Source organism: Myxacorys sp. (assembly GCF_059501405.1).
This window is the reverse complement of the sequence record NZ_JCACCM010000121.1, coordinates 1-115,343: the sequence shown is the minus strand read 5'-3', so window position 1 is coordinate 115,343 and position 115,343 is coordinate 1. Positions and strand designations below refer to the sequence as shown.

General features: G+C 48.5%; 100 protein-coding genes and 3 pseudogenes (1 of these 103 running past the window's edge). 55 read left to right on the top strand and 48 right to left on the bottom strand.

Annotation, left to right across the window (positions count from 1 at the left end):
- Positions 1–624 carry the 5' portion of a methionyl-tRNA formyltransferase gene (gene fmt / locus AC5I6P_RS16555; RefSeq protein WP_495694877.1) on the bottom strand. The gene continues 393 nt to the left of window position 1, outside the view, so only the first 624 of its 1,017 coding nucleotides appear in the window; it begins with the start codon at positions 622–624; its stop codon lies beyond the left edge, outside the window.
- Positions 625–698: 74 nt separating this feature from the next.
- Between fmt and AC5I6P_RS16550 the strand changes: the two genes are divergently transcribed.
- On the top strand, positions 699–1,193 hold the full coding sequence (locus AC5I6P_RS16550; RefSeq protein ID WP_495694876.1) for a hypothetical protein: 495 nt from the start codon (positions 699–701) through the stop codon (positions 1,191–1,193).
- 15 nt (positions 1,194–1,208) lie between these two features.
- Here AC5I6P_RS16550 and AC5I6P_RS16545 read toward each other — a convergent pair whose 3' ends face one another.
- Positions 1,209–1,757, bottom strand: coding sequence for a Uma2 family endonuclease (locus tag AC5I6P_RS16545; protein ID WP_495694875.1), 549 nt, complete (start codon positions 1,755–1,757; stop codon positions 1,209–1,211).
- Between the two features lie 118 nt (positions 1,758–1,875).
- Here AC5I6P_RS16545 and ygfZ point away from each other — a divergent pair, with 118 nt between their 5' ends.
- Positions 1,876–2,883, top strand: coding sequence for a CAF17-like 4Fe-4S cluster assembly/insertion protein YgfZ (gene ygfZ, locus AC5I6P_RS16540; protein WP_495694874.1), 1,008 nt, complete (start codon positions 1,876–1,878; stop codon positions 2,881–2,883).
- Positions 2,884–2,897: 14 nt separating this feature from the next.
- Here the strand turns inward: ygfZ and AC5I6P_RS16535 are convergent, their stop codons facing one another.
- The 10 genes and pseudogenes from AC5I6P_RS16535 to AC5I6P_RS16490 all read right to left on the bottom strand — a co-directional run bounded on the left by AC5I6P_RS16535 (position 2,898) and on the right by AC5I6P_RS16490 (position 11,033).
- Positions 2,898–4,106, bottom strand: coding sequence for a low temperature requirement protein A (locus tag AC5I6P_RS16535; protein ID WP_495694873.1), 1,209 nt, complete (start codon positions 4,104–4,106; stop codon positions 2,898–2,900).
- 101 nt (positions 4,107–4,207) lie between these two features.
- On the bottom strand, positions 4,208–4,348 hold the full coding sequence (locus AC5I6P_RS16530; protein ID WP_495694872.1) for a hypothetical protein: 141 nt from the start codon (positions 4,346–4,348) through the stop codon (positions 4,208–4,210).
- Positions 4,349–4,416: 68 nt separating this feature from the next.
- On the bottom strand, positions 4,417–4,707 hold the full coding sequence (locus AC5I6P_RS16525; protein WP_495694871.1) for a (2Fe-2S) ferredoxin domain-containing protein: 291 nt from the start codon (positions 4,705–4,707) through the stop codon (positions 4,417–4,419).
- Positions 4,708–4,716: 9 nt separating this feature from the next.
- Entirely contained in the window at positions 4,717–5,691 is a 975-nt protein-coding gene (locus AC5I6P_RS16520) for a cysteine synthase A (RefSeq protein ID WP_495694870.1), read from the bottom strand.
- Positions 5,692–5,819: 128 nt separating this feature from the next.
- On the bottom strand, positions 5,820–6,407 hold the full coding sequence (locus AC5I6P_RS16515; RefSeq protein ID WP_495694869.1) for a Uma2 family endonuclease: 588 nt from the start codon (positions 6,405–6,407) through the stop codon (positions 5,820–5,822).
- Positions 6,408–6,461: 54 nt separating this feature from the next.
- Complete coding sequence (locus tag AC5I6P_RS16510) at positions 6,462–7,370, bottom strand: AAA family ATPase (RefSeq protein ID WP_495694868.1); 909 nt, start codon at positions 7,368–7,370, stop codon at positions 6,462–6,464.
- A gap of 95 nt (positions 7,371–7,465) precedes the next feature.
- Positions 7,466–8,416, bottom strand: a complete 951-nt coding sequence (locus tag AC5I6P_RS16505; RefSeq protein ID WP_495694867.1) for a bifunctional riboflavin kinase/FAD synthetase — start codon at positions 8,414–8,416, stop codon at positions 7,466–7,468.
- A gap of 468 nt (positions 8,417–8,884) precedes the next feature.
- On the bottom strand, positions 8,885–9,577 hold the full coding sequence (locus tag AC5I6P_RS16500) for a YsnF/AvaK domain-containing protein (protein ID WP_495694924.1): 693 nt from the start codon (positions 9,575–9,577) through the stop codon (positions 8,885–8,887).
- A gap of 39 nt (positions 9,578–9,616) precedes the next feature.
- Positions 9,617–9,865, bottom strand: a pseudogene (locus AC5I6P_RS16495) (PRC-barrel domain-containing protein); the annotation flags it as partial.
- A gap of 127 nt (positions 9,866–9,992) precedes the next feature.
- Positions 9,993–11,033, bottom strand: coding sequence for a DUF2382 domain-containing protein (locus tag AC5I6P_RS16490; protein ID WP_495694866.1), 1,041 nt, complete (start codon positions 11,031–11,033; stop codon positions 9,993–9,995).
- Between the two features lie 202 nt (positions 11,034–11,235).
- Between AC5I6P_RS16490 and AC5I6P_RS16485 the strand changes: the two genes are divergently transcribed.
- Positions 11,236–11,931: a bifunctional 4-hydroxy-2-oxoglutarate aldolase/2-dehydro-3-deoxy-phosphogluconate aldolase gene (locus AC5I6P_RS16485; RefSeq protein WP_495694865.1), complete on the top strand. Its 696-nt coding sequence runs from the start codon at positions 11,236–11,238 to the stop codon at positions 11,929–11,931.
- On the opposite strand, the gene AC5I6P_RS16480 is transcribed toward AC5I6P_RS16485, so the two are convergent.
- The 4 genes from AC5I6P_RS16480 to AC5I6P_RS16465 form a co-directional block, all read right to left on the bottom strand.
- Positions 11,923–12,858, bottom strand: a complete 936-nt coding sequence (locus AC5I6P_RS16480; RefSeq protein ID WP_495694864.1) for a MarR family winged helix-turn-helix transcriptional regulator — start codon at positions 12,856–12,858, stop codon at positions 11,923–11,925. The genes AC5I6P_RS16485 and AC5I6P_RS16480 overlap by 9 nt on opposite strands.
- 196 nt (positions 12,859–13,054) lie before the next feature.
- The gene (gene sixA / locus AC5I6P_RS16475; RefSeq protein WP_495694863.1) at positions 13,055–13,555 is read right to left on the bottom strand and encodes a phosphohistidine phosphatase SixA; all 501 of its coding nucleotides are present in this window, start codon (positions 13,553–13,555) and stop codon (positions 13,055–13,057) included.
- A 143-nt stretch (positions 13,556–13,698) separates the two neighbouring features.
- Positions 13,699–14,943, bottom strand: a complete 1,245-nt coding sequence (locus tag AC5I6P_RS16470; RefSeq protein WP_495694862.1) for a DHH family phosphoesterase — start codon at positions 14,941–14,943, stop codon at positions 13,699–13,701.
- 268 nt (positions 14,944–15,211) lie between these two features.
- Positions 15,212–15,724 (bottom strand): HNH endonuclease, encoded by a 513-nt coding sequence (locus AC5I6P_RS16465; RefSeq protein WP_495694861.1) that lies wholly within the window; start codon positions 15,722–15,724, stop codon positions 15,212–15,214.
- A gap of 340 nt (positions 15,725–16,064) precedes the next feature.
- Here AC5I6P_RS16465 and alr point away from each other — a divergent pair, with 340 nt between their 5' ends.
- Both alr and AC5I6P_RS16455 read left to right on the top strand, forming a co-directional pair.
- Complete coding sequence (gene alr / locus AC5I6P_RS16460; protein ID WP_495694860.1) at positions 16,065–17,291, top strand: alanine racemase; 1,227 nt, start codon at positions 16,065–16,067, stop codon at positions 17,289–17,291.
- A gap of 93 nt (positions 17,292–17,384) precedes the next feature.
- Entirely contained in the window at positions 17,385–18,200 is an 816-nt protein-coding gene (locus AC5I6P_RS16455) for a mechanosensitive ion channel family protein (protein ID WP_495694859.1), read from the top strand.
- Positions 18,201–18,317: 117 nt separating this feature from the next.
- Here the strand turns inward: AC5I6P_RS16455 and AC5I6P_RS16450 are convergent, their stop codons facing one another.
- The 4 genes from AC5I6P_RS16450 to dacB form a co-directional block, all read right to left on the bottom strand.
- Positions 18,318–18,836 (bottom strand): cyclic nucleotide-binding domain-containing protein, encoded by a 519-nt coding sequence (locus AC5I6P_RS16450; protein ID WP_495694858.1) that lies wholly within the window; start codon positions 18,834–18,836, stop codon positions 18,318–18,320.
- Between the two features lie 69 nt (positions 18,837–18,905).
- Positions 18,906–21,947: a HEAT repeat domain-containing protein gene (locus AC5I6P_RS16445; RefSeq protein ID WP_495694857.1), complete on the bottom strand. Its 3,042-nt coding sequence runs from the start codon at positions 21,945–21,947 to the stop codon at positions 18,906–18,908.
- 382 nt (positions 21,948–22,329) lie between these two features.
- Positions 22,330–22,863 (bottom strand): translation initiation factor IF-3, encoded by a 534-nt coding sequence (gene infC / locus AC5I6P_RS16440; RefSeq protein WP_495694856.1) that lies wholly within the window; start codon positions 22,861–22,863, stop codon positions 22,330–22,332.
- Positions 22,864–23,107: 244 nt separating this feature from the next.
- Positions 23,108–24,604 carry a D-alanyl-D-alanine carboxypeptidase/D-alanyl-D-alanine endopeptidase gene (gene dacB / locus AC5I6P_RS16435; RefSeq protein WP_495694855.1) on the bottom strand — a complete coding sequence of 499 codons (1,497 nt, stop codon included), beginning with the start codon at positions 24,602–24,604 and terminating at the stop codon, positions 23,108–23,110.
- A 216-nt stretch (positions 24,605–24,820) separates the two neighbouring features.
- Here dacB and AC5I6P_RS16430 point away from each other — a divergent pair, with 216 nt between their 5' ends.
- Positions 24,821–25,618 (top strand): hypothetical protein, encoded by a 798-nt coding sequence (locus tag AC5I6P_RS16430; RefSeq protein WP_495694854.1) that lies wholly within the window; start codon positions 24,821–24,823, stop codon positions 25,616–25,618.
- 151 nt (positions 25,619–25,769) lie between these two features.
- On the opposite strand, the gene AC5I6P_RS16425 is transcribed toward AC5I6P_RS16430, so the two are convergent.
- Positions 25,770–27,626, bottom strand: coding sequence for an APC family permease (locus AC5I6P_RS16425; protein WP_495694853.1), 1,857 nt, complete (start codon positions 27,624–27,626; stop codon positions 25,770–25,772).
- A 244-nt stretch (positions 27,627–27,870) separates the two neighbouring features.
- On the opposite strand from AC5I6P_RS16425, the gene AC5I6P_RS16420 reads away from it, so the two are divergent.
- The 6 genes from AC5I6P_RS16420 to AC5I6P_RS16395 all read left to right on the top strand — a co-directional run bounded on the left by AC5I6P_RS16420 (position 27,871) and on the right by AC5I6P_RS16395 (position 33,294).
- On the top strand, positions 27,871–28,473 hold the full coding sequence (locus AC5I6P_RS16420; protein WP_495694852.1) for a DUF1517 domain-containing protein: 603 nt from the start codon (positions 27,871–27,873) through the stop codon (positions 28,471–28,473).
- Positions 28,474–28,647: 174 nt separating this feature from the next.
- Complete coding sequence (locus AC5I6P_RS16415) at positions 28,648–29,421, top strand: hypothetical protein (RefSeq protein WP_495694851.1); 774 nt, start codon at positions 28,648–28,650, stop codon at positions 29,419–29,421.
- Between the two features lie 137 nt (positions 29,422–29,558).
- Positions 29,559–31,106 (top strand): ATP-dependent DNA helicase, encoded by a 1,548-nt coding sequence (locus AC5I6P_RS16410; protein ID WP_495694850.1) that lies wholly within the window; start codon positions 29,559–29,561, stop codon positions 31,104–31,106.
- Positions 31,107–31,181: 75 nt separating this feature from the next.
- Positions 31,182–31,394: a DUF2839 domain-containing protein gene (locus tag AC5I6P_RS16405; RefSeq protein ID WP_495694849.1), complete on the top strand. Its 213-nt coding sequence runs from the start codon at positions 31,182–31,184 to the stop codon at positions 31,392–31,394.
- Between the two features lie 432 nt (positions 31,395–31,826).
- The gene (locus AC5I6P_RS16400; RefSeq protein WP_495694848.1) at positions 31,827–32,177 is read left to right on the top strand and encodes a DUF1815 family protein; all 351 of its coding nucleotides are present in this window, start codon (positions 31,827–31,829) and stop codon (positions 32,175–32,177) included.
- 205 nt (positions 32,178–32,382) lie between these two features.
- A complete protein-coding gene (locus AC5I6P_RS16395; RefSeq protein WP_495694847.1) occupies positions 32,383–33,294 on the top strand; it encodes an alpha/beta fold hydrolase in 912 nt (303 codons plus the stop codon).
- Positions 33,295–33,340: 46 nt separating this feature from the next.
- Here the strand turns inward: AC5I6P_RS16395 and pheS are convergent, their stop codons facing one another.
- The gene (pheS, locus tag AC5I6P_RS16390; protein ID WP_495694846.1) at positions 33,341–34,342 is read right to left on the bottom strand and encodes a phenylalanine--tRNA ligase subunit alpha; all 1,002 of its coding nucleotides are present in this window, start codon (positions 34,340–34,342) and stop codon (positions 33,341–33,343) included.
- A 41-nt stretch (positions 34,343–34,383) separates the two neighbouring features.
- On the opposite strand from pheS, the gene surE reads away from it, so the two are divergent.
- The gene (surE, locus tag AC5I6P_RS16385) at positions 34,384–35,178 is read left to right on the top strand and encodes a 5'/3'-nucleotidase SurE (protein ID WP_495694845.1); all 795 of its coding nucleotides are present in this window, start codon (positions 34,384–34,386) and stop codon (positions 35,176–35,178) included.
- 26 nt (positions 35,179–35,204) lie between these two features.
- Here surE and AC5I6P_RS16380 read toward each other — a convergent pair whose 3' ends face one another.
- Positions 35,205–38,282 carry a hypothetical protein gene (locus AC5I6P_RS16380; protein ID WP_495694844.1) on the bottom strand — a complete coding sequence of 1,026 codons (3,078 nt, stop codon included), beginning with the start codon at positions 38,280–38,282 and terminating at the stop codon, positions 35,205–35,207.
- Positions 38,283–38,746: 464 nt separating this feature from the next.
- On the opposite strand from AC5I6P_RS16380, the gene AC5I6P_RS16375 reads away from it, so the two are divergent.
- Together AC5I6P_RS16375 and ppc are read left to right on the top strand one after the other, a co-directional pair.
- Complete coding sequence (locus AC5I6P_RS16375) at positions 38,747–38,986, top strand: hypothetical protein (protein WP_495694843.1); 240 nt, start codon at positions 38,747–38,749, stop codon at positions 38,984–38,986.
- A gap of 132 nt (positions 38,987–39,118) precedes the next feature.
- The gene (gene ppc, locus AC5I6P_RS16370) at positions 39,119–42,235 is read left to right on the top strand and encodes a phosphoenolpyruvate carboxylase (protein ID WP_495694842.1); all 3,117 of its coding nucleotides are present in this window, start codon (positions 39,119–39,121) and stop codon (positions 42,233–42,235) included.
- 37 nt (positions 42,236–42,272) lie between these two features.
- Here ppc and AC5I6P_RS16365 read toward each other — a convergent pair whose 3' ends face one another.
- From AC5I6P_RS16365 to psbP, 3 genes are all read right to left on the bottom strand, one after another.
- Positions 42,273–43,268 (bottom strand): protein kinase domain-containing protein, encoded by a 996-nt coding sequence (locus AC5I6P_RS16365; RefSeq protein WP_495694841.1) that lies wholly within the window; start codon positions 43,266–43,268, stop codon positions 42,273–42,275.
- Between the two features lie 202 nt (positions 43,269–43,470).
- Entirely contained in the window at positions 43,471–44,124 is a 654-nt protein-coding gene (locus tag AC5I6P_RS16360; RefSeq protein ID WP_495694840.1) for a Maf family protein, read from the bottom strand.
- A 102-nt stretch (positions 44,125–44,226) separates the two neighbouring features.
- Complete coding sequence (psbP, locus tag AC5I6P_RS16355; protein ID WP_495694839.1) at positions 44,227–44,775, bottom strand: photosystem II reaction center PsbP; 549 nt, start codon at positions 44,773–44,775, stop codon at positions 44,227–44,229.
- A gap of 440 nt (positions 44,776–45,215) precedes the next feature.
- Between psbP and AC5I6P_RS16350 the strand changes: the two genes are divergently transcribed.
- Both AC5I6P_RS16350 and AC5I6P_RS16345 read left to right on the top strand, forming a co-directional pair.
- The gene (locus AC5I6P_RS16350; protein ID WP_495694838.1) at positions 45,216–45,851 is read left to right on the top strand and encodes a DUF3038 domain-containing protein; all 636 of its coding nucleotides are present in this window, start codon (positions 45,216–45,218) and stop codon (positions 45,849–45,851) included.
- On the top strand, positions 45,848–47,329 hold the full coding sequence (locus AC5I6P_RS16345; protein WP_495694837.1) for a DUF4335 domain-containing protein: 1,482 nt from the start codon (positions 45,848–45,850) through the stop codon (positions 47,327–47,329). The genes AC5I6P_RS16350 and AC5I6P_RS16345 overlap by 4 nt, the downstream gene beginning before the upstream one ends.
- Positions 47,330–47,405: 76 nt before the next feature.
- Here the strand turns inward: AC5I6P_RS16345 and AC5I6P_RS16340 are convergent, their stop codons facing one another.
- Both AC5I6P_RS16340 and AC5I6P_RS16335 read right to left on the bottom strand, forming a co-directional pair.
- Positions 47,406–47,684, bottom strand: a complete 279-nt coding sequence (locus AC5I6P_RS16340) for a DUF7219 family protein (protein WP_495694836.1) — start codon at positions 47,682–47,684, stop codon at positions 47,406–47,408.
- Positions 47,685–47,775: 91 nt separating this feature from the next.
- Positions 47,776–48,267, bottom strand: a complete 492-nt coding sequence (locus AC5I6P_RS16335) for a TIGR00725 family protein (RefSeq protein ID WP_495694835.1) — start codon at positions 48,265–48,267, stop codon at positions 47,776–47,778.
- 84 nt (positions 48,268–48,351) lie between these two features.
- Between AC5I6P_RS16335 and AC5I6P_RS16330 the strand changes: the two genes are divergently transcribed.
- Both AC5I6P_RS16330 and AC5I6P_RS16325 read left to right on the top strand, forming a co-directional pair.
- Entirely contained in the window at positions 48,352–49,293 is a 942-nt protein-coding gene (locus AC5I6P_RS16330) for a glycosyltransferase family 2 protein (protein WP_495694834.1), read from the top strand.
- Positions 49,294–49,360: 67 nt separating this feature from the next.
- Positions 49,361–50,053 carry a response regulator transcription factor gene (locus AC5I6P_RS16325; RefSeq protein ID WP_495694833.1) on the top strand — a complete coding sequence of 231 codons (693 nt, stop codon included), beginning with the start codon at positions 49,361–49,363 and terminating at the stop codon, positions 50,051–50,053.
- Between the two features lie 29 nt (positions 50,054–50,082).
- Here AC5I6P_RS16325 and AC5I6P_RS16320 read toward each other — a convergent pair whose 3' ends face one another.
- On the bottom strand, positions 50,083–50,937 hold the full coding sequence (locus tag AC5I6P_RS16320; RefSeq protein WP_495694832.1) for a sensor histidine kinase: 855 nt from the start codon (positions 50,935–50,937) through the stop codon (positions 50,083–50,085).
- 356 nt (positions 50,938–51,293) lie between these two features.
- Here AC5I6P_RS16320 and AC5I6P_RS16315 point away from each other — a divergent pair, with 356 nt between their 5' ends.
- Positions 51,294–51,998, top strand: a complete 705-nt coding sequence (locus tag AC5I6P_RS16315; protein WP_495694831.1) for a PHP domain-containing protein — start codon at positions 51,294–51,296, stop codon at positions 51,996–51,998.
- 438 nt (positions 51,999–52,436) lie between these two features.
- Here the strand turns inward: AC5I6P_RS16315 and uvrC are convergent, their stop codons facing one another.
- Complete coding sequence (gene uvrC / locus AC5I6P_RS16310) at positions 52,437–54,389, bottom strand: excinuclease ABC subunit UvrC (protein ID WP_495694830.1); 1,953 nt, start codon at positions 54,387–54,389, stop codon at positions 52,437–52,439.
- 141 nt (positions 54,390–54,530) lie between these two features.
- Between uvrC and AC5I6P_RS16305 the strand changes: the two genes are divergently transcribed.
- Positions 54,531–54,737 carry a hypothetical protein gene (locus AC5I6P_RS16305; protein ID WP_495694829.1) on the top strand — a complete coding sequence of 69 codons (207 nt, stop codon included), beginning with the start codon at positions 54,531–54,533 and terminating at the stop codon, positions 54,735–54,737.
- 105 nt (positions 54,738–54,842) lie between these two features.
- On the opposite strand, the gene AC5I6P_RS16300 is transcribed toward AC5I6P_RS16305, so the two are convergent.
- The 7 genes from AC5I6P_RS16300 to AC5I6P_RS16270 all read right to left on the bottom strand — a co-directional run bounded on the left by AC5I6P_RS16300 (position 54,843) and on the right by AC5I6P_RS16270 (position 61,843).
- Entirely contained in the window at positions 54,843–55,262 is a 420-nt protein-coding gene (locus AC5I6P_RS16300; RefSeq protein ID WP_495694828.1) for a response regulator, read from the bottom strand.
- 337 nt (positions 55,263–55,599) lie between these two features.
- Positions 55,600–57,732, bottom strand: coding sequence for a cation:proton antiporter domain-containing protein (locus AC5I6P_RS16295; RefSeq protein ID WP_495694827.1), 2,133 nt, complete (start codon positions 57,730–57,732; stop codon positions 55,600–55,602).
- A gap of 80 nt (positions 57,733–57,812) precedes the next feature.
- Complete coding sequence (locus tag AC5I6P_RS16290; RefSeq protein ID WP_495694826.1) at positions 57,813–58,475, bottom strand: HAS-barrel domain-containing protein; 663 nt, start codon at positions 58,473–58,475, stop codon at positions 57,813–57,815.
- Between the two features lie 6 nt (positions 58,476–58,481).
- Complete coding sequence (locus AC5I6P_RS16285; RefSeq protein ID WP_495694825.1) at positions 58,482–58,673, bottom strand: NAD(P)H dehydrogenase subunit NdhS; 192 nt, start codon at positions 58,671–58,673, stop codon at positions 58,482–58,484.
- A gap of 94 nt (positions 58,674–58,767) precedes the next feature.
- Positions 58,768–60,051: a rod shape-determining protein RodA gene (gene rodA, locus AC5I6P_RS16280; RefSeq protein WP_495694824.1), complete on the bottom strand. Its 1,284-nt coding sequence runs from the start codon at positions 60,049–60,051 to the stop codon at positions 58,768–58,770.
- Positions 60,052–60,133: 82 nt separating this feature from the next.
- Positions 60,134–61,204, bottom strand: coding sequence for an iron-sulfur cluster carrier protein ApbC (gene apbC, locus AC5I6P_RS16275; protein WP_495694823.1), 1,071 nt, complete (start codon positions 61,202–61,204; stop codon positions 60,134–60,136).
- Between the two features lie 123 nt (positions 61,205–61,327).
- Complete coding sequence (locus tag AC5I6P_RS16270; RefSeq protein WP_495694822.1) at positions 61,328–61,843, bottom strand: SRPBCC family protein; 516 nt, start codon at positions 61,841–61,843, stop codon at positions 61,328–61,330.
- A 458-nt stretch (positions 61,844–62,301) separates the two neighbouring features.
- On the opposite strand from AC5I6P_RS16270, the gene hemF reads away from it, so the two are divergent.
- On the top strand, positions 62,302–63,345 hold the full coding sequence (gene hemF, locus AC5I6P_RS16265; protein ID WP_495694821.1) for an oxygen-dependent coproporphyrinogen oxidase: 1,044 nt from the start codon (positions 62,302–62,304) through the stop codon (positions 63,343–63,345).
- Between the two features lie 573 nt (positions 63,346–63,918).
- On the opposite strand, the gene AC5I6P_RS16260 is transcribed toward hemF, so the two are convergent.
- Entirely contained in the window at positions 63,919–65,295 is a 1,377-nt protein-coding gene (locus AC5I6P_RS16260) for a superantigen-like protein SSL4 (protein ID WP_495694820.1), read from the bottom strand.
- Positions 65,296–66,479: 1,184 nt separating this feature from the next.
- Between AC5I6P_RS16260 and AC5I6P_RS16255 the strand changes: the two genes are divergently transcribed.
- The 26 genes and pseudogenes from AC5I6P_RS16255 to tnpA all read left to right on the top strand — a co-directional run bounded on the left by AC5I6P_RS16255 (position 66,480) and on the right by tnpA (position 99,142).
- Positions 66,480–67,589: a glycosyltransferase gene (locus tag AC5I6P_RS16255; RefSeq protein WP_495694819.1), complete on the top strand. Its 1,110-nt coding sequence runs from the start codon at positions 66,480–66,482 to the stop codon at positions 67,587–67,589.
- 36 nt (positions 67,590–67,625) lie between these two features.
- Positions 67,626–69,839, top strand: a complete 2,214-nt coding sequence (locus AC5I6P_RS16250) for a GumC family protein (protein ID WP_495694818.1) — start codon at positions 67,626–67,628, stop codon at positions 69,837–69,839.
- A 131-nt stretch (positions 69,840–69,970) separates the two neighbouring features.
- Positions 69,971–70,888, top strand: a complete 918-nt coding sequence (gene hepC / locus AC5I6P_RS16245; protein ID WP_495694817.1) for a heterocyst development glycosyltransferase HepC — start codon at positions 69,971–69,973, stop codon at positions 70,886–70,888.
- A gap of 86 nt (positions 70,889–70,974) precedes the next feature.
- On the top strand, positions 70,975–71,937 hold the full coding sequence (locus tag AC5I6P_RS16240) for a glycosyltransferase family 8 protein (protein WP_495694816.1): 963 nt from the start codon (positions 70,975–70,977) through the stop codon (positions 71,935–71,937).
- Positions 71,938–71,992: 55 nt separating this feature from the next.
- A complete protein-coding gene (gene hepA / locus AC5I6P_RS16235) occupies positions 71,993–73,825 on the top strand; it encodes a heterocyst formation ABC transporter subunit HepA (protein WP_495694815.1) in 1,833 nt (610 codons plus the stop codon).
- A gap of 133 nt (positions 73,826–73,958) precedes the next feature.
- Positions 73,959–74,915, top strand: a complete 957-nt coding sequence (locus AC5I6P_RS16230) for a glycosyltransferase (protein ID WP_495694814.1) — start codon at positions 73,959–73,961, stop codon at positions 74,913–74,915.
- A gap of 606 nt (positions 74,916–75,521) precedes the next feature.
- Positions 75,522–76,658 (top strand): glycosyltransferase family 4 protein, encoded by a 1,137-nt coding sequence (locus AC5I6P_RS16225; RefSeq protein ID WP_495694813.1) that lies wholly within the window; start codon positions 75,522–75,524, stop codon positions 76,656–76,658.
- A 5-nt stretch (positions 76,659–76,663) separates the two neighbouring features.
- Positions 76,664–77,602 (top strand): glycosyltransferase, encoded by a 939-nt coding sequence (locus tag AC5I6P_RS16220; RefSeq protein WP_495694812.1) that lies wholly within the window; start codon positions 76,664–76,666, stop codon positions 77,600–77,602.
- Between the two features lie 18 nt (positions 77,603–77,620).
- Positions 77,621–78,502 carry a glycosyltransferase family 2 protein gene (locus tag AC5I6P_RS16215; RefSeq protein WP_495694811.1) on the top strand — a complete coding sequence of 294 codons (882 nt, stop codon included), beginning with the start codon at positions 77,621–77,623 and terminating at the stop codon, positions 78,500–78,502.
- A 49-nt stretch (positions 78,503–78,551) separates the two neighbouring features.
- Positions 78,552–79,355, top strand: a complete 804-nt coding sequence (locus AC5I6P_RS16210) for a class I SAM-dependent methyltransferase (protein ID WP_495694810.1) — start codon at positions 78,552–78,554, stop codon at positions 79,353–79,355.
- A gap of 10 nt (positions 79,356–79,365) precedes the next feature.
- On the top strand, positions 79,366–80,376 hold the full coding sequence (locus AC5I6P_RS16205; protein ID WP_495694809.1) for a glycosyltransferase family 2 protein: 1,011 nt from the start codon (positions 79,366–79,368) through the stop codon (positions 80,374–80,376).
- Positions 80,377–80,430: 54 nt separating this feature from the next.
- Positions 80,431–81,636 (top strand): glycosyltransferase family 4 protein, encoded by a 1,206-nt coding sequence (locus AC5I6P_RS16200; RefSeq protein WP_495694808.1) that lies wholly within the window; start codon positions 80,431–80,433, stop codon positions 81,634–81,636.
- Between the two features lie 45 nt (positions 81,637–81,681).
- Positions 81,682–83,082, top strand: a complete 1,401-nt coding sequence (locus AC5I6P_RS16195) for an O-antigen ligase domain-containing protein (RefSeq protein ID WP_495694807.1) — start codon at positions 81,682–81,684, stop codon at positions 83,080–83,082.
- Between the two features lie 342 nt (positions 83,083–83,424).
- The gene (locus tag AC5I6P_RS16190) at positions 83,425–84,642 is read left to right on the top strand and encodes a glycosyltransferase family 4 protein (RefSeq protein WP_495694806.1); all 1,218 of its coding nucleotides are present in this window, start codon (positions 83,425–83,427) and stop codon (positions 84,640–84,642) included.
- 13 nt (positions 84,643–84,655) lie between these two features.
- Positions 84,656–85,963, top strand: a complete 1,308-nt coding sequence (locus tag AC5I6P_RS16185; RefSeq protein ID WP_495694805.1) for a glycosyltransferase family 4 protein — start codon at positions 84,656–84,658, stop codon at positions 85,961–85,963.
- Between the two features lie 145 nt (positions 85,964–86,108).
- Positions 86,109–86,846 carry a class I SAM-dependent methyltransferase gene (locus AC5I6P_RS16180; RefSeq protein WP_495694804.1) on the top strand — a complete coding sequence of 246 codons (738 nt, stop codon included), beginning with the start codon at positions 86,109–86,111 and terminating at the stop codon, positions 86,844–86,846.
- A gap of 158 nt (positions 86,847–87,004) precedes the next feature.
- Positions 87,005–88,156, top strand: coding sequence for a glycosyltransferase family 4 protein (locus AC5I6P_RS16175; protein ID WP_495694803.1), 1,152 nt, complete (start codon positions 87,005–87,007; stop codon positions 88,154–88,156).
- Between the two features lie 808 nt (positions 88,157–88,964).
- Entirely contained in the window at positions 88,965–90,689 is a 1,725-nt protein-coding gene (locus tag AC5I6P_RS16170; protein WP_495694802.1) for a nucleotidyltransferase domain-containing protein, read from the top strand.
- Positions 90,690–90,935: 246 nt separating this feature from the next.
- Positions 90,936–91,454 carry a lasso peptide biosynthesis B2 protein gene (locus AC5I6P_RS16165; RefSeq protein ID WP_495694801.1) on the top strand — a complete coding sequence of 173 codons (519 nt, stop codon included), beginning with the start codon at positions 90,936–90,938 and terminating at the stop codon, positions 91,452–91,454.
- A 33-nt stretch (positions 91,455–91,487) separates the two neighbouring features.
- Positions 91,488–91,811: a PqqD family protein gene (locus tag AC5I6P_RS16160; protein WP_495694800.1), complete on the top strand. Its 324-nt coding sequence runs from the start codon at positions 91,488–91,490 to the stop codon at positions 91,809–91,811.
- Positions 91,812–91,849: 38 nt separating this feature from the next.
- The gene (locus AC5I6P_RS16155; protein WP_495694799.1) at positions 91,850–93,727 is read left to right on the top strand and encodes an asparagine synthase-related protein; all 1,878 of its coding nucleotides are present in this window, start codon (positions 91,850–91,852) and stop codon (positions 93,725–93,727) included.
- A 129-nt stretch (positions 93,728–93,856) separates the two neighbouring features.
- Positions 93,857–94,021: a hypothetical protein gene (locus AC5I6P_RS16150; protein WP_495694798.1), complete on the top strand. Its 165-nt coding sequence runs from the start codon at positions 93,857–93,859 to the stop codon at positions 94,019–94,021.
- A gap of 559 nt (positions 94,022–94,580) precedes the next feature.
- Positions 94,581–95,423 (top strand): hypothetical protein, encoded by an 843-nt coding sequence (locus AC5I6P_RS16145; RefSeq protein ID WP_495694797.1) that lies wholly within the window; start codon positions 94,581–94,583, stop codon positions 95,421–95,423.
- A complete protein-coding gene (locus AC5I6P_RS16140; RefSeq protein WP_495694796.1) occupies positions 95,420–96,541 on the top strand; it encodes a methyltransferase domain-containing protein in 1,122 nt (373 codons plus the stop codon). The genes AC5I6P_RS16145 and AC5I6P_RS16140 overlap by 4 nt, the downstream gene beginning before the upstream one ends.
- Before the next feature lie 10 nt (positions 96,542–96,551).
- Entirely contained in the window at positions 96,552–98,366 is a 1,815-nt protein-coding gene (locus AC5I6P_RS16135) for an ABC transporter ATP-binding protein (protein WP_495694795.1), read from the top strand.
- A gap of 339 nt (positions 98,367–98,705) precedes the next feature.
- Positions 98,706–99,142: pseudogene (tnpA, locus tag AC5I6P_RS16130) on the top strand (IS200/IS605 family transposase).
- 107 nt (positions 99,143–99,249) lie between these two features.
- On the opposite strand, the gene guaA reads toward tnpA, so the two are convergent.
- Complete coding sequence (gene guaA / locus AC5I6P_RS16125) at positions 99,250–100,878, bottom strand: glutamine-hydrolyzing GMP synthase (RefSeq protein ID WP_495694794.1); 1,629 nt, start codon at positions 100,876–100,878, stop codon at positions 99,250–99,252.
- 122 nt (positions 100,879–101,000) lie between these two features.
- The gene (gene cbiD / locus AC5I6P_RS16120) at positions 101,001–102,092 is read right to left on the bottom strand and encodes a cobalt-precorrin-5B (C(1))-methyltransferase CbiD (protein WP_495694793.1); all 1,092 of its coding nucleotides are present in this window, start codon (positions 102,090–102,092) and stop codon (positions 101,001–101,003) included.
- Between the two features lie 113 nt (positions 102,093–102,205).
- Here cbiD and AC5I6P_RS16115 point away from each other — a divergent pair, with 113 nt between their 5' ends.
- Positions 102,206–102,607: an STAS domain-containing protein gene (locus tag AC5I6P_RS16115; protein WP_495694792.1), complete on the top strand. Its 402-nt coding sequence runs from the start codon at positions 102,206–102,208 to the stop codon at positions 102,605–102,607.
- Here AC5I6P_RS16115 and AC5I6P_RS16110 read toward each other — a convergent pair.
- A complete protein-coding gene (locus tag AC5I6P_RS16110) occupies positions 102,604–103,269 on the bottom strand; it encodes a class I SAM-dependent methyltransferase (RefSeq protein ID WP_495694791.1) in 666 nt (221 codons plus the stop codon). The genes AC5I6P_RS16115 and AC5I6P_RS16110 overlap by 4 nt on opposite strands.
- 83 nt (positions 103,270–103,352) lie before the next feature.
- On the opposite strand from AC5I6P_RS16110, the gene AC5I6P_RS16105 reads away from it, so the two are divergent.
- Positions 103,353–103,769 carry a hypothetical protein gene (locus AC5I6P_RS16105; RefSeq protein WP_495694790.1) on the top strand — a complete coding sequence of 139 codons (417 nt, stop codon included), beginning with the start codon at positions 103,353–103,355 and terminating at the stop codon, positions 103,767–103,769.
- Positions 103,770–103,891: 122 nt separating this feature from the next.
- Here the strand turns inward: AC5I6P_RS16105 and map are convergent, their stop codons facing one another.
- Positions 103,892–104,698: a type I methionyl aminopeptidase gene (gene map, locus AC5I6P_RS16100; RefSeq protein ID WP_495694789.1), complete on the bottom strand. Its 807-nt coding sequence runs from the start codon at positions 104,696–104,698 to the stop codon at positions 103,892–103,894.
- A 520-nt stretch (positions 104,699–105,218) separates the two neighbouring features.
- On the opposite strand from map, the gene AC5I6P_RS16095 reads away from it, so the two are divergent.
- From AC5I6P_RS16095 to AC5I6P_RS16085, 3 genes and pseudogenes are all read left to right on the top strand, one after another.
- Positions 105,219–105,650 carry a hypothetical protein gene (locus tag AC5I6P_RS16095; protein ID WP_495694788.1) on the top strand — a complete coding sequence of 144 codons (432 nt, stop codon included), beginning with the start codon at positions 105,219–105,221 and terminating at the stop codon, positions 105,648–105,650.
- A 96-nt stretch (positions 105,651–105,746) separates the two neighbouring features.
- Positions 105,747–106,199 (top strand): annotated as a pseudogene (locus tag AC5I6P_RS16090) (NB-ARC domain-containing protein); the annotation flags it as partial.
- Positions 106,200–106,397: 198 nt separating this feature from the next.
- Complete coding sequence (locus AC5I6P_RS16085) at positions 106,398–107,747, top strand: tetratricopeptide repeat protein (RefSeq protein WP_495694923.1); 1,350 nt, start codon at positions 106,398–106,400, stop codon at positions 107,745–107,747.
- 121 nt (positions 107,748–107,868) lie between these two features.
- Here AC5I6P_RS16085 and AC5I6P_RS16080 read toward each other — a convergent pair whose 3' ends face one another.
- The 4 genes from AC5I6P_RS16080 to AC5I6P_RS16065 all read right to left on the bottom strand — a co-directional run bounded on the left by AC5I6P_RS16080 (position 107,869) and on the right by AC5I6P_RS16065 (position 111,030).
- On the bottom strand, positions 107,869–108,126 hold the full coding sequence (locus AC5I6P_RS16080) for a type II toxin-antitoxin system RelE family toxin (RefSeq protein WP_495694787.1): 258 nt from the start codon (positions 108,124–108,126) through the stop codon (positions 107,869–107,871).
- Positions 108,119–108,370, bottom strand: a complete 252-nt coding sequence (locus tag AC5I6P_RS16075; protein WP_495694786.1) for a hypothetical protein — start codon at positions 108,368–108,370, stop codon at positions 108,119–108,121. The genes AC5I6P_RS16080 and AC5I6P_RS16075 overlap by 8 nt, the downstream gene beginning before the upstream one ends.
- 290 nt (positions 108,371–108,660) lie before the next feature.
- On the bottom strand, positions 108,661–109,827 hold the full coding sequence (locus AC5I6P_RS16070; protein WP_495694785.1) for a pyridoxal phosphate-dependent aminotransferase: 1,167 nt from the start codon (positions 109,825–109,827) through the stop codon (positions 108,661–108,663).
- A gap of 120 nt (positions 109,828–109,947) precedes the next feature.
- Positions 109,948–111,030, bottom strand: a complete 1,083-nt coding sequence (locus AC5I6P_RS16065; protein ID WP_495694784.1) for a class I fructose-bisphosphate aldolase — start codon at positions 111,028–111,030, stop codon at positions 109,948–109,950.
- A 71-nt stretch (positions 111,031–111,101) separates the two neighbouring features.
- Here AC5I6P_RS16065 and AC5I6P_RS16060 point away from each other — a divergent pair, with 71 nt between their 5' ends.
- The gene (locus AC5I6P_RS16060; RefSeq protein WP_495694783.1) at positions 111,102–111,467 is read left to right on the top strand and encodes a VOC family protein; all 366 of its coding nucleotides are present in this window, start codon (positions 111,102–111,104) and stop codon (positions 111,465–111,467) included.
- Here the strand turns inward: AC5I6P_RS16060 and miaA are convergent.
- On the bottom strand, positions 111,436–112,551 hold the full coding sequence (gene miaA / locus AC5I6P_RS16055; protein ID WP_495694782.1) for a tRNA (adenosine(37)-N6)-dimethylallyltransferase MiaA: 1,116 nt from the start codon (positions 112,549–112,551) through the stop codon (positions 111,436–111,438). The genes AC5I6P_RS16060 and miaA overlap by 32 nt on opposite strands.
- 121 nt (positions 112,552–112,672) lie before the next feature.
- Between miaA and gyrB the strand changes: the two genes are divergently transcribed.
- On the top strand, positions 112,673–114,610 hold the full coding sequence (gyrB, locus tag AC5I6P_RS16050) for a DNA topoisomerase (ATP-hydrolyzing) subunit B (protein ID WP_495694781.1): 1,938 nt from the start codon (positions 112,673–112,675) through the stop codon (positions 114,608–114,610).
- Positions 114,611–114,616: 6 nt separating this feature from the next.
- On the opposite strand, the gene AC5I6P_RS16045 is transcribed toward gyrB, so the two are convergent.
- Positions 114,617–114,766, bottom strand: a complete 150-nt coding sequence (locus AC5I6P_RS16045) for a hypothetical protein (RefSeq protein ID WP_495694922.1) — start codon at positions 114,764–114,766, stop codon at positions 114,617–114,619.
- Positions 114,767–115,343: the final 577 nt, after the last annotated feature.

Below are 115,343 nucleotides of genomic sequence, written 5' to 3'. Positions count from 1 at the left end.
TTTTTTGATCAACGGCGCGTAGGTTGCCTCTGCATTATTTTGGGGAATTGATTGAATCGTTTGGTTTTCCAGCTTCAGTAGGGTTTCAATCAGCAACTCTGCTCCAACCGTAGATAGTTTGGCGGCGAGATCAGGGGCGGTGTCGAGGGGCGCGATCGCAACCGTTGCCTTTAATAACATTGCACCCGTATCCATTCCCGCATCCATCAACATCGTAGTAATGCCCGTCTCCGCTTCACCGTGGTAAAGGCACCACTGAATCGGCGCGGCTCCTCGATATTTTGGCAAAATCGAGCCGTGAACGTTGAGACAGCCCAAACGCGGCATGTCGAGAATTTGCTGCGAGAGAATCTGTCCATACGCGACCACGACAAACGCATCCGCCTCGGTCGCTCGAAGTTTTTCTAGAGTGTCTTCGTCTTTTTTGATGCGATGGGGCTGCCACACTGGAAGCTGATGCGATGTTGCAATTGCTTTAACTGGAGACGGCGACAATTCGCTCCCGCGTCCTCGTCGCTTGTCGGGCTGAGTGACGATCGCAACGACATCAAACCTAGAATCTGACAGCAAGGCTTGGAGTGTGGGAACGGCAAACTGCGGCGTTCCAAAGAAAACAATCTTCATGCAGAGGGACTTTGGCGTAAGGCAATACCCTTTAGTATGAAGCCAATACCTCATTACGTTTTCACCTTTTTGAGATGAAGCCTAGATTTGCAGATATAGAAACGTGGCAACAGGCAGAAGTGTTGATGCAGCCTGCGTTTATCCGCCTGATTGATAATCTTCGCAAGCAGTTAGACGAAACGACGTGGAAAGGGACGTATCGCGATGCCTTGGTGTGGGCAGATGGAATTCCTGAGGATGTAAAGGCAACGGTGGCGGAGCTGCAAGAGCAGCTTAAAACGGCTTCACCGGATCAAGCGATGCAAATTGAGCAGTCTTTGTCGCATCTTCCGAATCCTTATCCAGGCTACGAATTGCAGTTAGAGCACAACGATCGGCAGGTGACGGTTGATCTGTGGGAGCTGTGCTACAGAATTTGCTTTCAAACCGATAATCAACCTTTAACCGACGATCGCCCGGTTGAGGTCGATACGAGTTTAATTGATGAAACGGGCGAAGTTGACTGGAATGAATTAGATGACAAGACAAAGCGGCTCGTGTCAGAGATTTTTGATAATTTGCCGACCTGATGAACAAATCGCGCCTTACTCCTCATCAAACTCCGGCGACCACAACTCTTCAATCTTCACCTCCCATCCAGGCAGAAGTTCTGGAATTGTCAGCACCTCACCATCCTTTAGCACAATCGGCTCCTGCTGAGAGCGGCGAACTTCAACCCAACGCTGCTCCGGGTTAATCAAAATTCCAACCCTTGTTCCCATCTCCAAAAACTTCTCAATCTTCTCTCTCAGCTTCGTTAGGCTATCCGTGGGCGACTTGACCTCTACCATCAGATCAGGAGCAAGCTCGGCAAAACTGCGTGGACTCCGCCGTAACCGCCTTGCCTCGACGAACGACACATCTGGGGCACGAGTATCTGCATTCGGCAGCACAAATCCTGCACTAGAACCTGTCACACGCCCCAACTTGCGAGGTTTCGTCCAATTTGCTAACTGACGACCAAACTCAAACGCAACCTCATCCGATTCATACCCCGATGGGCTCATAATCACGATTTCTCCGTTCACCAACTCCAATCGATAGTCGGGGTATTGCGCCTGCACCATCTCTAAGTCTTTAGCGGTTAAAAGCATACAGCCTCCGTTAGCCTCTCTATTATTTTACTGAAGCGCACTCGTCGCACGACAAGGGCAGTCGCATGGCTATGCTGAGGATATGTAGGACAATCGATAAAACGCTAAACTCACAGTCATGACTCAAGATCAAACCCTTAACGCAGAACTTGAAGCCGTAACCTCTGGCGTTGCCGTCTACGATCGCAGCACTTGGGGACGCATTGAAGTATCCGATGCGGATCGGCTGAGCTTCCTTCACAACCAAAGCACTAACGACCTCAAACTCCGTAAACCGGGAGAAGGCTGCGATACGGTGTTTCTCACGTCCACAGCACGAACAATCGATCTAGCAACGGCTTATATTCTTGATGAATCCGTCTTGCTGATGGTGTCACCTGGAATGGCTGAGAAGATTATGTCGTTTCTCGATCGCTACATTTTCTTCGCCGATAAAGTGAAGCTAACGGATAGAACAGACCAAACATTTGCCTTCAGCTTGCTCGGCCCACAAAGTCACGCCCTGCTCCAGAAACTGGGAGCTGCAGAGATTGTCGGGCAACCTTACGGAACGCATCGCATGTTCACGATTGCCGGGCAGGAAGTGAGAGTGGCGGTTGGAAGCGGCTTAGCCACAGAAGGCTACACCTTGATTGCGCCCTCCAATATCCAATCCGTTTTAGTCGAAGCGGGTGCGATCGCACTCAGCGATCGCGCTTGGAACTATCTCCGCGTCGAACAAGGTCGCCCTATGCCGGGACACGAGTTGACCGATGATTACAATCCTTTAGAAGCGGGACTGTGGCACACCATTTCATTCAACAAAGGCTGCTACATCGGGCAAGAAACGATCGCCAGACTCGATACGTACAACGGGGTCAAGCAACAACTGTGGGGAGTCCGACTCGATCAACTTGCTGAAGTCGGCACAACTGTAACCGTTGAGGACACGAAAGTCGGAACGCTAACCAGCGTGGCTGAAACCCAATCTGGAGCGATCGCTCTCGCTTACATCCGCACGAAAGCAGGCGGCGCAGGCTTGGAGGTGAAAGCGGGCGAGAGTCAAGGTGAAGTGGTCGATTTGCCCTACCTTTCGCGATCGGCTCTGCCAAGCTCCAAAGAATCGGTGCAAGGCTCAACTTCATAGGAACCTCAGCAAGCTTAGGATTGCAATTCTTTCAACGCCGTTGAACTGTGCGATTGAAACTGGATTAGTCCAATCAGAATCAGCACTAAAAGTCCCATCAACGCAACCGGAGCGAGAAATCCGCCTAGTCCAATCAAGGCGACACAGGCGATCGCGGCCAACATCCGTCCGCCCAGAATTCGATTCGGTAACGATCGCGGTGCTGCCCACTGAACCGCAGTGAGTCCAATCAGATACAAGCTGATTCCTCCACACAGAACGGTGCAGGTTGCAAGGCTTAACTGTCCTACGTCTACGCCTTCGATCGCGGCCTGAATTCCAACTCCAGACGCAACAATCCCGGCAAACACCAACACATGACTGTAGCCATAAACAAATGATTTCAACAACGCTCGTTTCTGATTGCTTCGCAGTGCCTGGTTAATCACCGAATCTTCTGCACATTCAAAATACAGCCACCATAAGCTCACGGCGGCAATGAACCCACTGATTGCGGTCAAGGTTTCTTGCCATTGCCATTTAATGTCAGAAACTCCGGTTGCCACAGCCAGAATCGCTTCTCCTAAAACAATGATCACAAATAGCCCAAACCGTTCGTCCATGTGCGACACCTGAACCGGCACTGATCGAATCGTGACGTAGGTAATCGGACCATTGCTAATCTCAATCAGCAGGGCAATGCCCCAAAGAACGAATCGAACCGGAGGCGGCAGCACGATCGAGACAAGCCATAAAACAAGCGCGATCGCAAAACTGAGCGTGTAGCGCTTCGTGAGTTCTCGCGATTCGGGAACCAGTCGCCACGCCTGAAAATATAACCCGACGATCACAAAGCGCAACGCTGCATAGACGGACGCGAACTGGGCTGATCCGTTTTGTAGCGCTTCTGGAATGGTTAATCCCAGCACAATCATCCCAAACATGACACCCAGCATAATCAGGCGATAAAATCCTCGCTCAACGTCAAACTGATCCGCGTAATAACTAAAGTCAATCCACAGCCACCAGATTGGAACAAACAGGACAGCGAAACTAACGATGCCCGTCCAATCGAGATGGTCGTGGAGAAAATGCGCCAGTTCTGCGATCGCCACGACAAACACAAGATCAAAGAAGAGTTCTAGCCAAGTCGCATGACGGCTAGTTCGCAATTCCCCTTCAGGGTAGCTGGTCTCACTTTCTCCGACGTAGAGCCGCAGGGATCGTCGCTGGGGTCGATTCATTCTACTTGCCTCAACGCTGAGTTCGTTGTCAGAAAAAGACAGGAGACACCTCTTTACCTAGCTTTGGAAAAGCTGTGTAACTCTCTTCTAAAAAACTAGCCCTATGCTAAAACGGGTTCCACCGAAGCGCAACTCTTTGTATGGGAAGAAGCGGTATCGATCGCTAAGGCTTCACCAGGCTGAGTTTCTGATCGGGCAATCCAACGGACTTCTCGAACCCCTGCGGAGCTTGGTAAAGCCATTTTCTTCAAAGTTGCGCTTTGCGCTGATTCTTTGAAGCTTGGCAGCGCCAATCGCGTAAGGGCTTGCACTAACCGTGAAATTTGCGATACAGCATCGATTGAATCGGGCGTCCATTAATTAAGTGACGAGTTTTAATCGCGTCTACCTCTTCAGGCGACACCCGACAATACCAAACCTGCTCGGGCAAGACGAGTACCATCGGGCCGTTCCCGCATTGCCCAAGACAGCGACTACTCTCAATTTCGACCCCTATTATGGGATGGGCTTGAAACGCAGCGAGTACCTTAGCGGCTCCCAGTTTGCGACACGACTTATTCTGGCAAACTCGCACGCATTGTGGCTCTAGTCCGATCCTCATGAGTCAGCTTCAATTCGGTAACAATCCCTTCGATGCTAACCAATCTCGGTTAAATAGTTTGGACTGATAGCGACTGCCGCCATCACAGAGAGCGGTGACGATCGTATGTCCGGCTCCCATTTGTTTTGCCAAGACAACGGCTGCCGCGACGTTAATTCCTACCGAGCCGCCCATAAATAAGCCGTCTTTCTCCATCAGTTGGTAGATCACCCGAATCGCTTCGCGATCGTCAATCTGAATCGCATCATCGACCGGTGCACCTTCCATATTTCCGGTGATGCGGCTATTGCCAATGCCTTCGGTGATCGAACTGCCTTCAAGCTTAATCTCGCCGGTTTTCACGTAGCTATACAGCCCACTTCCCATTGGGTCAGCAAGCACGCATCGGATGTTCGGATTCTTTTCTTTGAGAAACATCGACACGCCTGCATAGGTTCCGCCTGTCCCGGTTGCAGTCACCCAGGCGTCGATGTTGCCGTCAGTCTGCGCCCACATTTCTGGAGCGGTCGTTTTGTAGTGTGCCTCACGGTTGGCAAGATTCTCGAACTGATTTGCCCAAACTGCGTTGTCCATTTCTGCCGCAATTCGGCCCGACAGTTTGACGTAGTTGTTCGGGTCTTTGTAAGGAACTGCTGGAACCGTGCGAACTTCTGCACCTAAAGTTCGCAACAGGTCAATTTTCTCTTGAGATTGAGTATCAGGAATGATGATCAGGCACTTGTAGCCCTTGGCGTTACAGATGTGGGCAAGTCCAATTCCTGTGTTGCCTGCGGTTCCTTCGACTACCGTTCCTCCCGGTTTGAGTAAGCCTTTTGCTTCGGCATCTTCAATGATGTAGAGGGCAGCTCGATCTTTAACCGATCCGCCTGGGTTGAGAAATTCTGCTTTGCCCAAAATTTCACACCCAGTTTCATCACTAAAACTATTGAGGCGGATGAGTGGCGTATTGCCGACTGCACTGACAAATCCACGTTTGATATCCATTCGATCGCGTCCTGCGTGTTTCCCTAGTTAAATTCTGGCGCATTACGAGCCATCTTTCAGAGCTTGTCCCGCTGATCGCTGGGTGAAATCCGTCCGTAATCTAAAAAATCTTCAGGAATGCAGAACTTCTACCAAACCTTACTCAACTTTAGAACGAAGTTTGGCAACACGGGATCAGCGCTTACGGTTTCAGGATTCTCTAAACATTCGGTTGCTTGTCCCGCTCGGTAAATGTAGACTCTTCGATGCTTGCGGTCAATCAACAAACCCAACCGAAATCCCGGTTCTTGCGCGTACTCCTCCATCTTCTCTTGCAAGGGTTTGAGGTTGTCAGAGAGCGATCGCAGCTCAACGACAAAATCAGGACAAATCGGAGCGAACTTTTGCTGCTGCTCAGGCGTGAGTGTGTTCCAGCGCTCGATTGTAATCCAAGACGCATCAGGAGAACGATCTGCCCCGGTCGAGAGCTTGAAGCCCGCGCTAGAGCTAAATGCCAGTCCAGTACCGTCTTCGTCTGACCAGTTCACTAACTGATGAATAATTCTGGCTTCTCGATTTCCAGTTTCTGAACCTGCGGGGGACATAATTGAAATTTCTCCATAGCGATCGCGCTCAATTTGCAGGTCACGGTTAAACCGACAGAACTCAAAAAACTGGTCATCTGTCATCGCGAGAATGGAGGACGGAATTCGTACAACTAGTGAGGACGAAAGCATAGCAGTTTTCCATCGATAAAGGCGGACGATAGTTGAACCTCTCACCTTACTATCTTATGGAATTGCGATCGAGCGCAGCAGTCGATCAACGATCGCGCTAGAGCGCCGTCCGCCTGCCGAAATGATGCGGTGAGACAACACGTGCGGCGCAAGTTCTTTTACATCGTCTGGAATTGCGTAATCTCTGCCTTCTAAAAATGCCAACGCTTGAACGGCTTTCTGTAGCGCCAGCGTTCCTCGCGGACTTGCACCCAGCGTGACTTCTTCATCCTGTCGGGTGGCTCGAACCAGGTTCAAAATATACTGCTGCAACGAGAGTTCGACCGTGACTTGAGTACACAACTTCTGAAGCTGTTGCACCTCCTCCAAACTGATGCAAGGCTGCAGAGCTTCGGGGGCAAACCCGGTGGAGAGTCGCTGTAACATTTGCAGTTCCTCAGCTTCCGTGGGATAGCCGAGCGATAATGACAAAGCAAAGCGATCCATTTGAGCTTCGGGGAGCGGGAAGGTTCCCTGGTATTCCACAGGGTTCTGAGTGGCAATGACAAAGAAGGGTTCCGGTACTTTACGGGAATGACCATCGATCGTTACTTGGTGTTCTTCCATGACTTCGAGCAAGGCAGCTTGCGTTCGGGGAGTAGCCCGATTAATTTCGTCGGTTAGCAAGATGTTGGCGAACACCGGGCCAGCCAGAAACTCAAAGCTTCCAGTGCTGGGATTCCAAATGTTGGTTCCGGTCACGTCGCTCGGCAGCAAGTCTGGTGTGCATTGCAACCGTTGAAACTTGCCGTCAATGGATTTGGCTAACGATTTTGCCAATAGGGTCTTGCCAACGCCGGGAACGTCTTCTAGCAAGGCGTGTCCCCCAGAGAGCAGGGCAACCAGAACCAAGCGGATCGCCTCGTGTTTTCCAACGATAGCACGGTTCAAATTCTGAACGAGTTGCTCAATCCGGTCTCTCATAGCGAAAATCCTAGGGGTTGAAGAATCCTGTTGATCATACTCAGGGTTCCCGCCCTTGGCGCGCTCAAGCGTGTTGATCGAACGCGAAGGTTTCGCTAAATCTGATTGGCGCGGTACGAGGAAACGGCTAACGTCGTTCTTGCAATCTCGCAATCTGCGCTAATTTGAGCTTGTAACTCTTCGAGGGAAGCAAACTTCTGCTCAGGGCGAATGAATTCTTCTAGCTCAACGGTGAGCGTGTGCCCGTATAAGTCTCCTGTCCAATCGAGTAGATGAACTTCAATGGTCTGTGCCAAACCGTTTACGGTCGGACGGTTGCCAATATTCATCACGCCCAATAGCTCTTTTCCTGGCAATGGCTCTTTTCCTGGCTCAGAAACTCTGACGCCGTACACGCCTTGTCGAGGAACTAGCTTGTTGGCTGGCAGTTGTAGGTTTGCGGTTGGAAAGCCGATGGTGCGTCCAAGCTGTTGTCCCTTGACCACTTCCCCGACTAAACGGTAGGAGCGACCTAACATTCGATTCGCGGTTTTCACGTCTCCACTGAGAAGCGCTCCCCGAATGGAGGAGCTACTGATGCGCTTGCCGTGAAAGGTGAGGAGAGGAACGATCGTGGTGCTGACGCCGAAGGTGGCCGCGATCGCGCTCAGATCTTCTGCTGTGCCGAGTCGCTTGCAGCCAAACCGAAAGTCTACGCCGACGCTGACGTGCTGCGCCTGCATGTGTTGCACTAAGATCTCTTCGACAAACTGCTGCGGGGTCAGGGCTGCCAGTTCTTGGGTAAAGGGCAACATCACGAGTTGCTCAGCTCCCATTGCTTCGAGGCAAGCGGCTTTTTCGTCGAGGGGTGTCAGCAGTGATCGCGGTTTCCCGGTAAAGAATTCAGTGGGATGGGGAGAAAAGGTGACGACGGTGGGGCGGTTGCCAGTGCCAGTGCCAAGAACAGGCGAAATGACCTGACGATGCCCTAGATGAATGCCATCGAAGTTTCCTAGGGCAACAGCAGTTGGTGTTAGGGCTGTAGAGGGGGAAGAAGTGATCCACACACTTCACATTTTGACACATCTCGATTCGGAAAATCTAGAAAGATACGGAAAGAAACGAGACAAAGACTTTAAAGGTATATTTTGCGAGGAAGATTTTGCAGGTCGCTTGAGCAGGTTGATAAGGTTTGCAGGTTTGGTCACGATTGCGATAGGTTTGGTCACGATTATCGTAGCGTTCGTTACAAAAATTACGACCTTGGTCACGAATGTTACGACTTTGGTCACGAACATTACGACCTTGGTCACGAATGTTACGACCTTCGTAACGAACGTTACGACTTTCGTTGCGAACATTACGACTTTGGTTACGAACGTTGTAACATTCGCGGATCATTTCTTTTGGACTCGATCGCTATCCGTTTGCGTTTTCTCTACGATCGCGCCATCATCTTCCACCGAAATCTGAATCTCAGTCATCACTGTTGACACAAACTCATCACGGTCATATCGCTGCGATCGCTAGAGAAGTTAGCGACAACGATCTAACCAGCTTTGATAAGTTTCCTGATGACTCGGATTGTCTAGCTCAATTTCAATACGAATCCGCTTGCAACCGTGATTAGATTGACGCGCGATCGCATCCAACAACCAAGCCGCAGTTCGAGGAGACGAAACTTCGCCTTTCACGATAGAACCCTGCGCCGTAGAACCAGAAGCAATGGTACGTTCTGAAGTCGCTTCTGAGCCAAGGAGTTCTAAGCCCTCAATCTCGCCCTGTCCTAAGTCAATCTCCGCGAGCCTCCGAGGGGAATCGCCAACCTGCTCAACAATCAATTTCTCGCGACGCACCGGAACTTGAATCATGCGAGTCTCGATTTCCTTACGGACAATGACTTCGCCAACCTTCTGTTTCTGGTAATTAACCTTAAGCCGTTCTTCTAACAGGCGAATGGTTTCTTCCTGAACAACGTTCTGTCTAAGGACATCTTGCTGTTCAACCACACCTTGTTCAACCACATCTTGTTCAATCACCTTAGGAGGAAGCAGTTCCTGCGGAATTGCGCCCGTTGCGCTCTGCGTCATGGGAGAAGCGGTTCCTGCGGAGTTGCGCTCTGCGCTAATCGCTTGCGGGTCTGCTGGCGAATGACGAGAACTAAGGCGATTGTCTGACTGGATTAGATCCCTTTTTGAGGCGTCGGATTGCATAGGATATACAGGCAAATTTGCAAGACCAGCAGGACTTAAACTAACTAATAGTGCGCGAGATTTTGGATTTACACGATCGACCAATCTACTTTCTAATAAAAAGCTTTTTTGTAGAGGATCAGACAGAGAACGGGTCAAAACAAAATTTAGATGTTGCGTTGCATCAATAATCAGATTCTCAACAATTCCAACAAGTTCATTTTGTTGATTAACTACTTCAAATCCAATTAACTTTTGTCTAAGATTATCCAGCCGATCTTCAAGCGGATTGCTATCGGAATATTGTGACGATTCCGTATACATTTTGCCAGCCATTTTCCTGTAGTAAATCACTTCTTCTCTTTCAAAAGAGGCAGAGCTACTTGAAATAGCTCTGCCCACTTTTACCTAATTACTAATTAAGTGCAGCCTAAAAGCAAAGCTTTCAGTTCTACCGACTAGCGCGATCGACGTTGGTACGATCGTTGTCGATGATCGGACGACCTTGAGTATCGATGTCCAGTTCTTCGCGACGGACTTCGTCTTCGGCAGTCACAGTGTCTTGATCCACAACCTTCTTCACGCGCACTTCTTCCCGAACGAACGCTTCCTTATGGATATCAGGCGTCTCTTCGTAGACTTCTACGCGAGCGACTTCGCCTCCGGTGAACGTAGCTTCACCTGGAGTAACAGCAGTTGTATCGGTCGCGTTAACCCGCTCAATCACAACACGCTCTTTCTCAACGGGCACATCAACGCGAGCCGTCTCAGTTTCAACATGCTTGCCTACAGTAACTTCGCCGGTCTTCTGACGAGTCTTGCTAGCAATCAAGCGCTCTTGATACAACCGAATGCGGTCGTCCTGACGACCTAAGTCGAATAAGTCTCTATCGTGTTCGTCGTAGTTATAGGTATCGCGATCATAGTCACGACCAAGGTTAGTATCTGCGGCGAAAGCACCTGAGTTAGTATCTGCGGCGAAAGCACCTGTCGTAGCACCCATCGAGGAACCGGTATAGGGCATTCCTTCAACCGGAGTCGGGGAATTTAGAGGAGCGGAAGCATCCAAAGAAGCTTCGGTCGTGCCAGCTGCTCCAGTCATACCAGTCATTCCGGTCATGCCAGTCGTGCCGGTCGTACCAGAAGAGCGATACACGCCGCGAACCTGCTCTTCGTGATCGTAATCGATCTTCAAATCATCCGTGAATTCTGGTAGAGCCTCTACTTGCTGCCTAGTCAAGCCATCGGCATAAACGCGACGAGCGCTATAATCAATTCTCGCACGGCCGATCGGCAGCATTACTTTTTTACCAAATATCCATGCACCAGTATTGATAATTAAATAGCGGAATTGGCCGTTTTCATCTACTAAGACATCGTTTACGGAACCAATTTTTTCATCACCAGCATATAAATCTAGATCTTTTACATCGTCACCATCAAAATGATTACGATAATCAGGATCAAAGTCTTTAATCTTATGTAAAGCCATATGTGTTATCTCCTAAAGTTTCGTCACTACAGCCTAAGTGTATAAATTCAATTAGAAGGCTCCCTCTTTCTAACGACCTAACCTGTCTCTACTTCTTATGAATGAGTTGTAATTGTGTTTTGTTCTTTTAGCAAAAAAGCAAAGGTTTTGAGTAAAGAGATATTAAGTTCAACTCAGTTTCTCTTAATTGAACGTTAACCAAATGGACTCCCAAACTTGGTTGAAATTAGCTCAACAACATCGTGCGATCGCAGTGATTCGCGCTCCCCAATTTTGTTTGGGGCAACAGATGGCAACAGCAGTTGCAGCAGGGGGAATGAAACTAATTGAAATTACTTGGGATAGCGATCGCGCGGCAGATCTAATTTCTCAACTGCGAATTGAGCTACCCACTTGTACGATCGGAACAGGCACAATTCTAACCACGGCTCAGCTAAAAGACGCGATCGCGGCGGGTGCAGAATTTGCCTTTTCTCCCCATACCAATCTCGACTTGATTGGGCTTGCTGTTGCTAAAGAAATTCCAATGATTCCAGGTGCGCTGACGCCGACTGAAATCATTACGGCTTGGCAAGCAGGAGCAAGTAGCGTTAAGGTTTTTCCCGTACAAGCCGTGGGCGGTGCAGACTATATTCGGGTCCTGCAACAACCGCTTGGAGATGTTCCGCTCATTCCAACCGGAGGAGTGACGCCGACCAATGCCAAAGCTTTGATCGAAGCAGGCGCGATCGCGGTTGGACTGTCAAGCGGATTATTTCCGAAAGGAGCCATGAGCAATCAGCGCAACTCTAGAGGAACTGCAATTTGCGATTGGTCACTCATTCAACATCAAGCCCGCACTCTGATTCAAACGCTAGAAGAAACTTCGACAACTGCCTCTGCTGTCGCCTCAACTTAGGTTTGCGATCGCCTGATTTACCCAACCCGATAACTTCGCTTGGTCTTCTGCCGAAATTTCTTGCACCATACAGTTTTGAATGCTCAGTGCGAGCAGCGGCAAGTCATCTATCAGCGCTCTGCCTTCATCGGTGAGCCAAATTCGCCAGATTCGACGATCTTCGGCATCGCGTTCCCGCCGAATTAGATCGCGTTCTGCCATGCGATCGAGCACTCCGGTCAAGGTTCCGCCCACCTGCTGTAGTTTTTCTCCAATGCTTGAGGTTGCCAGCCCGTCTTCTTGCCACAAACAGCACAACACTACCCAATGAAACGGCGTCAGCCCGAAGGGATCGAGCAGTTCTTGAAACTTTCTCATCCCCAACTGAGCCAGCAGTTTAATGCGGTAGCCCATGTTATAAGGCGCAAGAATCGACTGCCAGCCAAGCGGCGAGGATGTAGTAGGCGGATCAGATGGATTGGGTTGAAGGTTGACAATAATGCGATCGATGATGTTGGAGAACTGTTCTCGCTCAGCGTAAGAGAGTCCTTTTAACGCCGTCTCTCGAATCTCAACACCAAGGGGTGGCAACAAGTCTTCTAATCGCCGTCCCGCACTGGTGAGCCAAATTCGCCACACTCGACGGTCTTGAGCATCGCGCTCTCGCCGAATCAGATCGCGTTCTGCCATGCGATCGAGCACTCCAGTCAAGGTTCCACCCACCTGCTGCAACCGATCGCCAATGCTTGACGTTGCTAGCCCATCTTCTTGCCACAAGCAGCACAATACCACCCAATGAAACGGCGTCAGCCCAAAGGGATCAAGCTTCTCTTGAAATCGCCGACCCAGCAGTTGGGAAAGCAATTTCAGCCGATAGCCAATCCCATGCGGTGCAAGCACACGAAGCGAATCTTTAGAAACCTGAAGTTCAGTGTGGGAAGGAACCATTACGACATTATCGAGGGCACTTACTTTATAGAATATCTTGGATCAACGCAGGCTCAATGTGACAGGGCGGATAGTGGTGAGACAAACAGGAGCCTGACTTGCTTACAGCAATAGGATATTAGGGTTTAGCAGAATTTAGCACGGAATTCTATTAAACTGAGCCACTAAATTCTGCATATTAATGTTTTATTAATGCTTACAGCTTATGACTGCCTAAGAAGCGAGGCGGTGTTAACCAAAAAAGCCGGCTCGTCGCGATCGGGGTTCCCGAATCTGGAATCGTAACCGCGATCGCGCCTGCTTTTTTAAGCACTAAGCTTCCATGAGCATTGCCCCACACCAAAATTTCTGCCCAATTACTCAAATTTGGCTCGTGCCCCACTAACGCTAGAACTTTGTTAGGCGCTCTCCACGTTGCCAACCAGTCTAACCACTGCTGAAGCTCGCCTCCAGGCGCTAAACAATCTGCGATCTCTAGGTGCTTGCTCAGTCCCTCGGCTTGAAGAATCTCAGCCGTCTGTTTAGCTCGCATCAGAGGGCTAGTCAAAATCAAGTCAAACTTCAACCCCAACTGGTGCAACTGCTTCGCCACCTGCCGAGTCTTGCGCTTGCCTTCATCCGTGAGGGGACGCTCTGCATCGTTAGCATAGTCGCCGTGTTGCCCAGCTAAGCCGTGGCGAATGAGATAGAGATCCATGATCAAGAGAGCATTGGGTGATTGACTCCGACTATAGCGCCTATCTTACGAACTTCAACCACCCTCAATGCTCAAATCTTCAACACGAGAACCTCCTCTCAGTTCCCCAGTTGAACCTTGTCTTTTGATCCCTACTCAACGCGCTATTGCTGCGGATAATTTTGTTCTGGATTCACCAAACGCAAAAGTTTTTGCTTAATTTGGGTATCAAAGACAGACCACTTCATTTTGGCGTACTCGCTACTTTCGGAGAAGCCAGAGAGAAATCCCATCGGAATTTCAAATCCGCCTGCCTGCGATCGCCCGCCGCCAAAGAAGCGTCCCTGAGAGTCTTGCCCAAATGCCTCTTTGATAAACTCATCGGGGTCGAGCGTAATTTTATTCGTTCGCAACGAGCCAACCACGAGTTCTAATTCATCGTCGTCATCGTGAACAATGCCATATACAACAGCAGTGTGCACGTTGTCTTCAGTCACTAGAAAATCTGCGGCTTGCGGAATCGCGTCTCGGTCGTCGTAGCGCAAATAGCCAACGCCCGCGATCGAGAAGTTGTTTTGCACAATGCGATTTTTCAGCGATCGCTCAATGACATCCATCACCTGCCGCGATCGGGACGATTGCAGCACCGTGTTGAGCAACTGCCCATCATAGAAGCGGCTGAGATAGGCGGCGGCTAGAAAATCTTCTTCTTGAGCCTGCATCAGCCGATTCGTATCCGATCGCAGCCCGTGCATCAGCGCTGTCGCGCATTTCACATGCTCGCTAATATTGCTATCTAGCCTCAGCATCCCAGATTGCAGATACTGCGTCAGGATCGTTGCTGTAGCACGAGTGTTTGTCCGAATATCGATAAACTCAGCATTCAGATCATCCTGCATACTGTGATGATCAATCACCACCGTAATCGGCACATGCGCCTGCTGAACGACCGAGAAAAGCTGGCTCGTCGTGCCCTGATTGTCGATGAAGACGCAGCCTTTGTAGTTTGAAAGATCTTTCGTTTTAGCAATCTGAGGCGTCCAGCGCTGTAACGGAATGCCAGTCAACTTCACCAGCGCAATATTTTCTTGGTGGCTCAGCATTCCAGCATAGACAATTTCGCAATTGACATCGTATTTCTGAGCAATCAGCTTATAGGCCCAAGCTGAAGACAAGGCATCCGGATCAGGAAAATCCTGTAGAATGACTAGCTGACGCTCACCGCGATGCTTTTCTAACAGTTTCCGAAACACTTCGACTTTTTGTTCTTGCTCTGACGATCGCGCTGAATCATACGGGAACCGTCCTCGCTGTTCGTAGCCAGAACCATTTAGCTTACCGACAGCATCAGAGGGTACGTACTCAGTGGAGCGAGAGTTTGAACCAGTCAGGATAAGTTCTGGTTCCATTGAGGTAGTTGAGCTAGGGGAGTGTGGACTCGGATCAAATTGCATATAGAGACAGACGAGAGAACCAAGACAGTACCTATAATTAGCGGCATTGCTGCGGGGTTCCTCTAAATCTGGAAACCTTGCTTCAGTTGGTACTTCCTGATCTTCGCAAAAAAGCTTCAAAAGCGTTAGCTTTATGAAGGCTTTATGTCTTGAGATGGAGAGAAAATGTCTTGAGATGGAGAAATTAAAATCTAATCGATAGAAGCTGCTCTAGGCCGAGAGACTATCCTTCGATCTCCAAATCTCCGATTACATATTTACGCCATTCTTGATTTACTCCATTTTTGACATGTTTCGTCACCTCAAAATAGAGGCTGCTGTGAGGACGATGAGGCGTCGTCAGCAATGGCATATTGGCTTCTTTGGGCGTCCGGTTGCCTTTTTTAACATTGCAACGAACGCAAGCCGTTACCATGTTTTCCCAAGAATCTTCTCCGCCCCGCGATCGCGGGATCACATGATCGAGGGTTAGATCGTCTCCTCGATAGCTACAGTATTGGCACATCTGCTCGTCGCGATGCAGGATGTTTTTGCGCGTTAGAGAGATTTCTTTGTACGGCACACGAACGTAGTGACGCAATCGGATAACCGTGGGTAAGGGAAATCCCGAATAAATGTACTTGCCGTTGTGTTCGACTTGCTCTGCCTTTCCTTTGATTAGCAACACCACGGCTCGCCGCCAGCTTGTGATGTTAAGCGGTTCAAAGGAAGCGTTAAGCACCAGAACCTTGCCCATTCCAGGAATTTGTTTAAGACAATCTGACTAGTACTGATGCTAACACATTCCTCGAAATGCAGAGTTGGGGCGCAACGACAGCACTGAGCAAATGCTGAACCAGAATTTTTCTGACACACGACTTCTCGATCGAGACAGCGCCTTTATTGAGCAACCATATTGTTTTTGAGTAAAACAATATAAAGTAAAGAGCAATTCAGGTTCACCAGACTTCAAGTTCAAACACTATTCTTACAAAAGTTTAAGAAGTCCGAATGAAGAGTTTTAGGTGCTAGGGTGCGATCCTTTGGAGTTTGGCTTTGCCAATCGCAGATATTGGGTGTGAGAAGGAGTAGGTGTGATGTTGAGTTGGGAGCAAAGTCCGAGTGTTGCTCTGATGCAGCGAGAACGGGCGTGGGTAGAGGTTGATTTAGCGGCCCTCTCCTATAATGTGCAGCAGATTCTAAGCTTGTTGTCGCCGCAAACTGCCTTAATGGCGGTTGTGAAAGCTGATGCATATGGACACGGAGCCATTACCGTTGCCCAGACGGTTCTGCAAGCAGGCGCAACGTGGCTAGGTGTCGCCACTATTCCAGAGGGAATCGAGCTACGAGAGGCAGGAATCGAAGCGCCGATTTTGGTGCTGGGAGCGACTCATACGGCGGAGCAAATTCGCGCGATCGCGCAGTGGCAACTCCAGCCAACGCTCTGCACGCCTAAACAAGCGCTTGTCTTTTCGGAAGCCGTGGGCAGTCGCGCTTCCTTACCTGTTCATATCAAATTGGACACGGGCATGTCCCGTTTGGGCACATCCTGGCAGCAGGCAACAGAGTTTGTGCAGTTGGTGCAGCGATTACCAAACTTAGCGATCGCTAGCGTTTATTCTCACTTAGCCACTGCCGACGATCCTGATCCAACGGTTTTGCGTCAGCAGCAACAGCACTATGAGTCTGCTCTCCATGCCTGTGGGTTTAATCCCAATAGCACGGCCCCTGCCCATCCACTGCCGCATTTTCATTTAGCCAATTCGGCAGCGACACTGACTGACTCTAGCCTTCACTACGATCTTGTACGGACAGGACTGATTATTTATGGACTCTATCCAGCCGACCACCTGAACGATCGCGTCAATCTCAAACCTGTGCTGCAAGTCAAAGCGCGGGTGACTCAGGTAAAAACGCTGCAACCAGGAACTGGAGTGAGTTATGGGTACAAATTTATTTGCGATCGCGAGACTCAAATTGCCGTCGTTGGAATTGGCTATGCAGACGGCGTTCCTCGCAATCTATCGAATAAAATGACGGTTCTCGTTCGGGGACAGCGGGTTCCTCAAATTGGAGCCATCACGATGGATCAGATCATGCTAGATGTGAGCAAGATTCCAGCACTGCAAGAAGGGGAAGTCGTCACGCTGATCGGACAAGACGGCAATGAGCAAATCTTGGCGGACGATTGGGCCAAGTTGCTGGGCACCATTTCTTGGGAAATTTTGTGTAGTTTTAAGCATCGATTGCCCCGTGTTTCGGTTGGCAAGCCTTACCGAGCTAAACCTCCCATTTCTGAAGTTCATCGTCAATCTAGAGCCTAAACCGTTTAAACTGATCCTCCTTAGAAGGGTTTATGGAAGTTGGCAGACTGCCAATGTAGAACCCCAATGAGCAGAGTTAAGGAGGATACGCCTATGGCTGAGACTGAAGGAATTTTAGGGTTTTCGCTGAATTTTCCTCAACCCGTGTTTGAGAATCAGTTGTCAAACTTGGCATTTCAGTGCTTTAAAGCGATCGCAATCCTGCTCCTGACGCGGTGGGGAGCAATAACAGCGAGACACCTTACCTTTCGTCTGCTCAAATACGCAGAACCCACCTTACAGAAATTCTTGGCACAGATGTCAGGAATTTTGGTGTGGATGATTGGCGTTGTCGCTGCCCTCAATACCGTTGGAATTCAAACGACAACTGTGGTCGCCGTGGTGGGTGCAGCGGGTCTCGCGATCGGGCTGGCTCTGCAAAATAGTCTGTCTCACTTTGCGGCGGGAATCTTGCTGGTTAGTTTTCGCCCCTTTGAAGTGGGAGATGCGATCGAAGGAGCAGGCGTGGCAGGATTGGTCGATAACATCGGCTTATTTTCGACCACTATTCTCACCGCCGATCACGTGCGAATTACGGTTCCCAACAGCAATCTCTTTAGCGGCACGCTGAAAAACAATACAGTGATGGGCACTCGGCGCGTCGATTTGACGGTTGATATTGGCGATCGCGTCATCGACTCTACCATTACCCAACTGCTTTCCTTGCTGCAAGATCATCCCCTAATTTTGCAAGAGCCAAAAACGACATGTCATGTCGATACGATTTCGGCAACGACAACAACGTTGTACCTTCGTCCTTGGTGCGCGGCGAGTCACTACGAGCAGGTGAAATCAGAAGTTTTGCAGATTGCGAAGGAATCGCTCAGCAGTAGTTCTAAGGCAGAGGGCGTAGATAACCCCCGATCGTAGGATTTGCAGAGGTCTCTCGTTAGCAGTGGATGGAGTAACGGCTGTAGTGGATAAACAAATCTGTTGACCCTTCATCTATATAAATCTACTTCCACATCCACTGCCAATGCCTACCTATTAATTAGGCCGAACATTGGGCACAACCCGAAGCGATCGCGATGGTTCTATTTCCAGTTCTGGCGGCCCTTTAAAGGACATCAGCTCAGCGTCTTGGTCTTTGATTCTCACATTTAGTTCTCGAATGCGCCGCGAGAGAATCCGAATAATGTTGAGCGCGATTCCCGGCGTTTCGTCGATCGCTTCGTAGAGTTGCTGCTGCGTTAAAACCAAACAGTCACAAACCGAAAGAGTGGTAACCGATGCTGATCGCTTTTCGGCATCAAACAGAGACATTTCGCCAAAAAATCCGCCTTTGTCCATTTGGGCAAGTTCCTGTTTGCCAATATGCACGCGGACGCGGCCTGACACAATCACATACAGCGATCGCCCCTCATCTCCCTGAGTAAAAATTGGCTTCCGTGCCCCAAATGACTGTTCTTCCATAATCGATGCCAACCGCACCAGAAAATCATCCCGAAGCTCTTGGAAAATCGGGACTTGTCGGATTAGGAGCAGGCGGTCAAAACTGTTTAGCATGGTCGGGCGGGGTAGGCACTATTATTCAAATCTCACGTATCCAAATTTTACGAAGTCTTGTGTCAAATGCTACAGGGGTTGTGGCTCGGCAGGGTTCGACAAATTTTCATGGGCATGAGAGTGGAGAGCGCCCCTTTGGGCCTCGCTTCCTAACTCCTTCATCAATCTCTTCACTTCACTGGCAACAATTGGGTTCGGATCGCTCTGTAAATTCGGCAAAATACGAGCGAGCGCTTGTGGAGACGCAAGACGTAAGTAGCTCAGCACGGCTTCGCGCACAAATCCAGTCGGATGATCGAGACTTGACAAAATTTGATCACTCGTCAAAGTCCAACGTTCCCGTTGAGCCAGATGAAAACAACATGCCAACGTCCAATCTGAAACAAAGTGGCGCAGATTCAGCAAATGTTTCACGCGATCGTGGGGACGCATCGGCACGTAGGACACTAACTGAGATAAACTTTGCAGCTTGTCAATTAGTAGGTTGCGATCGAGCAGCACCAGAACAGCAGGTTTATTGACAATATCCAACGTGTTATCTAGAATTTCTAGCCCTTGTGCCATGTGAATTCGCGACCCAGACTGCAAATTGAAAGAAGCGACCTGAATGGCACTGATAGGATAGAGAAATTTCATCAGCAAAAACAACCGCTCAATTCCATCAGTGGGTGAATCTTGAAGCGCATTCCTAAGCATGTCGGCTTCTTGCCCGCGCAACCGTTCAGGAATTAAATCGGCCAACGCGCCGTACACTTGCCCAATAAACATCATTTCTTGATCGATCAGCGCTTCAATTCCTCTTCGTCCAAGCTGATCTAACACCCGTTCAATACCCCGCTCTTGAGGAATTTTGAGCAGAATTTTGAGTAAGCTGCGACGGCTATTTCCCCAAGATGTAGTGAGGTGAGCAATCAGAATGTTAATTGCTTCGGTTGTGCCAATTTCTCCGATCGCACCCCAAGCCTCACTCCGCACAAGGTCAGACTGATGAACATTCTCTGCCAATCGCACCAGCATGGGTAAGGCGTCGTTTTCTAGCTTGACTAAGGCTTTAATTGCCGCTTCACGAGTCGATTTAAGATGAATTCCTTTCAGTAAGTAGGGATAATACTCTTCTGAGCGCGTTGCTCCGATCGCTTCAAGCACTGCCCGTCGCACTTGGATGGATCGATCTTCTAACAAATTTGGCACATAGACCCGCAAGGCTTGCAGATAGACTGCTTCTCCCAATGCCCGACAGCCCATGATTCGTTCTTGCTTATTCTGACTAGTCAACATCAGCCGTAAGGTGTTGGTTGCTTGCGCTTTTTGCTTAGGATTGCCGCAACGCAGAATGAGCGATGCGGCAGTTCCGCGCACGACAGGATGAATATCTGGATGCAACGAAGGTTCAAGCTGTTTGATGTTGGGAGATTCATCGGTCAGCATGAGATAGCGCAACGCGATCGCAGTCACTTCGGGAGCCGGATTTTCTGCCAATAGATTCCGAACGGTAGGCAAGTGAACGGCGTTTGGATAGCTGAGCATCACCTCTAAGCTTTTGTGTTGTAGGAGAGGCGATAGCTTGCTCAAAAGCGGGGCGAGAACATCGCCGATGGTTTTGGGATCAATTTGGTTGAGCAACTCGACACACGATCGCTTGTCTGCCTCTGCCCCCGGTTTTTCTAGCGTTTCGATCACCGCTTGTTTTAGTGCCCGCAAATCGACTTCGGAGCCGCTTAACTGCCCTCGCCCAGCGCTGAGAACCAGCAACCCAACGTATTTTGACCGCAGGATTGCGATCGCGACAAGCCATCCCCCCGCAAGCAAAATCATCATGCCAAACACCAGATTTTGCCCAGTGGCACCTGCCTGCTGCAATCCAAAACTGCCAATTCCTAACAACACGAACCCGGTGATAGCAGTTGCAACGGGTTCTGCAATCCCCCGGACTTGAGATTGAATGCGATCGCGATACTGGTCTGGAATGGCATGAAACAGAAATGGACCTGTGCCAGCAAAAATGGTGTAGTGCAGTAGCTCATAGAGAAATCGCAGACCGACCACGATGAAAAAGATGGGCACTAACCCCGTGAAAGAGGCACTGCTAAACAAAATCGTCAGTCCAGGCAGTAGCATCACCGCGGCAAAGACCCCGATCCGACCGATCAGGCGGCTGGCAAAGAGCCACTGCATCGCCAGCTCACAAATGCCAAGTGATCCATTAAATAACCCCAAAAAGCCAGCCACTTCTCCATGAAGAAAACGATTGCCTGTCGCCCCTGATTGTTCTCCAAGTTGACTCAAAAATTGGAACTCAACCAGCAAGAGCAGCACCTGCGCCAAGGCAAAGAAAACGAGTAGCAGCATAGCATAGTGCCGCATCTCTCCCCGCATCCGACGAGTTGACGATTCACTAACAGCGTCATCGTGTCGCCGCCGCGCGTCTGGAAACGACTGTCGGTAAGATTGGCTCAGGTAAACCAAAACGATTGCACCGACCATCATCATGGCGAATGAGACCATAATGACGGTTGGTAAGCCGCGATCGCGGGGTAAAACAGCTAACAGAAGCGGCAGCGAGAACCCGCCAACCACATCTGCAAATAGAATTCCGCTACTGATGAGGGGGTAGGTGCGTTTAACTTCTCGGACGTTAAATAGTTGATTGGCGGTAATTGATGCATTGAGATCATTTAAAGCATGGCTGGCTTCTAGCCAAAGTTGCATCAACAAAATTGTAGTTTTGAGAACGACAAATCCTGCAACTTCAACTCCTGCGGGATATCCCAACCCAATCCAAAAGGCAGGAAGCGGCAGAGCAATAACGATCGCAATGAGGATGATCACCCAACGTAGAGGCAGAAATCGCTGCATCCACGAGTAAAGTAGCCCTAATCCGATTCGGATGCCAGAACTCAGAATATAAATGAGCGGCAGTGTCGCTGCGCCATATTGAGACAGAAAAAGATCGAGGGCACACGCCTCAAGCCAAATTAAACCCCACGAGGTTGTGGTGTAAAACGCAAACATTGACGCCGTTCGCTTGCCTTCCCCTTCACGGAGGTTAATCCAGCGTAGGAGCTTGTCTCCGAACCCCTCTTTCTTGCGGAATTGATTTGTCAATACCATGAAGCGTGCTGTCCCGGGTTGAATGCGTAAATCAGACTGGGCCAATCCACCAGAGGGCTAATCACTGAAGATAAAAGATGTGTGCAGCGTGATCTGGTGAATCGTACTCAGACTGTGGATAAAGATGAGTTCCCTTTAGCATTCCCAAATCGAATTACATTTTTTGATCCAGATTCTTTTGATGAGGATTGAGTTTGCACTGTGGAAACTTACCCGTGTTTCGCTGATCCCTGTTCTAAAAAGCATTGTTCCTGTAGGTACTGCCGTGCCCCTATACAGGGTCGCGTTAGAAATCGGTATGCCATGAAAAAACAGAGGATGGCATTATTTGGCCATCCTCTGTTAAGTATCAGTTCACCAATAAGGTGAATCAGTAAACCGCTTACTTCTTAGGCGCAAGCAACATCATCATGTTCCGACCCTCTTTCTTCGGGGCTTGCTGCACCTCTGCAATTTCCTGCAAATCTTGAGCCATGCGCTTCAGCAATGTTTCTGCTAGGTCGCTGTGCTGGATTTCTCGTCCACGGAACATAATCGTAGCTTTTACTTTATCGCCTGACTTCAGGAAGCGTTGCGCCTGAGTGATTCGCACATGGTAATCGTGTTCTTCGATCTTGTAGCGCATCTTGACTTCTTTGACATCAACGGTGTGTTGCTTCTTGCGGGCTTCTTTCGCCTTTTTCTCTTGCTCGAATTTGTGCTTCCCGTAGTCGATAATTTTGCAGACGGGTGGATCCGCTTTGTCGCTCACTAGCACGAGATCTAGTTCTTTTTCGTCAGCTAGCTGCTGCGCTTCTCTCGAAGTCATGATCCCTAGCTGGGCACCGTCAGCATCAATTACCCGAAGTTTGGGAAACCGAATGCGATCGTTAATGATGGGAATATCTCGATTGGGTCTTCTTTCTCTTTCGTTCACAGGCACCTGTAGGTAAGGTTGGATAAGGGGTAGACAGCGAGAATGCTGCCTAGAGAATCAATCGCTAAAGCCTAACCTCCAACGTTAATTAGATGGATGGAGTCGCAATCAATTACAAACAGTTTTAGATAAAAACAGTTGTCAACAAGTCGCAAAGACTGTATAACGTCATTCTACTCAGTCAAGGCAAATTTAGGTTCAGTTCTTAACGTAAATTCTATGTAGTGGGATATTAAGTGCGTTTCTAAGGACACGATCGCAGTTGGGCTAAGAGCAGGGCAATCTCATCTAGAGCGTCTCGTTGTAATGAGGTTGAGTCTTTCGACTGATTAAGAATGAAGCTGAACACAAGCGGCGGGTGCTGAATGGGGCTAACATAGCCTGACATGGCACTCACTCCGGTGAGCGTTCCCGTTTTCGCTTGCAGGATTCCTTGAGCCGGGGTGTTCTGAAATCGATTTCGGAGCGAACCATTCAGACCTGCGATCGGCAGTGAAGCTCGATAGAGCGAGCCTTCGGGCTGTTGACTCATCGTTTGCAGCGTTTCGACAAGGGCAGAAGGAGTGACCAAATCCTGACGAGCTAAGCCTGCTCCATCGACTATAGAAAACCGTTCGCTATTAATTCCTAAGCGACTTAAGACATCCGTTAGGGTCAGTAGTCCTTGAGCCAAAATAGACGGGCTGAGTTTAGCAGGCGTCCCCTGACTCAAGAGTTTGAGTAACGCCTCGGCGTAAAGATTATCGCTATTTTGATTGGTAAATTTGATCAGCTCAGCGATCGTAGGCGAATCAACACTCGCAATCTCTGTGCCGAACCTATTAGGCAGTCGGCTGACTTGAGCGCGATCCACCACAATACCTTCCTTAGAAAGAGCCTGCTGGAAGTGTTTCAAGAAATGGGCGGCGGGATCATCAATTGCGACGACATCAGAGTATGGAGCCGCCCCGACTCGGAGTTGCCCAGACACTCTCAGAATCGGTTGCGTGAGATCTCGCTCTACAACCACATACTCTGACGCTTGAGCATTCCCTGTCACGGACGTATTTTCAATTGTCCATTGGTCGGCTTGCGCTGAGTCTTCCCACTGGAGGCGTAGCGGTTGTCCAAGGGCTTGAGGAGAAAGCGTCAGCGCGAGTAAGTTGCGATTTAAAATCAATCGGCTGACTGGTGCACCATAACTTTCCCGCACATCTCCCACTGCCCAATCGTCATTGAGCGGCTCGGTATCGATATCTTCGACCTGAAGTTGCGCGATGCGTCGGATGCCTTTCTGCGTTAGCTGCTGAGCGAGGCTAACCAACTGAGCATCCGTCAAACTGGGATCGCCTTGTCCGACTAATCGAATTTGCCACCCGTTGGCCGTTTGAGCGCCATAAACGGAAGTGCGAATCCGATATTGAGACCCAAATTTACTCAGAACAGCAGCGGTCGTCAGCAGTTTTGCGTTAGAAGCGGGAACAAAATACTGCTCTGCATCGCGGGCATAGAGGGTTTCTCGCTTTCCTAACGTCTGTACCAAAACGCCTAAGCGCGATCGCCGAAACATGGGTCGGTTCGCAATTGCCTCGATCGCGGCAGGAAGCTGACTGGAACACAGCGCGGGTGCAGCAGACCAAGCGCGGTTAGGAAGCAATACAAATAGGCAACTACTGATCCAACTGCTGAGCAAGAGAAACTTGAGCCATGTAGCTTTCTGGAATGAAGCAGAGTCAATTGGATCAGAGAAGTGGGTGGTCATGGAAGGAATCTTGAAGAGGTTGGCGATCGCTAGAATGACGAGGCAAGATTGAAACGATTGTATTGGCTTTTATTCTGAATGAGTGAAAATATATATTCTTATGGATATACGGCGCAGAATCGTAGTTCACATCTTAAATCCCTCTTAAGAGAGGACTAGAATCCGGAACTCATTGAATACGATCGAAGGCATAGTAGTCTCTCCAAGGTGATCCCCATGGCAGAAGAACGACACGATGCAACGGACTTCGCAAAGCGAACCTCTCCGGAGCTTCGGATAGCCAATCCCACCACCCTTGAGGAGCCTAATTCTGATCCATTAAGTGCTAACCGAGTCAAACAGGTACCACCTGCCCCTCGATCTTCGGGTGGCACGCTGAATGATATTGCATCAGGTTTAGCCTTGGTCTTATCGGTCTTTGCCTTCTTCTTGAGCGGCTTTGCTCTGCTTCAGATGGCGAATATGCGGCGTCAAGTTGAGGGCGTTCGTTCCCCCACAAGCAGCGCCGTTTCCAATTCGTTTGCTGGAACTGGGGGAGGATCAGCTCCGAGCAACTCTACTCAGAGCGGTTCTTTTGTAGAACGAGTGCGTCAAAGCGTGCCATCTCAAGCTCAAACCATTGAACCTGGTAAGTTTGTTCAGGCTACCTTGGAAGGAAATGGGCAAGTCGAGATTCTTTCTGCTGAGCGGACGGCGGCACCCGCGAATCTTGTAAATTTACGAGTCCGATTTGAGCGAGCGAGTCGTTCTACAGGATCACCATCTTCGGCTGAGGGAGGAGACAACATTCTTCTAGGCGATGCGATCGCACTCAACACCCGAACCAACCGATCCTTTCCAGTCGTAAACTTTCAAACGGCGGGGGATGAGCCAATTTCGCTAGAGCGCTTGCGCCCTGGCGAATCGACCGAGGCGACGCTGGCGTTTCGCGTTCCCGAAGATTTAGAACGAGTTGATGTTCGCATCCCCGGCACAAACATTTTTCGGAATGTTCCAATTTCATCTATGCCGTAAAGTTAAGTACGCAACCTAAAACTGCGTAATTTTTAAATCTTCGAGTTCTTCAAGAACTCGAAGATTTTTGCACTTGGGGGACGTTGTGGATTCCGCCTCTCTACTTATAGGTTTGTAGGTAGTTATAGGTTTGTAGGTAGTACTTCACGATTTATAGGTAGTACCTCACGGTGGTCACGACCCGACTTTTTTTAGTTCTCAATGCATTTTTGAGAAACAGCGTTGTTTGGTTGTGCAGTAAACTTTCCCACCAGCGGCGAGGCACAAATGCCGGAATAATGATAGTCGATAGCACATCCGGGTGCTGTGCCTCGTACTGGCTTACAAAGTCTAGAATTGGTGCAATCACAGACCGATAGGATGAATCTAGAATCACTAGGTCAATGTCAGATTCTAAGTCCTGCCAACGCTGTTGCAGTTTTTCTCGATTTGTGGTGCCAACATCGACATGAACGGCAACAATTTCGTCAGCAATACTGCGCGCGTAGTCTAATGCTTCAATAGTGCCTCGGTGGAGTTGTCCAACAATGACGATCGCAGGATGCGTCACCGTTACACCCTTCGCACGCGGCATGTGGCTCCGGGGTGCAATTCCTTGAATGCTTAAGCGATCGGCAACGTACTGATAGTGCCGGCGAATGCTTATAAATAACCAAACGGCTAGGGGAATCGCAATCACGACAACCCAAGCGCCTAGCGCAAACTTCGTCGCGATGACTACGCCCAGAACAACTGTTGTGGCAACTGCACCCAGCCCATTCAGCAGAGCGCTCGCTTGCCAGCCTTGGCCTCGCTCTCTAAACCAGCGGCGGACCATTCCCGCTTGGGACAGCGTAAACGAGGTAAACACGCCCACTGCGTATAGAGGAATAATGGCGGTAGTGCTGCCCTTGAAAATCACCATCAAGACTGCCGCGCAAATGCTCAAGAGCAAGATACCGTTCGAGTAGACTAAGCGATCGCCCAGTAGAGCCAGTTGCCTCGGTAGAAATCCGTCCCGTGCCAAAAAGTAACACAGTCGCGGAAAGTCAGCGTAGGCTGTATTGGCCGCTAGTAGCAAAATCATCGGCGTCGCGAACAGCACCAGGAAGTAGTACAGCAGACTCGATCCCCCAAAAATTTGGCGACTGAGCAGCGATAAAACCGTTTCCGTTTCTCTAGGAACCAACTCGTAGGCATGGGCGAGATAGCTAATGCCTAGAAACATGCAGCCCAGGATAACGCCCATTGCTATCAAGGTTTGGCTGGCGTTCTTCCACTCTGGCGCTTTAAAGGCTAATACTCCATCTGAAATGGCTTCAACTCCAGTCAGAGCAGTACATCCCGCGGCAAACGCTCTAAGAATGAGAAATAAGCTCAGTTGTTCGCTGACGTGACCTAGCTCTTCTACGGGAGGTGGAACGGGGTCAATCGTTCCAGTCACCTGATGAAACAGCCCCATACCAATTAAGAGAAAGATACTGGCAACGAAGGCATAGGTTGGGATCATAAATAAGCGTCCTGACTCCTTGACCCCGCGCAAATTGGCAATCATCAGCAAAAAGACACAGACGAGACAGAGTTCAACCGTGAGTGGACGCAGCACGGGAATCGCAGACACCAAGTTATCAATCCCAGCAGATACGCTCACCGCAACCGTGAGAATATAGTCAATCATCAGCGATGCGCCAGCAATCAGACCCGGCAACAGACCGAGATTGCTGCGGGCAACGATATAGGAACCGCCGCCTTGAGGATAAGCGCGAATGGTCTGGCGGTACGAGAGAATGACGATCGCGAGGAGGACAATGATGGCGATCGCAATCGGCAATGACTGTCCCAAAATGGATGCACTGGTCCCAGCGGCAACCAACACCAGCAATGTTTCTTGAGTGGCATACGCGACAGAGGACAGCGCATCGGATGAGAGGACTGCTAGTGCTTCCGCTTTCGTCAACCGTTCTTCTGCATGAGCGCTAGTAGGTAATGTTTTACCTAGAAAAAACCGTTTAGCCTGAGCAAAATTCATGGAGTCAAGTTACCTAGATTTTGATCGAACGTGGCGAATTTTAGACAGCGTGGTATTTGCTGCACGATCGAGACGAGGAGTGTTGAGATCATAGATCAGACTCACGGCATCAAATAAAGAGATGGCAAATTAGTAGACGGCAAATTAATAAAATTCAAGTAGGGAAATCTGACCTTACGACAGACCACTTTTAAGTTCAATCTCGATAGAGTGAGAAAGTATTTAGCAACACGGGTTTAAATTCATGGCTTCGTGGCGCGATCGCTTCAATCAATTTAGTGGCAAAACTCGCTTTGCGGTCTGTCGGATCTTTATACATTTAGCTGGAAAAGAGGTTGCTCCCTTTCTTGGCATTCTGAACGAGGCGGCAAGTCAAGCGGTCGAGTCAGACGGCGACTTGTCTGTTTTAGGAGAAGGGCTAGTCGAAATTTGTCAGGGACTGTTGCAGTACCAAACCTACTGGCGCTCGGCTGCCAATGAAGGAGACGTTATTTGGAATGAAGGGGAAGCTGGAGATTATGTGAACGAATTGTTCACCGATTCTGCTCAGCGCTATATGAGTGGCGTCGAGCTAGACGATGGAGACGATGTCGATGCCTCGTTATCTCTACCCATCACTCAGAACTTAATCGTCATGATTACGATCGCGGCAGAGGGCGAAGTGCCAGCGTTAGAAACCGATTTAGCCAGCCTCAGAGCACTCGAAGCAGGACTGAAGGAAATCATCAATCTTCACTACAGCGATCGCTTGCGGGCCATTCAAGTCCACTTCTCTCCCTCTCGATTGGGTGATGAGCTTGATTCTGACCAACTGTTAGAGTTCTTTCCAGAATTGATTCCGCTTTAGCTTCAGATTCAGTAGAAAGAGTTTTATCTTGCTCGCTAGGATACTGAATGTACGCCTGAGTTCTTAGCCCATACCGTTCTTATGAAGATCGTTCGATCCATGTTACGAAAATTTTTAGCTCTCTCGATGTCCGCAGCGCTATGTCTAACAACCGTTGGATGTGGAGGGCCTTCTTTGGGGGATTCCCGCCCATCTAATACAGCAAACCCGGCAGCGACCAGCCGCGCTCAAACCCAGTTGCCCAATGGACAGTACCCTGTTCAGCAAGCTAGATTTGACGATGGGACGGGGCAATATGACATCACTCTACTGAATACGCCTGCTGGCGCTCCTTCAACCTTAAGAACTGAGAACCTGCAAATGGCACGTCTCACGGATGAGGAAGTCAAAGCGGGGCAGAAAGCCTACTTGAAAGTCGAGAACAATCAGCCGTCGCTGCACATTCCTGAAGACTTCAAGATTGAGTATGTCCATAATGTGACTCAGCAGCAGACCAATCCTCAGACGGGGCAAAGTGAAACAGTGGTTGTGCGCCAAGAACCGAGTTTTTGGTCTCCGTTTGCTGGTGCGCTAGCAGGACAAGCGATCGGTAGTCTGCTTTTCCGTCCGCAATACTATATGCCACCTGTCTATCAGCCTGGAGTTCCCCTCAGTGGGTTTGGTGGATATGGCAGCAGCTACGGTCAAGCGGTGAATCGTTACCAACAGCGCTACAACGCTCCACCTGCGGTTGAACGAAATCGTCAAGTGTTCCGCTCGACGGGTCGCATTAGTTCGCCTGGTTATCGCAATCCAAGTGTGCGTCGCCCATCGACAACCTATGGACGTCCATCTGGATCAGGATATGGCTCTAGTACACTGCGCCGTTCTAACGGCTCTACGCCGTCTCGGATCAACCGTCCCAGCTCCTTTGGTAGTGGACGCGCGCGCGTAGGTAGAAGACGCTAGTATCGCGATCGCTCTAAATTTGGCTCACTCTAATGGGAATGAAAGGTAAAAGACGCAAGTTTTCTTGCTTGCTTTTACCTTTTTCCTTTTTTTAGGTGTGTCAGAATGGTTTCTTAGTACGCAGTGAGTGCAGCCCTGTGATTGAGGTAGAAGTCCATCAGCAACTCCGTGCTTTTTTGAGGGAGCAAGGCGAACCCTATTGGGCGCACCATTTAACGATGGCTCGTCTAGTGGCACGTGCGCTGCGTTTGGGTCGGAGTGCATTAATTCAAACAGGCGCGCCATCTGGCTATCACGGGCGCTACCGGCTGAGCTACCTAGTTCCGATCTTGATGTGGCAAGAACCTGTGATTGTGGTTGCCTCGGAACAGGTGCAGCAGCGAATTTTACTAGTAGAAATTCCTCGTCTACGGCAATGGATTAGCCACCCAAAGCCGATTCAGACGAGCGATCGCTGGATTGCTCCTGACTATCGAGGCATTGTTCTGACGACGCCAGAAGCATGGCTCAGCGATCGTATCCACCATCAAGGCAGATTTCCGGCTGGCATCCCGACGATTATCGATGGCGTTGATGATTTCGAAGCTTGGACGCGGGAGCGCCTCACAACTCATCTTCATGCCGCCGATTGGGAAGCGCTGATGCTAGCTTGTCCTAGCCATCAAGAAACTATCCGAGACGTTAGAATTCAACTCACGCGAACCATTTTTCAACATCCCGCCAATCCTTACGAGTGCTATCTCATTGAGCAGTCAGAACGGGAAGTTCTTCAAACCCTCCAACGCACTCTACACCCTACTCCCAGTGACCCAAACCCTCTCCCTCAAAGCTGGAAAACCTTTTTTGAGCGGCTAGAGCTTAAAGACGAACTGGTTTGGACGACGATTGCACGTCAATCAGGGCAGTTTGTGCTGCATTGCGCCCCGGTTGAAATTGCGTCAGCCCTAAAACCAATTTGGTCTCAGCAGTCGACTGTTTTAATTGGCGGAGCTTTAGATTTAGAGCCTGAAGCGACCATTTATCGCGATCGCATTGGCTTAACCGACGACCTCACCTGTCTAAAATTTGCCCTCGACCGACAGGACGATGTGATTCAGCTCTATCAGCCTGAAGGCATTCCGATGCCAAACACACCCCAGTTTCAAGAGGCGATCTTACGGGAACTGCGATCGCTGCTCACAGCAAGCACGTCCGTTCAAGGGCTATCGGTGATTTTGATCGGTGATACCCCGCTCAAGGCTCAAGTTGGCTCAATCTTGGCGTCAGAATTTGGTTCTAGAGTCCAAGTCGAGCGCACTTGTTTAGATGACAACGGCATTTTAATTGCGGGCTGGGAGTTTTGGCGGGCGCATCAGAGTGTTTTACCTGCGCCTCATGTTCTCGCGATCGCAACTCTGCCGATTCCATCGCTAGAACATCCCCTTGTCGCGGGACGAGTTGCCCACTACAAACAACTGCGCCAAGATTGGTTCCGCCTCTACCTTCTGCCTGACGCTCTGAGCGAGTTACAACGCGCTGTTGCCCCGGTTCGCGACTGCCAAGGCATCGTTGCCTTACTGGATACTCGCGTCATTCACCGCACTTATGGAACCCAAGTTCTGGCGGCTCTTAGCCCCCTTGCTCGAACGAGTTACTTAGACCCCAGCCTTTTCACACCTGCTTCCACTCATCCCTGGGAAGATTAACAGTCACTCTACTGAAGGCGCTATGATCAATTAAAGAACCCTACGATCGCAGATAGCACAACGGAGAATTACACCGTGGGAGAAGCAAAACGTCGCAAAGAAACGCTGGGCGAAAAATATGGCAAAGAGCCAAATATCGCACCTTGGCTACCGTTTACGAAAACTCAAGCCGACCGATTCACTAAAATCACTACAACCGGAGCTTGGACGGGCATTATTCTTCTGGTTGCGGCTTGGCTAACGATTCGATTTATTGGTCCAACTGTAGGTTGGTGGACGGTTAACTAGAGTTCAATTAGCTCTACTTATTATCTATATATGTAAGAGCGCCTATATAGCGCTCTTTTTTTCGCGATCCCGTAGTTTTCCTGTCAAATCCGCCAATATGATGAGAGACTTCTCCAGAATCAGTGGCTATCGTGCTATGTATAGGGTTAGTTAGATATCACTCATTTCAACGTTCCAGCCGTTTCTCCCCGAGAAGATACATCACAAAACGGTAAGAACCGTCAAGTTTTAAGAGGTTTCGTTGACTTGTTGCGATCGCTACTTTGATTCCTTCCTTTGTTCGTTAGCATGGTGGGGAAGTTAAGGTATTTTTTCTAACCTATCTGTCGAAATCTGCCTTCTCGAAGGTGTATCTGCTGATATCAAAAAACTGCCGTTAAAATCTTAAGATAAGGTTTAGAATTTAGTGTGGTGATTGGAGGATGAATCCCCGTGTTCTTAAGACTTGCTGAACAACACCGACAATTCGTTCAAGACTTGGTAATGAATCTCCAAGCATTGGCGACTGTACTGGAAAACCGAGGGTATCTTGCATCGTGCTATACCTGCGGTGGTCAAATGAATAGCGCATCTTTTATGGTGAGCTTGGACAACAACCATCTAATCCGCTTTCTGGTTTCTGATTATGGAATCACGTGGACAGAAATGCGAGATGACCGTGAGTTAATGAAATTGGAAGGGGCGGAAGCCATTAGCCAACTTCAAGAACTCGCGAATTTGGTCAAATTTCAAATTAAACCTTCAGACTACCGTCCAGCCCTTCCGGCTGAAAGTCTGCGCTAGTTCGACCCTTCACAGGCTGCTAGCTCTCTGACTGTACATGATGCGTTAGGTAAACAGTGCTCCTCAGCTTTGGCATCCCAGTAAGGGTCGGTTAGAACGTAGTAGTTCGGTGATAAGCTGAAAAGCGGAGTTTTGATTTATGCAGCCTAATCCTTTGCAAGGGTGTACGACAGTTAAGTACATTAGGGGCTGTTAGCCTTTTGCTATGACCGTTTCTGAATTTCATTCTGAATCTCAGTGGCAGCATCATTTCATTGAAGCAAACCGAATTCGTCTACACTATGTCACTCAGGGTGATGGCGAACTTGTTCTTTTGCTGCATGGGTTTCCTGAGTTTTGGTATTCTTGGCGCTATCAGATTCCAGCGTTAGCTCGCCACTACAAGGTTGTTGTTCCTGACTTACGCGGCTACAACGACTCTGAAAAGCCAACGCATGGCTACGATCTCGATACGCTAACCGCAGATATTCGAAGCCTAATAGAGAATTTGGGCTACAGCCGCGCTCATGTTGTAGGGCACGATTGGGGCGGCGCGATCGCGTGGAATCTGGCTCAAAAGTTTCCTCAGCATCTTAATCGGTTGGCGCTCCTGAGCGCCCCGCATCCGCAACGGTTTGCCCAAGAAATGCTGAGCAACTTAGACCAACTGCGCCGGAATTGGCACATTTTAGCCTTTCAGGTACCTGGAGTCCCAGAGTGGCTGATTCAACTCAACTTGCGGACGTTTATTCGCAATATGTTTCAAGAACACGCCGTTCGTAAAGGCGCGTTTTCGGAAGAGAATGCTCAGATTTACCAGAGGGCATTGAGCAAGCCGGGTGCGATCGCTGCCGCGCTGAGCTACTACCGTCAGCTATTTCTGCCGCTCAACTGGATTCGCAATCTATGGCGATCGCCCGACCCAATCGCTGTACCAACTCTCGTCTTGTGGGGAGATGAAGATTCTCTCCTGAGTCACAAGCTGACAGAAGGGCTAGATCAACTGATTGCGGCTCCGTTTAGAGTAAAGCTGATTCCTCATTGTGGACACTGGATTCAGCAAGAAGCTCCGCAAACCGTAAACCGAGAACTGCTAACGTTTTTACGGAGTCCTGCTTGGGAATCAGCCATTGAGTAGACTTCCATCTACAACATCGAAATTTACGACAGAGATGTTTTTACATCTAGAATTGCTTCAGAAACCTCAAATCGCTGTTGTAGAGCCTACGAATGTCGTCAATTTGATGCAGTACCATTGCTAGCCGTTCAACTCCAAACCCAGCGGCAAATCCGGTGTAGATTTCAGGATCATAACCGACGGCTTTCAATACATTGGGATCAACCATTCCGCATCCCAAAATCTCCAGCCATCGCCCCTTCCATCGCACATCCACTTCAGCCGAAGGTTCTGTAAACGGGAAAAAGCTAGGACGGAAGCGAATTTCGACATCGCCAAATAGTTCTTGCAAGAACACTTTGATTGTGCCTTTTAGATCGGTGAAAGTGATGCCTTCATCGATCGCTAAAATTTCAATCTGGTTAAATACGGCAGAGTGAGTGGCATCGACGGTATCGCGACGATAGACACGACCCGGAACCGCAACTCGAATTGGAGGATCGTTCGTCTCCATGTAGCGAATCTGCACGGTCGAAGTATGAGTTCTCAGCAGGTTTCCATCCGGCAAATAGAGCGTGTCTTGCATATCCCGTGCGGGATGGTCGGGCAAGAAATTCAGCGCTTCGAAGTTATAGTAATCGGTCTCCATTTCGGGACCTTCGGCTACGGTATAGCCCAAGCCCACGAAAATATCAAGCACTTGATCGATCGTGCCGTTGAGCGGATGGATTCTGCCCTGCGATCGATACACTCCTGGCATCGTCACATCAAGGGTTTCTGCCTCAAGCTGCGCCTGAATCGCTGCCGTTTGCAGGTCGGTTTTCTTGCGATCGAGGTCGGCTTGAATCGCTTCTTTCACCTCGTTGGCTCGTGCCCCAATCCGGGGACGCTCAGCCGGATCGAGCTTTCCCATACCGCCTAGCACTTGCGGAATGGGACCCTTCTTGCCCATATACTTCACGCGCAGTTGTTCGAGTTGGTCAAGAGAGGTCGCGGTCGCGATCGCGGCTTGAGCTTCTTGCCGGATTGCGTCTAATTGCGCTTCGAGTTCGATCGTCTGAGCAGTCATACTAAGAAAGTGCGTTTGTCTATATCAGTGTAATGGATTCAATGAGACTCCTGATCAGCAACGATGACGGTGTTTATGCGCTAGGGATTCGGACTTTAGCAAATACCCTAGCAGAAGCGGGACATCAGGTAACGGTAGTCTGCCCCGATCGCGAACGGTCTGCTACCGGGCATGGACTGACGTTGCATCAGCCGATTCGAGCCGAAAAAATCGAATCACTCTTTCATCCCTCGGTTCAGGTTTGGGCATGTTCGGGCACGCCGTCAGACTGCGTGAAGTTGGCAATTTGGGCCCTGTTGGATGAACCGCCCGAACTCGTATTATCTGGAATCAACCACGGAGCCAATTTAGGAACAGACGTGCTGTACTCAGGAACCGTATCCGCCGCGATGGAAGGGCTAATCGAGGGATTTCCTAGCGTGGCGCTCAGTCTAACGAGCTTTTCCTCTCGTGACTTCCAGCCTGCCGCCGATTTTGCTTGCGCGTTAGTGCAACAGCTTGCAAAACATCCGTTGACGTTAACGTTGCTCAATGTCAATGTGCCTCCAGTCGAGCGGGATCAAATTCGAGGGACGATCGTTACCCGGCAAGGCGTCCGCCGCTATGTTGATGTATTTGAGAAACGGGTTGATCCAAGAGGCAAAATCTATTACTGGTTGGCGGGCGAGTTGCTTGAAGATGTTGAAGATCCTGATGTAACCGATACTGCACCGACTGATGTTGAAGCAATTCGGGAAAACTACATCACCATCACGCCCTTGCACTACAATCTCACATCACCTTCGGGTGTGAAGATGGCTCAGGAGTGGACGCTGGGGCTTTCTCAGCTTTGGTAGGTCGGTAAGGCGAGAATAATTCTCTTCTATCGCTTGACCCACGGGATCAGCGGGTCTTTAGCAAGATGTTGAGATACAACATAAGCCCCGTAGCGATTGAGATGGCTGGGATCGGAGAAGAGATCATTCTCAGTTTTCCAGTTGTCCAACAGGTCGCGGTAGGTGAAGCCTAATTCCCCTGACACTTGCAGCATTTTTTGCTGAAAATGCTGTTCGCGCTCTCGACGGAACGGATCGAGATGCGCTTCGGTGAGGGGCAAATTGACAAAGACGAGGGGGATTTTTCGCGATCGCGTAAAGGCAACCAACGACTTTAGTGCCTCAAACTGCTGCCCTTCTAACGAGAAATTAGCGTAATCTGCGTCGCTGTTACCTGGAACCCGCGAATACTTTTGATAGTAAGTCGCTGGGTTAAACCGAACCGAGAGTGGTAGGAATCCGTTGATGTCAATTAGCCCTTGTCCGTCTGAGACGATCGTCTCTTCACTGTCTGCCGAGGACTGGCTCAAGCGACCTTTCAACCCATTCTGTAAGAATGTAACCAGTTTCTCTCGGTGCACATAAAGGGTTGAAAGGTTGCTCAACACCCCGTTGAGCTGATTGTTCACCGCTTGATAGCTATCAGCCACAACGGAATTAGTCTGAGAAATTGTTTCTAGAGGTTTGGTAAAGGCTTCAGTGGGCGTCGTTGCCACCGTAACCGAAGCCGTTGAAGCATCGGGAAGCTTTTTGAAACCTGGCGAAGACGCGATCGCATTGAACGTCGCATCGGCTTTGCCGCCGTTAAAGGCCCGTGAACCATCACCCACTAAGATGAGTTTCGGCATTTTCTCAGAGGGCAAGATCCGCCGCACAATTAAATCAATCACCTGCGCGGTTGCCCCGTTCACGCCAAAGTTAAAGATCTTTAAATTCGGATACCCTTGCGTTGCCAACGTCTGCTGAAGAATGACGGGATCAATGCCTCTCATCGCTCTAGAACTGCCCACAATCAAAATATCGGGCGCACCGAACTGGGACACATACTGACGATACAAAACGAGTTTTTCGTTGAGTTGATTGGCGTTGAACGTAGGATAGGGCGATCGCGCGGGATCAACAGCCGCTTTGGGCCTTAGAGGGGACGCTAGCAGCGCTCTGGGAGTGCTCTCTGTTGGGGTGGGTGACTCGGTCGGAGTGGCTAATTCTGTTTGTCCATCCTGGGTAAAGCCAGAGGAACTTGCGCCCTGCTCGCCGCTAAACCCAGAGGACTTTTGCAAAGAGACTTGTGGTAGATTTAACGGCTGCGACGTACTCGTCGGTGAGGCAGCCGGGAGCGTTGGAGAGGGTTCCGGGGGCGCTTGAGCTTGGGATTTTACGAGTTGCCCTAGCACCCAATCGGATTGCAAGGTCAGCAGTAGTCCCAAGGTTCCCCAGACGATCGCAACTTTGCGTTCATGACTAAGAATGGATTTTGGCTTTTCATATGCCGCTAACGCGGTCGGCGTCTCTAGCATGAAGAGTTGCGATCGCACCAGCAATCGTTGCAAGGCATCAACGACTCGATGACGAAAGACCGGATTATCTCCACTCAGATCGGGTCGGACAGTCAACGTTTCCGGATCTTTGCTGAGCAAATCGCCGACATAGGCATCCGATGCGGCAAATTCGGGCGTCGCTTCAGGAACAAGACGATTGGCGCGGAGTGCGATAGAAGAGTCGTTCCAGACAAAATCAACCCCGTAACTCCACAAGGGGCGTGATTGCCCTGCACGGCGTCCATGAATTCGCGCCCCTTGCAGTTCTGGCAATTCTAAAGATTTCAGCAAGTCAACAACCGTAGTCGTGACCGTGTTCTGAGGTGGGCAGGTCGGCGCATCGGTCATGATGTGCATCAACTCATCCCGTTGACGAAGCTGAAGCCGAATGCCGCCAGTTGCTAACTGTACATCTAGATCTGGATTGAGCAGACGTGTCAGTTGGAAGGCGATCGCGCTGAGATCGCCCTGTTTCGCCAACGCCGAAGTCGAATCGGCGAGCGCTGGATGCTCAGCAGCAGGTAAATTGATCCACTCAACCCAAGCTGGCGCAAGCGAGGTAGGATCTTCATCAGCGTGGTCTCCAGTTTCGTTGCCGATGCCGTAGACTGTGGCGCAGTGAATGCCTTGAGGCGCGATCGTCTCTAAAAGTGGCAGCAGGGTCGCCAAAACGCGCGGCTTGTCGGGTACAGATTTCCCCTGGCAAGAAATATGCAGAGTAATGTCCATCAAGTCCACAGAAACCTGAATGCTCTGCTCAAAGAAAACTCGATTAAACAAACGAGCCAGCGCTTCAACATCGCCCCATCGCGCCCATTCTTTCAGCATCTCGTTGGGCGGTGTCAGATCGACTCTCAGCGTCCAATCGGGTTCTGCTTCTCCCCGGACTTGGCTAAAGACGATGGCATCGCGGAATCCATGCAGTTCGAGATCTCGCAGCTTTTGGGCGATTGGCTCTGCCATCAGCGATGGATCAGGGCTATAGGCGGACTCGCACAGCACCCACAAGCGGTTCAGCAATGCTTTGGGAGTGAGCGATTGAGAACTGGTGAAAACCGAAGACAGATTCACGATTTCGGGCAGCTTGGCGTCTTCGGGCAGAACGACAGACTTGACATTGGCGCGAACGGCGACGCCTAAGTTACTAAAGGCTTCGCTGAGATACCGCGCGATCGCAGCAGAGTGACCCTGTTTCGCTAAACTAAAATTCGACACGATCATCGACGAGTCGAGCGCGATCGGGCGGCGTTGGGCTTGAGCCTCTTGGAGTTTTTCTAGATACCGCTCAATCTGGTCGAGATAAATCACCTCTGCCCACTGAGGGCGCGATTCACCCTGAGCGCGTCCGTAGAGAACAACTTGATACACCGTTGGCTGATCGGCTGGAAGTAAGAGCTGTAGCTTAGTCTCTGCTAAGGCTTGCACCATCTGAGCCAAGACCGTGGACTGGCTAGGACATTCTTTCGCTTCGTAAAGGATGTACAAGTTGTTGCCGCGTATGCGAACTTGAATTAGAACGTTAGGCACTCCAGCGACTCGGTGGAGCCACTGCATCAACGACGGCTGACGGCGAATCGGGTCGGACACAGATAGCTTAGACTCAGGGGGATTTAACATCAAGTTGCTCTATTCGACTGACGGCTGCGGTTTCTTCGGGATTGCGCTCTGCGCGATATCGGTGCCTATCGATACACCTTAGGTTTTACGTCGATGCTTTTACGCTGACTTTATGTTTTTCGCAATCTTTTCTTTGCTATGGTAAGCACAAGCCGTCGCATTGGTGAAGTAGTTTTTCACTCCTGCGGCCTTTTCAGTGGTATGCATTTTTAAGTGTTATGCAGAATTATAATTTCATATTGAAAAGGTGATTCCGAAATTTGGGGTGTTTTTTGCTACCAGACATCGCCGTCAGACAGAAGTGTACAAGAACAACGCTAAAATTAGCCACTTTAAGACCTTGAAACTTACGATTTGGCTCCCAATTTTCTTTAATAAGGTTGGCTAACCGCTACTTTAATCACTAATTAGCAGCCCATTCAGGATTACTATCGATGCAGTCTACTGATTCGTCCTCCGCTCAATCTCGTGACTCGCTTTTATTTGGATTTATTCCTTCAGAAATTGCTCTAAGTGTGGCAACCGTTCCCGTATTAGTTGGACTCGTGAGCGCACAAGCCCTAGCGCGAGCGATCGCAGAGGTCGGCGCGATGAGCGAGGAGGTTTTTCGCGGCGATCGCCTACCCACGCTAGATTTCTCTGAGGATTCGGATACGCCGACCGATCAAAGTTAGCTTTTTCTGAACTTTGAGTTTTGAGTGCAGTTATCCGATAATTCAGAAATTCTAACTGCATCTTCGCGCGTTAGCTCATTTTCTCTTCCCTTCTCGCTTTACCCATCTAAGACTCCTGCTGGACTATCTTTTATGAGTTCACTCCTCCCCTCACAAGATGATTCTGGTCTCGTCACAGATATCAGCTTTACCTCACCTCAACCCGAAGACGTTGCATCGGTGGCCTCTGATAATTTAATAACGTCTGATAATTTAATGACGTCTGATTTATTTTTGCGGCTTCGGGTTAAAACAGTTGAGGATCTCTGGGAAGCTGTTTTGCAACAGGAGTGCGGTCAAGAACTCGTTGATTTGCTCAATCAACTAAGACATATGTGTTCCCCCGAAGGACAAGCGAACACATTCACCGGATCAGAAGTGTTGCAGGTCGTCGAAAAGCTCGATCTCAATGAGGCGATTCGGGCTGCCCGCGCCTTTGCGCTTTATTTTCAATTAATCAACATTGTTGAGCAACACTACGAGCAGCGAGACCAGCAAATTCAGTATCGAGTTGCTAGTGAGGGCGTTCCGTCGCAGAAACCCAAGAGCAGCGGCCGCCAGGATGAAGAACTAACCAATCGACCCGAAGCCGATTTTCTAGAGCGCAGTCTGCATGAAGATGCCTCTCGCCGTGAAATCGGAACCTTTCGCTGGTTATTTCCGCGATTGCGGCAACTCAACGTTCCGCCTCAGCAGATCCAACGGCTGATCAATCAGTTGGATGTGTGGCTCGTCTTTACCGCCCATCCGACCGAGATTGTGCGCCCCACAATTCGCGATAAGCAGCGCCGGATTGTCAAAATCTTACGAGAACTTGACCGGGTAGAAGATAGCCTCAAAGCAATGGGCCTAGCGGCATCGTGGGACGCGGATGCCCTGCGAGAGCAGTTAACGGAAGAGATTCGCCTGTGGTGGCGCACTGATGAACTGCATCAATTTAAGCCGACGGTTTTAGATGAAGTCGATAACGCCTTGCACTACTTCCGCGAAGTTCTGTTTGATGCGATCCCGCATCTTTCCAAACGGCTAGAGCAGACGGTTCATGCCTCCTTTCCAGCCATGCAGATGCCCCGACGAAACTTCTGTCAATTTGGCTCTTGGGTAGGCAGCGATCGCGATGGCAATCCATCGGTCACGTCTCAGGTCACCTGGCAAACGGCCTGCTATCAGCGTCAGACGATTCTAGAGAAATATCTCGAATCGGTGAAGCGCCTGAGTGATTTGCTCAGCTTATCGCTGCACTGGAGCGACGTTCTGCCTGATCTATTGGAGTCGCTAGAGCAAGACCAGCAGCGAATGCCCGCTGTGTACGATCAATTGGCAATTCGCTACCGCCAGGAACCCTATCGCTTAAAGCTGGCCTATATTAGCCAGCGGTTGCAGAACACTCACGATCGCAACCAGATTCTCTCTGGCGGGGACTGCCTCCAGCAGGATGTCCCGGAATACGACGAATCGACGTATTATCGGTCTGGAACCGACTTTCTGGCCGAACTTCACCTGATTCAGCGCAATTTAGCTGAAACGGGCTTAAGCTGCCGCGATTTGGAGCATCTGATCGCTCAAGTCGAAATTTTTGGGTTCAATCTGTCTCATCTCGACATCCGCCAAGAAAGCCCGCGCCACGCGGAGACGATGAACGAGATTGTGGAGTACCTGCAAGTGCTGCCGAAGTCATACAACGAGATGACCGAAGCAGAACGGTGCGACTGGCTGATCACCGAACTGCAAACTCGCAGACCGTTGATCCCGGCCGGGATGCCGTTTTCAGAGCGGACTCAGGAAGCGATCGCAACCTTCCGTATGGTGCGCAAGTTGCAGCAGGAGTTTGGTCTTGACATCTGCCACACTTACATCATCAGCATGAGCCATGACTTGAGTGACTTGCTGGAAGTATTGCTGTTCGCCAAAGAAGCCGGGCTGTACGATCCTGTGACTGGAATTGGCACGCTGCGAGTGGTGCCGCTCTTTGAAACCGTAGAGGACTTGCAGAAAGCGCCGGGAGTCATGACAGGCGTGTTTGAGCTACCGTTTTATCGAGCCATGTTGTCGGGTGGATTTGAGCAGTACGAACAGCGGAAAAACCACCCAGAGGATCTCCCCCAGTTTTCGCTGCAAGAGGTGATGCTGGGCTACTCTGACAGCAACAAAGATTCTGGCTTTCTCAGCAGCAATTGGGAAATTCACAAGGCCCAGCAAGCCCTACAAACGATCGCCGATCGCTATGGGGTGGCGCTGAGAATCTTCCACGGGCGCGGCGGCTCGGTGGGACGGGGCGGTGGTCCGGCTTACGAAGCGATTTTGGCGCAACCTGGACGGAGTGTAAACGGTCGCATCAAAATTACCGAACAGGGAGAGGTGTTGGCGTCGAAGTATTCATTGCAGGAGTTGGCACTCTATAACTTGGAAACCGTCACCACAGCGGTGATTCAGGGAAGTTTGCTGCGAACCGGATTTGACGATATCCAGCCGTGGCATGAAGTGATGGAAGAATTGGCAGAGCGATCGCGCGCTCACTACCGTGCTCTGATTTACGAACAGCCCGATTTTATTGATTTCTTCCATCAAGTCACCCCGATTGAAGAAATTAGCCAACTGCAAATTAGCTCTCGCCCTGCTCGGCGCGGCGGCAAAAAAGATCTTGGCAGCCTGCGAGCCATTCCTTGGGTATTTAGCTGGACGCAGAGCCGATTTTTGTTGCCCTCCTGGTATGGAGTCGGGACGGCACTAAAGATGTTTCTCGACGAAAACCCTGATAAACATCTTGCTCTGATGCGCTATTTCTATTACAAGTGGGCGTTCTTTAGAATGGCGATCTCACGAGTTGAGATGACGCTCTCTAAAGTCGATCTTCAAATTGCGAGTTATTACGTTCAAGAACTGACGCTTCCAGAGGATCGAGAGCGGTTTGCGCCTGTGTTCGAGCAGATTTGTAACGAGTTTTATCTCACTCGCGAACTGGTGCTGACCATTACCGGGCACAAGCGGTTGCTAGACGGCGATCCCGAGTTGCAGCGATCGGTGCAGTTACGCAACGGAACGATCGTTCCGCTTGGGTTTTTGCAGGTGTCGCTATTAAAGCGGCTGCGGCAGCACAAGACATTAGCCGCATCTGGTGTGGTGCGATCGCGCTACAGCAAAGGCGAACTGCTCCGGGGCGCACTCCTGACGATCAATGGTATTGCTGCTGGAATGAGAAACACGGGCTGATCTAGGGTTCTGTCATTGGGCGTTGCCCGTCTCCGTCTTAAGGGCGTTTGGTGTTGAGGCGGGCTTGCCATTCGCGAATCGCGTTTGCTGTCCGAACGATCGGGGAAATAAATTCTTCGGGTTGGGGCGGCTCTGGAAGGGGAGCGAGGGGCTGATTGTTCATACAAGGCAGCAGCGTCTCTAAGTGTGACTCCAATTCCAACGCCCTCAATACTTCTTCGGCAGATTGATATCGTTCTTTTAGCGACACCTTCAACATTCGGTCTAAGACTTGTCCAAAATAATCGCTCACCAGCACATTTTGATGCCACAAAATTTCTCCAGTGCGCGGTTCGTATTCAAACTCTAGAGGTGGCTTACTCGTCAGCAGAAAGAGGCAGGTCATGCCTAACGCATAGAGGTCGGTCGCAAACACAGAGCGCAGAGAAAGCTGTTCTGGAGGTGCAAATCCCACGGTTCCAATAAACTGAGTCGAAAACGTTCGACAGGTCGCCGGATCGACCGTCATCACCTTTTCTTTCACCGCTCCAAAATCAATCAACACCAAGCGCCCATCCTCTGGGCAATACAAAATATTTGAGGGCTTGATGTCCCGGTGAATCACTTGATTTTTGTGAACGTACTGCAAAACGGGTAGGAAGCTGGTTAAGAAGCATTTGACCTTCTCTTCTGACCAGGCTCCAGTACGACGCACGCTTTTACTGAGCGTCAAACCGTGGACATACTCTTGAACCAAGTAAAATTTGCCTTCAATCTCAAAATAATTCAGCAAATGCGGAATTTGAGAATGAGTACCTAACCGCCCTAAGACGGTGGCTTCTTGTTCAAATCGTTGACGCGCCTTTTCTAATAGCCCTTGATCGCGCACTTTAGGACACAGTTGCTTAATCACGCAAAGTGGCGTTCCGGGAAGCTGAGTATCTCGCGCTAGAAAGGTAACGCCAAATCCGCCCCGACCGAGTCGTTTACGAATTTCGTAGCGATCGCACAACAGGTTCGATCGCTCCACTCGTCCAACATGTGTTTCGTCCAAAATAAGTTTGTTCCAATTCGGCACGTCGGTTAGAAAAGTTGGAGACTGGGGGAGTCGTCGCAGCAAGAACACCAGAGTTACCTCTAGTTTAAGAAGCGATTTGGGAGTGCGGGCAAATCTTCACGGTTTTAGTCATCGATACTCTGACTGCTCTGACTGGATCTAAATGTTCTGAATCTAAATGTCCTGAATCTAAATGTCCTTAGCGCCAATAGTCGATGACATCAACGCCTGCTTCGCTCAGCATTTGGCGTAAAAGCGGCAAGCTCAAACCAATCACATTGGTATGACAGCCTTCCAGCTTTTCGACAAATAAGCCACCCCGACCCTCTAAAGCAAAGCACCCAGCACAGTTAAGTGGTTCTCCGGTCGCCACATACGCTTCAATTTGACGATCGCTCACTTCTGCAAAGTAAACCCGGGTGACTTGGGTTCGCACCAGCGGCGCATAGGGCAGCAAGGAGCCTTGTTCGGTCGTGAAGGGTCGTAGGAGCGCATGACCTGTATAGAGTTCGCCCATCTGTCCGCGCATGAGTTTCCAGCGCGCGATCGCCTCTTGAGCATCTCTAGGCTTGCCATGAATTTCACCCTGAATCGCCAAGATCGAATCGCAACCGAGAATTAAACCTGGATTGCGGGAAAAGAACCCTGATGGAAGTTCCGCCTGGCGAGAAAAAAGCGCTCTCATCGTTGCCTCTGCCTTTCCCTGCGCTAAAATTTCGACTAAACCTAATGGATTTGTGACCTTAACCAGCGATTCATCAAAATCGCTGGGATAGACCAATGGTTCAATTCCCGCCGTATGCAGCAATCGTTTACGGGCAGGTGATGCAGATGCTAGGACAAAAGGAATCATGATAAAAACCAACAAATACACCGCCCCGTAGGGACGCGATGTATCGCGTCCCTACCCAAAACCCCCAAACCAACCGATTAACCCAAAGTCATCCCAATTCCATCAAGAATCAACCGAGAACGATCGCACCGCCAATTCCAGCGCATCCTTCATCTTGCCCCACCGCTCCTCGGGTGTCGAAGCATTAAAGGTATACAGCTTATTCCGAAACACAATCGCGCTGGCCAAATTGTGCCGCTGACTATGATCCGGCAACGTCACCAAATATTCCAGCGTATAGTACTGCCGATCCGCGACGTCCCGGGCCTCAGCCGACACCAATTCAGCGGTTCGCCCAGAATTTTCAGGGGCGATCGCGCTCTTGCCCAACTGATAGCCTACTTCACTCGGCGTTCCCAAATCGGCCAGCGTCTTCTTGCTCTGCACCGGATTGATCACCACACTGACATTATCGGTTTGCTCAATAATGTCATGAAACACCACATCTGGGCCGTTACTGACTTTAATCGGCAGCCAACCATTAGGATACAAAAACCGATAACCATCAATGCTGTCAGAAAAGCTTTTCATTCCGGTCACGCCCCCCGCAACACAACCCTGCAAACTCAAGGCAACAACAACCAGCAGGATAGCAACCATTCGTTTGAGCATGTCTCTGTTTCCTAGCAATGTGATCAACGCGAAAAAGAATTCCTTACGCCCATTTTCTGAAGCCATGATTTCGCAGCCCGAGCTTGAAATCAGGAGGTTTAGAGATTGATGTAAGTTCTTCCCATTCTCCCATTTCTCTTGTCAGGCGCGCTCAATTTATCCACCGATCTTGGGCTGATTTGGCAGAATGAATGAGCAAACTTATCACAGAAGCAGTAGTTAGCCGATTAGAATAAAAAGTTGATTGATTGCGAAACATCTAGCTTGACATTTGATGAGAATCTATCGATCGCGATCCCGATTTGGGTAGAATTCTCGTGGATGTCGAGTGAATCGGCTCAACATTAGAATCAAGTTGCCCGCCTTAGAACCAGGAACTTTTAAGGTTCTTGTTGTATTCAGGTGTATCCTGTCTCGTTGATTAGTAAGCCGCAATTGGAATGAGTGTCTCCGTGAGCGTAATGCAGTTGAATAGTCCATCTGCCCCGTCAACCCCTCCCACGCCTATTATTCTGGATAATTTGCCTGATCCTCCCGTCGCGGAGGGTGTATGTCCTCCTCGAACGCGGTTGCAGATTGATCTATTGTTGCTAGCGATTGAAGCCCTCGACTTAGGCGGTTCAGAAGCAGTTTTAGCGATCGCCAACGATTTAGATCTGCGCGGCATTCTCAAAAATCGCGTCACGCTCTGGCGAATGCGGAGTACAAATCCCTTCCGGCGCTATGCTCAACGCCGTCCTCTCACCTTGCTTGAAGCCAAAGCCCTGGTTGTTGTCACCTGTTACCTGGCGCGGCGGTTAACGGTGTTGATTCGTCAACTATTGCTGGCATATCAGCAACTGAGCGAAAAGAATTTATCGCCCGATCATCACTTCCGGTTGTCCGAGTACTTAGAGCGATTCCGCGCCCATTTCCGCAGCCGCATGAATCCGCGCCGTGCGGGAGTGATGGCCTACAGTTCTGATGAGAAACTAAACGAGTTGGCATTAGACCTGCTGAGCCAGTTGCTTTTCTGCACCGGAACTTCTGGAATGCAGCGCTTGTGGATTAGCTTGTTCGATGGGGAAGTGTCATGACCATTCAACGCCAGTACAGTTTGCCAAATTGCACGCTCGTTTTAGAAGGATTGTCTGATCAAAACGGGGCGGCTGATGCTGAAATGCGGCCGGTGATGTCGCTGCTGATCAATGCAGAATGCCACTTGGGACAAGAAAAGCCGCTCTTAGGCGGTCGAGAATTTTTTGAAAGCCTCGTGACGGCGGTGAGCTTGTATGCCCAAGAGTTTTTGAGCGGCATTCATCTACCGCGCCATACCTACAGCGATCGCCCCTCTTTCGTCAAGCTAGAACGGCTCGATCGCAACCATCATCGTCTTAGCGTTGATCCAGATGAGAATAATGCAATAACTGCTCATCAGGTGGTGGATCTAACCACGGTACAGCTTTTTGATTTGGTTGAAGCGATCGATCAATTTGTGGCAGATACTCAAACGTTGCCCTTCTGGTCACTCAATTTAGCGCCCGTACCGAAGCGCTATGCGAAGAGTAGAGAGCCGATCGCAAAGCAAGTTGTCCCGGCAACGGTGGGATTGTCTGGATTGGCGCTAACCGCGTTAGCACTCATGAGCTTGCCAACCTTCAAGGTAAAAACTCCAGAATGTCTAACGCCTGGAGCCTCCGACTGTCCGGGCGCAGTTTCAAACACGCCCAGCCCATCGATTAGTCCTGTAGTCAGTCCATCTGCCAGTCCGGCTGCTTCCCAATCTGCCGGTGCTTCTCCTGAGGCGTTAGCATCCACTAGTCCATCTCCCGATTTGACGCAGCTAGAGCAGACGTTGAATTCTTCGGCAGCTATTACCGCTCCGCAAGAGTTAGATGCTCTCGGTAAACGGCTCTATGACCAAATCAACGGTCAGTGGAAGACAACGCCTAAATTCACCGAAAACTTAGAATATCGCCTTGGTGTAGCAAGGAATGGCGATATTGTAGGTTACAAAGCTGAAAATCAGGCCGCGCTAAACAATGTTGGGCAAACGCCCTTGCTGAATTTGCTTTATATTCCAGCAAATGGTAATGCTCCGGTGCAAGAAGCGATCGCGCAGTACAAGGTTGTTTTCACGCCCCAAGGCAAATTAGAAATTACGCCTACGGGTAGTTCAGCCGCCGCGTCAAGTCCTGCGTCATCTAGCCCTTCTCCCAACCTCCTAAATCCCACTGTTTCAACCACGCCCGGAGAAATTACAGATAAGACACAGCTAGAGAATTTGCAACCGAAGCTGTACGACACGATCGACCAAAACTGGAAAGGGACGCCCCCCTTCGACCAAGATTTGGTGTATCGAGTGCGTGTGAAAGCAGATGGTTCTATTGTTGATTATGAGCCGGATGGTCAAATTGCCAGTGAGTACATCAAAGACACACCGCTAGTCCAGCTTGGCAAACCATCTGAGCCAAATGCTCAGTTGCAAGAGCCAGTTGCCTCATTTAAGGTGGTTTTTAAGCCAAGCGGTGTCTTGCAAATTAATCCCTGGTACGGTAATCAAAAGGAGAACTAAGGATGTCCGTCACGCGATGAATCTGGGGCAAATCAAAGCTTTTATCGCGTGAACAGCGCCCAAGGGTGATCGCCTACTATTCTGCGCCGTCTGTTTGTCGGAGCAGGTTTTCCTTTGATTCCTTGAGTTGCTTCCAAAGGCGTTTAATATCATCGTAAGCCTGCTCTGGTGGAATTTTCCCAGATGTTTCTAGCCCGCACAGCAACGAGACCCTCTGAGCAAATTCTTGCAGGTTGGCATTAAAGGCAAGATGCTCTGGGGTGAACTCTCCTCGATAGCGCGCAGTCGGATATAGAAATTCTTCTTTGCTGCGATCGGCTTTGCCCATCTCTGACGGATCGCGATTCTCTACCACAGTTCTTTGCACCTCAAAATGCGTCAAGCTACTTCTTAGTTTTAAAGCATTGTGCTAAAAAGCGAGAAAAATTAGCAGTCCAATCAACATCTCAATCGTTTTTCAGGAGATGCGTGACAGTGCTGATGGCCTCCTTGACCGTCGGCACAACAAACACCTTTTCTCCTCCCAATTGCTGAAAAAAAGCTTGGCTTACCGGATCGTCTGTAAGCAAAACGACGGGCTTATCTGCCTTGAGCGCCAAGGCAATTTCTGATGCGGTTCCGGCTCCCATACCACAGGCGATCGCAACGCGACTTGAGAGAACATTGATATTATTTCGAGCGTTGCCCATGTCAGTGATGATCGGAATATCAATCGCTTCCGACATGGCAGTCGTTTGATTTGGAAGAATTCCGATCGTCAGTCCTCCACCTTGCTTTGCCCCTCGGCTCACCGCATCCATGACCCCTACATCTCGTCCTCCGCTTAGCACAACCCATCCGGCTTTAGCGAGTTCTTGACCCAGAGCATAAGCATTCTGAACATCGGTTGGCGTTGCTTGTTCGCCGGCTCCCATAACGCCAATGATAATGTTGGGCATCGATTCTAAATTTAGATGGGGGTACTTTACAGAAGAACGATATTCTGGATCGTTTTTGTAATCAAGCCCTACTAATACGAACCGATGGATTCTCTGTTTCTGCCAAATGTCTCTGTGATTGTGCCAATTTATAACGGTGAAGCAGATTTGCCTGATCTACTCGCCTGTCTCCGATCGCAAGCTTATCCGCGCGATCGTGTGGAATACCTGCTGGTCGATAACGGCAGCCGCGATCGCACCTCTGATCTGCTCCGATCCGCTGCGCAAGCTGAAGCCATCACAATTCGTCTACTCAGCGAACCTCATATTCAAAGCTCTTACGCGGCTAGAAATCAGGGTATCCGAACGGCAACGAGTAGAATTCTTGCCTTCACAGACGCCGATTGTCGCCCAGAATCAAACTGGCTCACCCATTTAGTTCAGCCGTTTATTGATCCGGCGGTGGGGTTAGTCGCAGGAGAAATTCAAGCACTGCTAGGGCAGACCTTGTTGGAGCAACATGCCGAGCGTCAGGAAACGCTGTCCCAAAAGCATACGATCGCGCATCCCTTTTGCGCCTACGGCCAAACCGCAAATCTTGCCGTCCGGTTAGATGCTTTCAAACAAGTCGGGTTGTTTCGTCCCTACTTAACCACAGGCGGCGACGCCGATTTGTGTTGGCGAATTCTGAAACAAACGTCTTGGCAGTTTCGATTTGCAGAATCAGCGATTGTCCGTCATCGCCACCGTGCTACTCTAGCGGAACTCAGGAGCCAATGGCGGCGCTACGGTCGTTCTAATCGATATCTCCACGAGTTGCACGGCGTCGATCTGATGCGTGAACCGAATCTACAGGAGTACACTTACCGCCTTGCCCGTTGGATCGTGAAGGAACTACCGCTCTCAGCCAGTAAGCGAATCTTGGGTACAGCAGCAACAGTAGATTTAGTGGGAACTCCACTCGGCTTGATTTGCGCTCACGCCCGCGCGATCGGGCAACGCCAAGCCACTTTACCCGAACAAGCCCGAGAGATTGAATGGCTGTAAAGCTGCCTAAATGCATCCTCGCGCCCAAAGTTCGCTAAATTAAGAGAAACAAAACAGAGGATCAGCAATGCTGGGGCAACTCGTATTGGTAGATGATGAACCAGGACTTCGCGAGGCAGTGCAAGCCTACTTAGAAGACAGTGGCTTTGAAGTGCAGACTGCCAGCAACGCCCGCGATGGTTGGGAACTGGTGCAGCAAGTCTTGCCTGATCTTGTGATCACAGATGTGATGATGCCCCAGGTCAATGGTTACGAGTTTCTAAAGCAGTTGCGGGAAGATCCCAGATTTCAAACCTTGCCGGTTGTGTTTCTGACGGCACGCGGCATGACCAACGATCGCATTCAGGGCTATGGTGCAGGCTGTGATGCCTACTTGCCAAAACCATTTGACCCAGATGAATTGGTCGCGATCGTCACTCGTCTACTTCAGCAACGGGCAGCCATTAAAGCGGCAAGTAGTGACGGTGAGAATCCAGACGTAGCCGATTTGTCGCGTCAAATTGCTGAGATTCGGGCGATCTTGACTCAAAGAGGCGCGATCGCAACGACTCCCCCACCGATGAAGTTGGACTTTACGCCCAGAGAGCAAAGCGTTTTAGAACTCGTGGTGGACGGATTAATGAACAAAGAAATTGCCCGTCGCCTCGAGACTAGCGTCCGAAATGTAGAAAAATATGTCAGTCGTTTGTTTAGTAAAACTGGCACGAATAGCCGAACAGAGCTAGTTCGCTTTGCGCTAGAGCATGGTCTCACGAAATAGTCAGTTCTTTGAGATAGCGAGTTCTATCGTTAGCGATCGCTGAATATGTTAAACCTGACTCGAACCGTCGTTTGAGTTCCTCGCTCAATCTGTAGTGTGCCGCTAAGTTGCTGCACTAACGAATTAATTAGCTGAAATCCTAATGAATCCGTAGCGTTGGGGTCAAAGTCTGCGGACAACCGATTGGCACTGTCACTCACTCCCAGCGTCGCTTGCCCTGCGAAATTTTGGTTTAGCTCAACGAAAATCTCGCCCCCCCTGCCTTGCAAGCCGTGCTTGAGAGCATTTGAGATCAGTTCGTGAAGAATTAACCCAATTGGAATTGCCCGATCGGCTAGCACCTGAATGTTAGGGTCAGCTTGGATACGTAACGCAATTTGATTTGGATCGATCGCATTGACGCGGACTAGCGTAACAACTAAGCCCTGTACATAGTCGCCTAGGCTAATCTCAGTTAAATCACTCGCTTGGGATAAGCGCTCATGCACAAGCCCGATCGAATTAACCCGGCTCTGATTGCTCCGTAACAACTCCTGAACACTCGGATCGTCTGTCCGCATCACTTGCAAATCCAATAGACTCGAAAAAATTTGCAAATTGTTCTTCACGCGATGATGAATTTCTCGCAGCAAGACTTCTTTTTGTTGCAGCGAGGTCTGTAACCGTTCTACCTCAAACAGTTCAGTCAAAGAAGAGCGTTGCTGAATTGTCATTTGTACAGCTTGCAGTTCTTCAAGAATTCGCTGTAATTCCGCACCCAAAATAGATTGCGCCTCTGTACGATCCTCTAAAGCTTCACGGAGCGAAGTGCGAAACAAAATTAGCCGTTGGCAGATTGCTTCTAGCTGTTGGGAAATCCCATCATCATTAACATCCGAACTCATTCAATGTTCTCAGGAACTCAACCGAAATCAGTACTTCACAATGCCGCCGATGATTTAGGGCTAAAATGTCTCGTCATCGCGGATATTACTGAACTTGTCATCACATTTTCAAGGATGCACGCCTAGATCTACAGAGAAAACACGGAATACAGAAGAATTAGCTATACAAAGTATCACTAATTTATAGGTAGAAACGTTATTGATGTGCCACTTTCATTAAGTTGGCTCTATTGAAGCGCTATTCGAAGCGGTTGATGAAGAAAGTTGAAACGGAGATCGCTGTTAAGATGATGTCTTAATAAATAGACTAAATTAAGAATAGTAAACGACTAAGCCAGTTCATGGTTGAGGCACTTATGGCTGCTAATCTTGCTCCAGTTTCAACGTTTGAGAAGCCAGCAGCGCAGGATGCGGCATCTCTTCGGCAGGTGTTCGCATCGTTGACTGCCGAAAGTTGCCCGCGCTCCTACAACTTTCACATGCATACTCACTGTTCGGATGGTCAATTACAGCCTGAGTTGTTAGCACAACAAACGATCGACCTTTCCTTGAAAGGGTTTGCCATTACCGATCATCACCAAATTGCTGGATTTTATGCAGCGCAACGTTGGCTCGAAGCGTGGCAACAGTCAACTCAGAAGGCTGTGCCGCATCTATGGACAGGAACTGAAATTACGTCCAGATTGCTCGATACTGAGGTTCACATTTTAGGGTTTGCCTTTAATCCTGAGCACGAGGCGATCGCGCCCTATTTGCAGGGAAAGGCTCCGTTGGCAGAGGCCGCGATCGCATCCAATGTCATTGCTGCAATTCATCAAGCGGGAGGGCTTGCCGTCCTCGCGCACCCGGCTCGGTACCGCCGGACACCAGATGATCTGATTCCTGCCGCCACTAACTCTGGTATCGACGGAGTAGAAGCCTTCTATTCGTATAACAATCCTAAACCCTGGCGACCCAGCCCTAGAGAGACACAGCATGTCCAGCAACTAGGCGCGAAGTACAACTTATTCAACACCTGCGGCACAGATACCCACGGTCTAAGTTTGGTGCAACGGCTTTAATGATTTCTGCTCAAAAAGGAAGGGCAGAAGCATCTTGAAGATGCTTCTGCCCGTTTTTATAGTTTGTATTATGAGAAGGATTGGCGATCACACCAGAAAAAATGTTAAGCAAAATGAAGAATCTGAATGAGAATCTGCTGCTTAGGCAATATGAAAACGTGATGGTGATGCGAGCTTAAGAAATAAATTAAGCAAAACGAGACATCATGGCAATGAGTCCAACACAAGTCACAGCAAACAGTAAGACCATTCCGAATGATTGACCAAGGTGCTTTTGAGTAGGTTGCATAACGTTAACTTTTCCTAACATTTAGCGAGTTATTCAACAATATCAATCTCGCCAAGGTTTTGTGAGAAACGCAATTTAACTTAAAGTTGCGACATTTAACTTTACAAAGTTATCATCTACTCCTCAAGAAATAGGTTCCGGTTTTACAATCATTCATCTGCTCCTTCATCCGATGCAAAGGCTTGGCTCGGATGAAAGTAGTCATAAATCTGTTGAGCCACTTGCGGACCAATTCCTGGAACTGTTGCCAGTCGAGCAGGGGTAGCTTCTCGAATGTAATCAACCGAGCGAAACTCGGCGAGAAGTTGCTTCTGGCGATAATGCCCCAACCCCGGAATCTCATCCAGGCTCGATCGCCGCATTCGGGTCGTGCGCTGCTGACGGTGAAAGCTCACAGCAAATCGGTGTGCCTCGTCTCGCAGCCGCCGGAGTAGTTGAACTCCGGGCTGTTCCGCCTCGGTTGGCAACGGCAGCGATTCACCTGGCAGGAAGATCTCTTCGCGCTGCTTTGCCAAACTCACGACTTTGACATCATCGAGCAAATTCATCTCCCGCAAAACAGCAACCACCGCAGAAAGCTGACCTTTTCCGCCATCAATCATGACCACATCTGGGAAGTCGGCTAAGGATGACTGCGCCTTCAGCGTTGAAGGTTGAGAGGCAGGAATGATAGTCTCGCCTCGTGCCTTTGCTGTTGCATACTTCTTAAACCGACGCGAAATCACTTCTGCCATACTTGCAAAATCATCTGAATGCCCAGACGTGATTTTCGGATTCTTAATTTTGTAGTGTCGGTAATGTTGCTTTGCCGCAATTCCATCGACAAAAACAACTTGAGATGCCACGGCATCTGAGCCTTGAATGTGAGAGATGTCGTAGCCTTCAATCCGACGGGGCAGTTCGGGCAGATCTAGAATTTCTGCTAAATCAAGCATGGCTTGAGCATTGCGATCGGCAAATCGCTGAGTCCGAGCCAATTCAAATTCAGCGTTGCGCTCCACCATTTCGAGCAGTTCTGCCTTCTTCTGGCGTTGAGGATGCACGATCGTAATCTTTCGCCCTTTGGCCTGACTGAGAAATTCTGCCAGCATCTCCCCTTCTGGCAATTCATGCTGCACCAGAATTTCCGCCGGGATCTCCACCGGATCGACGCTTTGATAATGTTCTTCTAATACCCGTTGCAGAATGGCTCCGGGTTCTCCCGATTGAGCATCGGCTACAAATCCCAACCGTCCGACGAGACGACCGGCGCGAATTTGAAAGAGTTGAACGCAGGCATGATGTTCATCTGCGGCCAGCGCGATCGCATCTTGCGACACCGTATCATCCGGCAACGAGACTTTCTGCTCTGCTCCCAAGCTCTTCAGTCCCACAATCTGATCGCGCAATCGCGCCGCGTGTTCAAAATTAAGATCTTCTGCGGCTTTCTCCATTTGAGCGGTGAGAGTCTCCTCCAACTCGCTTGTTCGTCCCTGAAAGATCATGGCTACTTTCTGAACCGTCTTGCGATAATCCTCTGAAGAGATCATCGACTGACAGACACCAGGACATCTGCCAATGTCGTAATTCAGACAAGGGCGATCTTTAAACAACGGTTGCGGACGTTGCCGCAGTGGAAAAATTCGCTTGACTAGGTGAAGCGTCGTCCGCAGAGTGCGGCTATCGGTGTAAGGACCGTAATAGCGATCGCGCTCCTTTGCCATGCGGCGCTTTCGGGTAATGAAAATTCGAGGATACGCTTCAGACCAGGTGATGCAGAGGTAGGGATACTTTTTGTCATCCTTGAGCAGCACATTAAAGTGAGGCTGATGCTGCCGGATCAAGTTCGCTTCCAGGGCAAGAGCTTCTGCTTCAGTGTCAGTGACAATGACCTCAATCTCCATCACCTGCCGCATCATCAACGCGATCCGAGGTCGAGTATCGTGACCATTGAAATAGGAGCGGAGGCGCGATCGCAACCGTTTCGATTTGCCAATATACAGAATCTGATCGCTGCTATCCCGCATGTAGTAGACGCCAGGTTCTTGTGGAATTTCCTTAAGGCGTGCTTCTAAACGATCCGGATCTTGAATGAGAGCGAGTGTTTTCGTGGATGAAGTCACAGAGGTAAGGTAAACTTCAAAGCTTTATATAGAGGAAGCCGTGTTTAAATTTTAAATCAATCTGCTCACTTCACACTGCCGATCACCGAACCGTAGTCATTATAGTCATAGGTATCAATCTAGACTTGACAGTACGGAAACATGAATTCAGACGAATTTGAGAGCCAGACTCGCGAGAGCCTGGAAACCGCTCTTAATCAGCTACAAGCTGCAATGCTATTGCTCTCATCCTTGGAATCACAAATCTTGGAGTCAGGAAATACGATTAAAGAGCTTGGTAGAACAATCGAAACTTACATCACAAGTCAGCAAAATGGTGTAGAAGTTTCCGCACGCTCTCAGCTGTAGCAAAATTAGGCTGGGGCAAGCCCTAAATAATTCGTGAGGCAAGGGATGAGAAAGGCTGTTTCAAAAGTTGCTGATCTTCCTCGTTTCGGAAGTCTTTGTAATCAGCTACTCGTCAGGGTTGCCTAATTCTGGTTCTGCTAATTCTTCGCGAATAACCGCAATCAAATCTGTGAGCCGAATCGGTTTAACGAGATACTGCCTTGCGCCTAGATCTAAAGCGCGTTGCTGATCTTTTTGAAATGCATAGGCAGACACAATAATGACTGGGATCTGTTGCCACTCTCGATGTTGCTGGAGCCTCTCTAGTAGGTAATAACCGTCGATATCTGGCAGTTTCAAGTCCAGCACAATCACGTGGGGGTTAAATTCCGCGATCGCCGACTCGAATAAGCACCCTTCTGCTAAAGCCAGCACGCTGTACCCGCAATAACTGAGGTAGTCATTCATCAATCGTCGGTTCGCTTCATTGTCCTCAATTAGTAAAACGCGGACTGGAGAATCGGAACCTAGTTCTTGAGTTGTCATCGCGTATGCACCCGTGTTGACTATCATTGTCGGTCAACGATAGAGATTAGGGGAGCGATTTTATTGGAAGGTTGCTACCCATGTAAATTCGTCGCTAGCCATAGACTGACTTGTATAGAATTTCACATTCTTATTCAAACAAACCCAAGTCAATCCGAGAAAATTTACACAAAATTTCAACTTCGTTGACCAAGGTGAAGTAGCAATTCAAATCCGCGCCTCCAAACCTATGCTTGAAAAGAGGTACAGATATGTTTGTATCGAGGGTGATGTGTTAAGAGTGAGGGTTGAACTGGGAACGAGGCTGTTTGACTCTTAAGGGATGGGTATAAATAAATCAGGTTAGAGAAGGGCGTTGAACAGGTTGTGGAGTAGATAAAACTGCTCTCGCCATTCGTTCTGGTTCACCTAGCATGACAACCGAACATGCCGCTTGCTGCGCAACCTTAAAAGTAATGTCACCGACTAGCAACCCTCCAGCGCTAGTCGGGCGACGTGACGAGCGAAGCACCAGCAAATCACTAGATTGAGAGGCACTTAAAATAGCTCTGGCAACGTCCTCGCCAGGGGCAAGTTGCACCTCATACTCAAACGTTGGATTGTCTTTCTTAATTAGGAGTGCTAGTTGAGAACGAATCCAGGCTTGTTTGTTAGGAGGCGTTCTGCGATCGCAGACATGCAGAATAGTGAGCCGTCCCTGATTTTCAGTCGCAATAATTTCGGCGAGTTGCAGCGCAGCGATCGATCGCTGAGTCAAGTTCTCAATCGGAACCAGGATTTGCTGCATGTCGGAAGGGGACTTCAACAATCGGCTCACCGCGACCGGACAATGAGACGACCACAGTACAGTATCAATTACGCTGCCAAACAAGCGTTCTTGAAAGCGAGTGCGCTTTTGCCAGCCCATCACGATCAGACTGGCATGGTGTTCTCGACTAGAACGGACAATGCCTTGAGCAACCTTGTCATCAATTCTTAGTACAGGTTCAACCTCTGCATTCAAATTCTTCTCGGCATTCAACTCATTGCAGATAGCGGTTGCATTGTCTAGAAGCATCTCACTGCGCTTAATCGCCGCTTGGACAGAAGGGGTATCTAACTGACCCTGTTGAAGCGCGATCGCTAGGGGCACGATTTGCCCAGGCTGATGATGCGCAATCACTGCCGCCATTTCAAGCAGATACCGCTCCGTATTGGGGTTGGAAATTGGAACGACGATTCTGGACGAATCGAGCGTCGCTGAAGCAGAGCCTGAAGCAACTCCTGCTGCCTGGAGATCGCTGCCTTCTACCCTCAAACCACTGGCAAAGCGGGTTGTGAGAACAGGTCCTAATGTGGAAGTCACCAGCATCAGAATGATGACGGCATTCAAAACCCCTTCTGTCAGCAGTCCGACGCGGTAGCCGACCAGAGTAGCAGCTAACGTGGCGGCAACTTGGGGTAACGACAACGACCCCATTGTCATCATTTCTTGCCAGTTATAGCGGTAAAGTAGCTTTGCAAATAAGGCTGCTGCGAATTTACTCGCAATTAAACCCAGTACGATCGCTCCTGTCAGCGCTAGAAGCTGCGGACTGGTCAAGTTTTTGATGAAGGCTGGAACCCGAATTAGCAGCCCCATGTTCACAAAGAAGATCGGAATAAATAAAACGCTGCCCACAAAGACAATTTTTTCCTTGACCGCACCGTTGCCGACGGCTCCATTTACGGCAAGCCCACACAAAAACGCACCGACAATCTTCTCAACGCCGATGAGTTGTGCCCCAACCGAGGCTAGAAATAGGGCCAGCAGAACAAATAGAAACTGGTTGCCTTCATTGTCGCCAGAGCGCTTAAAGAATTCTCGCCCAGCGCGATTAAACCCGACCAAAATCACAACCGTGTAGATCGCCAGCGACCCAAGTAGGACACCTAGCTTAAGCGGGGAGAAGTCCCCTGCATGAATGCCAACGCAAACCGCCAAAACCAACAGCGAACCAATGTCTGTAAAAATGGTTGCCCCAATCGTTATTGTCACCGCTTCGTTGCCGACGACGCCTAACCGGCTCACGATGGGATAGGCCAGCAGGGTGTGGGACGCAAACAAAGAGCCAATCAGAACCGAAGCGTTCCAATCAAAGCCAAATAGCCGCCCCACAAAGGTTCCCGTGAGCAAAGGCACGAGAAATGTGAATATGCCAAAGCCGATCGATCGATTACGGGTGCGATTAAATTGTTCAATATCAACTTCTAGCCCCGCCACAAACATCAAGTAGACCAACCCGATATCTGATAATAGCCGCATTGATTCTGAGTCTTGCTTGAGAACCTGTAGCCCGTCGGCACCTAGCACAACCCCTGCTGCCAACAGTCCAACTAATCCTGGTAAACGCATCCGCTCAAACAGGAGGGGAATGACCAAAATCACGGCAAGCAGGATGAGGAAAGGAACAATAGGTTCCTGTTGAGTCGGACCAGCAACTAGTAGCATGCAAGATTTTGGGTTAGGGAAGTGAAAGCGTTCTGTCGCAATCTTACAGATATCAGGTGACTTTTCTTTCTACAATCTACCTAGAGATGAATTTGGCTAAGGATCACCCGCAAGCGATCGTAGTCGTCTTTGAGCAACAAACTCAGCATTCGTCCTGCTTGCACGAGCCAAGCCCGATCTGCTTTTCTAAGTTGATAAATTTCTCGAATAGTGGCGGCTGTTAAGGCATCTACTGGAGCGCCCCCAACTTGAAGCAGGGTTCTGAGAAAATCGAGTTGTTCGCTAAACTCAACGACTTCTTGGGCAGCGCACTGATGGACGGCTTGATGAATTTGCGGTGGACGCGGCGGTAGGTGTTGAAAAACGCCCCCTAATGAGGCTCCGTTCTTTTTATGGGTGTTCGCCCGGTAGCCGATGATCGCGGCGCGAAATTCAGTCTTGAGCATGGCGAAGATTTGCGGCTGTTGTTCTCGCAATTCCTGAAGCGACATGCCTAATGCTCTAGCGCGATGGACGGTATCGATCGGGCTAGTCGTAGCGTGGTAAACCACGGCGTAAATCATGTTTCCCGATTCCTCATCCACCGATTTGACCCAACTGCCAAACGGTGGCATCACCGGAAAGCTGAGGTCGTCAGGCTCTAGGCACTGACACAAGAACTCAGTCGTCGCGGTTTCAATCACCTCGGCAATGTGATCGGGCGATCGCTGTTGAGCCGCAAATTGAGGGAGAGGAAGACGCATCGTTCGTTATTTTTTCTTTTTGCTTCCGCTTTCAACAAGCTCTACCTCAGTCATGCGGAAGGTCACCAGTTTGTCCCAATTGCCGCCCTCAAAAAGAACGGCAACCTTGCCGTCGCTGACTCGTTGAACCAGTCCTTGAAAGCCGTAATAAGTATCATCACTGTTTGTGACCCGAACGGCAGCACCAGGTAAAAGCATAATGAATCGGAAAAAGTAAGGATTTACTCTCAAGTCTACAAGCCGAGGCTCCCTTATGGGCATGAATCTCGATTTTTCGGTGTCTCTAGCGCCCTTAAAACTTCAACCGTTGCCTAAAATTGGCAACCGATTCAACCAGTCCGAGGGCGAGGAAATTCATTAACAGCGCGGCATTTCCGTAACTCAGCCACGGCAGGGGAATTCCAGTAACCGGAGAAAGATTGATTGTCATGCCGATGTTGATGGTGACCTGAAAGACGATCATCGAAAAAACTCCGACTGCGATCAGAGAACCAAAGTCGTCTTTGGCATTTTGAGCGATGACTAGCAATCGGTAGCAAATCAGCAGAAATGATAGAAGGACGGCAGCGGCTCCAATAAAACCGAGTTCTTCGCCGATCGCCGTGAAAATAAAGTCAGTGTGCTGCTCGGGAATGAAGTTTAGCTGGGTTTGTGTGCCTTTGTAGAGTCCTCGTCCCCAAAGTTCTCCAGCCCCGATCGCAATTCTGGACTGAATTAAGTGATATCCGCCCCCAAGCGGGTCTTGCTCTGGGTTTCTAAACATGACGATGCGAGCTTTCTGATAATCCTTGAGAACAAACTGCCAGAGGACGCGCCCCAATCCTCCTGCTAGAAGATTCAGTATGACAGGAGCTAGCGTACCGTAGGGTTTCCAAGGCAACGTTCTCCAAGCCACAAATCCAATTAACAGAATCCAAACTGCGATCGCGGCAATTCCTACTCCCCAAACGGGCAGCAGCACATTAAACAGAATCGCTGAAACGATGGGAGAGATGAGCAGGAGTAGCCATCCTGGGTTAGCATTCCCCCAGTAGAGCATCCCGATTGCGATAGCTCCAAACACCAGGGATGTGCCTAAATTAGGTTCTAAAAAGATGAGTATCCATGGTACACCAGCAACGGCTAGAACCTTGAGCACCATCGGAATGGTGGACGCCGATCGCTGATGCAGCATGGCTGCGATCGTAATAATAATGCCCAGCTTGGCAAACTCAGAGGGTTGGAGGTAGAACCCGAAGATATTGATCCAGCGCTGCGCCCCCAGTCCTTCGGTTCCAAAGAACATCACCAGCAGCAACATGCCGTTGGTCAAGCCGTAGACCCACCATTTCCATTGCAATAACTGATCGTAGCGCCACCGCGCGATCAGCAACGCCAAAATAATGCCAATGCCGCCTGTGATCCAATGCCGCCACCAATCGGTCAACCCAACGTTTGCCTCCACACTGCTGATCATGAGTCCGCCTAAAAGGGTCAAGCCAATTGGAACTGCAAACAGCAGCCAGTCCATTTCTTGCCACGGCTGCAACAGCCCCCTTAGATAAGGCGGTAAGAACGATTTGGATTTGCGGAACATAGCGGGTTGAGATAGGGGGAGATAGGGGTGGAGATGGACCCTCGTGGTTGTCCTCGATGTTGAAATGCCGATCTTTCTAAAATCAAGTCAGTGCGGCAACCGATACTCTAGCAGCGATTTGCCCAGCGATCGCAATTAACGCTTTGGCAGAAGCAGAATCTGGAGCGGCAACGACAATCGGAATGCCGCGATCTCCGCCTTCCCGCAAGGAAATTTCTAGCGGAACACAGCCAAGTAATGGAATATCCAGTTCTTGAGCCGTCTTTTCGCCACCCTGAGAGCCAAAAATGTCGTACTGTTTATCGGGCAGATCCGGTGGGATAAAGTAGCTCATGTTCTCAACGATTCCCAGTACGGGAACGTTGAGTTGCTGGAACATTTTTAAGCCGCGCCGAGAATCGAGCAGAGCAACGGTTTGAGGGGTGGTCACAATCACCGCTCCTGCCATGGGCACGGCTTGCGCCATCGTCAGTTGCGCATCTCCGGTTCCAGGGGGCATATCGACGATCAAATAGTCCAAATCGCCCCACTGCACTTGGTATAAGAATTGGCGAATCACTCCATTCAACATGGGACCGCGCCAGATTACAGGCTGATCTTTGTCAATCAAAAAGCCCATCGACACCAGCTTCACGCCGTGATTAAACGCAGGTTCAAGAATTTCGCCTTGAGGGGACTGCCGCACCGTGATGCTAGAGCCTTCCAACCCCAGCATGGTCGGCGCGTTGGGTCCGTAAATATCTGCGTCAATCAGTCCGACTTTTGCCCCGCTTTGAGCCAATGCAACGGCAACGTTTACCGCGACAGAGCTTTTGCCAACGCCGCCCTTGCCGCTAGAAACGGCAATGATGTTCTTCACACCTTCGATGCCAACGCGATCGGGCAATCCTTTTTGCTGGGGCGTTTCAGCCGTCACGTCTACTTCAACGTGCTTCACATTGGGTAGCGTTTTCACGGCCCGCTCACAGTCTTCTACAATAAACTGCCGCAATGGACAAGCAGGCGTTGTCAGAACCAGGGTAAAGCTTACGGTTCCATCCTCAACTTTGACATTGCGAATCATATTCAGTTCCACCAAACTCTTTCGCAGTTCGGGGTCTTGAACGGGTTTAAGGACTTCTAAAACAGATTCAGAACTGAGGGTTGTCGGCATGTTTTAAGCAGAATGCGATCGCTGGGCGGTTTAGGTGAATTGCTCAGCAAGGAAATGTGACGTAAAAAGCGTCTTTTCGATCTTACCGCTATGGGGAGGTCTCCTCCAGGAATAAAAAACGGATTAGAAGTCAAAACAGCCTTGTTGCGACGGCTTGTGAGGAATTTCTCGCTCTGGATGCTCTGCCGCTTCAGCGAGATCAGAGGCAACTCTAGCGGCATAGGGCTTAATAATTGACCAAATCAAGGGGGACAACCATCCATGTAGCGTCATTGAGTAGGTCACACGAGTTCCGCAAAGGGTTGACTTAATTTCGTAAGTCACGCGTTCTTCAAGGCCGGGAATGGCGAGAATTCGGACTTTCAAAAGTTCGCCTGGATCAACCCGTTCAACAAAAATCCGAATCGGAAAGGGGGAGAGTCGAGTCACAGCTTCATAGATTAATCCAGGCTTAGCAACGAGTCCACGGGGCACATTGGTGCTGGACAGTAAGGGATGCCAGGATACGTCATCGAGATCAATAATCTTCTTCCACAGAACATCCACCGAGGCAGTACTAACCGCTTGATAGGTTTTGGCGAGCGATCGCTGCACGCGACGCTGCCTGCGCCGGAAGAATTTCCACGGACTATAAAACATGGCTATCCTCCTTAAAATGGGATAACAGGTGACGATCAACCGGACAAGAAGCGATACTAAGCTCAGCGATCCGAGGCTGGATATCTTCTAAAAGCTTACGTGAGAGCGATAACTTCGCAAGATTCGCAGGCGCACCTCATCAAGCCTTTAAAAATGACGTTCATCTGTTATAGCGAAAATGGCGCGTTCATAGAACTTAACGATGCTCAAATAGTTCTACACTCAATCATTCTGCTTTCTAGAGGCTCATCCTGTTTTCCGGATACCCGATAGAGGTGATTTTGATCGCCAATTCACGATAGTCTGGATAAATCTGCATTTGCGGAGTGCTGACTCTCAACTGGATTGCTAAATGGTTGCAATAGGTTGAGTAAGGTTATGTTGCCGCCGACCCAGAGCCTTTGTTGCGCTCTTTGCCACTTCATAAAACGCTATTTTCTGTTCAGGAACCGCGATATATGACTGCTTTTTCCACCTCAGAAAAAACCACGTCCCAAGCACTACCTCCGTCGGATTCTCGCGATCGTGTTAGTCATTGGCTTAAATCTTTTCAAGACAAAATTTGCCAGGGGTTAGAAGCCGTTGATGGCGCAGGCAAGTTTCAAGAAGATAGCTGGGAGCGTCCGGAAGGTGGCGGTGGGCGATCGCGAGTCATGCGCGAGGGAAATGTGTTTGAACAAGGCGGCGTTAACTTTTCGGAGGTTTGGGGAAAGGATTTACCGCCCTCGATTTTAGTGCAGCGTCCAGAAGCAAAAGGTCACAGCTTCTATGCCACCGGAACGTCGATGGTGTTGCATCCACGTAACCCCTATATTCCAACGGTTCACCTCAACTATCGTTATTTTGAAGCAGGCCCCGTATGGTGGTTTGGTGGCGGCATTGACCTGACGCCTTACTATCCGTTTGAAGAAGATGTCATCCACTTTCACCAAACCTTGAAGTCGGCGTGTGATGCTCACCATCCGGAGTACTATCCGACCTTTAAGCTATGGTGTGATGAGTATTTTTACTTGAAGCACCGCAATGAGACCCGTGGCGTCGGTGGAATTTTCTTTGACTACCAGGACACTCAAGGAATTCTCTATCCAGTCTCCTATCCAGGTTCTCAGTTAGACAGCCCTGCTGCTAATCGAAGTCAGGCAGCCGGTGCGGTGAAAGATCGGACATGGGAAGATTTGTTTGAGTTTGTGCAATCGTGCGGCAATGCCTTTTTGCCCGCTTATGTGCCGATCGCAGAACGCCGTCGAAATAGTGAATACAGCGATCGCGAGCGCAATTTCCAACTTTATCGACGCGGACGCTACGTCGAGTTCAACTTGGTTTACGATCGCGGCACAATCTTCGGGTTGCAAACCAACGGACGGACTGAATCGATTCTGATGTCCTTACCGCCTTTAGTGCGATGGGAGTATGGCTTTGAGCCACAACCTGAAAGCCCAGAAGCCCGCCTCTATGATATTTTTCTCAAGCCTCAAGATTGGGTGAACTGGTCAGCTCATTGAGCTAGAGTGTGAGCGATCGCTACGCGTATTAAAAATCAGTGCGTTCTCTGGATCCTGTTTGGTAGAACTGAAACTTTTGCATAAAGTCTGGGAAGCAAGATGTAATGTTCGCTCCCCAGACTTTTATTTTTTCAAAAAGGCTCATCTATTAGATGGCTACAAGTTGTTGTCCTCTTGGGGTCAGATCTGGTATTAGTAGCGATCGCATGGCAAGCGCGAAAGCAATTAGTACTCCTTGGCTTTCCATCTGAGCCTTTCGAGAAAATTCGCTTTCGACGCTACTTGTTTTTGGTATTGAGCTATGAGTTCTCGTTACTTAATGCTTCTATAACTCTGGTGCATCGCGCTGCAATTATCTAGAACTTATTAAGGTCATCTGAGTGCAAACATCCAAATCTTGCAAACCCGAATCAGCGATTGGCTCGTCGGACAATTTGCGTTTTCACGTCTATTGGGTTGCACGATGGTATCACTGGGCTGTTTATCAACCAATTCTTTGAATCAACCGATCTAAATTTAGTCGGGCTGTCTAGATTACTTCATTCGTATGTTTAGAACATCACGTCTAGAACATCACTGTTTGTTCTTGCTCGATTTTTGCTCCACAACCTTAGTTTTTGAACTGACAATGGTTGCTAGATCAGGACTTTGCGGAATAATAATGACCCGACGCTGATAGTTAATGAATCCATAGCTAGGCAACGAGGGATCAGAGGCTTCAGCACCAAACGCTTTAGCTGTCTGTAACCACTCGCTGCGGTACTCTGCTGAATCTAATTTGCGAAGCGCGAACGAGTTAGGGGTGTTGTTGTGTTCAACCTCTGTAGCGGCTTGCTTTGTTAAGGGCATCACGATCGCACTAATGCTCTCAGGAAGAGCTTGAGGTAACGCCATCAGCTCTTGCAAACTCTGAGCAGACCTGAGAATCTGATCAATATCAATCAAACGATTCTTTGGACTAGCTTCTCCTACAGTGCCAATTGGCTTCGCCAACCTCTGAAGGGTCGCGCCTTGCTCCAGCGAGGACGAGCTTTCAGAGGTAGCAGGATTATCCTTCCGTGGATCTGCCAAATCTTTCGGCGCCTCTCTCACCACCTCCCCTTGAAGACTGGCACTGGGTGCAATGGGCTGGAGTGCAGGAAGGAGAGCAGAGGGAGCAACCTGCGGTTGAACCTGTTTAGTGCCTGTGGACTGAGTGAAGCTCGGCGTCTGAGGTTTCTCAACGATTAAAGCCTCCGGAGGAGCAATATTCTGCTTGACGCTGGTCGCGGCTTTAGCAGGGCTTAGAGAGGCTTGCGTTTGCCGAGTGCGGCTAGAGGCAGTGGTTTTGCGTAAAGGCTGAGCGAGCGATGGACTCAGTTCGACAGATAAGCTCTCATTAGCAGAACGAATGGGAAGGATCTGCTGTAGTTTCTGCCGGGCTGTTGTTTGAGAAACCGGGACGGGTGACTGTTGTAGGGTACGCTTTGCTTTTTGAGGAGAGCTAGACGATGAAGTCGATTTTGATTGGATCGGGTTAATCTGCTCTGGCGGATTCGGGTTAGTCGATGCAGGTTTGGCTGTATTCTGGCGACGGAGTGACTCCGATATCTTTCCTGTTTTTTCTGGAAGAGAAATCGGCTGACCTTGGATTGCCTTCACCGAGAGAAAACCAACTGCCGCACTTGCACCCAGAAGTCCTACACCGACTAAACCTGTTTTGAGAGGAGCGCTAAAGTGCGATCGCGGTATTGCCTCTGGAGAGCGAGCAGAAGCTCCAGCGGTCTCAAAGTAATAGTTGAAGTAGGTTAATGGTCCTGCGCTGTGAATCTCATAAAAATCAGCATTTTCATCTGAAACTGGATCAAGCATCATCTCATCGGTTGATAAATTGTGAGAAGAGACATCTGTAGGCAAGAGATCTTCCACGATGGAAATAAATTGTTCCGTCTGTTCAACTGATTTAGTCATTGATGCAGTTCCTACTGGCTGAATATGACACGATTTAGCGCGACCGAAACGGAGATGCTTCCTCTTGAGTTTATAAAGACACTAATTTAAAAGACACTGTAAAACAGGATTACCCGGATAGGCAGCTAGGCAATTTAGGCTCACTCATTTAACTCCACAGCGAGTTTATCCAACTCCACTATGAGTCTATACAGCATTTTGCAATTTTGCCAGTTAAATCCGCAATTCTACTTAAGTAGAGCTATGCCATCGCGCTCAATTAAAGCTAGTTAAAACTAGATGAGTAGTTCTGTTGCATTTAGCAGATAATCCAGGTTTTCGAAGCCAATCTTTTGCGGGTTAGCTTCAGTAAGATATTCAGTAAGCACTAGAATTTATACCGACTCATAAAATAACTAGCCTATTATTTCTACTGAGTGTATTTGTCAACAACTCATAACTTAGCCGAGCTTCTTTCAGTAGAAGTATCGAAAATGTCCGGATATTAACTGGTGTCTCCGTATTGCATTAAGCAGGAGCAGTAATATCTTCCTAGCTGTGTTGGTGAGGACGATGCTTGTAGGGACAACGCCTCTAGACCTCTTTAAGTGAGTGGTCTTTTCTTTAGTAAGCAGTAGTGTAAGTAGTAAAAATCATGATCAAGCTTTCATCTCTATTTACTGAAACCGTTTGCCAGGTTGATTCATGTCTTACATTGATGTCGCTATGCTTCAGCTGATGACAGCAACTTACATGCTATTTCATGCTGAAAACTCTATCGCACGAAATAGATGTTGTATCATCACTAGAAAACAGGGATTTTATCTTAAGACGGCTCATTCAAATGAAATCTGAATACTGTTGAGCCAACTAACAGTGAGATAGGTAATTTTCGCTTCCCATAGCATGGCAAAAATTTTTACTTGTCATAGAACAATGCGAATCCTAATCAATGTCTGAAAAGATTGTTTTGATGTTACTTTCTTGTTTCTATATACATGTCTACTAGCATTTAACTAAACCTTAAAATCATTATCCAAAGCCTTTAGTATAGTTATCTCATGTTTCCTAGTTCGTTTAGCTAATTAATCTAATTTTGGTGTTTTTTTCGTTTTATTTCTTAGTACGGGTGCGGTTTTAGGAAGATTTCATTTTTTACGCTGCGAAACAACCAGGCTTTACTGAAAATTGCGCTATTCACTGTAATGAAAATTGCCCTAGTTCATGATTATCTAACTCAGCGAGGTGGTGCAGAGCGCGTGTTTGAGTTGCTGTGCAAGCACTTTCCTCAAGCAGACATTTTTACGTCGCTATTTGACCCAGAACACACTATTAACTTAGGCGATCGCGCGGTTCAGACGACCTTGCTACAACAAGTGCCTGGAGCGGCAAAGCATTTTAGGCTATTAGCGCCTTTTTACTATCCAGCCTTTCGCGCGTTAGACTTGCGTGATTATGATTTGATTATCAGCAGTAGTACCAGCTTTGCGAAAGCGGTGCGAAAGCGTCCGGGTGGCTATCACGTTTGCTTTTGCCACAATGTCACTCGGTTTTTGTGGGATACCCAAACCTATTTACGAGAGTATCGGGATTTCCATACGATTTACCCAGTTTTAGAAAGGATTTTTCGGGTGATGCGATCGTATGACTTAAAGTATGCGCAAGAGCCAGATCTATACATCGCAAATTCGAGTATAGTAGCGCGTCGGATTGAGAATATTTATCGCAAACGCGCAATCGTGATCAATTATCCAATCGATACGAGCAAATTTCTTTTTTCGGATCGCAAAGAAGATTACTATCTTGCGTCAACCCGAATGATTAGCTACAAACGTTTAGATGTGATTGTGGAAGCCTTTAACTGGCTCGGTTTGCCCTTATTGGTTACAGGAGATGGTCCTGAAAGCGGACGACTTAAAGCGCAAGCCTCAAAGAACGTTCAGTTTTTGGGATACGTGAGCGACGACGAACGCAAACAGTTGATGTCTAAGGCGAAAGCAGTCGTGGTTGCTGCTCTGGAAGACTATGGTTTAGTTCCTGTTGAAGCCAACGCAAGCGGAACACCAGTGATCGCGTACGGAGCAGGTGGGGTTCTCGATACCCAGATTCCAGAAGAAACGGGTGTATTTTTTAACCGACAAACACCCGAATCATTGCAAATGGCATTACTGCGATCACAGAATATCCAATGGAATTACTCAAAAATTCGCGAACATGCCATCACTCAGTTTTCAGAAGAAACATTTTTTGTAAAAGTCAATCAGGTAATGCAGCAAGTGTATCAACAGCTTGAATCAAATCTTGTAACGCTGTGAGAATTCAAAAATCACTCTAAAATCATCAAGGGTATTATGACCATTACATCCCCAGTGCTGCCTAGTTCTTCGATAGACAACGATTCTGGCTACGGTCAGATCTTTGCGATCGCGTGGAGACGAAAGTTTTGGATCGTAGGAATTCTGGTCGCCGCGCTGGGAGTAGGCGCATTTCGGACCTCCCAAGAGACGCCAACTTACGTTAGCTCGATGCAGCTTTTAGTCGAGCCAAACTATAGAGGCAAAGAAACGCAGCAGAAGGAAGATCAGTTTGCAGACTCGAATGTGGAGGTTGATACCGCCACGCAGCTCAGCTTGATGCAGAGTTCAAGCCTGCTACAAAAAGCGATGAAGCTGCTGCAAGCTGATTATGAGGATCTAGATCCTAAAGATCCGGGCAGCGTTCAAGCGTTTAAGGGATCGATTTCGATTGCTCCGGTCTCATCCGAAGCTGGTGATAAAAAGAGCAATTCGGGTGAAACGAAAATTTATGAGGTGGCCTACACCAGTGATGATCCCGCGAAGACACAAGCCGTTCTAGGGGCGTTAAAGCAAGTTTATTTGCAGTACAACCTCGCTCAGCAAAAACAGCGACTCGATCGTGGATTGTCGTTTATTAACGATCAGCTGCCTAAGATTGATGGCAAGGTGAAGCAGTCTGAGGCCGCGCTAGAGGAGTTTCGCAGGAGCCAAGAATTAATTGATCCAGAGAGCGAGGCTAAAGCCCGTGCAGACGCTTTTGCTCAATTGCAACAGCAGCAGGAGGTCAATGCGGCTCAAATTCGAGAACTGCAAACCCGCTATAACAGTGTTCAACAACAGGTTGCGCTTTCTCCTCAGCAGGCAGTCATTGCAGCACGGTTGAGCCAATCAACCCGGTATCAGGCGCTATTGAACGAGATTCAGAGATCTGAACTCGCGATCGCGCAGCAACGGCTGCGCTTCACCGATAAGACGCCGTTTGTGCAGCAGGCACTGGAGCAGCGACAGAAGCAAGTTGATTTGCTGCGCGAAGAAGTTAGTCGAGTGATTGGTAGTTCGGCGGCTTCGGCAAATCAAGATGCCTTAATGCAGGCTGGACAGTTGGGAGACCTAGATTTAACGCTGATTGGGCAGTTGGTGGATGCTCAAATTAATTTGCAAGCGGCACAAACGCGCTATTTTAGCTTGGCAAACACCCAAGAACAACTGCGATCGCAACTCAAACAATTCCCGAAACTATTGGCGCAGTATGGACGCCTACAGCCAGAAGTCGAATTAAATCGAGACACGCTAAAGCAACTGCTAAAAGCAAAACAAGATCTGGGGCTAGAGATTGCCCGGGGCGGATTTGCTTGGCAAGTTGTAGAAGAGCCTCAGCTTGGGGTCAGAACAGGTCCTAATCTGCCTAAAAATCTGATGTTGGCGGGTGTAGTAGGACTGCTTTTAGGAGGGGCGGCCGCCTTTGCTCGCGAAACGATGGATGATGCCGTTCATAACTCTGATGATCTGAAGCGACAATCCTCTCTACCTCTATTGGGCGTCATTCCAGAAGCGCTCGCTAGCGAGAAGGGAGAGCCATTGAGCTTACCGTTTCCGCGATCGCCTGAAGTGGCAACAACAGCGTCAATCAATCACGTGTTGCACTGGCAACCGATGCGCGAATCGTTAGATTTGCTGTATCAAAACATTCAGCTACTCAGTGCTGAAAATCCGCTGGAGTCATTAGTGATCACGTCAGCATTGGCAGGTGAGGGCAAATCCATGTTGGCATTAGGACTGGCGATGAGTGCGGCTCGGTTGCATCAACGAGTGTTGCTCATTGACGCGGATCTGCGTCGCCCCAGTTTACACAAGCTTCTAAATCTGCCCAACAGTCGGGGGCTGTCTAGTTTGCTCACCAGCAATGCTCCGCTTCCTCAGCAAGTCGATGCTCGCTCTTCTAGTCTGCGCAACAACATTGCTGTATTGACGGCTGGAGCCACTCCGCCCGATCCAGCAAAGCTTCTCAGTTCTCCTCGGATGAAAGAAATTATGGCAACCTTTAAGCAGACCTATGACTTAATTTTGATCGATGCGCCACCTGTGATTGGGATGGTAGATGCAGTATTGGCGGCGGGCTGTTGTGATGGTGTGGTGATGGTAGGACGGATAGGTCAAGTGACCCGCACAGAGTTAACTCAAGCGACGAATGCGTTGAGTCGTCTGAATGTAATTGGCGTAGTTGCAAATGGTGCTCATCATGTTGCGACTAGCAATGTAGCGGCTTAGTCGAATTAAACATTTTTCATTTTCAAACGAATTCTGACTTTGCGCTGTTTCCTGTGTATTTGTTGGTGGTGTATCTGACTGATGCTGTTGACCTAGACAGTTTTGATTGCCCTTTCTCAGTCGGATGTTTTATGAGTAATCGTGTTTCAGTGTTAGGTTCTTTACCTGCTCGCCCGTCCCGGTTGGCAAACCCGACCGGATGTTCCTTGGTTTGGCGGCAGCGTAAGTTAGCTGTTCGCTCGGTTCCGTTGGAGAAGCAAATTTCGTTGCCGCCGCTTGAAACCCCAGAAGGGTTGGTGGATTGTTTGCAACGATCGCCGGTTCGCTTAGTTCGGTTAGATTTACCCTTGGGTGAATCCCAGCTGCGATCGTGGGCAAATGCTTGTCATGGAGCAAAGAAGCCTGCTTATGTGCGAGTGCTGCCAACCCGCAATCTGCCGAGTGTGACGAACCCCCTGCAATGGAAGATTAAGCGCTCGTTTGACTGGCTTGCTGCTGCCTTGATTTTGCTGTTGAGCAGTCCGATAATGATGGCGATCGCGCTGCTGTTATCAGTCTCGTCTCCAGGACCAATCCTTTTTAGGCAATGGCGAGTGGGAGAGCGCGGTAAGCTGTTTCAGATCCTCAAATTTCGCACGATGGTGGTAGATGCAGAACGTCAACATCATCAGGTGATGGGCAATCAGGCGGGGTTGCACAAACTCAAGGATGATCCTCGCATTACGCCGATCGGGCGGCTGTTGCGACGCTATAGCTTGGATGAGCTACCGCAACTGCTAAATGTGTTGCGGGGAGAGATGAGTTTGGTGGGTCCGCGTCCTTGGGCGCTGTATGATGCAGTGCGAATTGCGCCAGAGTTGCAGCATCGCTTGAATGCGTTGCCGGGCATTACGGGTGCATGGCAGGTGGAGGCGCGATCGACACAGTTGGATATCAATATCGTCAATCGCAACGATTTAAACTATCTGAGCCATTGGTCGCTGGTGCAAGATTTCAAATTTTTGCTGATGACGATCCCTAAAGTGATTTCAGGATTTGGGGCGTATTGATGCATTGATAAACTCTCGCGAATAGCTTTGCTGAGCTCCGTAGGATTGCCCCGTGATTTCTTATTCTGAAGCTTCTCTAAATCACCATGCTAAATCGAACCCATTCGAGCCAATTTACGCCAACTACTCTAGACGTACCAATTTGCAGTGCTCAAACGATTTCAATTGTCTGTGCTGCCGATGATAACTACGCGATGCCACTTGCAGCGCTTGCCTACTCAGTACTTGCAAATCTCAATTTAGCTAAGCGATTGGAACTATTTGTACTGGATGGCGGAATTCGAGACTCTAGTAAACGTAAGATCCTTAAATCTATCGATCAGAGTCGTTGTCAGGTGCATTGGTTAACGCCCTCAGAAGACCTCTTGAAAGATATGGTCATTTCACGTCATATTACAATTGCTGCTTACTATAGGCTCTTGATTGCCGATCTCTTGCCGGATCATCTCGACAAGGTAATTTATCTTGACTCAGATTTAGTGGTTGATGCTGATATTGACCTCTTGTGGAACACTGATTTCCACGGGCATTGTGTGTTAGCAGTTCAGGATTTTGCTCTCCCTGATGCAGCAGTAGGGCTATTAAATTACAAGAGCTTAGGAATTTCCAGCACCAGTAAGTACTTTAATTCAGGAGTGCTGTTGATCGACCTTGAGAAATGGCGAACCGAAAGCATTGGAGCGAGAACGCTGGAGTATCTCACGAAGCATAAAGAGTTTGTTCGCTACCATGATCAAGATGGATTAAACGTTACTTTAGCGGGGCAGTGGGGAGAGCTAGATCCTCGATGGAACAGTCAAGGATATCTTCACCAGTTCAGCTCCTGGGAAGATAGCCCATTCTCAGAGACAGTGTTTAACAACCTTACAAACCAGCCCTACATTGTTCATTTCACAGCTGGGTATAAACCTTGGAATTGCCGTCATCACTCTGAGCAAGACTGGTTCTATAAATACTTAGATAAAACTGAGTGGGCAGGTTGGCGATTTCCGCTTTGGAGAGCGATTTGGCGAAAACTAATCCAAATAATGACTCAACACACCAACTGAACTTTAGAGCTACAGAACTGATCGTAGCAGTGTGATCACTTTTAGAGTATGACCCATGTCCTTGATATTTTCTAACTTACTTCGCAAGCTATTAAAACCTACGGCATTTTGGCAGAATAACTACATCATCTTACGCGAATTTAAATACTTTCCTCAACTTGCAATCTTGGCGATCGTGTTTTCGTTGCTAGCTGCGCTTCTTGAAGGGGTTGGCATCGGTCTACTGCTTTCGTTTTTGCAAAGTCTGACGACTCCTGGCACTAAAGTTGCCAAGACTGGAATGGGCGGACTGGACGCTTTGATTTTTGGAACTGATTCATCGGCTACGAGTCAGCTTTATCGAATCTCGATAGTGATTGTTTTGACCACGTGGATGCGGGCTGCCTTTAGCTACTTGTCGGCCGTGTTTGTTGAACGGACTCAGCTAAAGCTACTTGATCGTTTGCGTAAACGGATTTTTGAGCAACTTCAAGCGGTTCAACTGAGCTATTTTGCAAAAACTCGTTCGGGCGAATTGATCAACACCATTACTACTCAAACTGAGCAACTGAAATCAATTTTTGGTGGTATTGCGTACCTTCTAACTCGGATACTAGCGACGGTTACTTACTTGATCTCTATGTTTTTGATCTCGTGGCAACTCTCGCTAATCTCGTTGCTGTTGCTGAGTTTGTTATCCACTGCGTTATCAACCCTAAACAAACGGGTGCGGCAAACCGGATTTGCCGTATCAGCAGCTAGTGGTCGGTTTACGTCAATCGCGATCGAATTAATTAATGGCATTCGCACGGTTCAGGCATTTGCGACGAATGATTTTGAACGACAGCGCTATTACCGTGCCAGTGGTGAAATTGTTAGTACATCGAGCCGAGCGGTCGCGGCGATGACCTCGGTTAAACCCCTAGGAGAGGGATTTTCAACCACGATCTTAATTGGACTCATTGCGTGGGGATACACTGTTCTAGTGCCAAGCGGAGCGCTACAGGTTGGCTCCCTGCTTACGTTCTTCTTTGTCTTGTTTCGGCTAGTCCCTGTTTTGCAAGAGTTTAACAGTACAAGAGCCAATCTTAGTTTCATGAAGGGGGCAGCCGACAACGTGAAGGCGCTGCTGAGATCGGAGGACAAGGACTACTTTCAGAATGGGTCTGTTCTGTTTCCGGGGTTGAAGCGATCGATTGATCTGGTGGCAGTTGATTTTGGCTACGAACCGACTAATCTCGTGCTGCGTGACATCACCCTAAGTATTGAGCAGGGCAAGATGACGGCGCTGGTTGGAGCATCGGGCGCAGGTAAAACAACGTTAGCGGATCTGATTCCACGATTTTATGATCCCACCCAAGGTCAAATTTTGATCGATGGCGTTGATATACGGCGGTTTGAAATTACCTCACTGCGCCGTAAGTTAGCGGTTGTGAGTCAGGATACATTCATTTTCAATACCACTGTTTTCAACAATATTGCCTACGGTACGGATAATGCAACGGAAGCAGAGATCATAGAAGCAGCACGATTGGCAAATGCACTGGAATTTATTCAGGATATGCCAGAAGGATTTGATACACTGCTTGGCGATCGCGGGGTCAGATTATCGGGCGGACAACGACAGCGCCTCGCGATCGCACGTGCGCTACTCCGCAAGCCCGAAATTTTGATTCTGGATGAAGCGACCAGTGCGCTCGATTCTGTGTCGGAGCAATTGATTCAGAAGTCGCTGGAAGACTTGTCAGTGGGAAGGACGGTGATTGCGATCGCGCATCGACTGTCTACCATTGTTCGTGCCGACAAGGTTGTTGTCCTTGAGCAGGGGCATATCGTCGAACAGGGAACCTACCAGGATTTGTTGGTTCAACGCGGCAAGCTTTGGAATTATCACCAACTTCAGCACTGAGCGTGAGCAAATTAGATACTAAATGAACTGCTATGGGAAATAGAAAAAGACAAACTTAATAGAGGGCGAAGTAATTGCACTCTAGCTATTTCAAAAAGGACACTAGTTACACTAAATTACCATTGTACTCTCCATGAAACCAGCCATCAGCGTTATCACTTGTACCCATAATCCTCGTCGTCATTATCTTGACAGGGTTTTGAATGCGCTTAAAGATCAGACCTTATCGACCGAGCATTGGGAACTTTTAATTATTGATAATGCCAGCGATCGATCTCTAAATGCCGAAATTGATTTGAGTTGGCATCCTAAAGCTCGCTGTCTTCGAGAAGAGCAATTAGGTCTAACTCCTGCCCGTCTGAGAGGCATTAGAGAAGCAGAAGCGGAAATTTTGATCTTTGTCGATGATGATAATGTCTTAAATTCGGACTACCTTGAGATTGCTTTGCAAATCAGTAAAAACTTTCCTTTCGTAGGAGCTTGGGGCGGACAAACTCAAGGTGAATTTGAAGTTCCGCCCCCCGACTGGGCACAGCCTTATTTAATTCTTTTAGCAATTCGAGAATTTGATCATAACAAATGGTCAAATCTCTATAGTTACGAAACAACTCCTTGTGGAGCGGGATTGTGTGTGCGTAAGCTTGTAGCTGAAAAATACGCTGAGCTAGTCTTTCATCATCCTAAACGGCTCGAACTTGACCGAAAAGGGCAACGGCTTACTTCTGGCGGAGATAGCGATCTCGCTTTTACCGCGCACGACCTAAACTTGGGAACTGGGCTGTTTCCAGCATTGAAACTTACGCATTTGATTCCAGCGCAACGGCTCCAAGAAAGCTACTTTCTCAAGCTCATTGAGGGAGTACACTACTCCAACGCCGTACTAGATTTTCTGCGAGGTGACCCAAATTGGTCTGCTATGTCTTCTAATTCTTCATTGCGCGGAAAGCTACGCCAGTTCTATCACCTTTTCAAAAGGTATTCTAGAGAACACCGCTTCTATGAGGCAAGTCAGCGAGGAAAACTACTCGCAGTTCAAGAGATTACAGAATTCCTCGATAATCTATCCAGCACGCCACCATTGTCTCACTAGATCCTGATTCTGCTTGGAGAATTCCTATCATTTCCAATAGCAATGCTTGTTGAAGTATTTCGATGATCAAGTAATCTACTGATATCACAATTTGATGTTCTGGCATTGTGATATCAGCCTCGCGAAGAGATTTACTCCACGCTAGAGTTGATTGTTCATCAGGTTTTTACCTTTTGAACTCGCGAACTGCGGGATTGAATAAGAGTATGTGTAAAGCCTTTTTATCTAGCTCTAGACTATAGAACTATGGCTGCACTTTTCTAATTATTCGCCTTCAATTTCAATTCAGCAAGTTTTAGGAACGATAAGATACAACGAGCAGGCGAAAACAGGAACATCTCATAGGATCAGATACTACATCCTTGAATGTGACAAAGTAAGGGTTGAAGAATACTCTAAAGCTAAGTTGGTTAAACCTTGGAGAACAATTCTAATCGCTATTTGGACAAAATTCCAAAGATCTAAAATCATCGAAGTTTAAGGTTGGTTCGGAATGAGAGATATTCCATATTATGTAGAGAATCTGAAACTTAAAAGCAAGCAGTTTAGTAGGTTTAATGGTGAATTTATATGTTTGTGATTGCTTACTTAGCCAATTATAACGGAATGGCTTCGTGGTGTTGGGAAGCTGCCCATGCTCTACACGAACTCGGCCAGCCTGTCTTGCTTATCTGTGCAGAAGATATCGAACTGCCCGGAACACCTGCTGTTGATATTTTGCGCTTTAATCCTCAAGATTATTCTCAACCGAGCAGCCAGCTTTTCTCAAGGATTAGGCAGGAAGTAAGTAACCTATCTGGTCAACCCAGCAATTTTCTAAATCTTCTACACCATCATCTTCAACAACGAGGTATTCAACCCTCCGCCTATTTCTTGAACATGGCAAGTTTACAACATCCTACGATCTCGACTCCACAATATGTAGTCGGCTGGGCATATCCAACCTCACTGATGGGATACTTAGCTAAAGTGGGCACGTCTACAGGATGGAGTTTTTCAAAAGAAGCGGTTCGTACCGGACTTAGCTTCTTGGGATGGTGGCGAAAAGATTGGTCTGCTTACCGGAGCGTCACAGCTGTGTTGGCTGTTTCTCATAAGCTAGAACGCGAACTTATGGCTCAAGATATTCGCGTTCATGTAGTTCATCCTGGAACGCTTGTGCGTCCAAATCAGATCCCGACTTCTAGTACGTCGCCCTGCAAGCTTTTGATTGCGGCTGAGAATCTAGAAGATCCCCGCAAACGAGTGAAGTGGATGATTGATGCGCTCAAAGCCGAGAGTCAACCTAACTTTAAGCTTACTCTGGCAGGTGCTGCCAGTGATGCTTTTCAACATTGGGTCTGTAGCAATGATTTCCCAGCAGAGTTTATCGGGCGCGTTCCTCGTGACCAACTTCAAGACGTGATGGCTGAACAGGATGTCTTTTTGTTTGGATCGCGTCTGGATGATTGGGGCTATGTTCTAGTTGAAGCAATGGGTCAGGGATTGAGCATTGTTGCACCCAACCTCTCTCCCTTTGATGAGATTGTCGGTGATGCAGGGATGCTTTACTCCTTGAGTTCCAGCCAAGAGTTTAGACAGAAAGTGCATGAACTGAGCCGAAGTAATTCATTGGCTCAACGGCAGGCAGCTTGGAGTCGTGCGAATCGTTTATTCTCAAGACCCGCGTTTGGGCAAAGCCTTTTGACTGCATTCTCTGAAACTAATCCATCGGGCGCTAAATGTCCTGTTGAAACTTGCTAATCTTTATGAAAGTCTCCGTCATTATCTCGAACTACAACTATGCTCGATACCTGCCCGATGCGATCTCATCGGTGCTGGCCCAAACCTATGCCAACATCGAGCTGGTAATTGTCGATGATGGCTCGACCGATGACAGCCGCACAGTGATCACTGACTACCAACAGAAAGCACCCGACATCATCAAAGCGATTTTTCAAGAAAACCAAGGACAGGGAGCCGCATTCAATACCGCGTTTGCAGCCTCGACCGGAGACGTTATCGCATTTCTCGATGCTGATGATGTGTGGAAGCCCCACAAACTACAACGAATTGTGGATAAGTTTAATAGCGCCGCTAACATTGCTGGCGTCATGCATCCGTTAAATCTAATTGACGCGGATGACAACGTAATTGATGACCTCAGTAATGAGTGGCTCCCCAATGGAGATTTAGCCAACATTGTTCTCGACACCGGACATGCGTGGAACTACCCGCCCACATCTGGACTCGCGTATCGGCGCAGTGCATTAGCAAAAGTACTGCCGATGGATGCGGTGAAATGGCGGCTCTGTGCCGATGGCTGTTTGGTCTACTGCACAGCCTTTCTCGGATCAATTGAAGGGATACATGAAGTGCTGGCGAGCTACCGGATTCATGGGTCTAACAATCATGCCGATGATTCGGTTTCGCTCGAGAAGCAACTGCGATCGCTCAGCGGCATCGAAATGACCAATCGCTACCTCAACGACTTCTTAGACAACATCAGTTATCCGGTTCGGGTCGATTTAGCGCGTAATCTTCAATATCGGCGATCGCGCTACTACTTGAAAAAGCAGTGGAATTTGAGTGAAGCCGTGGCGATTTCAAATCTGATTCTAAGCTGGCGCTTCTACAACTGGCGCGAACGAGTGAATTACCTCGCTCGATTTTGGGCGAAGAGTGCAGGATTCCTGATCGGCTCATGAGATGGAGAAAACGAACCCATGCAACTGTCAATCTGTATTACAACCCGAAACCGACCCCAGGAACTGAATGCCTGTCTAGAAGCCCTATGGAATTCCACCGTTCAACCCTGCTCGGTCATTGTCTCTGATGATTCTTCTGACCCCGAACGCCAACAGCAAACAGAGCAAGTTGTAAAACGCTATCCAAGCACAAGGTACATTACAGGTCCCCGCACAGGCGTTTGTGGAAATCGCAACAATGCCGTGAATGCGGTAACCGAGGGAGATTTGGTTGCGTTTGTTGATGATGATATTTGCGTGGAACCCGATTTTATTGCACGAGCGTTAGAGCAGTATGCCCAATTGCCCAGTCAAGAGCGCGATTGTACGATCTTAACGGGCATCAGCCGAGACTTAGATGGTCAAGCTCTTTTACCTGGAAAGCTATCTTTTCGAGGATATTTCTATCCAACAGATGCACCCGAAAGCGTGGTGATTCATGCAGCAGTGTTTCCCCGTACTTTTTTTGATCAAGAACAATGGGATGAGAATATTTTCTTTGGGTATGAAGATGCCGAACTGTGTCTACGAGCATTAAAGCGGGGATATCGCATCCTTAGTGTTCCCGAACTACAAGTGAGAAACATTTGCTTTCTCAAAGGCACTCTTGCTTCGCCAAGTATCGGAAATCTAACCGATTACGAAATTTATATTGAAGCCGCTCGGCTGTACGTTGGCATCAAGCGCTACAAACATCTATTCCCGAATGTATCAAAACTGCTGCTATTTATCAGCGTCTACTTTGTTCACTTGACCTTGTACTTATTGAAACGTCGATCTCTAAATGGGTTACCCGAAATCATCAAGCGATCGCGAATTGAACGATTATGGCAACGATCACAATGGTTGAGAGCGACCTAAAGTTGGTTTCCATCGATAACCTGATATCGGTAACAGTCTGAGTAGAGCTATGAAAAACGTTGAATTCGACCCAACTTGGTCTGACACCTGGAAGTATAGCTACAAATTTGATTTGGTGGAGGTGTACGGTAGCGATGCCCATCGAGGTCACACCTATGCCTACCAAAATCGACTCAAACAAACCCTAGCATTAGTCCAAAAGGTGGCAAAACCAGGTGCAAAAGTGTTAGACGTTGCAGCTGCACAGGGAAACTTCAGTCTGTTGCTTGCTGAAGCAGGATACAATGTCACCTGGAATGATTTGCGAGATGATCTGGCGGGATACGTTCAACTCAAACATGAGTATGGAACCTTGCACTTCGCGGCAGGTGATGTCTTCACACTGGGCTTCGATCACTGCTTTGATGTGGTTCTAATTGCCGAAATTATTGAACATGTTGCTCACCCAGATGACTTTTTGCGAAGGATCGCTCAATTAGTCAAACCTGGTGGTCACATTGTGATGACAACGCCCAACGGCGAGTACTTCCGCAATAAGCTCCCTAAATTCTCAGAGTGCGCTGATCCCTCTGTATTTGAAGCTGTGCAGTTTGCGCCCGATGCAGATGGACACATTTTTCTGCTGCATTTAGATGAAGTAGATCAACTGGCAAACCTGGCTGGCTTACAAGTTGCTGAAATTGAAGTATTCAATAACCCACTCACCCACGGTCATCTGAAATTAGAGTATTTGCTGAAACGACTACCGCAAAAGTGGGTTGAGCAACTTGAGCAACTGACAAATTCTCTTCCCTGGCTATTTCGTCGAAAGATTACAACAGGCATGGCAACGTTATTGGTTCGCCCAACTTGAGATTTGAGCAATGATTATTAGCGTCATCATCCCCAGCTATCGCCGCCCGAATGATTTAAATCGCTGCCTCAATGCCTTGAAGCAGCAAATTCGTCCTGTTGATGAAGTGATTGTGGTGGTGCGTGATACAGATGCCCCAACCTGGAGATGGTTAGAGTCGTTTGACACAGGTTTGTTGAACCTGCGCTCTGTCACGGTCAGTGTTCCCGGCGTAATTGCCGCTATGAATGCTGGCTTAGACAACGCTACGGGTGACATTATTGCATTCACCGATGATGACGCTGCGCCCCACACCGATTGGCTAGCGCGGATTGAGGCGCACTATCTCGCTGATCCCTCTGTTGGTGGTGTCGGCGGTCGAGATTGGGTCTATCACGGCACGCGGCTTGAAGGCGGTTCCGCTCAGACGGTGGGACAAGTGCAGTGGTTTGGTCGGGTGATTGGCAATCATCATATTGGCGTGGGCGGCGATCGCGAAGTGGACGTTCTCAAAGGCGTGAACATGAGTTTTCGCAAGAGCGCCATTAACGCTCTGGCCACTTCCGCAGGAAGCACAAGTCTACACTTTGACGATCGCCTCAAAGGAACAGGCGCACAAGTGCATTTTGAAATTGCCTTTAGTTTGGCAGTCAAGCGACGCGGCTGGAAACTGATTTATGATCCAGCCGTTGCCGTCGATCACTATCCAGCGCATCGTTTTGACGAAGATCAACGCGCTCACTTTAATGCCTTGGCATGGTCTAATCAAGCGCATAACGAAGTGGTCGTAGTGCTTGATCATCTGTCGGTTCTGCAACGACTCGTTTACTGGCTGTGGATGACCTTGGTCGGAACACGCGACAATCGAGGGATCGTGCAGTTAGTGCGATTTCTGCCTCAAGAAAAGCAGTTGGCGGTTCAGAAATGGCTGGCATCGCATCGGGGGCGCTCGCAAGGTTGGCAAACGTGGAGACACAAAACGCCGCGACCACACGTGACTACCAAATTTGGAGAAGATGAGCAATCGTGCAGTACTGATTGAGCGTTTCTAACTTTGGCTCAACGTTTGGACTCCTTAAAACAGCAGTGAGAGGTGATGATGAAAATTTGTATTGTTACGCACAAGGTAATCCACACGGATGGACAAGGGCGCGTAAATTACGAACTGGTTCGTTATCTGCTTCAGCAAGGTCACTGCGTTACGTTGATTGCGACCGACGTTGATTTAGAATTAGCGGCTAAACCAAATCTCGTTTGGAATCGTGTTCCGATTCCAGCTTGGGTTCCCAGTGCATTGCTGCAAAATCAGGTCTTTGCGCTGAAGGCTCGTTATATTCTGAATCAACATGCCAACGAGTTCGATATTGTTCACCTCAACGGTTGTATTACGTACTATTCAGCTGATGTCAATTCGAGCCATTTCGTTCATTCCAATTGGTTGAAGTGCGCTTATCATCCTGCACAGCTTTCAAACGGGCTGTCTAGCGCCTATCAATGGCTGTATACCGCAATCAATGCAGTTTGGGAACAACGATCCTATGCCCGATCGCAGGTGGTGATCGCGGTGTCTGACTTTGTGAAACAGTCGTTAGTCGAGGATGCTAAAATTTCTGCCGCTAAAATCTCGGTGATTCCCAATGGCGTTGATCCGAACGAATTTCGTCCTCTGCAAACCGGAGAAGAGAATCGGTTGCGACGTGAACTGAATCTGTCTGATGCTGCATTTTTAATCTTTTTTGCAGGAGATATCAAGCTTAATCGCAAGAATCTGGACTTGGTACTGCGATCGCTGCCTCACCTCGATCCTAATCTTCATCTCGTTGTGGCTGGAGTCACAGAAGGAAGCCCATATCCAGCTATGGCGCAAGCGTTGCAACTCTGCGATCGCGTCCACTTTCTAGGCTACCGAACTGATATTCCGGTTCTCTTGCGCGGAGCCGATGCATTCGCGTTTCCTTCGCATTATGATCCCTTCTCGCTTGCTGTTGTCGAAGCGCTTGCCAGTGGCATTCCCGTGATCACTGCCCCCTCTGTTGGAGCCTCTACGCTCATTTGTTCCGGAGAGAACGGATTTGTGTTGAAGAGCAGTAATGACCTTGATGGAATGATCGCAATCTTGAATCGGTTAGAGCGCGATCGCGCCGTTGCTAAATCGATCGGCAGTGCTGGACGGGTCACAGCAACTCGCTTAAGCTGGGAGGCAATGGCATCTTGTTATGAAGCGGTCTACAAAGAATTGATCAATCAGCGTGGCGAGGTTTTTGCTGATTCAGTCGGCACATCGCGCAGCAGAACCATCTAGGGTTGTGCGATCGCTCGGTTGCGCTACCCCAAACTAACCACTACCATGACGACCAACCCCTCTATATCTGCTCAAAAAAGCCCCTTTGCCGGACTGCAACCGGCCTCAGCATGGATTGCAATTTTTGCGCTAACTCTCTTTACTATCGCATGTATTGCAGCAGGGGCAGGAAAGATCCTCAACATTGCGTTTCCCGCCGCTTCATTGGCAGTTGGTGTCTTTCTCTATTACCGCGCCCCCCTTCTATACGTCGGTTTCAATTGGTGGCTATGGTTTCTGGTTGCGTTTATCAGACGGGTATCAGATTATCGCAGCAGTTTCACAGATCCAAGTCCCATGCTGCTAGCTCCCTACTTAGTCAGTTTGGTGAGCATAATCACGCTCTGGAAAAAACTTCCTAGCAGCGGTCGTCAAGGAGGCTTACCTTTCGTCTTGGCTGTAGTAGGCGTTATCTACGGTCTCGGCATTGGACTGATTGAAAAGTCTCCATTTATCGTTGCCAGAAGCCTCTTAGACTGGCTTTCTCCTTTATCGTTTGGCTTCTATCTTTTTGCCAATTGGCGAGAGTACCCCAGCTACCGCAACAATGTCCAACGTATTTTTGCGTGGGGCGTACTGATAATGGGAATTTACGGTGTATACCAATTTATGTCATTGCCTGATTGGGATCGCAAATGGCTGATTGAGTCGAACTTCGTTTCTGCCTCTGGAGACCCTGATCAAGAGGCTCCCCGCATCTGGAGCACCATGCAAGCTGGGGAACCGTTTGCGGCAATTATGGCAGGTGCCTTACTGTTGCTCCTCACCATGAAAGGACCTTTAGTGCTTCCTGCTTCCGTAGCAGGCTATATGTCTTTTTTGCTAGCGCTGGTTCGCGCTGGTTGGCTAGGCTGGTTAGCTGGATTGCTAGCGCTAGTTGGTTCTGCGAAAGCGAAGCTTCAGATGCGTTTAGTTGCCATCGTCCTGATTATGGGTCTTTGCGTCGTTCCCTTGGCAACAATGGAACCTTTTGCAGATCGCATCAATGCTCGGTTAACTACTCTTTCAGATGTGAAAGAAGATGATAGCGCTGCGGGCAGACAAGATAACTTCAAAAATTCCATTGGCAAGGCGCTTACTACCGTGGTTGGAGAAGGCATTGGTGGCGGAAGTTTAGATAACACGATCTTAGCTATGTTCTTTTACTTGGGTTGGTTAGGAACGCTACCCTACTTTGGTGGACTACTTCTACTCGTTTTCAAACTGTTTCTTGGCTCTAATGCTAATAGCTTTGATCCCTTTACAGGTGCAGCTCGTGCGATTGTTGTAAGCAGTCTAGTGCGGATACCGGTCAATGGTCCAAATACAGGAGTCAGCGGAGTAATGCTTTGGGGCTTTTTGGCAATGGGCCTAGCGGCCGATAAATACTATCAGCACCAACGGCTGAAAGATTCTGATCAATCTTGAGATAAATTCTGTAAGTTCTAGTCCGGAAAAGCAGGACAGCTCCAAGTTCTATGTCTTTTCAGTCATAAGCATTTTTGCTGCTTTTCCACTTAATTTCTATTTTGCCTATAGGCCTACTTAAGCCTACCAGCAGACCCAATATCATTGTGGTATCAAGATATATACAAAAACTTCCTGATCGCATCGCCAATCCAAGAACTAGGAATGGAAACCACAGCTAAAATGATGCCTCTTTGTATAAGAACATGTGAGCATTCATTGATCGAAATTAAAGTCTTGATTCTCTCTTTACCAGAAGTTGGTAACTAGTCCCTGAGGATGTATTACGGAAAGATATAGTTAATGAGCAATCAGAAAACGATCGGATTTCTCTTAAAGCGAGTCGACTGCAATGATGGCGTCTCTTCGCATTGTGAGACGCTCATAAACGGTCTTAAAAAAGCTGGATGGAATGTGGTGCTCATCACAGGTCCTGTGTCTTACGACCATAATTCCATTCGTCGCTTCAAAGCGCTCCAAGACATTGCTGAAGAATGGATAATCTTCGAGCATCTGAATCCTCTTTTTCCAAGTATCGATTGTTTACGGCGTCTCAAGTCTGTAGTGAGTCGGCATGGCATTTCTCTATTTCACGCGCATGGCTACTCTATGCTAGTTCTTGCGCGAATTCTTAAAATAATAACTGGCATAGGTTGTGTAGCAACTTATCATCCCTCTATTCATGGGGACGATCCAAAGGCATTGAAGGCAGAAACTCTAAACTCCAAAACACAACGCTACAAGCTGTTTCTAAGACTTTTTTCCCCGGAGGAGTTCATCAGCTATTCGTCTGAAATTACCAGCTTTTTACGCCAAGATTTAGGCTTCCCTGAAACTAGAATTCGTAGAATTTTTCATGGAATTGACACAGACTATTTCCGGGTTCCCAACTCTGATGAACGTCAGGCTGCTCGGCAAAAGTTTGGATTTGCTCCATCTGATAAAGTTTGCGTTCTTGTCGGTAGACTTAGCTGGAATAAAGGGCACGATGTGCTGATTGAAGCGGCGAGGCATCTAAGAGAAAAATCCCCACACATCAATTTGAAATGCTTGTTCGTGGGGTCAGGATCTGAAGAGAAACAGATTAAAGAGTATGCTTTCACGAGTGTAGAAGACGCAGAGCGTTTCAAATTCTTGGGCTACGTCGATCATCTTCGAGAAGCCTACTGGGCTGCCGATGTTTTCACATTACCCAGTCGATCAGAAGGGTTCGCATTGGCTGTTGCGGAAGCAATGTGCTGCGGTGCAGTTCCTATCCGAACACCAGCCGGAGGCGCTAAAGATCAAATTGACGAGGGATTAAATGGCTTTGTGGTGCCATTTGATGATTCTGAAGCACTATCAGATCGATTACAACTTCTGCTGGATCAAGACCAACTTCGATCGCAGATGTCAGAAGCTGCTCGCAATACAGCTCAACAGAAGTTTTCAGTCACAAAGATGGTTCAAGACACAGTCAAGCTTTACAAAGAAGTGCAGCTTGGCATTTCAGAAGATCTCATCGTTGTAGAACGGCATTAGAAAGGAAATTAGAATGAGAATTGCTTGGTTTGGCGGAGTACACGGAACAAGTGGCGTAGGCAGTATCGCAGTCATGTTGATGCAGGCAGTACTCCATTCAGGGGTTCAGATAGACTGCTATGGCATTGACGAGGGGGAACCTGAGTGGGCAAAACAGTATCCAAATCTGAAATTTGTTTCAACGCCGACTCGCTGGCAGTGGGGGAAGTGGTACAGCAATAGTTCATTCAAAGCTTTTCTCTCAGGCACAATCTCTCGTACTCGTGCCTACCAGCGCTTATGCGATTTGTTGATCGATCGCCACGCTGAGCATCCTTATGATTGCATTGTTCAAATCTCTCAAACAGAGCTCTTTAAGCTAGGTCAAAATCGCCATCGTCTCCCGCCGATTGTGATTTATCCCTGCGTTCATGCGGCTGGCGAACTGCGCTGGCATCGATTAGAGAGCGCTTATGCTCTGCAATCAGAGAACTTCTGGATGCACTACATCACTCGCGTTATGTTGACCTATCGAGCTTGGGTTCAAAAGCGCGAATTGCGGAAACCCAGTTTGATCATCGGCATGAGCCAGCGATTCAATGATTTAGTTGCACATGATTATGGCGTTGAACCTGAACGCCAAGCTGTGCTTTATCAATCTGCCCGTCCTCAGCCCTTAGCAGAGGTTCAGGCATCTGACGCGGCGGCAGCAAGTCGAAGCGTCACCAAGCTGCTATTTGTGGCTCGAATCAGTGTTCGCAAAGGGCTCCAGTACATCATTGAACTCAGCAAGCGGTTAGATGATTTAGCAGGACAGGTTGAAATTGAGGTGATTGGAGACAAGACACAGTGGTCAGACTATCGTGAACACCTAAAAGACCTCAATCCCAAGGTGGCGACCTATCGAGGTGGGATGAATTACCATGATGTTTCTAAAGCATATAACTCGGCTGACATCTTGCTGCTGCCGAGTCTCTATGAGCCGGGTGGAATTGTTGTTGGTGAGGCTTTAAGCCAAGGACTGTGTGTTGTGGTAAGTGATGCGATCGGCTCTGCTGAAGTGGTCGAGGGAGAGTGTCGCCGCGAGTTTCCGGCGGGCGACATGGATCAATTTGAGCAGCAGGTTCGGGAACTGATTGCAGATCTCAAACTTCACCGTCAAGAACTACGTCAGCAAGCGAGAGAACAAGCCGCTCGACACTTTGCTCCCGAAAAAATTTCTGCTGACTTTATTAAATTGTTAGAGCAGATTGTTCCAAATCAAGGAAAGATTGCACCTGCTTCCCTAGACCCTAAACCAAATTCTCTAGCTGCTCAACCAGAACAAGTTTCGCCTATCTGATCGAGTGATCGCTGAATGTTTTTTAGCAGCATTATCTTAAGCGTTGCACAATGCATTCACCACGATGCAGTATTCAATTTTCAGAACAATGACAGTCCAAATTGAAGATTGAAGTAACGGAGTCATTCTATTATTCACTCGCCTTATGAACATTCTGCAAAAGGAACAAATTGAGATCGAATTTTGGAAAAACTCTCCGGTCGAGAGCCCAAAATCTGAGGCAGTAGAAAATTTAGTCAGCAAATTCTGCGAGGCTAAGATTTTTTTAGAGAAGCTTGACTACCATCAACATCACTTCAGAACAGCGCAACGCATTCTTGAGATTGGTGCCGGGCAAGGCTGGGCTTCCTGTTTTCTGAAACGGAAATTTCCAGAAAAGTATGTGATTGCTTCTGATATTAGTCAATATGCGATCGCATCTGCGAGCAAATGGGAATACGTTCTCAAAACCACTTTAGATGAAAAGCTACAGTGTCGTGCCTATGACATTCCTCTAGCTGACGAAAGCATTGATCTCATCTTTTGTTTTGAGTCAGCGCATCATTTTGTTAAATATCGAAAAACGTTAGAAGAAGTGCATCGAGTCCTGAAAAAGGGAGGAGTGTGTTTATATCTACACGAACCTGCCTGTAAGCAATATCTTTACAAGCTTGCTTATGCACGAGTTAACAGAAAAAGACCAGAGGTTCCTGAAGATGTACTAATCTATGACAAAATTCAACAGCTAGCAGAACAAGCAGGGCTTGAGACTCAGATACGTTTTGATCCCAGCACTCTCAATCGAGGAGCGGTAGAAACAATTTACTATTTTTTGCTGCAAAAACTCCCTCCCCTCCGCTCTTCACTTCCCTGTAGCGTCGATTTTCTGTTTAAGAAAATTTGATATTGCTTTTGACCAAAAGGCTTGATGTTGCTGCTCAAAATGGAGAAGCCAAGTACCAAAAATCAACAGTTTTTGAAATAGATGTGGCTACGATTCGATAGCAACTGACAGAGTGCTCTACCAACTCAACTTTTGTCAGTTAAAACGGCTACCATTTCATGAACTACCCCGTTAATACATCACCTGCTGACATCCTATGTGTGGGCATGGGCTGGTTTCCTAAGACTCCCGGTGGACTCAATCGTTATCTCTACGAACTGTCTCACCACCTTTCTAAGCAAAACGATCGCATCGAACTGTGTGGTGTTGGCCTACCCGATGCAACGGATTCGTCGATCGCGTTCACCAATTTGGCTACACCACACTCATCCTTACCTCAGCGTCTTTGGTCGAGCCAGGCACGCTTCAGCCAACGGCAGATGCAAACGCCACATGCTATCAATTTGCACTTTGTGCTCTATAGCTTGCCGCTGCTCAACCAGCTTCCTAAAGATGTTCCGGTCACATTCACCTTTCATGGGCCTTGGGCAATGGAGAGTAAGCAGGAAGGCTTTGGGCGCTGCAACATTGCCTTGAAACAATGGATGGAACATCAGGTGTTTCAACGCTGCGATCGCTTCATTGTTCTCAGCAAAGCCTTTGGTCAAATCTTGCACGAGATGCATCGCGTTCCCTGGGAGCGGATTCATGTGATTCCAGGTGGCGTCGATTTACAGTGCTTTCAAGCAAACCTATCGCGCCAAGCTGCTCGCGAACAGCTTGGGTTTCCGTGCGATCGCACGATTCTATTTACTCCGCGTCGGTTAGCTCATCGAATGGGCATCGACAATTTGCTGACGGCACTAGTCGAGGTCAAACAGCACGTTCCCGATGTTTGGCTAGCGATCGCAGGCAAGGGCAAGATCAAACCTCAGCTAGAGCAGCAAATTGACCAGCTTGGGCTGAGGGATCATGTCAAACTCCTCGGCTATGTTCCAGATGAACAACTACCCATCGCCTATCAAGCCGCCGATCTAACAGTTGTTCCAAGCCAGAGTCTCGAAGGGTTTGGGCTAATTCTCCTAGAATCGCTCGCGAGTGGAACGCCCGTACTTTGCACTCCTGTAGGGGGAATGCCCGAAGTGATGACTCCGTTTGCTCCAGAGTTGGTCACTGAGACAACAAGCACTGACGCGATCGCGGCTCGATTGGTTGACCTACTAACCGGGACAATTCAATTACCTTCCCGTGTGGCTTGTCACGAGTATGTTCGCCAAAAATTCGATTGGCGCGCGATCGCACCTCAAGTTCGACAAGTGATCTTGAGCTAACGCTATAAATCTCCATGAAGATTCTGTTTTTAGATCTAAAGCTGTTTTTAGATCTAAAACTGTTTTTAGATCTAAAACTGTTTCTACAGCGATTTTCAGGTTAGTAAGCCACAGGGAAGCACTGAACAATAACTTCTTAGTTCCACTCATGTAGCTTATCCAAGCGGCAACCGCTGTAGATCTAATCTGTTTCTAGATCTAATCTGATTTTAGATCTAACATGATAAGAAGGATCTGGACTGAGCGGCTCGGGTGGCTCAGCAGAAATTACTTGGCTCTGGGGCAGAATGCCCCATCAGATGCAGCATAACTCAACAACCCTTACTTTCAGCGGTGTACCGATCCCATTTACAACTAAGCTATCTACACAGTAGATAGCTGTTGCGACAACTCAGTTTCAAAAGTAAAAACGCTAGGAGATCCCTACAAATAAAATCTAGATAAATGAAAAGCACTACGCTTAATGCAACTCCATAGTATGCTGTTGCTGCGTTCATTACGCTGAATCTGTAATTAGTTTTTCAACTCTAAAGCAATAGATCTGACAGCGGAAAGTAGTGCAGTATAAATAGTTCTATGTATACTAGTAGGTGGGTGCTTTCTCTACTGTGTACAATTCAGATCCTAGTGCCTTTAGATGTCTAGATTATCGATCAGACTTCTACTTGTCAGAGGGGCTGTTGTCGCAAAGTTAGCACTCAGAGACGCGAGTGACACGAGTTATATCTGTTATACAGTTTGATGGCTAACTTGAAGCAACCTTGTCCTGCACTTGTCAGAACCAGTCAACAAACCTCAGATTCTAGTCATGAACTCAGCAAGCGGTAACACGGAAACTCCATTCCAACGATTCAGCCCCTACTGGCAGCCGAAAATCAGCAATCGAGTCAGAAGGCTGCTCGGATGTGTGAGTAATGATCCGGTTCGCATTGCTGGACGGATGGTCAAACTACGCCATCATTGGTTGACCTACCACGATCTCTATCATTTTGAAGTTTCGCGCCTAGACAGAATTGAAATTGCTAACGAGAAAGTTAGCGGTATTCATGGTTTTAATTCCTATACCTTTCATGAGAAACCAATTGAACTAGAGTACGATGGTGCGCTTGATGAAGCTCGTGTTGCCGTTCATGAGTGGCTAACGCGTACGTCGCTTTACAACACTTGGAAGCTGATACGATGGTGCACTTGGTTGATTCCTCAGGGTATTAACCCACTCACTCTAATCATCCGTCACTTTAAAAGTCTTCAGGCGTATGAAGCCTCAAATCAATCGAAAGTCGATACCTATTTTCAGCTTTGCGTCATTGAGGAAGGGAATCTAGATTCTAGGGACAAGAAGATTTCGCGCCCGTCTTGGGTGTTTGATCGGCGTCCCGAAGTGATTTTGCTGTTGTGTAGTGCTCGCACGACGCTTAACCTAGAAACGATCGAGGAAATCAGAACGATCGTCAAGGAACCACTGAACTGGGATTTATTGCTTGACCTTGTCGAGCGTCATGAGGTCTCCTCGTTGGTCTACCAGTCCCTCAATGCAGTTTGTTCAGAAGCCGTTCCTGCTGACATTCTTAGTTCATTGCGCCGTACGGCAACAGCTTACGCGCTACGGAACATCGCATTGACCCAACAACTGTTTAAAGCCCTATCCCTTTTAGAGTCCCATCAAATTCTGGCGCTGCCTTACAAGGGAGCAGTTTTAGCAGCAAATTTATACAAAGGTTTGGGGTTACGACAGTTTGGGGATCTCGACATTTTGGTGCATGAAAAAGACTTCGATCGCGCGATCGCGCTCCTAATCGAACAGGAAGGATATGCAGTAGACGAGCGGGGCTGGCGCTATCTCAGCGATGCAAGAGAGGCAGCTTATGTTAATTCATCGGGAGAGCTTCCACTCAACAATGGTATTGCAATGATTGATTTGCACCATAAACTGTTGCCTCAACATTTTTTGTCTACCCAAGCCACCTTTGAAGAACTGTGGGAGCGTCGGCAACTGATTGCGGTGCAGGGTCAAACTGTGCCTAGTTTGGGTCAAGAAGACTTGTTGCTATATCTCTGTATGCATGGTGCCAAAGAATGCTGGAAGCGTCTGAAATGGGTGTGTGATGTGGCAGAGTGTGTGCGATCTTATCCTCAAATGGATTGGGACGTTGTAATGGCACAAGCCGCGCACCTTGGAGCAACGCAAATTCTTCTAACTGGGTTGTGTTTAGCGAATAGCTTGTTGGACGTAGAGCTGCCCGAATTGATTGCACACACCATACGGTCGAATCGAAAAGTTCGAGCGATCGCTCAACAAGCAGGTGAACAGATCTTAGACTTCTCTGGCAAAGTAGACAGGCTTCCGATTCTACAAGACTTTCTCTTTCAGCTCAAAACTCTAGAAAAATCTCAAGACAAAGTGCAGCACTGGCGCTGGCATCTTGGTCGCATTGCTGAACCTAATACAAACGACCAGACATTTTTGCCACTCCCGCATTTTCTGTATTTCCTCTATCCTCTGATTCGTCCGATTCGCCTTCTGTTGAAGTAGAGCAATCTGACGCTGAGAGCAGACAGAATGGCTGGTAGAAATGCACCGAGAGATTACCTAAACTTGTGTGAAGAATCTGTAAAGTAGCGTTGAATATCCGGATTAGAAGGGTTTGGAGAGAACGTACTAATGGGTCAACCTAAGTAATGAGTCGAGTTAAGTAATGGATCGAGCTAAGTAATGGGTTAAGTCAGCTAGTGCATTGAGTCAGGTTGTAATGGCAACTTTAGTTATGGATGTAGCATTTTGATCATAACAACAAGTTGGTTAGAGAGATTGGATCATAAATGGCAGGCTTGGAGACGGCTGCCTTGGCAAGAACGCTCGCTCTTTCTACAGGCGCTAGTTCTGTTTCCAATGATCGCACTTGCCCTTAAGCTATGGGGATTGCAACGAGTTCAAACTCACCTAGCTAAGCAGTTTCATGATGCTGCTCCGGTGCATTCTGAATTGTTCCACTGCATTGCCCAAACCATTTATCTGGTCAGTCGTGCAGGCTACTACACTCCGCGTTGGGCAAACTGCCTCAAGCGCTCGTTGATTCTGTGGTACTTATTGCATCGTCAAGGCATTGAGACTGACCTTCGTATTGGTGTTCGTAGATGTAACGGTGAGTTTCAAGCTCATGCTTGGGTGGAATATCAGGGCAGTGTTTTGAATGATGTTCCGGATGTTCATGAGCTCTATGCTGCGTTTGAAGAACCGATCAGCTTTAAACGTTTGATTCCGGATAGGAATGAATATCCGAAGCAGATGATTCTTTAGTTGCTCAGAAAACTTTTATTAATAGGAAAAACAATGCAGCAACCAACTCAACTTAAAATCGATGAAGTGTTTCTGAATCACCAGCGTTTTCAGATTCATGATGATGTGCTGTATCGCCAAGTTGAACACGAAGCGATCCTACTGCACATTCCCAACGGAGCGTATTACAGTCTGAATGAAACCAGTATTACGTTCTGGGAAGCCCTGCAAGCTCAGCAACCCCTTGCAGTTGCAGTTGATCAGATTTTGGCAGAATACGACATTGAGCGATCGCAGGTATTGCAAGATTTGCAGATATTTTTGCAAGACCTAATGGCATTCGGTCTGATTGCTGAAGCAGATCAGGTGCGGTCATGAACGACGGTTTTGATCCCCTTACAAATCCCCTGTGAAAGATGAGTGGAATTTTAGCGGCGTGGAATAGCCAGCAGCAAACTCCTTGGCAGACCATGCTGGATGATCTCACCATATTGGGCACTGATGGTAAAGGGGATTGGCACGATCGCCAAGCCCAGATCAGTTTAGGGCGCACTCAGTTTTTCAACACGCCCGAATCTTGCTTAGAAACTCCCGTGGTTGAAGCAGAAGGCTGTGTGCTGGTGTGGGATGGGCGACTGGACGATCGCGCGGCGATATTAGCAGGACGTTCTCTCGTGACCGATGCCCAACTGATCCTTGAGAGCTACCGCCGCTGGGGTGAAGAGTTTCAGCGCTATCTGATTGGTGAGTTTGTATTCATTCTATGGGATACCGTTCAAGACGTGCTGATTGCCGGATGTGACAAGGTAGGAGGACGCACTATCTGTTACTACTGGGATGGCCAAACGTTGTTACTATCATCGCGATCGCTGAGCTTGCTTCACCATCCCTGCGTCAGTTCACAACTCGATGACCTCTACCTTGCCCATACCCTGTGCGATTTGCAAGCACATCCTCCGGAGATTACGCCGTTTGCTGACATTAAACGATTGTTGCCAGGAGCAGCGCTTGTGGTCAAACGAGGACACTTGCAGCATCGGCGCATTGCTCGGTTGGAACCACTCGACCGGGATTTATCGCCTAAATTTGCTGAACAGCACTACGAGCAGTTTTGGCACTTACTAAATTGTGCCGTCCGCGATCGCCTCCGCAATTGCCGTTCCGTTTGCACCACTTTGAGCGGTGGATTAGATTCGACAACGATCGCCGTTTCGCTCTTAAATCAGCTACCAGCGATCGATGCGTTTTCAGCCATCACCACCGTATTTCCAGAGTTTGATGAGCGGCAATCTATCCAGTCTTTTTTGCAACGATATCCCCAAATCCATTGGCACGCTGTTAACTGCGATGATGCTTGGACATTTAGCGATCCTTGGGACACCGTTCCATTTTTAGACGATCCGCTCATGATGTGTAATAGCGCGATGCAACTGCGGTTAATGAAGCAGATGCAGCAGAATGGATTTGGACTCATGTTTACTGGCGATTGGGGAGATGAACTGTGCTACTCCAGCTTGAAAGAGCAAGCTGGAGTTAACAATTGGCGACAGGTTTTTCATTACTTCATGACCTACGGAAATTGGAAGTCGACTCTCTGGAATCAATTTGTTCTGCCATCTCTACCCGAAGCGTGGCAGTTGCTCTGGTTTAAGCGATGTCAGCGTCGATATAACCCAATTCCACCTTGGATAACATCGGCTTACGCTAACCAATCTGAAGTACAAACTGCGTTGAAGCAATATTTCAAATTGCAGTTAATTGACGGTCAGGTAGCGAGCCTTAACTCGAACATTGAGGGTGCCTTATTTCCTGGAGATACACAGAACTATAAATTTCTTCTAGCGGCTCATGGAATAGAAAGTACGTCACCGTTTCAAGATCAACGACTGACTGAGTTTGCCTTCCGCATCCATCCATCGCTGCAAAGTAATTCTCAACACGACAAACTCTTCTTTAGAGAAGCAAATCGAACGACCTTGCCAGATGATGTGAGATTGCGCCCTAAAAATAACTATTTTGATCCCCTAAAATATGCGGGCATTGGTCGAGGGGAAATTGTATTAATGCTATTAGAAAAGATCAAATCTTCGCCCATTTTACAAAGAAGAATTGATTTCAAAGAACTAGAAGAATGCCTGTTTCACTATCGAAATGGATATGTCAAAAATTATTCACCTGGAACGCCATTCGAGAATAATTCTGCAAACCATTTCTTCAGCTTTTTTGCGTTTACAAATTGGTATTTAAGGCTTCTTGATGGTTATAAAAAAACTCATATTAGTTTTAACTTATAATAGTTTTATGTAAAAGTTTCTTGTAATTGTAGAAATAGGGTTTAACAAAGCAATTTTTCTGTTATTTTATTGATGGTGTTTCTATCGATAATTCGTTTCGATTTCTAACACATAGAAGGAGTTTTTCCGATGAATGATGTAAACAAGAAAGTCTACTCAGCGATGAAAGTTTCTCAACTAGGAATGCTAGTTGACTTGACTCAGAATATGAACGTTGGTCGTTATACCGATGCTGGGTTTGCTGGTGCCAACATGTTGATGATTATGGCGCCCGGTGGCGGCATGGCGAACTGAGGAACATAAGTCCTAGTTCGGTTCTAGACCTAGCTCTCAAATGAGGTGCAGTTATCCTGAGCTAATTTAGGAACTTATAGTTTAGGTAGGATTACCTTAATCCTCTAATTTAGACTCGGCTAAGTTGTACCATATACGGTAACAGTAGTATTAAAAATTCGCGGTTTTTTTACTGCTGTTACCGTTTCCTGAGCTTCTAAATTTTTAATCAACGGTTATAGAAAATCTGAACTAAATATAAGCTAATTATGAACATCCCCTATAGTCTAAATCCATAGTGTAAATCAGTATAAATCCTATAATGTAAACCTCTTGGTTTGCGTCTGAGCATGAAGCAAGATGAATGTTATATGAGTCTAAAGAACATACTACAGTTTGTTGCATTCAATTCAGCAATATAGCTTAGATACAACATTCATAAAATTCAGTTATTTTAGCTTCTCGATGAATTACATCTTCAATTAACCTGTTTTCTCAAATTCTACGTTCATGCAATGCCTTCGTTTCAAGACTTTAAGCCCAGTAATTTCAAACGACATTATCACCAGTGCCTAAGTTTATGCAGCTTCTTCTTAAAACTCTTGAAACTGAACTAGATTCCATTTCTCCAAAGATTGGTATCACCCTAGAAGGCGTTCCAAATCAAGTGGAAACAGAAACACGATCGTTGAGTGCTACTGGCGATCGCTACTGGGTGCCTTGGACAGAAGACATCGGAGCGTGGGTTACTGCCAATGGTTCTGCTATCCATGTCCTAGTTCGGGAGAGCGCAGAAGAACTGGATGCTAGAGAACTCGTTCTTGGGTTTAGCAGCGTACTGACGGGAATTTGTCTTAACCTACAGGGCCGAGTTGCCATTCATGCCAATGCCGTTTCGCTGCGCGGCGTTGCGGTTGCCTTTGTAGGCTATTCAGGTATGGGCAAATCCACGTTGAGTGCCTACTGTGCAAGTCGAGGAGCGGGTTTTGTCACAGATGACGTTTTAGTTGTCGACGATCGTAACCACGTAACTTTGGGCAATCCGCGCATTAAGCTGTATCCCGAAACGGGAGAACAGTTAGGATTGGATGCTTCAGCAGAAACAGCCTACAAAATTTTCTACGCTCCAGAGCAGTTGGGTGCAGTGCAACATCACCACCCCGTTCCGCTTGGTGCCCTCTATCTTCTAGCGGAAAGCGATGATGAAATCTATACCGAAGCGCTACCTGCCACGCAAGCCATTTTTGATCTGCTGATCCACGGCTATGATGTCAACGAATTTCTTCCCAAACATCCGGATTTGCTGGATGCTTATGTGCGGTTAGTACAACAGGTTCCCGTGAAAACTTTGTACTATCCGCGCTCCTTTGATCGCTTGCCCGATGTGTACACGTTTATGTTGAAGGAATTGCAATCCCCATGAGCTATTCATTTGTGCGAGGTCAACAAACGATGGCGCTCGATGAGCGCCGAAATCTTGCGTATCTAGAGGCGCTCAAGAAAGTCATTACCCCAGACAGCGTGGTTCTCGACTTGGGAGCAGGATTGGGAATTCACGGTTTGCTCGCGGCTCAATTAGGGGCTAAGCGTGTTTACTTAGTAGAACCCGAAGATATCATCACTGTTGCCGACGCGATCGCGAAAAAAAATGGATTTGGCGATCGCGTGAAATGTCTACACGGCAAGATCGAAGAGGTAGAAATCCCAGAACCTGTAGATGTCATCGTCTCGGTGTTTACGGGTAACTTTCTGATCGAGGAAGATCTCTTGCCTTCGCTATTTTACGCCCGCGATCGCTATCTTAAGCCCGGTGGTGTTCTCATTCCTGAAGCAGGCATCATGCAAGCCGTCCCGGTTTCTGTTCCAAACTTGTACGAAGATGAGATTGGCGTGTGGTCAACCCCACATCTCAACCTTGATCCTAGCCCCGCTCGTTCCTATGTGAGTCAATCGATTCACTACTGCCGTGGAGAGTTAGCCAACGCGCAGTACTTAGCAGAACCAACAAAATTGATGGCGCTAGACTTTTACACTGCTACTAGCACCCACTGCAACGTTGATGTCAAAGCAACGATCTCAGAAGCCGGAACCTGCCACGGCTGGGCAGGATGGTTCAACATGCTGTTAGGAGACACTTGGCTTTCTACAGCTCCCCACGAACCTTTGCTGCACTGGTCAGCGGCTTTCTTACCGATCGATCCTCCGGTTGATGTCGAGATTGGGGAGGACGTTAGCTTAAAACTTCAGCGTCCGCCTCATGGCGATTGGACTTGGCACGTCAAATTTAATCAAACTCAGCAGCAGAAATCGACCCTTTTTGGCGTCCCGATGACGCTGAAGACCATCCGAAAAGCTGCCCATGATTATCAACCGCACTTAAGCGATCGCGGAAAAGCCATCCTCTATGTGTTATCTCATAGTGACGGAACCCAGTCGGTCGAGAGTCTTAGCCAACAGATTAGGAACGAGCATCCAGCCCTGTTTTCCAATTCGCAACAAGCGCTCAACTTTGTGCAGAACTTGACCCACTGTTTCGCCTAGATGCTGCTACATGTCTGCCTCTCGCCTCGTTCGCAAATTTCAACAGTCCCTCCGCTTTCTGCCTGCCCTTCGCTTGGTATGGAAGGCGGCTCCCTCGTGGACTGTTGCTCGCATTCTGTTGCTGATCATCCAGGGCATTCTGCCGCTAATCGGGTTATATCTCACGAAACTTCTGATTGATGCCGTCACCCAAAGCTTGGCGATCGCAGATAAAAGTGGGGTGTTTCAGCAGACGATGGTGCTACTTGCGTTGCTAGGAGCCAGCATTGTAGCGACAACGGTTTGTGCGTCTCTATCAGATCTAGTGAATCATGCCCAGTCTGAGAAAGTCACAAACTACATGCAGAGCATTGTTCATGCTAAATCGATCGAGGTTGACCTAGAGTATTACGAAAACGCGGAGTATCACAATTCGCTTCAGCGTGCTCAACAAGAAGCGTGTTACCGCCCCAATCAAATCTTGAACAATTTGGTACAAGTTTCTCAAGAAGGCATCTCTCTGGTGACGATGATTGGTGTACTGGTCTCCTTGCATTGGGGCATTGCGGGAATTCTGTTTGTTGCTGCGCTTCCAGCCATACTAGTCAAGTTAAAGTACGCAAGGGTGATTTTTGGCTGGCATCGGCGGCGCACCGAAATGGAACGCCAGACAGAATATTTGGGTTGGATGTTGACCGATCCAAGCTTTGCGAAAGAAATTCGACTCTTTGACTTAGGAAAACTGTTTAGTCAACGGTTTGATGCGATTCGGCAGCAGCTTTATCGAGAAGGACTAACGATCGAAACCCGACAAGGGCTCTCCAGTCTAGCCGCTCAACTTTTGGCAGCCACATTAATTTTTGCGGCGTACAGTTTCATCGTTTATCAAACGTTACAAGGGTCACTTAAGCTGGGTGATTTAGTCATTTATCACGAAGCCCTACAGCGCGGCCAAAGCTCTCTCCGAGGACTTTTGGGCAGCGTATCTGCGCTGTACGAAGATAATCTCTTTCTGACAAATCTCTATGAATTCTTGGAACTCGAACCGGGAATCAAAGCACCTGCCTACCCGAAACTTATTCCTTGTCCCATGCGATCGGGGATTGTGTTTGATCGGGTTAGTTTCCAATATGGCACAACAACTCGCTGGGCCATCAAAGACGTTAGCTTATCTGTTCGTCCTGGTGAGGTGATTGCATTAGTCGGTGAGAATGGCTCTGGTAAAACTACACTAATCAAGCTACTGTGTCGATTGTATGCTCCAACGACCGGAAGAATTACGCTCGATGGCGTTGACCTAAGCGAATACGATATTATTGACTTACGCCGTCAGATTAGTGTAATCTTTCAGGATTATGTTAAGTACTACTTTTCTGCTTCCGAAAACATCTGGCTAGGCAATATTGAAGTTCCTCCAACCCACGATAATATTGTTGCGGCTGCTCGCCATTCGGGTGCAGATGAAGTGATTCGCAGCTTGCCACACGGCTACGACACGATTTTAGGAAAGCTATTTGATCAAGGTGAAGAACTCAGCATCGGGCAGTGGCAGAAAGTTGCCTTAGCGCGAGCCTTCTTGCGGAAGTCGCAGCTTATCGTTCTAGACGAACCCACGAGCGCAATGGACCCGAAAGCCGAGTATGAAGTGTTTCAAAACTTCCGGAGGCTGATCAAAGATCAAGCGGCCATATTGATTAGTCATCGGCTCTCAACGGTGAAAATGGCAGATCGGATCTATGTGGTCGATCGCGGCAACATTATCGAAAGCGGAACCCATGCCGAGCTAGTTCAACTAAGAGGGGCTTATGCTCAGCTATTTGAGACTCAAGCCAAAAGTTATCAGTAGACCGTTTTGCTCAACGTTTGTTCAAAGGATGACAGCACGTAGCGACAGCATGAGCATACCAGTAGTGCCACGAAAGTTAGACCCGTTGTGAAATAGGTCATAATCATCGCAAGGCTACTTGGGATGAAACAAATGCTGGGCATTGAGCGAGTAATGGGTCAAGACTGATTGCTGAGGGCATTAACCGGAATGAACATTCAAGCCTTTGTGCATTTGATAATTCAATCGGGTAAACCTCCAGCTCTGCTGGGGAACTCCCACAGTTTGACAGTACCGGGAGTCTCAGGAAAAGTCTCGTTAACACGAAGCAATTGTGGTCTTCGCGTCAAGGAGACTCAACTGAAAGATATCGGTAGCTTAAGCCATACAAAATGGGAGTGCAAATACCATGTGGTGTTTATTCCCAAATATCGACGCAAAGCGATGGAGCAGGAACTGCGGTAGTATTTAGGGAAAATCTTCCACGAACTGGCTCGACAGAAGGAGTGTCGGATCGAAGAAGGACACTTGTGTGCAGACATGTGCATATGCTGATTTCGATTCCACCCAAGTACTCGGTGTCGCAGGTAATGGGATTGATCAAAGGCAAAAGTGCGATAGCGATCGCGCGGAACTATGGGGGGAAGCGGAAGAACTTTGTGGGACAGCATTTCTGGGCGCGAGGGTACTATGTCTCGACGGTAGGACGAGATGAAGGGACAGTTCGTAAGTACATTCAAGAACAGGAGAGTGAAGACCAACGGATTGAACAGTTGCGATTATCGGATGAATGGTAGAGGTTAATCCGCTTTGAGCGGTTCCCCTTTCCAAGCCTCCGGCTTTGCCGGAAGTTGGTGGCTAGCCCCTTTGATGAACTAGCCGCGATTCCTGCGATCGCCGTATCCTATTCCCATTCAATCGTGCCAGGCGGCTTCGAGGTAATGTCATACACCACTCGATTTACTCCTTTCACTTCATTCACAATTCGGTTAGAAATCGTTTCTAATAAATCGTAGGGAGCACGAGACCAATCCGCTGTCATGCCATCTTCACTCGACACTAATCGCAGCACGATCGGATAAGCATAGGTACGCTGGTCGCCCATTACACCCACACTGCGAACGGGAAGCAATACGGCAAACGCCTGCCAAAAATCGTTATACATGCCTGCACGATTGATCTCTTGACGAACGATAAAGTCAGCATCGCGTAAAATATCGAGCTTCTCTTCATCGACTGCACCGAGAATGCGAATCGCTAAACCTGGGCCTGGGAACGGCTGACGATTCACAATTTCTTCAGGCAGACCAATCGAGCGTCCTACCTTCCGAACTTCATCTTTGAACAGCTTCCGCAGAGGTTCTACCAGCTTAAATCGGAGATCTTTAGGCAAGCCCCCGACGTTGTGATGGCTCTTAATTTTGACTGCCACCCGTTCCCCGGTTTGCGGATCAACATTCGTATCTGCCGACTCGATCACGTCAGGATAGAGCGTACCCTGAGCCAAGTAATCGAACGGGCCTAACCGCCTTGATTCTGACTCAAAGACTCGAATAAACTCATGCCCAATTCGCTTGCGTTTCTCTTCCGGATCATCCACACCGGCGACAGCCGCTAAAAAGCGATCGCGAGCATTCACATATTCCACATTAATGTGAAACTGTTCATGAAAAAGCTTGACTAAGCGCTCTGGCTCTAGCTTGCGCATAAAGCCCTGATCGATAAACATGCACGTTAGCTGATCCCCGATCGCGCGATGCAATAAAAACGCCAGCGTGGATGAATCAACACCTCCAGACAGCGCTAATAGCACTCGCTTATCTCCGACTCTGCCCCGAATTTCGCGCACCGCTTCTTCCACAAACGCATCGGTTGTCCAGGTTGGATGGCATTTGCAGATGTGATAAACAAAGTTGCGAATCAGAGACTGTCCATCCTGCGAGTGAACCACCTCTGGATGAAACTGAACGCCATAAAGTTTACGATCGTGGTGAGCGATCGCGGCACAAGGCGTATTGGCTGTGTGTGCCAAAATCTCAAATCCGTCAGGCATGGTCGTCACCGAATCACCGTGACTCATCCACATAATGGAGCCTTCGCCCACATTCGTCAGTAGATCGGTCGGATCGTCAATCATCAAGCTCGCCTTGCCGTATTCGCCAAGATCTGCTCGCTCAACCTTGCCTCCCAGTTGTTGCACCATCAACTGCATTCCGTAACAAACGCCCAAAACTGGAATTCCCAGATTCCATATTTCTGGATCGCAATGCGGAGCGCCCTTGTCGTAGACCGAACTCGGACCTCCAGAGAGAATGATTCCAACCGGATTGAGTTGACGCAGTTGCTCAGCCGTCATGCGGTACGACAACACCTCAGAATAAACTTGAGTTTCACGAATGCGCCGCGCAATCAACTCAGAATATTGAGAGCCAAAGTCTAGAATGACGATCATTTGGCGGTTGAGCTTGTCGAGAGTCGATGTGTTCGTAGATGCGGTTGTATCAAGAAGGGATTGTTCTGTCTGTGCTGTCACGGAAATTTCACCTGATCAAAGTCTGAGTGTGGGTAGGCAAACTGGCTAAGCGTCGTTTTAAAGAACAATACAAAATGCGTCTTTAACTAGATGTATAGAGTTGTTTGGCTATTTTAATTACATTAGCAAACTTGCTTCAACAGTGTGGTTGCAATTTGGCTTTGGATGAGAATCTGACGAGACCGATCAAACAGCACAGAGCCGACTTGAACAGAGGCTTGGGCATGGGTATAAATATAAGCCTGACAGCGATGATCGATCGTTTCTGCGATCGCGCTGTACGCTCGCTCGACCCAATCTCCATCTAGAGTTCTCAAATAGTTCAAGCCGTCTTCGGTTGTGGCGCAATCAAAAATCCTCTGTAGCTCTACCGTTGGGAGTCCTGCTTTAGCGGCGTGAGCCGTCAGAATTTCCAATCGACCATCAGCAACATGATGATGGGTATGAAAAATTCCGCCTGCCAGTTTGATGAGTTTTCCGTGATAGCCAAAGAGCAGAATTGACTTCACCTGTTGCAAACCCGCTTCGACCAGCAGCGAACCGAGCCAATTTGCGGTTTTAATTAGTCTTTCTGGTTCAACTCCTAGTCGAGTCGCCAAATCTAACCCGTTCTCACCGACACAAAACACCAGGCAGTCAAATCGCTGAGCTTTCTCCTGCAACTCTTGTCGAAACAGCTCTAGCTGACCGGGAGCGCTAAGCGGTTGAGCGATGCCAGAGGTTCCCAAAAGCGACAATCCTTCGACCACCCCAAAGGCTTCATTGGACGTGCGTTTGGCGAGCGATCGTCCCTCTGGCAAAATAATGGTGACTCGAATCGTTTCATTGGGTTGGAGAGATCGCTCTAAATTTTCAATCAACAACCGTTTAGCATAAGCATAGATGGCGGCTCCCTCGCCCGTCCGTCCAACCCCTTCTCCTCCGTCTAGCACAACGCGGGCTTCCCCCATTTCCTGTTGGTAACTCACCATCGCCCAGACTGGAGTATTCCGCGTCAAATCTAGATTGTCGCCTGGATCGCTCCGCGTGATTCCCAGCGCGGCTCCGGGTTGGAGGCTTGCCACCTGCTCGATCTCAATTTTCACTGTTCGAGCGGGTTGAATCAAATCTACCTCAACCGAAGCAACCGCTTGAGATGTCTGGAGCTGTTTTAGCGCCGCGATCGCAGCCGCACATGCAAATACCGGAAGCGTATAGCCTGCTCGAACGTCCATAAAATTTCGTGTGATTTAAAACACCAGTACTTGGTGACGGATGACGCCGCCATTCTGTCTGATTTACTTCATCCTTAAAGAACTCAGAGACTTGTCAAACCAAAAGAACCGGCATGATAAACGGTGAATTGATTTTAGACTCAACGGATGATAAAGCCTTTCCAACTACAGTAGTTCTGCAGCCGAACGGCAATCTTTCAGATTTAACTGAAACCTCGTTTGGAACACATTTAGGTGACGCGATCGCGCAAGCCGATGCTATCGTTGTCGATTTGCTTTGGATTGACACCATTGACCAAGCTGGACTTTCCATCTTACTGTCTGGCATGACGCAAGCGGTCAAACTGGGAAAATCGCTATCGTTTCTGTCGATGAATCAACAGACTCGTTCAACTCTAGATTCCAGTTGGGAAAAGCTGCGAGAAGTTAATGCCTCGGTTCAAGTAGACGTATTTACTCCAGAGTTTGAGCAGTTTCTAGACCACTATCAAACTCACGGGGTTGCCGCATCCTAACCTTTCTTAAGGGCCAGCGTTAAGCCATCTCCGATCGAAACAAGACTAAGACTCACCCGATCGTCGGCTGCCAGTTTTTGATTAAACGCCCGGAGTGTGTTGGTAATCTTGTCTTGATCGGTTGGATCAGCGACTCGACCTGACCAAAGCACGTTATCGATCGCGATGAGTCCGCCTGGACGCACAAGTTGCAGAGCGCGATCGTAGTAGTGTTGATAACTGCCTTTATCTGCGTCAATAAAAGCAAAATCAAACGTTTCTGCCTGTCTTTCTTGCAGCAAGTGATCCAGAGTTTCTAAAGCGGGTGCAATATGCAGATCGATCTTGTCCGCAACGCCTGCTAATTGCCAATAGCGACGCGCGATCGCAGTGTAGTCTTCGCTCACGTCACAGGCAATGAGTTTGCCATCGGGCGGCAGTGCCAACGCCACGGATAAGGAACTGTAGCCCGTGAACACTCCAACTTCTAGCGCTTTTTTCGCACCCATCAGCCGAACCAACAGCGCCATAAACTGACCTTGATCCGGCGCAATCTGCATTCGAGCTTGCGGATGAGTGGCAGTTTCTGCTCGTAGTTGAGCAAGTGCATCTGTCTCTCGCACCGAATGAGACACGAGATACTCGTAAATCGAATCGCTTAACCTAATAAATTTCTCAGCCATCGTGAAATTTCCATCTCAAACCCGTCTGGCTTATGCTATCGCTGATAGGCTAGGAGAAGGAGCGATATGGTGAGGATAGAGCCGTGAATCGATGGATTCGAGTTGTGTTGTCGGTGCTGTTAGTGGCGTTGTTAACCGCTTGTAGTGGGAATGGATTGCCGAGCAAAAACTTGGTGCGAAAAGCGATCGCGCTTCAGGTCGGTCAAACTCAGCAAGAATTGAGTCAGCAGTTAAAACTATCATTGCCTAAATCGGCGCTGAAGATCGATCGCGTCGAAATTGCTGAGCAAACTCCGGTCACGATTCAAGATCTGCCGTCTTACCGGGTGCAAGGAACCTACGATTTCACGCTCAAACTGAAGACTCAAGAAGCCAGCCAGCGCGATAATCCCTTCGAGGTGTATGTGCAGCGTCAACGCGAAGGAAAAACGTGGCGATTGGCTCAGCCGCAGCAGACTGAAGAGAATGAAACGACTTGGGTAACCTCGCTGATTGAGTAGCGCGTTGGTTGTGAGTGCTAGAAAGCTCTAGAGTTCGGTTGGCAGATTTGATAACTGATATAGCGGATGCCTTTATCGGTTATCAAATCTGCTGCCAACAAGTTCTACGGTTTCAGTGCACCCTAAATCTTCGTCCGATCGGTCAAAATTTCGTAGCCGTTTTCTGTCACCAAAACCGTGTGTTCAAATTGTGCAGAAAGGGATTTGTCTACGGTTACGGCTGTCCAGCGATCGGGGAGAACGCGCGTATTTTTGGAGCCAGCATTGACGATCGGCTCGATTGCAAGGGTCATGCCTGCTCGCAGTTTCACATTCGGCATCTGGTGGGTGCGGAAATTGAATACGGATGGCTCTTCGTGGAGGTTGCGTCCTACGCCGTGTCCAGTGAAGTCTTCGACAATTTTGAAGCCGTTTTCTTCGACGTAATCTTGAATGGCCCCGGCGAGATCGAGCAAGAAGGCTCCGGCTCGGACTTGTTCAATGCCTTTGTAGAGGGCTTGTTCTGCGACATGAATAAGCTTGGCAGCGTGGGGCGTTACCTTGCCTACGGCGATCGTAATGCATGAATCACCATGAAAGCCTTCGTAAAATGCGCCAGTATCGACTTTCAGCACGTCTCCGGCGCGGATTACTTTTTTGGGGTTGGGAATGCCGTGAACAACTTCGTTGTTGATGCTGGAGCAGATAGAGGCTGGGAAGCCATAATAGCCTTTGAAGCTTGGGGTTGCGCCCATCTCGCGAATCCGCTTTTCGGCGTGGGCGTCGAGATCAGCGGTGGTCATGCCGGGTTTGACGATTTCGGAGATTTCTTTGAGGACGATCGCGACAATTTTGGCAGCTTGGCGCATGGTCTCGATTTCTTGAGGGGATTTGATCTCGATTCCCCGACGTTTTTTGGGAGATGGAAGCAGGTTGCTAAGGATGTTCATGGAAGGCTAATGGCTCAAAGAAATAGATGGAGCGGCGCGATTGGCTTTGCCAAGCTCCAAAGGACGCTGGAACTTCGCGTGACGAATCTCTTCGGAGGTGGCGAAGCAACCGTAAGAAATCCCAATCTCTAAAGTAGCTTATATCTGAGGACAACATCTCGCAGAATTGCGGTGACAAATCCTAGATTGCGGAGAATGGGGGGTTCTCGCTGTGTTGTCGATAGGTTTGAAAGGAGCAGGTTTGAGTCTCTATTCATCTGCGATCGCTCTCCATATTCCGACGGTCAAGCTTTAACCTCAACTGATCGAGCTTTGACCTCGGATGATCCTGCTTGAAAATAGAGCGCTCGCATTTCAAGTAGGAACGATGGCATTTCGGATAGGAACAATTCCACTTGAAACAGGAATGATGGCACTTCAAATAGAAAAGTTGCTGTTTTCTACAGAAATCGTGAGGGTTTGCGGAAGATTCTTAGTTTCTAGAGTAGAAAAGGGATAGAAATATGTCGGACTTGCCCTTATGGAACCTGTAACGACCCTGACTGCTGCCGCGATCGCTGATCTTGCGTTTAGAAAGTTTATTGAATCGGGGGCAGGGGAGCTTGCCAAGAAGTTTACTGAGACAGGATTGAAGAAGCTTGACGACTTGTATCAGGGGATTCGTCAGAAATTGTGGGGAAAGCCGACAGCAGAAGCAGCACTAACCGAAATCGAAAAGGGAAACTTGGCTGAAAAAGATCGACTGACTGCTTATTTGCAGGTGGCGATGGACGATGATCCGCAGTTTGCCGCAAGGATTCAACAGTTGGCGCAAGAAATTCATCTAGAAGTGATTCAAGACGAGAGTAGCATGAACCAACAGCAGAACAACTACGGCGGGACGAACTATCAAAACCAAATGCGGGATGGAAACACAGTTTTTCAGGGAGGAGAACATACTCACCATCATTGAAAGGAGACGCCTGGAGGGGCACGGGCAAAGTTAAGTACCCCAACCAATCTAACTCGACGCGGAACGCAGACGTTTGTAGGACGAGAAGACACGCTCGACACGTTGCACTCGCTGTTACAGCAGGGACAGTCGGTATCGATTTGTGCAGTTTCTGGAATGGGAGGGATTGGCAAGACAGAATTAGCGGTGCAATATGCGTTGAAACATCTACAATCGCAGACGTATCCGGGTGGGGTCTGTTGGCTGAATGCACGGGTGGATGTGGGAACCGAGATTGTGGATTTTGCGCGAACAACGCTTGATCTAACGCTGCCAGAACTGCCAGATTTGATTCGACAAGTGGCGTGGTGTTGGGGACAGTTTCCATCGGCGGATTGTCTGATTGTGTTTGATGATGTGCAGGACTACGCTGAAATCGCACCGTTTTTGCCGCCCGCAAAGTCGCGCTTTAAGGTGTTGATGACGACGAGATCGCAGCCTCTAGCAAACGTTGAATCGTTGAAAATCGAGGTGCTTTCGGAAGCATTGGCGCTGGAATTATTGCGATCGCTAGTCACGGATGGACGAATTGATCAAGACCTTGATCAAGCTAAGGAACTGTGCCAATGGTTGGGCTGTTTGCCGCTAGGACTGGAACTAGTGGGGCGATATCTGGCGCGAAAAAAAGATGTTTCGCTGGCGAAACTGTGGCAGCGATTGCAAGATAAAAAGCTAGAAGCGAAAGCGCTGCTAGAAGCAGAGCCGGGAATGACCGCAACGTTGGGTGTGACGGCAGCGTTTGAGTTGAGTTGGCAAGAACTAAACGAAGAGGCGCAGCAGTTGGCGGCATTACTGAGTCTGTTTGCCTTGGCTGAGATTCCGTGGACGTTAGTGCAGGGCTGTTTGCCGGATTGGGATGAAGAAGACCTTGAGGATTTGCGCGACGAGAAGTTAGTGGATCTGAGTTTGCTGAATCGGGTTGGGGAAGGGATGTATGAACTGCATCAATTGTTGAGAGAGTTTTTTGCGGTGAAGCGAGAGCAGATGGCAGAGGTGGGGGAGTGGAAGCGATCGTTTTGTAAGATGATGGTAGAAGTTGCAGAGCAGATTCCCCAGATGATGACGCTAGAGGCAATGAAGAGATTCACACCTGCGATTCCCCATCTTAAAGAGGCTGCAACAACATTCAATCCTTGGCTTACGGATAAAGACTTGATTGAGCCTTCTAATCGGATTGCTTGGTTTTATGAAGAACAATCAGCGTTTGAGGAAGCGAAGGAATGGTATCTGCACAGTCGAAGAATTGTGATCGAGCGGCTTGGAGACAATCATCCCGATGTGGCAACTAGCCTGAATAATTTGGCATTAATGTATCGATCTCAAGGGCAATATGCTGAGGTAGAACCGCTCTTGCTGCAAGCTCTCGAAATCTGGCAACAGAAGTTAGGAGACAACCATCTCTATGTGGCAACGTGTCGGAGCAATTTAGCATTACTGTATAAGTCTCAAGGACGGTATGGGGATGCGGAGCCGCTCTATTTGCAAGCTCTCGAAGCCAAGCAGCAGCAGTTAGGACAGAACCATTCCGCTGTTGCTACAATTTTGAACAATTTGGCAGGATTATATAAATCTCAAGAACGGTATGGGGATGCGGAGTCGCTCTATCTGCAAGCTCTCGAAATCCGGCAACGACGGTTAGGACAAGACCATCCCTCTGTTGCCGCAAGCTTGAACAATTTAGCAGTACTGTACGAGCTGCAAGGACGGTATGTTAGTGCAGAATCGTACTACCTTCAGGCAATGCGAATCAGTAAACGAACGTTAGGAGACGACCATCAGGATGTAGCAATCCGGTTAAACAATTTGGCAGGACTTTATGTAATCTTGGGGCGATATGCAGAAGCAGAAATGTTTTTCCTCCAATCGATTGCAATCTTCTATCAGCAATTAGGAGAAACGCATCTAAAGGCACAAACCGTTTGGCAACGATTCCGAGCTTTCTTGTGGCAAGTGCTTCAAAGCGATCGATCTGCAGAACTGTCTAACCATTCGATGACGCGATCGCTCCTCCAAGATCTTCAAGCCGAAAGCGATCACACAATCGACCTGCAACAATGAGGTGCGATCGCACAGAAGAGAACGACGATCTCAGCTCAAAGATAAGCGATCGCGGATTGGAGCGGTGCGATCGCGGGTTTTGGAGGTGCGATCGCCTTTTCCCAGCCAACCCTAGCGATCGCTACTTGTACACATCCCCACGAGGTGCGATCGTCGTCACCACATAAACCTCATTCTCCTGATCTTCCACAAACAAAACCCGATATTTCCCAACCCGTAATCTCAGTTCAGGGCGACCCTTGAGCGGTTTAATATCGAGTCCCGTTGCATCTTGCACCAATCGATCGAGCGCTTCAATCACCCTCAGTTGATCCTCAATCAGCATCCGTTTTAGATAGCGCTGAGCAGGTCTGAGGAGAACATAATCCCAATCAGCCAAGATGCTCTCCCAATAATTGCCGTCTCAACGCTTTTGAACTGATGCCGCGATCGCGTCCTGCCAAATAATCTTGTATTGCAGCTTCACTCTCCGCAATTTCTGCTGGCGAAATCACTTCGTCACTTCCTTCAACGGCAGCAGATCGGTAAATCAGATGGCTTAACGCTTGCAACAACTGAACTTGTTCATCAAGATTCAAGCGTTGAGCCAAATCTAACACCTCTTCGTAGGTTGGCGTTTGCATTGATTCACATCCTTTCCCAACGTTAAATTCAGTATAGGTTCCTTTTCTCAGTTCTGTGAATTGCCTTTTTCATTCAAAAGCAGAAGCACCCAAACTAGCCGATAACTAAACAGCACAAGCGTTCTATCAAGTGCAACCAACACTCCGCAAAGCGAAGCAATCCTTTGGAGTTTGCAAGCGATCGCTGTTGCAACAGATTCAGGATGCGGAAAATTAGGGCACGATCACAGATTGAAGCCGTGAGATCGCCCTTTAAACAGAAACGATTTTAAAAATTAGCGCTCAACCCTCTACAGTTTAGACTTCACAAACATAGCCAACCGCTCCATTCCTCGTTCAATGGTGGTCATGTCTGTTGCATAGGACAACCGGATATGATCATCCACCCCAAACGCAATTCCTGGGATAGCCGCCACTTGATGCTCGGTTAACAACTGATCGCAAAATTCCAACGAACCCATGCCAAACTTGCTGATATTAATCAGCAGGTAGAACGCCCCATCTGGTTTGACGCACGTTAATCCTGGCATCGCCGTAATCAGATCAAAAATAGCCTGTCGCCGTTCTGCAAACGCTTGGCGCATCTGTTCGACACACTCTTGCGAGCCGTCATACGCCGCGATCGCGCCATATTGAGCAAACGTACACACATTCGACGTACTGTGTCCTTGAATCTTTGTTGCCGCTTTAATAATTTCGACCGGAGCCGCTAAATATCCAACCCGCCATCCCGTCATCGAATACGCCTTAGCAAATCCATGACTAATAATCGTGCGATCGAAGACCTCTGGACTAGCGGCTCCAATGCTGAGATGCTCGGCTCCGTCGTACAACAGCTTTTCGTAGATTTCATCCGACACCACAAGAATATCTTTCTCGACAATCACCTGCGCGATCGCGCGAATCTCATTGGGCGTATATACCATTCCCGTCGGATTCGAGGGCGAGTTCAAGACAAATAGTTTCGTTTTCGGAGTGATCGCTTGCCGCAATTGGTCTGGGGTAATTTTGTAGTGCGCCTCTGCCGTCGTGTTCACCATGACGGGCGTTCCACCTGCCAGCTTCACCATTTCGGGATAGCTTACCCAAAATGGAACCGGAATAATCACCTCATCTCCCGGCTCAATCAGCGCCATCATCAACCCGTATAGCGAATGCTTACCGCCATTGGTGACGATGATATTGTCGGCACTGTAGCAAAGATTGTTGTCTGACTGAAGCTTATGGGCGATCGCATCTCTTAACTTGGGTTCTCCCGCCGCCGGGCCATAGCGCGTTTTACCTTGTTGCAGCGCTGCTACTGCGGCTTGTTTAATATGGTCGGGCGTATCAAAATCAGGCTCTCCGGCACTAAAGCTACAAACATCAACCCCATTGCGTTTCATCGCTTTGGCTTTTGCATCGATCGCAAGCGTTAATGAAGGCGTAACCTGACTGACCCGTGCTGCCAACTTCATATTAAAAATTAAGGTTGAGTAGAAAATTTAGATCCAAAACCTAACCGAAGCAGGCATGGATTCTAGAGGATTCTAACTCAAACCTTAATCCTTAGCCGAGAAACCTTAACGCTAAATTAACTACGCGATCGTGACATCGGGAGAGAGGTAAACGTCTTGAATCGAGTGAAAGAGCTTGACGCCCTCCTCAAACGGTCGCTGAAAGGTTTTGCGACCCGAAATCAAGCCACTTCCGCCTGCGCGTTTGTTGATCACAGCCGTCCGAATGGCTTCCGCGAAGTCAGACTTTCCTGACGCACCACCCGAATTGATCAGTCCAGCCCGTCCCGCGTAGCAGTTCAGCACTTGGTAGCGAGTTAAATCAATCGGATGATCAGTTGTCAAGTCAGTGTAAATTCGTTCGTTAGTTTTGCCATAACTCTTGCCTGTAGCTTTTTCCACTGCCCCATAGCCGTTGTTGTATTCAGGCAATTTCTGTTTGATGATGTCTGCCTCGATCGTGACGCCCAAATGATTGGCTTGCCCAGTCAAATCTCCGGCGAGGTGATAATCTTTGTCTTGCTTGAACACTGGATTTCGCAAGTAGCACCAAAGAATCGTTGCCATGCCTAACTCGTGTGCGCGAGCAAACGCCCGGCTAATCTCTTGAATCTGGCGCGATGAGCTTTCCGAACCGAAATAGATGGTGGCCCCGATCGCCACCGAGCCTAAATTCCAAGCTTGCTCAACCGAGGCAAACAAAATTTGATCGGCTTGATTAGGGTAAGTCAGCAGTTCGTTGTGGTTGATTTTGGTAATGAACGGAATCTTGTGAGCGTACTTGCGAGACACACTGCCTAGAACTCCAAGCGTTGTTGCAACCGCATTACATTCTGCTGCGATCGCCAGCTTAATAATATTCTCGCTGTCAAAATAGATGGGGTTTGGCGCAAACGACGCGCCTGCCGAATGCTCAATGCCTTGGTCAACTGGCAAGATTGAAAGATAACCTGTATTCGCTAATCGCCCTGTTGAATAGAGCTGTTGCAGGTTTCGCAGGACTTGGGGAGAGCGATCGCTTCCAACAAATATTCGATCGACGAAATCCGCCCCAGGCAAATGCAGCATGTCTTTCGACACTTTTGCTTTAAACGTGAGCAAATCTTCAGCTTCATCACCAAGCCACGCTTCAATAGACTGAGGAGCAGAGAGTGTAGCAGTCATTGCCATATCCTCAAGAAGGTTCTCTCCCAATCTAGCGATTTCTGATTCGTAGTTCATGAGGATTTTGGAAGATGAAAATTAGCAGGGCGTTGACCACGATCGCCGCTTTCAACGTTGAGCAATCTGTAACGTTCTACGGGCAATTGCTAAGTCAAGGCGCGACGGCTCACCTACCAAACGTCTATGCAGAATTTCAGATCAAGGACATCCGCCTGGGAATTTACAAACCCCGTGACGCTGAATCATTACTGTCGCCCCATCCGGCTATCAGCCTTTGTCTCGAAGTTGAGGATTTGGACGATGCGATCGCGCACCTGACTTCTCTCGGCTACCCACCGCCCGGAGCCATTCTTCACCCGTCCCACGGTCGAGAAATCTACGCCTACGATCCGGACGGCAACCGCATCATTTTGTATGAGCCTGCAAAAACTGGGTGAAGCGCTGCCAAACCTGTTCCAGCACGTCCGGTGAATCAGAATCAAACCATTCGATTGTCTGATCCGATCGAAACCATGTGCGCTGACGCTTCGCAAACTGTCGCGTATGCAGCACAATTAATCGTGCTGCTTCTGCTAACGAAACGTCGCCGCGCAAATACTGCTTCATCTCGCTGTAGCCCAAGGTATTAAGAAGTGGCAAATCCTCACCATACTTCTCACACAGCATTCTCACTTCCGTTTCAAATCCCATTTCAATCATTTGCGCCGTACGTTTCTCAATCCGTTGATCTAGAATGCTTGATTCTAATCCAATTTGCAAAATCGGATACGAGGGTGGATCTTCGCCCTGCTGCTCAGAAATCGGGCGACCCGTAACATAGAAAACTTCCAACGCTCTCAGCGTCCTCACCTGATCGTTCGCATGAATTCGCTGAGCTGACGCTGGATCGACGTGTTGTAAAAAGGCGTGAAGTTGCGGTTGTCCTAGTGTCTGAAGCTGCGATCGTAACTCCGCTTGAGGAGCAACCCTCGGAATCTTCATGCCCCGCACAATCGATTTGAGGTACAGCCCAGTGCCGCCAACCAATAAGGGACGAGAGACGCCTTGCGGCAACGCTGACGCAGGAAGGGATGAGGGATGAAAGGAGTGTTTCGGCATCGCTTTTTCATCCTTCCTGATGTTGACGTCGCTGTAAGGCGTCTCTCCACTCTCATTCCTTCCTTCAATGATTGCCCTCGCCATCGCTTGAAACTCTGCTACTGTCAGCGTTTCCGTTGGTTCACAGATATCAATTAGATGGTGCGGCACAAGATTTTGCTCTTGTGCGGTTGGTTTTGCCGTTCCGATGTTAAACTCTCGATACACTTGGCGCGAATCTGCACTAATGATGATTGAATTCAAACGCTGCGCTAGGGAGAGCGCCAGACTAGATTTTCCTGATGCCGTTGCGCCACAGAGTATAATAAGAGATGGTACAAATGTATCTTTTGTCGATTTTTCTGGAGTCCTGCCAAGGTCTAAGCCAAGATTTAAAGAGCCATTTTCTTCCTTCTGATACAAAACAGACTGATCGATCCCCATTTCAAACTTCCTGCGAGACTGCCTGAAAATCGCTTACAAGCCTTTTGTGCTAGAATTTTGATAGATTTTAGTCTTCCATTACTAATTCCAGCTTTAGTTGCCCTAAAAGAGCGCTTCACATATGACGACGAACTATGGTGCCCAACAGATCCAAGTCCTTGAAGGTCTTGAGCCAGTCCGCAAACGCCCCGGTATGTATATCGGCACAACCGGACCGCGTGGGTTGCATCATCTAGTGTACGAGGTTGTAGATAACTCCGTAGATGAAGCTCTCGCTGGCTATTGTAAAAATATTGAAGTGTCCCTCAATGCCGATGGATCTGTCACCGTTACTGACGATGGACGCGGCATTCCAACTGATGTTCACGAGCGAACCGGCAAGTCTGCCCTCGAAACTGTGATGACTATCCTGCACGCAGGTGGTAAGTTTGGCGGTGGCGGCTATAAAGTATCAGGCGGTCTACACGGAGTTGGTATTTCAGTTGTAAATGCTCTGTCGGACTGGGTTGAAGCTACCATTTGGCGCGACAAAAAAGTTCATAAGCAACGGTTTGAGCGGGGTGTAGCGGTGGGCGAGTTAGAGGTTAAGCCTCTGTCTCCCGTCAAAACTGGCACATCAATGACCTTTATGCCCGATGCCACCATCTTCACCACGGGTATTGAGTTCGACTACAAACTGCTTTCTGGTCGGCTGCGAGAGTTAGCCTACCTTAATGGCGGCGTCAGAATCACCTTCACTGACTACCGCTCTCACTTGCTAGAAGGCGAGGATGTTCATACTGAAGTCTACTTCTATGAAGGCGGCATTCGCGAGTATATCGCTTACATGAACCGCGAAAAGCAGCCATTGCACGAAGAAATTGTTTATGTGCAAGGCGAGCGCAACAACGTTCAGGTTGAGGTGTCGCTGCAATGGTGTTCCGATGCTTATACCGACAACATCATTGGCTTTGCCAACAACATTCGTACTGTCGATGGTGGAACTCACTTAGAAGGATTAAAAGCCGTTCTGACTCGCACCTTGAACGCGATCGCTCGGAAGCGCAACAAGCTTAAAGAAGGCGAACCCAATCTTGCAGGTGAAAACATCCGCGAGGGCTTAACCGGCGTTATCTCGGTGAAAGTTCCTGATCCCGAATTTGAAGGTCAAACTAAAACAAAGCTCGGAAATACTGAAGTTCGAGGCATTGTTGATTCTTTAGTCGGCGAAGTCTTGACTGAGTATCTCGATTTCCGTCCAAGCGTTTGCGACGCGATTATTGAGAAAGCAGTTCAAGCTTACAAAGCGGCAGAAGCCGCACGGCATGCCCGTGAAATGGTGCGCCGTAAGTCGGTTCTAGAATCTTCAACGCTGCCTGGAAAGCTTGCCGATTGCGCTTCGCGCGACCCAGGCGAATCAGAAATTTACATTGTAGAGGGGGATTCGGCAGGAGGATCTGCAAAGCAAGGACGCGATCGCAGATTCCAAGCGATTCTTCCGCTCCGGGGTAAGATCCTCAACATCGAGAAAACGGACGATGCCAAGATCTACAAGAACACTGAAATTCAGGCATTGATCACCGCCCTCGGGTTAGGCATCAAGGGTGAGGAATTCGACTCGTCGCAACTGCGCTATCACCGCATTATCATCATGACGGACGCGGACGTAGACGGTGCTCATATTCGCACCCTGTTGCTCACCTTCTTCTACCGTTACCAGCGCATGATGGTTGATCAAGGCTATGTCTACATTGCGTGTCCGCCGCTTTACAAGATTGAACGGGGTCGAAATCACTACTACTGCTACAGCGATCGCGACTTGCAAACTCGGATTGCAGAATTCCCAGCCAACGCCAGTTATAACATCCAGCGCTTTAAGGGATTGGGTGAAATGATGCCGCAACAACTTTGGGATACCACGATGAATCCTGAAACGCGAACGCTGAAGCGGGTTGAAATTGAGGATGCGGCAGAAGCCGATCGAGTCTTTACTGTGTTGATGGGCGATCGCGTTGCCCCTCGTCGGGAATTTATTGAAACGTTCGGCTCTAAGCTGAAGTTTGATGACTTGGATATCTAAGTATGCTTAGGTAATCGAGGATTCACCCTGTAAGCGAAATAGGTTGACCACCCAAGTCTGAATGAGCCCCCAGTTTTCTGGTGCATGAGCGAGTTTGAGCGGACAATCATCTTCCCGAAAGACCACATCTTTGACCCAATGCAGACGGTTTTCAATGGTCCAATGTCCCCGAATGCCTGCGGCAAACTGTTGAGCGGTCGTGGCTAAGCTAGGGACACGAATTAACCCAACAACAGAAGCAGGAGAACCGAGAGTTCAGCCGTCAACGAGTAGTGTGTGAACAGGCTTAGGCAAGCATCAAGCGATATCGGGCAGTAACGGATGCCTATCGAAATCGTATACGTGATTTCGATGACTGTTTGATGTTGAATGCAGCAGGTTTGTGGAATTTCTATCTTGATGCAGCATAACTGGAAGAAGAATCGGAAAACTTTGTCCTTAAGCCCACTTTATTCCCCAATAAGTCTATTGATTTCAAGGTTTGAGGTTAGGGAAATCCCCTCGCTGGCTTTGTGGTCGATAAATTGCTGGAAGAGAGTGACGATCGACAAACCAGCAGGCTCCGGTTGTATAGTGGCTAATCAATATTGGTTAAGCGTCGAATCGAAATTCTCGGGCGCGATATCCATTTCGATCTCACTGGCTTTGCGTTTAGTAACTTTGCGATTTAGCAACCCATCTAGGTTCTGTTGACCTTTCAGCGAAGTTCAATCAGCAAGGCTGTGAAATAAAC

What these genes read in the sequence shown, in the direction of transcription:
- AC5I6P_RS16550 (WP_495694876.1), top strand. Translation starts at nt 699, where the DNA reads ATGAAGCCTAGATTTGCAGATATAGAAACGTGGCAACAGGCAGAAGTG.
- AC5I6P_RS16545 (WP_495694875.1), bottom strand. Translation starts at nt 1,757, where the DNA reads ATGCTTTTAACCGCTAAAGACTTAGAGATGGTGCAGGCGCAATACCCC.
- ygfZ (WP_495694874.1), top strand. Translation starts at nt 1,876, where the DNA reads ATGACTCAAGATCAAACCCTTAACGCAGAACTTGAAGCCGTAACCTCT.
- AC5I6P_RS16535 (WP_495694873.1), bottom strand. Translation starts at nt 4,106, where the DNA reads ATGAATCGACCCCAGCGACGATCCCTGCGGCTCTACGTCGGAGAAAGT.
- AC5I6P_RS16530 (WP_495694872.1), bottom strand. Translation starts at nt 4,348, where the DNA reads ATGGCTTTACCAAGCTCCGCAGGGGTTCGAGAAGTCCGTTGGATTGCC.
- AC5I6P_RS16525 (WP_495694871.1), bottom strand. Translation starts at nt 4,707, where the DNA reads ATGAGGATCGGACTAGAGCCACAATGCGTGCGAGTTTGCCAGAATAAG.
- AC5I6P_RS16520 (WP_495694870.1), bottom strand. Translation starts at nt 5,691, where the DNA reads ATGGATATCAAACGTGGATTTGTCAGTGCAGTCGGCAATACGCCACTC.
- AC5I6P_RS16515 (WP_495694869.1), bottom strand. Translation starts at nt 6,407, where the DNA reads ATGCTTTCGTCCTCACTAGTTGTACGAATTCCGTCCTCCATTCTCGCG.
- AC5I6P_RS16510 (WP_495694868.1), bottom strand. Translation starts at nt 7,370, where the DNA reads ATGAGAGACCGGATTGAGCAACTCGTTCAGAATTTGAACCGTGCTATC.
- AC5I6P_RS16490 (WP_495694866.1), bottom strand. Translation starts at nt 11,033, where the DNA reads ATGGCTTTACATAAGATTAAAGACTTTGATCCTGATTATCGTAATCAT.
- AC5I6P_RS16485 (WP_495694865.1), top strand. Translation starts at nt 11,236, where the DNA reads ATGGACTCCCAAACTTGGTTGAAATTAGCTCAACAACATCGTGCGATC.
- AC5I6P_RS16480 (WP_495694864.1), bottom strand. Translation starts at nt 12,858, where the DNA reads ATGGTTCCTTCCCACACTGAACTTCAGGTTTCTAAAGATTCGCTTCGT.
- sixA (WP_495694863.1), bottom strand. Translation starts at nt 13,555, where the DNA reads ATGGATCTCTATCTCATTCGCCACGGCTTAGCTGGGCAACACGGCGAC.
- AC5I6P_RS16470 (WP_495694862.1), bottom strand. Translation starts at nt 14,943, where the DNA reads ATGGAACCAGAACTTATCCTGACTGGTTCAAACTCTCGCTCCACTGAG.
- AC5I6P_RS16465 (WP_495694861.1), bottom strand. Translation starts at nt 15,724, where the DNA reads ATGGGCAAGGTTCTGGTGCTTAACGCTTCCTTTGAACCGCTTAACATC.
- alr (WP_495694860.1), top strand. Translation starts at nt 16,065, where the DNA reads ATGTTGAGTTGGGAGCAAAGTCCGAGTGTTGCTCTGATGCAGCGAGAA.
- AC5I6P_RS16455 (WP_495694859.1), top strand. Translation starts at nt 17,385, where the DNA reads ATGGCTGAGACTGAAGGAATTTTAGGGTTTTCGCTGAATTTTCCTCAA.
- AC5I6P_RS16450 (WP_495694858.1), bottom strand. Translation starts at nt 18,836, where the DNA reads ATGCTAAACAGTTTTGACCGCCTGCTCCTAATCCGACAAGTCCCGATT.
- AC5I6P_RS16445 (WP_495694857.1), bottom strand. Translation starts at nt 21,947, where the DNA reads ATGGTATTGACAAATCAATTCCGCAAGAAAGAGGGGTTCGGAGACAAG.
- dacB (WP_495694855.1), bottom strand. Translation starts at nt 24,604, where the DNA reads ATGACCACCCACTTCTCTGATCCAATTGACTCTGCTTCATTCCAGAAA.
- AC5I6P_RS16430 (WP_495694854.1), top strand. Translation starts at nt 24,821, where the DNA reads ATGGCAGAAGAACGACACGATGCAACGGACTTCGCAAAGCGAACCTCT.
- AC5I6P_RS16425 (WP_495694853.1), bottom strand. Translation starts at nt 27,626, where the DNA reads ATGAATTTTGCTCAGGCTAAACGGTTTTTTCTAGGTAAAACATTACCT.
- AC5I6P_RS16420 (WP_495694852.1), top strand. Translation starts at nt 27,871, where the DNA reads ATGGCTTCGTGGCGCGATCGCTTCAATCAATTTAGTGGCAAAACTCGC.
- AC5I6P_RS16395 (WP_495694847.1), top strand. Translation starts at nt 32,383, where the DNA reads ATGACCGTTTCTGAATTTCATTCTGAATCTCAGTGGCAGCATCATTTC.
- pheS (WP_495694846.1), bottom strand. Translation starts at nt 34,342, where the DNA reads ATGACTGCTCAGACGATCGAACTCGAAGCGCAATTAGACGCAATCCGG.
- surE (WP_495694845.1), top strand. Translation starts at nt 34,384, where the DNA reads ATGAGACTCCTGATCAGCAACGATGACGGTGTTTATGCGCTAGGGATT.
- AC5I6P_RS16375 (WP_495694843.1), top strand. Translation starts at nt 38,747, where the DNA reads ATGCAGTCTACTGATTCGTCCTCCGCTCAATCTCGTGACTCGCTTTTA.
- ppc (WP_495694842.1), top strand. Translation starts at nt 39,119, where the DNA reads ATGAGTTCACTCCTCCCCTCACAAGATGATTCTGGTCTCGTCACAGAT.
- AC5I6P_RS16360 (WP_495694840.1), bottom strand. Translation starts at nt 44,124, where the DNA reads ATGATTCCTTTTGTCCTAGCATCTGCATCACCTGCCCGTAAACGATTG.
- psbP (WP_495694839.1), bottom strand. Translation starts at nt 44,775, where the DNA reads ATGCTCAAACGAATGGTTGCTATCCTGCTGGTTGTTGTTGCCTTGAGT.
- AC5I6P_RS16350 (WP_495694838.1), top strand. Translation starts at nt 45,216, where the DNA reads ATGAGTGTCTCCGTGAGCGTAATGCAGTTGAATAGTCCATCTGCCCCG.
- AC5I6P_RS16345 (WP_495694837.1), top strand. Translation starts at nt 45,848, where the DNA reads ATGACCATTCAACGCCAGTACAGTTTGCCAAATTGCACGCTCGTTTTA.
- AC5I6P_RS16335 (WP_495694835.1), bottom strand. Translation starts at nt 48,267, where the DNA reads ATGCCCAACATTATCATTGGCGTTATGGGAGCCGGCGAACAAGCAACG.
- AC5I6P_RS16330 (WP_495694834.1), top strand. Translation starts at nt 48,352, where the DNA reads ATGGATTCTCTGTTTCTGCCAAATGTCTCTGTGATTGTGCCAATTTAT.
- AC5I6P_RS16325 (WP_495694833.1), top strand. Translation starts at nt 49,361, where the DNA reads ATGCTGGGGCAACTCGTATTGGTAGATGATGAACCAGGACTTCGCGAG.
- AC5I6P_RS16320 (WP_495694832.1), bottom strand. Translation starts at nt 50,937, where the DNA reads ATGAGTTCGGATGTTAATGATGATGGGATTTCCCAACAGCTAGAAGCA.
- AC5I6P_RS16315 (WP_495694831.1), top strand. Translation starts at nt 51,294, where the DNA reads ATGGCTGCTAATCTTGCTCCAGTTTCAACGTTTGAGAAGCCAGCAGCG.
- AC5I6P_RS16305 (WP_495694829.1), top strand. Translation starts at nt 54,531, where the DNA reads ATGAATTCAGACGAATTTGAGAGCCAGACTCGCGAGAGCCTGGAAACC.
- AC5I6P_RS16300 (WP_495694828.1), bottom strand. Translation starts at nt 55,262, where the DNA reads ATGACAACTCAAGAACTAGGTTCCGATTCTCCAGTCCGCGTTTTACTA.
- AC5I6P_RS16295 (WP_495694827.1), bottom strand. Translation starts at nt 57,732, where the DNA reads ATGCTACTAGTTGCTGGTCCGACTCAACAGGAACCTATTGTTCCTTTC.
- AC5I6P_RS16290 (WP_495694826.1), bottom strand. Translation starts at nt 58,475, where the DNA reads ATGCGTCTTCCTCTCCCTCAATTTGCGGCTCAACAGCGATCGCCCGAT.
- AC5I6P_RS16285 (WP_495694825.1), bottom strand. Translation starts at nt 58,673, where the DNA reads ATGCTTTTACCTGGTGCTGCCGTTCGGGTCACAAACAGTGATGATACT.
- rodA (WP_495694824.1), bottom strand. Translation starts at nt 60,051, where the DNA reads ATGTTCCGCAAATCCAAATCGTTCTTACCGCCTTATCTAAGGGGGCTG.
- apbC (WP_495694823.1), bottom strand. Translation starts at nt 61,204, where the DNA reads ATGCCGACAACCCTCAGTTCTGAATCTGTTTTAGAAGTCCTTAAACCC.
- AC5I6P_RS16270 (WP_495694822.1), bottom strand. Translation starts at nt 61,843, where the DNA reads ATGTTTTATAGTCCGTGGAAATTCTTCCGGCGCAGGCAGCGTCGCGTG.
- hemF (WP_495694821.1), top strand. Translation starts at nt 62,302, where the DNA reads ATGACTGCTTTTTCCACCTCAGAAAAAACCACGTCCCAAGCACTACCT.
- AC5I6P_RS16260 (WP_495694820.1), bottom strand. Translation starts at nt 65,295, where the DNA reads ATGACTAAATCAGTTGAACAGACGGAACAATTTATTTCCATCGTGGAA.
- AC5I6P_RS16255 (WP_495694819.1), top strand. Translation starts at nt 66,480, where the DNA reads ATGAAAATTGCCCTAGTTCATGATTATCTAACTCAGCGAGGTGGTGCA.
- AC5I6P_RS16250 (WP_495694818.1), top strand. Translation starts at nt 67,626, where the DNA reads ATGACCATTACATCCCCAGTGCTGCCTAGTTCTTCGATAGACAACGAT.
- hepC (WP_495694817.1), top strand. Translation starts at nt 69,971, where the DNA reads ATGAGTAATCGTGTTTCAGTGTTAGGTTCTTTACCTGCTCGCCCGTCC.
- AC5I6P_RS16240 (WP_495694816.1), top strand. Translation starts at nt 70,975, where the DNA reads ATGCTAAATCGAACCCATTCGAGCCAATTTACGCCAACTACTCTAGAC.
- hepA (WP_495694815.1), top strand. Translation starts at nt 71,993, where the DNA reads ATGTCCTTGATATTTTCTAACTTACTTCGCAAGCTATTAAAACCTACG.
- AC5I6P_RS16230 (WP_495694814.1), top strand. Translation starts at nt 73,959, where the DNA reads ATGAAACCAGCCATCAGCGTTATCACTTGTACCCATAATCCTCGTCGT.
- AC5I6P_RS16225 (WP_495694813.1), top strand. Translation starts at nt 75,522, where the DNA reads ATGGCTTCGTGGTGTTGGGAAGCTGCCCATGCTCTACACGAACTCGGC.
- AC5I6P_RS16220 (WP_495694812.1), top strand. Translation starts at nt 76,664, where the DNA reads ATGAAAGTCTCCGTCATTATCTCGAACTACAACTATGCTCGATACCTG.
- AC5I6P_RS16215 (WP_495694811.1), top strand. Translation starts at nt 77,621, where the DNA reads ATGCAACTGTCAATCTGTATTACAACCCGAAACCGACCCCAGGAACTG.
- AC5I6P_RS16210 (WP_495694810.1), top strand. Translation starts at nt 78,552, where the DNA reads ATGAAAAACGTTGAATTCGACCCAACTTGGTCTGACACCTGGAAGTAT.
- AC5I6P_RS16205 (WP_495694809.1), top strand. Translation starts at nt 79,366, where the DNA reads ATGATTATTAGCGTCATCATCCCCAGCTATCGCCGCCCGAATGATTTA.
- AC5I6P_RS16200 (WP_495694808.1), top strand. Translation starts at nt 80,431, where the DNA reads ATGATGAAAATTTGTATTGTTACGCACAAGGTAATCCACACGGATGGA.
- AC5I6P_RS16195 (WP_495694807.1), top strand. Translation starts at nt 81,682, where the DNA reads ATGACGACCAACCCCTCTATATCTGCTCAAAAAAGCCCCTTTGCCGGA.
- AC5I6P_RS16190 (WP_495694806.1), top strand. Translation starts at nt 83,425, where the DNA reads ATGAGCAATCAGAAAACGATCGGATTTCTCTTAAAGCGAGTCGACTGC.
- AC5I6P_RS16185 (WP_495694805.1), top strand. Translation starts at nt 84,656, where the DNA reads ATGAGAATTGCTTGGTTTGGCGGAGTACACGGAACAAGTGGCGTAGGC.
- AC5I6P_RS16180 (WP_495694804.1), top strand. Translation starts at nt 86,109, where the DNA reads ATGAACATTCTGCAAAAGGAACAAATTGAGATCGAATTTTGGAAAAAC.
- AC5I6P_RS16175 (WP_495694803.1), top strand. Translation starts at nt 87,005, where the DNA reads ATGAACTACCCCGTTAATACATCACCTGCTGACATCCTATGTGTGGGC.
- AC5I6P_RS16170 (WP_495694802.1), top strand. Translation starts at nt 88,965, where the DNA reads ATGAACTCAGCAAGCGGTAACACGGAAACTCCATTCCAACGATTCAGC.
- AC5I6P_RS16160 (WP_495694800.1), top strand. Translation starts at nt 91,488, where the DNA reads ATGCAGCAACCAACTCAACTTAAAATCGATGAAGTGTTTCTGAATCAC.
- AC5I6P_RS16155 (WP_495694799.1), top strand. Translation starts at nt 91,850, where the DNA reads ATGAGTGGAATTTTAGCGGCGTGGAATAGCCAGCAGCAAACTCCTTGG.
- AC5I6P_RS16150 (WP_495694798.1), top strand. Translation starts at nt 93,857, where the DNA reads ATGAATGATGTAAACAAGAAAGTCTACTCAGCGATGAAAGTTTCTCAA.
- AC5I6P_RS16145 (WP_495694797.1), top strand. Translation starts at nt 94,581, where the DNA reads ATGCAGCTTCTTCTTAAAACTCTTGAAACTGAACTAGATTCCATTTCT.
- AC5I6P_RS16140 (WP_495694796.1), top strand. Translation starts at nt 95,420, where the DNA reads ATGAGCTATTCATTTGTGCGAGGTCAACAAACGATGGCGCTCGATGAG.
- AC5I6P_RS16135 (WP_495694795.1), top strand. Translation starts at nt 96,552, where the DNA reads ATGTCTGCCTCTCGCCTCGTTCGCAAATTTCAACAGTCCCTCCGCTTT.
- cbiD (WP_495694793.1), bottom strand. Translation starts at nt 102,092, where the DNA reads ATGGACGTTCGAGCAGGCTATACGCTTCCGGTATTTGCATGTGCGGCT.
- AC5I6P_RS16115 (WP_495694792.1), top strand. Translation starts at nt 102,206, where the DNA reads ATGATAAACGGTGAATTGATTTTAGACTCAACGGATGATAAAGCCTTT.
- AC5I6P_RS16110 (WP_495694791.1), bottom strand. Translation starts at nt 103,269, where the DNA reads ATGGCTGAGAAATTTATTAGGTTAAGCGATTCGATTTACGAGTATCTC.
- map (WP_495694789.1), bottom strand. Translation starts at nt 104,698, where the DNA reads ATGAACATCCTTAGCAACCTGCTTCCATCTCCCAAAAAACGTCGGGGA.
- AC5I6P_RS16095 (WP_495694788.1), top strand. Translation starts at nt 105,219, where the DNA reads ATGGAACCTGTAACGACCCTGACTGCTGCCGCGATCGCTGATCTTGCG.
- AC5I6P_RS16085 (WP_495694923.1), top strand. Translation starts at nt 106,398, where the DNA reads ATGACCGCAACGTTGGGTGTGACGGCAGCGTTTGAGTTGAGTTGGCAA.
- AC5I6P_RS16075 (WP_495694786.1), bottom strand. Translation starts at nt 108,370, where the DNA reads ATGCAAACGCCAACCTACGAAGAGGTGTTAGATTTGGCTCAACGCTTG.
- AC5I6P_RS16070 (WP_495694785.1), bottom strand. Translation starts at nt 109,827, where the DNA reads ATGAAGTTGGCAGCACGGGTCAGTCAGGTTACGCCTTCATTAACGCTT.
- AC5I6P_RS16065 (WP_495694784.1), bottom strand. Translation starts at nt 111,030, where the DNA reads ATGACTGCTACACTCTCTGCTCCTCAGTCTATTGAAGCGTGGCTTGGT.
- AC5I6P_RS16060 (WP_495694783.1), top strand. Translation starts at nt 111,102, where the DNA reads ATGAAAATTAGCAGGGCGTTGACCACGATCGCCGCTTTCAACGTTGAG.
- miaA (WP_495694782.1), bottom strand. Translation starts at nt 112,551, where the DNA reads ATGGGGATCGATCAGTCTGTTTTGTATCAGAAGGAAGAAAATGGCTCT.
- gyrB (WP_495694781.1), top strand. Translation starts at nt 112,673, where the DNA reads ATGACGACGAACTATGGTGCCCAACAGATCCAAGTCCTTGAAGGTCTT.